The organism is Kushneria aurantia DSM 21353 (genome assembly GCF_000382245.1).
GTDB classification, from domain to species: domain Bacteria; phylum Pseudomonadota; class Gammaproteobacteria; order Pseudomonadales; family Halomonadaceae; genus Kushneria; species Kushneria aurantia.
The window spans coordinates 56902-172244 of record NZ_KB907868.1 but is presented as its reverse complement, the minus strand read 5'-3'; the positions used below and the strand labels follow the sequence as shown (position 1 = coordinate 172244).

Sequence of the window (115343 nt, the reverse complement as noted above, 5' to 3'; positions counted from 1 at the left end):
ATACCGGGGCTGGTGACCTGGCTGCCATCACTCGGCCGCGCCGGTAGCTGAATCAGGGGGAGAGTGCTCGGATGGGGATAGCAGGTCAATCAGCCAGCCGCGGAAAATCTCGACCAATTCTCCCGTGCGCGCTTCTTCACGATAAAGCAGAAAAAAACGTGGTAAACGATGATGCGGCAGCCGCCGCATAATGCCGAAACCCAGTGGCGCCATCAGACGCCCGGCATGAACCTCGCGAGCGGCCTCATGCTCGGAGATCAACCCGATACCGAGTCCTGCCAGGGCAGCATCCAGCATCGCTTCATTGGTATGAAAACGCATCATCGAATGGGCAGCCGAGACGTCAAGCCCCCATAGACCGAGCACGTCCTGCCATGGTTCATCGGTCAGCAGCGGGCTGATCAGGCAGTGCTCGAGCAGATCCACAGCTTTTTCGACGGGCTTGACCGCCAATAGCTCGGGAGTGGCTACCAGTTCCTTGAAATCATCGACCAATGCAACCTTCTCGAAACCTTCCCAGCCCTCATAGCCCCACTGGATTGCCATATCGATCTTGTCCTCGAAACCGCTGAGTTCGGCCCCGATCGAGATCTGCAGATCGACCTGTGGGTAGCGTGCGGTAAAGCCGGTCAGATTGGGAATCAGATAGTGCGAGGCAAACCAGGGGCTGACGTGCAATCGCAGCCGCCATGCCTCCTGCACTCGCTCGACACGGCGCATGCCCTCGGCGATACAGTCGAACCCCTGGCGCACATGCTCGGCAAGCAGGACGGCGGACGCCGTCGGCACCAGTAGACGCGAACGACGCACGAACAGCTCATGACCCATGCGGCTTTCAAGGGTTCGAATCTGGTGGCTGACGGCCTGGGAGGTGAGATTGAGCTCACGGGCTGCCGTCTGCACGCCCCCAAGTCGGACCACCGCTTCGAACACCAACAGGCCATTCAATGAGGGCAGTTGATAACGCTGATGTCCTTCGATCATGGCCAGCCCCATGGCTGAGTGTCACTCATATTAATGACCTCCCGAGGCAGGATGCTGATATCACCAGCGAGCGCAAGATTATTCTATGCCCATCACCTATCGGACAATATAGCGCCTTGTTGGCCCGGATCGGCACGCGCATCACTCAGGCATCGCGCTGCGCCATTTCAGCCTGGCGCGCGGCCAGCGTGTCGGCCTCGAAGCCGCCGAATATACCGGCGCCCTCCTCGCCGCGCATCGCCAGTTGACGAAAGCCACCGAACAGCTCACGCCCCATGCCCACATGGTAGTGGTCAAGGTTGGCGGTGGCTGGCTGACGCTCGGCCCACTCGGCGGGTGCCACCAGCGTATCGAGGGTGCCGGCGTTGGCGTCCAGGCGCACCACGTCGCCATCGCGCAGCTTCGACAGCGGCCCGCCGTCGAGCGCCTCGGGGCTGATATGGATCGCCGCCGGCACCTTGCCGGAGGCGCCGGACATGCGGCCATCGGTCACCAGCGCCACATGATGGCCGCGGTCCTGCAGCACGCCGAGGAAAGGCGTCAGTTTGTGCAGTTCGGGCATGCCGTTGGCCTTCGGCCCCTGGAAACGCACCACCACCACCACGTCGCGATCCAGTTCGCCGGCGTCAAAGGCCGCCTTGAGCTGGTTCTGGTCGTCAAAGATGCGCACCGCCGCCTCGACCAGCCGGTGCGACTGCTGCACCGCCGAGACCTTGATCACCCCACGACCGAGGTTGCCCTTCAGCACCGTCAGCCCGCCGGTGGGCGCAAAGGGGTTGGCGACCGGGCGCAGCACCTCTTCGTCGTGACTGCTTTCAGGCCCTTCGCGCCACACCAGCCGGCCCTCCTCGAGGAAGGGTTCGCGGGTATAGGCACTCAGTTCGGTGCCGAACACGGTGGGAATATCGCCGTGCAGCAGCCCCGCACCCAGCAGTTCACGGAACAGATAACTCATGCCCCCCGCCGCCTGGAAGTGGTTGATATCGGCGTGACCGTTGGGATAGACCTTCATCAGACTCGGCACCACCGCCGACAGGGCGGTGAAATCATCCCAGCTCAGCGTGATACCGGCCGCCGCCGCCATCGCGATCAGGTGCATGGTGTGGTTGGTCGAACCGCCGGAAGCCAGTAGTCCTACTACAGCATTGACGATCGCGCGCTCGTCGATCTGCTTGTAGAACGGGCGATAGTCACCGCCGGTGTCGGTGGAGAGCACCAGCCGCTCGGTAGCGTAGCGGGTCAGCGCCTCGCGCATTTCGGTACCGGGGTTGACGAAGGAGCTGCCGGGCAGATGTAGCCCCATCATCTCCATCATCAGCTGATTGGAGTTGGCGGTGCCATAGAAGGTGCAGGTACCGGGGCTGTGGTAGGAGCGCGACTCGGCCTCGAGCAGCTCTTCGCGGCTGGCGCGACCCTCGGCGAAGCGCTGGCGCACCCGCGCCTTCTCCTTGTTGGGAATGCCGCTGGTCATCGGCCCGGCGGGCACGAACATCGCCGGCAGGTGGCCAAAACGCGCCGCGCCGATGAAAAGCCCCGGCACGATCTTGTCACAAACGCCGAGATAGAGCGCGCCGTCAAACATATTGTGGGAGAGCCCCACGGCAGTGGCCATGGCGATCACATCGCGGGAGAAAAGCGACAGCTCCATACCCGGCTGCCCCTGGGTGACGCCGTCGCACATGGCCGGCACGCCGCCGGCGAACTGGGCGGTCGAGCCCATGGCACGGGCCGCCTCGCGGATGGTGTCGGGAAAGGTGGCAAACGGCTGGTGGGCGGAGAGCATATCGTTGTAGGCGGAGATAATGCCCAGGTTGGCGCTGTTGGTCAGCCTCAGCGTCTCTTTCTCGCCGGCGCCGCAGGCGGCGAAGCCGTGGGCGAGATTACCGCAGGAAAGCTCGCCGCGATGCACGCCACGGCGATACTGATCCGCCATGTGCTGCTCGTAGAGGGCGCGCCGCTCGGCGGAGCGCTCGCGAATACGCCGGGTCACTGCGGCGACGGTAACATTGAGAGTGTCAGCTTTTGCGCTCATCGGAGGTCCCCTGCACGGTCAGCGGTGTGCGGTCATGTCATATCATGTAGTTCTACTACATCCTATAATGCCACGCTTGGACCCATTCACGCACCCGGTCCGCCCTTTGCGAGGGCGATTACCAGGAGTTCACATGACTGATAAAGCCGTTTGCGCCGACGACCGCTACGTGGTCGCCGCGCTGTACAAGTTCGTTTCCCTGCCTGACTACCAGGACCTGCGCGAGCCGCTGCTCGAATTCATGCAGGCGCACGACATCAAGGGCACGCTGCTGCTCGCCGAGGAGGGTATCAATGGCACCGTGGCCGCCCGCCGCGAGGAAATCGATGCCCTGCTCGACTGGCTACGCCGCGATGCACGGCTCGAGGATATCGACCGCAAGGAGTCGCTGTGCGATGAGCGGCCCTTCTACCGCACCAAAGTCAAGCTCAAGCGCGAGATCGTCACCCTCGGTGTCGACGGGGTCGACCCCAACCGCCGGGTGGGCACCTATGTTGAGCCGGCGCAGTGGAACGCGCTGATCGACGACCCGGAAGTGCTGCTGATCGACACCCGCAACGACTACGAAGTCGAAATCGGCAGCTTCGAGGGCGCGGTCGACCCGCATACGAAGTCCTTTCGCGACTTTCCCGACTACGTCAGTGCCCATTTCGACCCCGCGCAGCACAAAAAGGTGGCCATGTTCTGCACCGGCGGCATTCGCTGCGAAAAGGCGTCGAGCTGGATGCTCGAGCAGGGCTTCGAGGAGGTCTACCACCTGCGCGGCGGCATTCTCAACTACCTCGAGCAGGTGCCCGAACAGCACTCGAAGTGGCACGGCGACTGCTTCGTGTTCGACAACCGGGTAACCGTGCGTCACGACCTCAGCGAGGGCGATTTCGAGCAGTGCCACGCCTGCCGCCGGCCGATCTCCGTCGAGGACCGCCGCTCGCCGCACTACGAAGCGGGCATCAGTTGCCCGCACTGCTGGCACGACCTGCCGGAAAAGACCCGCGCCGGCGCCCGCGAACGTCAAAAGCAGATCGAGCTGGCGCGAGCGCGCGGCGAGCCCCATCCCATCGGTCGCGATCCGCGTCGCGAGGAGTGAAGCCGGGCTGAAAAGACTGCGCTCAGGTAGAGTCGGGCTCTCCCATCCACTGCGACCACAGTGCCTGCACCCGCTCGCGATGTGTCGCAAAGCGTTCGGCACTGACGCGACTGCCGCTGCGCGCCAGCGCCGTGCGGTGGCTTTCGTCGCGGTAGGCAAGCCAGGCCTCGCGCAGCTGTTCGGCACCTTCCAACGGCAACTGGCCGGCGGCTTCGAGCGTCTCCAGCAGACGCATGTTGTCGGTGAAATCGAGCAGCGCCGGGGCGCGATGACTCATCGCCAGTACCGCATACTGGTTCATGAACTCGATATCGATCATGCCGCCCGGGTCGTGTTTGAGATGAAACTCACCGGCATCGAGCTGCTGTCGGCTGCTGCCCAGGTGGCGACGCATTCTATCGCGCATCTCGACCACCGCCTGGCGCAGTTCACCGCCGTCGCGCTCGCGCCCCAGTATCTCGCGGCGTAGCGCGTTGAAACGTGCTGCCAGCGTCTCGCTGCCGGCCACCGGGCGGGCACGCACCAGCGCCTGGTGCTCCCACACCCAGGCGTCACGGCGCTGGTAGTCGGCGAACGCCTCCAGCGACGACACCAGCAGCCCGGCATTGCCCGAGGGGCGCAGGCGCATATCGACTTCGTAGAGCGCGCCGGCCGGGGTGGTGGCACTCAGCATGTGGATGATGCGCTGCCCCAACCGAGCGAAGAACACCGGCGTATCCAGCTCCCGTTCGCCGTCAGTGCGCCCGCGCGGGTCGGCGTCATGCAAAAAGACAAGATCGAGATCGGAGCCGTAGCCCAGCTCGATGCCACCCAGCTTGCCGTAGCCGACGATCAGGAAATCGGGGTCATGGCGATCGATGGTCGTGCCGTCGCGACGCTTTGGCACCCCGTGCCGATCGACCAGGGCGCGCCATGCCAGCCGCAGCACCTGCTCCAGCACCACCTCGGCAATCATGGTGAGATGATCGCTGACCACCATCAGCTGACGGGCACCGAGAATGTCGGCCGCGGCCACGTTGAGCACCCGGGCATGGCGGAACAGTCGCAGCAACTCCAGCTGCGCCTCCTCGTCAGCCGGATCGAGCCGAGCCAGGCTCTGGCGCAGCTCGTCCTCCAGCGCGTTGCGGGAGGTCGGTGTGTAGAGACTGCGCGGGTCGAGCAGCTCGTCAAGCAGTACCGGATAGCGCGCCAGCTGTTCGCTGATCCAGGCGCTGGCGGCGCACAGCCGCACAAAGTGCGCCAGGGCGTCGGGATTCTCCTTGAGCAGTGACAGGTAGGCAGTACGGCGCAGTACCGATTCGACCAGTGACAGGGTCCGCTCGAGGGTCGTATCCGGGCTGTCGGTGGCCGCCACACTGGAGAGCAGCGCCGGCATCAGCGCATCAAGGCGCTCGAAACCAATGCGCTGCATGGTGGTCACCGCGCGGCCGTGGCGCAGCCGGCCGAGCCGTTCACGGGCGCGCGAGGGGTCATGGAAGCCCGACTCGGCCAGCAGCGCCACCGCCGCCTCGTCGTCGAAACTCTCCTGCCACAGCGAGCGCCACTCCTCCATGGCACCGGCCTCGATCAATTCGTGATCCGCCTCCTCGGGCGCCGCCACTACCTCATTGAAGCGCTGCCGCACCCGGGCGCGCACCTCATCGAGCTGCTCCAGCAGCGCCGGCCAGCCCTCCTTGCCCATAGCGAAGGCGATACGCGAGCGCGCCTCGTCCTCCTGCGGCAATGACTGGGTCTGGCGGTCATCGAGCCCCTGCAGGGCGTGCTCCAGGTCGCGCAGAAAAACGTAGTCAGCCATCAGCGCTCGCGCGTCGTGGCGCTCGATCAGTTCCAGTTTTTCGAGGTGCCGCAGCGCCAGATACAGCGAAGGCGTCTGCAGCTCGGTCACACGACCGCCGCGAATCAGCTGAAAGGCCTGCACCACGAACTCCACTTCGCGAATGCCGCCGGCACCCAGCTTGATGTCCTCCTCGCGACCGCTGCGGCGCACCTCACGGTTGATCAGTGCCTTCATCTCGCGCAGCGATTCGATGGCGCCGAAATCGATGTACTTGCGATAAACGAAGGGCCTGAGCTCGTCGATCAGCCGTTCGCCGGCCTCGATATCGCCGGCCACCGGACGCGCCTTGAGCATGGCGTAGCGCTCCCACTCGCGTCCCTGGCTCTGATAGTAGGAGAGCGTGGCGGCGAAGCTATTGACCAGCGGCCCACCGTCGCCCAGCGGCCGCAGGCGCATGTCGACGCGAAAGACGAAGCCGTCGGCAGTGACGGCGTCGAGCGCAGCGATCAGTTTCTGCCCCAGGCGGGTGAAGTACTCCTGATGGTCGAGCGAGCGCTCGCCGCCGACGGTCTGTCCCTTTTCGGGCCAGGCAAATATCAGATCGATATCCGAGGAGAGATTGAGTTCACCGGCGCCCAGTTTGCCCATCCCCAGCACCACCAGCCGCTGGAAACGCCCCTCGCTGTCGGGCGCCGGATGGCCGTAGCGTTGGGCAAGAGCACGCTCGTGAAAGGACAGCGCGGCCTCCAGGCACACCTCCGCCAGACGCGATACCGCAGCGGCGATCGCCCAGGCATCGCCATGATTGTTGCGGTCGCGCCAGATGATCGCCACCATCCGCTCGCGACGAAAGCGGCGCAGCGCCCGCTGCATCTGCTCCTCGCTCTCGCACCCCTTCAGCGCCGCTGCAAGCTGCTTTTCCAGCTGCTCCCGCGAGGGCGCCGCATCCAGCTCGTTATGCGCCAGCAGACGATCGAGCATGGCGCCGTCAAGGCTCAGCGACTTCGCCACGAAATCGCTGGCCGCCAGGGTGACGGCCAGCTCGCGCAGGCGTTCGTCGTCCAGTCTGGCCAGCAGGGCATCGTCGAGGGCATCGAAGTGATGGCGAACTCGAGTGGCCAGCTCATCGGACAGGGCTGCGAGTACGGCTTGCAGTGGCATGCTGGAATCTCGGCTAATGGATGGCGATGTCAGGATGTTGGCACCCTGAGTGCAGTGATGACAGATGCAGCAGGCAACGGCAAGTCCGGCATCCCCCAATAAGTGCCACCAAAGTTATTCACCGGCGGCACATGACGTCGGCCCGAACCTGTTAACATGCCGCTATTTGGAGCGCGATTGACCTTGCCCGCCGTCCCCTCCTCCGCGCTGCGCTGGTCGGCACTGATGCTGTGCTGCGCGCTTGCAAGCCTGCTCCTTCAGTTTCTGAACATGCCCGCCGGCGCCCTGATCGGCCCCATGGGGGTATCGATACTGTTCGGCATCTTCGTCGGCCGACTGGCATTGCCGCGGGTGCTGTTCAAAAGCGGTCAGGGAGTGATCGGCCTCCTGATCGCCCAGTCGATGACGCTTTCTGTACTCTCGACCATTCTCGCCGAGTGGCCCGCCATGCTGCTGGCCACCGCCATCACCCTGGCGCTGAGCACGGTGGTGGGTATCGGCCTGGTGCGCTACGGCGGACTGCCCGGCACCACCGCCGCCTGGGGCACCACCCCGGGCGCGGCCTCGGCAATGGTGCTGATGGCCGAGGAAGCCAACGCCGATCCGCGTATCGTCGCCGCCATGCAGTACGTGCGGGTGATCAGCGTGGTGTTGGCGGGAGCGCTGGTGAGCCACTGGCTGGGGGTCTCGCCCTCGGCGGCACAGGCCGACAACGGGCCGCAGTGGCTGCCCGCCCATCCGGCCGGCCTCGCCGCTTCCGCCGCACTGCTGCTGGTCGGCGTGACCCTGTGTGACCGCCTGCTGCCGGCCGGTGCGCTGCTGGGACCGATGTTTCTCGGCAGCCTGGTGCAGCTCTCCGGCGTGATCGAGCTGGAGGTCCCGCTGCCGGTACTGGAGATCGCCTACGCCTGCATCGGCATCTATGTAGGACTGCGTTTCGATCGCGAGACGGTGCGCAACGTGATGCACGCCTTCAAATGGATGCTGCTCGCTTCGCTGCTGCTGATCGCCTGCTGCGCCCTTTCGGCGCTGTTGCTGGTCAAACTGATGCAGAGCGACTTTCTCACCCTCTACCTGGCGACCAGCCCGGGCGGGCTCGACGCCATGACCATCATCGCGCTGGAGACCAACGCCGATGTTGCCATCGTCGCCGCACTTCAGGTGCTGCGCCTGTTCGTGGTGATCCTGATCGGCCCGAGCATGGCGCGCTTTGTCGCCCGTTTCGCGCGCGATAATGGATAACCCGGGATTTCCGATCGGCGCACGGCCAGCTACCCTGAGCGACAGAGATCGCCCTGCCTGCGGAGAGTCCTGACCATGCCGAATTCACTTCACGTCGTCGCCGGTTGCCTGCTCGACGGTCAACGCCGGCTGCTGCTGGTACGCAAGCAGGGCTGCGCGCTGTTCATGCTGCCCGGCGGCAAGCCCGAGGCCGGCGAACGGCCGATGGAGACGCTGTCGCGGGAGTGCCGCGAGGAGCTGGGGGTGAGTCTGGAAGAAGAGGCGCTGAGCATGCTGGGACGTTTTCGCTCGACGGCCGCCAATGAGCCCGACACCCCGCTGGATGCCGACGTCTTCGTCATCGAAGCGCTGGACGGTGTTCCCGCCGCAGCCAACGAGATCGCCGAGCTGCGCTGGTTCGCCCTGGAAGATGACGACAGCGTGCTGGCGCCGCTGCTGCGCGACGAGGTGCTGCCGGCGCTGCGCCAGCGCTTCGGTATCGACCATGGCCGATAACACCGAAAGACGAGTGGCGCTGGCGCTTCTGAGCGAGCGCCACGAGGTGCTGCTGTCGCGCCGCGACGACCAACCCCTGCATACGCTGCCGTACCTGAGCGTAGATCGCAATGCCGACGATGAAGCCCTCGAACGGGCGCTGGCAGAACTGCTCGATGGACTGATCGAGGCCCCCGAAACCCTCGACAGACCCGTCTGGCTGGGCCGTTTTATCCTGCCCGACGAGCGCGGCCGGCATACCGCCCTGGTGGAGCTTTACACCACGGCCCTGCCGGCTGGTATCCGCCTGCGCCGTCAGAGCGGCCAGGTGCGCGGCTGGGCAGCGCTGACCGCGCCGGCCCCTGAAGGGGTTATTCAGCCGGCGATCGAATTACAGATTCTGCCGGTGCTGGCATCGCTGGTGGCGAGCGGCCGGGCGTGCGAATAACTCGGCGGTGCACGCTTCTCATGTAGATCGCCCCAACAACCACTGACGAAAAAGCGCCGCGGCACCGCTGTCGCGGCGCCCTTCAGGGGTCAACAGCGACAGTCGGCCGCTGCTGTCGATCTCTTCATCAAGCGCCTTCACCAGCTGACCGTCATTCAACTCATGCTCCAGCAGACGGGTCCAGCCCAGCGAGATGCCCTGACCGGCGAGGGTGGCATTCATCAAGAGCTGATAGCTGTTGGCAGACAGGGTGCGCGCCGGCTCGCGCCACTGACCGCCAAGCGCCTCATACCAGTTACGCCAGGTCAGCCAGTCGTTGAAGTGGTCTTCCACCACCAATAGTACATGACGCGCCAGCATCTCCTCGACGCTGGCGATAGCGCCTTCTCGTTGCAGATAGGCCGGCGAACAGAGCGCCGCCACCCGCTCGACATCGAATATCGGTTCGGCTATCAACCAGTCGGGATCGACCTCTCCGGGCAGATGGTAATAGATGCCCAGATCGAACTCGCCGGGTATCAGTCGCGCGGGATTTTCGACAATCAGCATGCGGATACTGATATCGGGGTAGCGGCGCTGAAAATCGGGCAGCTGACGCGCCAGCCAGAAGGAGGCAATAGTCGGCGTGGAAGCCAGCGTCAGCAGCTTTTCGTCGGGGCGATGGCGCAGTTCGGCACTGATATCGCCAAGATCAAGCAACACCTGACGCACCACTCGATAATAGCGCTCACCGGCGGGCGTCAGCCGCAGGCCGGAGAGACGTCGCTCGAACAGGGGCTGGCCAAGGTCCTCCTCCAGCCGCTGAATGCGACGGCTGACAGCGCTCTGAGTGAGCGCCAGCTCGGCGCTGGCACGAGTGATGCCACCCAGCCGGGCGGCGGCCTCGAAAGCGCTCAGACAGTTGAGCGGCGGCAGGGCGTGACGTGACGACATGCTGAATGGATCGCTCTTCGTAACAGAAAGCCGAAAAACGATAGCCTAACGCCTTACACCGCGCCGCGCTCGATCTGACGCTGCCAGCTTCGCTCACTGACCCTGTCTTCGCCCTCGCAGGCGATCTGCTCGGCCTGCAGATAAAACCGCTCGCCATCGCAGTGGAGCCAGTAGCGGCTGACCACTTCGACGGCAAACTGCCCCTCTCCCTCTTCGCGGCAGGCGCGATAGACCCACTCGATCTCGGCGCGGGTGCGGCCGGCGTCGGTGGGGTGACTGGTATAGACCTCGCGGGCACGCTGCTCGACCCGCAGACCGTGATCGAGAAAGCGTACGTCGCCCATGTCATCCTCGACCGTCACCGTCACTTCACCACTGGCTACGTCTTCGCTGACCGTGCGGCGCGGCGCGGCAGAGCGCAGCACCTGCTGGCGACAGGGCGTGGCCCCCTCCGGCACCTCGAAGGGATTGTCGATGTAGGCGAGCTTCGACACCGGCAGGGTCAGCCGCGGCGTTCCAGCCAGCAGAGTGAGATCGGCACGCTGGCGTGGCGACCACAGCATCGGGAAACTGGCGCTGGAGAGCGCAATGCGCAGCCGATGGCCGGGCGGCAGACGATAGCCGATCAGATCCAGCGCCAGTTGCACCTTCATCGGCTCACCGGAAACCGGCGGCTCGACCCGACCCGGGTCGTGGCGCAGCGCCAGATTGAGCGTGCCCCAGGTGATCAGCGCGCTGTCGCCATCCGGGGAGACATCGCACAGCCGGGCGACCAGCTGACCACAGGCGGCGTCGCTGGTCACTTCGATATCGAGGCTCGGCTGGCCAAGCAAATCCAGCCCATCAGGCCACACGGCGGAGTCGAAGGTCAGTGCCAGGCCGTCATCGCGACGCTGATCGGGGGGCATGTCGGCACCGTACCACAGGCCGATATACTCACCGTGCAGGGCGCCGGCAGTCAGCGGCGAGGCGATGCGTCGCGGCGCCGAGAGCCCACCTGTTGGCTCAAGACCGGTATCAGCCAGCACCAGCGCCAGCGGTTCGATCTCATCGTGCGAGGCGGGCCAGCCGGCGGTTCGCACCCACTGCCCCGGGCGCTCGTCGTAGCGCGGCGCCGGCGCCAGCCCGTCCTGCAGGTAGAAAGTGCACTGCGGCTCATCCATGACCCCGTTATCGATGCCCTTGAGCCAGTAATCCCACCAGCGTAGCGCCTCCTGTAGAAAGCCGATCGCCGGCTCGGGAATGGCGAAGTGCGGGTATTTGTGAATCCAGGGGCCGACCAGCGCCTTCCTCGGGCACTCGAGGCTCTCCATCAGGCGCGGTACCGCATTCATGTAGGCGTCGCCCCAGCCGCTGATGGCGTAGACCGCAGCCTCGATATCACCGGGATTTTCGCACACCGAGCCATGCCGCCAGTAGTTGTCGCGATGCTGATGACGCATCCAGATATCCGCCAGCAGCGGCATGTTGTCGAGCCGCTCGCGCCACATGGCGCGCCAGCGCTCGCCCACCAGCTGCGGGTCGGGCGGTGCGGCGGAGAAGCTGAGCATGGTCGCCGCCCAGGCAAGATTCTCCAGCAGCATATTGCCGCCCTTGTAATGAATATCGTCGGCGTAGCGGTCGTCGGTGGAGCACAGGGTGATAATGGCCTTCAGCGGCTCGGGATCGATCTCGGCCAGCTGCAGACTATTGAAGCCTCCCCATGAGATCCCCATCATGCCGAGCCTGCCATTGCACCAGGGCTGGCGAACGATCCAGTCGATGACCTCCAGGGCGTCGAGCTGCTCCCGGGGGGCATATTCGTCAGCCATCAGGCCGTCGGACTCACCGTTGCCGCGCATATCGACACGAATACAGGCGTAGCCGTGGCCGGCAAACCAGGGGTGGGTCAGCTCATCGCGCACCGCCGTACCGTCGCGCTTGCGATACGGCAGGTATTCCAGAATGGTCGGCACCGGCTGCGCTTCGCAGCCTTCGGGAAGCCACAGGCGCGCCGCCAGCCGGGTACCGTCGGCCAGCCCGATCCACTCGTTTTCGATTTCGCGCACGGCGTATGGAAAGTCTTCCCTGATCTGCATCAGGTGTCCTCCTGATCCCGGTTGGAGAAACGTTGGACGCTGCGCTCACGCAGTTGATCGAACAGCGGCTTTTCATCGAGGCGCGACGGATCGGCGATCCAGCGCCACAGCGACAGTGACGCCAGCAGTATCATCAGCATGGCCGGCAGGCCGCCGAGATTGGAGAGCATCTTGATACCGTCGATACCCACGAAGCTGGTCATGACCCAGGCGACAATACCGATCACCGCCCCCCACACGATCTTGACCGGCAGCGCGCCGCTCATGTCGGAATCGGCGGTCAGCCCCCGGGTGCAGAGATTGCCGATGGCATCGGTATTGGAATCCGCGGCGGTGACGTAGGAGATAAAGGCAACAAAGAGCAGCACTGGCACGGTGATGGCCGACAGCGGCAGATTACCGAAAAGGGTATAGAGCACCTGGTCGATGCCTTTATTGGAGAGAACGTCGTAGAGCTGCGAGCCGCTGTCGATGTCGAACTTGAGCGCCGCGGTGGAGAAGATCACGATCCAGATCATCGAGAAAAGCGCCGGAAATATCAGCGCAATGTTGATGAAATCGCGCACCGTATAGCCGCGCGAGATACGCCCCAGAAAGAGGGCGGTGACCGGCGCCCAGGCAAACCATACCGCCCAGTAGAAGATGCTCCACGACTGCGCCCAGTCGTCATTGGCGGCGGTACCGGTATAGAGGCTTTTGGTGAAGAAGTTGTCGAGATAGTTGCCCAGCGACTCGGTGCCCAGTCCCAGCATGTAGAGCGTCGGCCCGGTCACCAGCACAAAAACACCCAACCCCAGCAGTAGCCAGGTATTGAGCGAAGAGAGCCTGGCAATACCGCGCTGCAGGCCGGTGGCGGCGGAGACCACGAAGGTCACCACGATCGCGGCGGTCACCAGCGCCAGTTTCAATGGACTGGCCTCGCCACCGATGTAGCTGTTGATGCCACCAGTGATGGTCAACGCGCCGGTCCCCAGCGACGATGCCATACCGGCCACCAGCGCATAGAGCGCCACCGCATCGATCAGCCCGCCGACCCGACGCACTCGCGAAAAACCGAACAGCGGCTCGAACATACTGGCGATCGAGAAGCGCTGACGGCGGTTGTAGAGCACCAGCGCGAAGAGCAGCGCCGGCATCGCGTAGATGGCGTAGGGCGTCAGCGTCCAGTGCAGAAACATGGTCGAGATGGCAAAGCGCGCCGCATCCGGCGACGTCGCCGCGATATCCATGCCCGAAGGCGGCGAGTGGTAGTGGTAAAGCGGTTCGGCAGTGGTCCAGAACAGAATGCCTACCGCCAGGGTGGTACACAGCGTGATCGAAAACCAGCGTAGCTTCGACAGCAGTGGCTCGGCGTTTTCACCGCCAATGCGCACCCGTCCCAGCGGCGACACATAGACGATCACGGCCAGCACCAGCATGTAGAGGCTACCGAGGCTGAACAGCCAGGAAAAATTGTCCAGCACCAGGCTGTTGAGATGGCTGGTGACAGCCAGGAAGGCGTCGAGATTGATGAAACTGGCCACCACCGCGGCCATCAGAATCAGGAAAACCGGCCAGAATACGAAAGGCCGAATGCTATGAGACATATCGGAAGCACCCTTCACTTTATCGTTATGGACCGCCGGCGACATGCCGATGCGGCATCTACACGCCCCATGAGGCTCGCAAACGACGCTCGTGACAAACGTTCATTGCGTATACCCCCATGCCCTCAGGACATGATGCAGTGATATGGCACAACGCCATCCAGCGGCCTGCGGGATTGCAGGATCAGGGTTTATGGCGTGCGCGGGGCGAACGGCATGACGAAGAGATCATTCCCCGGAGGCATGGCGACGCCACATCATGGTGACGCCACATCCGGGCCCGGGTGGAAAAGGCAGGAAGAAAAATAGCGCTTCTAAAGACCGATGAGACGAGCGATCAGCAATCCGCCCCACACCAGAAAGACGAAAAGAACGGAGAGGAAGACGGCGGCGGAGCCAAGATCCTTGGCGCGCCCGGAGAGCTCGTGATGTTCAACGCCGATGCGATCGACCACACTCTCCACCGCCGAGTTGAGCAGTTCGACGGCCATCACCAGCAGGGCGCTGCCGATCAGTAAAAGCCATTCCACAAAACTGCTCGCCAGCCAGAAGGTGGCAGGCAGCAGCACGATAGCCAGCACCAGCTCCTGGCGAAAGGCCGCCTCGTTGTGCCAGGCGGCCACCAGCCCCCGGAAGGAGTAACGGGTTGAATGAAAAAGCCGCTTGAAGCCGGTATGGCCGGGTTTCATGGCGTTGGTTCCTGTCGGGCGCGCACGGTATCAGGGCAGCAGGCGCATGCTACCAAAGGCGCGGGCGCGGCTGCCATGCCGTGCCCGCCATGGACAGCTCAATGGTTGGCGATCATGGTATCGATATCGCTGGCCACCGCCGTTAGCGTGTCGGTCCAGTTGAGCCACGGCGGCCCCGGGCGACGGCCGTTGAACATGACCGAGAAAGCGCCCCAGCGGCCGCTCGCGGTGCGGAAATAACCGCCCACCGCGCGTACCGGCACCGGCTCGTTGAGGGTGCCCGTCTTGATCATCACGCTACGCTGAAAACGCTCGCTGCCGCGCCGGATAAAGGTCATCGGGCCGTTGACCGGCGCCTGCATGCCGGCAACGAAAACCGGGAAAAGTGCCGTCTGGTGATACATATGATCCAGTAGCGCCACCACCCCGGCAGCACTGGTGCGGCTATCCGGCGTCAGGCCACTACCCGAAAGCAGATTGACCGGGCCGTGGTCGGGAATCGAGCCGGCAAAGGCGTCGAGCGCCGCCGCGGCGCCGGCCATGGTCGCCCCCTCTCCGGCCAGGTCGAGCGCCAGCACATCGGCCATGAAGTTGTTGGAGTAGTTGAGCATACGCGTCAGTTGCTCCTGCAGCGGCTCGCCGTCAACCGCCGACAGCACCCGCGCGCCGCCGGGCGGTGGCGTGGCGGTAGCGGCAAAGCCGCCGGTAACCGCAATACCGGCGTCCTCCATCAGCGACTGCAGTGTCGCCAGACTCTGCCGGGCCGGATCGGCGCTGGAGCGATAGACACTGCGCGGCCAGCTGCCGGCTTCAATACGCCCGGAGAGTACCAGCCGATCCTCGCCGCCCGCAGTGGTACGCTCGGCGCTGATGGCAGTACCGCCGCTGCTGACGGTGGTCACGTTGTTGACCACCGGCGTCAGCGGTCGGGGGCCGGCGCAACCGGCAATCTGCGCCGGCGCGCCGGCGCCGCTGCCGGGGCTCACCTCGACACACCAGTTGGCGAAATCGACCGCCGTCGATGACAGCTGGGCGTCGAAAGCGTGGCGGGAACGGCTGCGGGCGTTGCAGCGGTCGGTGGTGACGCATTCAACCGGACCAAAGCGCCACTGCGAGGCCAGCACGCGACCATCGATGCGACGAATGCCACGGTTGGCCAGCCCCTGCACCAGCAGCCAGTAATCGCGGCTGGTCATGCCCGGATCGCCGCCGCCGTCAAGTATCAGATCGCCCTGCAGCACGCCGTCGACGATGGCACCACGGCTTACCAGCTCGGTAGTGAAGCGGTGCTGCGGCCCCCAGCGCTCCAGAGCGGCGGCAGCAGTGTAGAGCTTGGAGACGGAAGCCGGTGACAGCATCTGACGCGGCGTCAGACTGCCCAGCGACTCGCCGCTGTCGAGCAGCTCGGCGTAGGCACTGACTTCGAAGCCGCGTTCGGCCAGCTCGGCGGTGGCGGGAAAACCCTCGGCATCGGCGCGACCGGCGACACCCGCCAGACCGGTAACGATGACAATGGCCGCAAGAAAACGCAGCGGTGGCAGAGACCGCCGGTGGTACACGAAGCCGCTCGGCATGATCAGAGGTGTCCTGTAGAAAAACTCGAACAGAGGGGGTCGTTCAGAGTAATGGCACAAGCTCAGCCGCCGCAATCCGCCAGAGCCGCAAACAGGACCCCTGGAGCAGGCTTTTTCAATACGTACACGCGACACAACAGCGTGCACTCATGCCGGGTTCTCCACCGGTCGAGCAGCGGCCCTGAGCGCACCCCACTGCCCACCTTCCAGCCGGCAGCACAGCCGCCACAGGGCATGACCGCTGTCGCGATATTTGCGCTCGAAGGGACTGATGATCCCGTCCTGCGGCGGCTCGAAGCGCTCCACCGAGACCGCCAGAGCCGTCACCTGGTTCAGCGCCTGCGCAAACTCCTCGACATAGAGGCGCCAGTTGCTGCGCAACTCAAGCTCGCCCCCCAGCGCCATCAGCACCGGAAAGACCGGATGCGCATGCCAGCGCCGCTTCAACTGCGACGCCTTGGGATATGGGTTGGGATAAAGCAGGAAATGGCGTGCGGGGCACAGATCGTGCGCCAGTGCCAGTCGCCAGAAGTCGACCAGGTCGGCGCGCAGCAGCAGCGCATTGCCGGGTAGCGCCCCGGCGGCGTCGGCCTGGCGCGACAGGCGCTCGGCGCTGCGGTCGATACCGATCACGCAGGCCTCGGGGTAGCGCTGCGCCAGTTGACGGGTCGAAAGGCCCGTACCACAGCCCGCATCGAGAATCAGCTCACCGCCGCACCGGCGATAGAAATCCAGCGCTTGCGCGAAGGCCTCGCGATTGTGGGCCGCCAGCGGTCGCTGCCAGGGCGATTCGAGCGCGCGGCGCACTCGTCCGGCCAGATCGGGATGGACATCGCGCTGGGCCGTCGCTACCTCTCGGGAATTGGCGTACATAGCACCTACTTGTGACAGGACGTTGACCCTGCAACATGACGGTTCAACACCGCGATGCTATCATGACTCCCCCCTGAGCGGTGGCAGACACTCTGCGCTGTCGCTGATCCCGCCGCCGGTCAGGCGATGTGCTGGTAGCCCCTGCCTGCGCCTGTGAACGTCTCAACATGAGGTATTCGGCTTGTCACAGTTACCCGTGATCGTCGGCATGGGCGGCATCAACCCGGCCGGCAGAACGTCCGGGCATCAATCCTTCCATCGGACCGTCATTGATGCGCTTCCGGAAACGACCCGTCAGCAGACGCTGCTGGGGCTGGCAAGCCTGATGGGCCGCATTCATCACGACAGTAGCGACGGCTGGCACGACGGCAACGGCGAACGTGCCGATGAGGCGACGCTGGCATCGCGTCATGACGACCACATTCGTCGCCACACTCTGATCCGTCGCATCGAGGACGAGCGCTTCGGCGATGCCGGCATCCCCGCCGGCCGCCAGGCGAGCATGCGCCTCGACGCGCCGCTGCGGGTCAGCATGAGCCGCCGCCAGCTCCCCGAGCGCATCCCCGACGGCTGGCTGATCGAGGTCCTCGACGAGCGTCAGGTGGCGGTTACCCTGCCCGCCGGCGACTTCGAGGTCATGCTGCCGGATCGCCGCGAGGCGCTGGTGCGCAGCGCCGGCCAGTTGCCCAGCGGCTTCGATCCGGCCGCCCACTACCGCAGCGTGCATCATCCGCGGGCGCTGTCGATGACCATCTTCGCCGCCTCCGACTGTTTCGGCCAGAGCGGCTTCGAGTGGGATCAGCTGCGCCATCAGCTCGACCCGGACCAGATCGCCGTCTATGCCGGCAACTCCATCGGTCAGCTTGACGAAGCCGGCTGGGGCGGACTTTTGAGAAGCTTCGCCACCGGCAACCGCGCCACCTCCAAGCAGATGCCGCTGGGCTACGGCCAGATGCCGGCGGATTTTCTCAACGCCTACGTGCTGGGCAGCGTGGGCGCCACCGGCGCCATGCAGGGCGCCTGCGCTACCTTCCTGTACAACCTGCGCCTGGGCGTTGACGATATCCGCCTCGGCCGCCGCCGGATGGTCATGGTGGGCACCGCCGATGCGCCCATCACTCCCGAGATCGTCGAGGGCTTTCGGGTCATGAGCGCGCTGGCCGACGACGCCAGCGTGAAGGCGCTGGATGCGCTGGCGCTGCTCACCGACGAGGACTATCAGCGCGTCTGCCGCCCCTTCGCGCGCAACTGCGGCTTTACCATCGCCGAGTCGGCCCAGTTCGTGATGCTGATGGACGATAGCCTGGCGCTGGAGCTGGGCGCGGAGCTCCTCGGCGCGGTGCCGGAGGTGTTCATCAACGCCGACGGTTATAAGCGCTCCATCTCGGCGCCGGGCATCGGCAACTACATCACGCTGGGCAAAAGCGTCTCGCTGGCCGCTGACATACTGGGCGAGCAGGCCATACGTGAACGCAGCTATGTGCACTCCCACGGCACCAGCACGCCCATGAACCGGGTCACCGAATCCCACGTCATGGATGCGGTGGCACGGGCGCACGGCATTCAGCGCTGGCCGGTCGTGGGGGTCAAGGCCTATCTGGGCCACTCCCAGGGCAGCGCCGCCGGCGACCAGCTGATGAGCGCCCTGGGCAGTTTCGACAGCGGACTGTTACCGGGTATTTTCACCCTCGATGCCGTCGCCGACGACGTCTACGCCGAGCGTCTCGACATCTTCCGCGAACACCGTCCGTTCAGAGCCGATGTCAGCTTCGTCAACGCCAAGGGCTTTGGTGGCAATAATGCTACCGCGCCGCTGTTCTCCCCCGAAGTAACCGAACGGCTGCTGACGCGACGCCACGGCGAGGCCACCATGACCCGCTGGCGTCACCGCCGCGAGGCAGTGCGCGAACGCCGGCAGGCCTTCGAAGAGCGCAGTCTCAGAGGGGATTTCGCGCCCATCTACCACTTCGGCGAAGGGGTGCTGGAGGGGCCCGAGCTGGAGGTCGACGCCCACGGCATTCGCATCCCGGGCTTCGAGCATCCGGTGTCGCTGGATGTCGACAACCCCTTCGGTCGTCTCGATGACTGATCGTTAACATCGAGCCCGTGCGCGCAGTTTGTCGCCGTACCGGCTTTAAAGTAAGCTTCGCGGCAGTCGATCCGGGCGCTTTTCGGAGCAGCATATGAACACCGTGGTCTACCCTGGCACCTTCGACCCGATCACCAACGGCCATACCGACCTGATCGAGCGCGCCGCGCGTCTTTTCGACCGAGTCGTGGTGGCCGTGGCACACAGCCCGCGCAAGAACCCCGCGCTGGCACTGGATGAGCGCGTGCAGCTGGCCGAAGAAGTCCTCTCGCATCTCGACAATGTCGAAGTGACCGGCTTCAGCTGCCTGCTGATCGAGCTGGTCGACCGGGTCGGTGCTCGCGTCATTATGCGCGGGCTGCGCGCCGTGTCGGATTTCGAATACGAGCTGCAGCTGGCCAACATGAACCGCGCCCTTGCGCCCCATGTCGAGAGTCTGTTTTTGACGCCGGAAGTCGAAAATTCCTATATTTCATCGACCATCGTGCGTGAAGTCGCCCGACTCGGCGGCGATGTGTCGACCATGGTGCATCCCCGCATCGCCAGTGCGCTGACCGCCAGCTTCGGTAATACCTGAGCGGCCCGCTTCGCGACGGCGGCGAATGGACCCGTGCCCTGTGCACCGAACGCGGCACAGGCAAAGGAGATAGCCATGTCCCTGATCATCACCGATGAATGCATCAACTGCGACGTCTGCGAGCCGGAGTGCCCCAACGGGGCTATCTCAGCGGGGGAGGAGATCTATGTGATCGACCCCGGACTCTGCACCGAGTGCGTCGGCCACTTCGACGAACCCCAGTGCCAGCAGGTCTGCCCGGTCGACTGTATCCCCCTCGACCCCGACAACGAGGAGAGCCGTGAGCAGCTGATGGAGAAATACCAGCGCATTACCGCGGTTGAAAGCTGATGACAGACTGTCTGCCGGGCACGGCCCAACGAGCGCGAACGTAGCGCTTCCTCCCACCACCCGGCGAGCCGCCTGATGCCCGACACGCCCGCTCCCGCGCTACGCCAGCGTCTCGCCGATGTCTGGCGGCTGTCATGGCCGATCATCCTCTCCAACGCCAGCGTACCGCTACTGGGGCTGGTGGATACCGCCGTAGTGGGGCATCTGCCCGACGCCCGCTACCTGGCCGCCGTTACCCTCGGCGCAACGCTGTTCAGCTTTCTGTTCTGGGGCTTCGGCTTTCTGCGCATGGGCACCACCGGCCTCACCTCCCAGGCCTTTGGGCGCGACGATCATCAGCGCATGCGCGATCTGCTGAGCCAGGCGCTGGTAATCGGGCTAGCGCTGGGCGCCATCATCATCGCCCTGTCGACACAGTTGATCGACTTCGGCCTGTGGCTGCTCAACCCGGAATCGGCGCGTACCGCCGAACTCGCGCATCACTACGCCGCGGTGCGTATCCTGTCGGCCCCGGCGGTCCTGATGAACTACGCCATCATCGGCTGGTTTCTGGGCCGTCAGAACGCCCGGGAGACACTACTGCTGCTGCTCATCAGTAACCTCATCAATATCGTGCTCGACCTGCTCTTCGTGGTCGGCCTGGGATGGGGCGTGCGCGGCGTGGCCGCCGCTTCGCTGGTGGGCGACTATACCGCGCTGGTGGTAGGGGCGGCGCTGGTTCGGCGCACGCTGAAGACGCTCGACGGCCATTTCGACAGCACCCCACTCAGGCGCCTGTCGGCCTGGAGCGAGATGTTCCGGGTCAACCGCCATCTGTTCGTGCGCACCCTTGGCCTGCTGTTCGCGATGGCCTTTTTTACCGCCCAGGGGGCACGCATGGGGGATCAGGTACTGGCGGCCAACGCGATTCTGATGCAGCTGGTAATGATGGTCTCCTACGGCCTCGATGGCTTTGCCAACGCCGCCGAGGCGCTCACCGGGCGCGCCGCCGGGCGCCGTGACTGGCGCGACTTCGCCGTCTCGGTGCGTGCCTGTACACTCTTTTCGCTACTCACGGCGGTGGCCGCGGCGCTCGCCTTTGCCCTGTTCGGCCCCTGGCTGATCGCGCGGCTGACCGATATTGAAGCCGTGCGCACGCTGGCCAATGCCTACCTCGGCTGGCTGGCGATCATGCCGCTGATTGCGGTATGGAGCTATCTGCTCGACGGCGTCTTCATCGGCACTACCGATACCCGCGCGATGCGCGATACCATCCTGCTGGCGCTGGCCTTCTATCTGCCCACCTGGTGGCTGACCCGCAGCCTGGACAACCACGGCCTGTGGCTGGCCTTTACCGTTTTTACCCTGGTGCGCTCCGCCTCACTGGGAGCGGTCTATCTCGCGCGGCGGCGCCGACGCTGGACGGACAGGCCCGGCACAACCGGCTAAAAGACGAGAACCACCGGCCGATAACTGTATAACAAGCGCTTTTCATGTCTGATCATATCGCCCTCAAAACCGGATGGACGTCGTAATGGCGACACTCAAAGCAGCGCTGCGCCACCTGCTCGCCGGCCCCATCGGCGCCATTTTCTGGGTACTGCTGGCGGTGCTTGTGGCGTTGACGCTGCTGCCACGTGCCAACCTTTTCGACGTCTTCGCCAACTACCTCGCCTTTCATTCGATTATCGAGCTGCTGTGCGTCATGGTGGCGCTGATGGCAGCGCTGGCGATCTTCAACAGCTACCGCGCCCTGTCGTCTCAGTATCTCTGCGCCGGCTGTCTACTGGCGCTGTCGGCGCTGTTCGACAGTCTGCACCTGCTGTCGATGCCGGGCATGCCGGCGCTGCTGTCGCCCAACACGCTCAGCAAGGCGATCTATCTGTGGCTGGCCGGCCGGCTCTGCGTCATTGTCGCTCTGCTGCTGCTGGCCCTGTCACGCCACAATGACGCGCCCTGCCCGAGACCCCTGAGCGTACTGGCGCTCTTCGCTCTGGCGGGCGCGTCAGTCGCGACGGTAACGGTGCTGTTCCATGCTCATCTGCCCGCCATGTACATCGACGGCGCGGGGCTGACCCCTTTCAAGATCGCCAGCGAATGGGGACTGGTGGCACTGAGCGTCACGGCGGGGATGATTCTGCTGCGCTCGGCGCGCATGCGTCAGCGTGTCGATCGCGAACTGCTGGCGGTCGCCGCCTGGACCACCGGCCTGGCCGAAATCTGCTTTACCCTCTATGGCGCGGCCGACGACGAGTTCAACGTCGTGGGCCATGTCTACAAGGCGATCTCCTATGCGCTGCTGTTCCGCGCTCTTTTCCTCTCCCACCTGCGCTATCCCTGGCAGGCGATGGCCGAGAGCCAGCAGCGTCTCACCTACCAGGAACAGCGCTGGAACCTGGCGCTGACCGGCGCTGATACCGGCGTCTGGGACTTCGATCTGAGCGAGGATCGCATCTTCTCCTCGGCGCAGTTTCACGACATGCTCGGCTATCGTCACGGCGAGATGCCTCGCGAGGCGCATTTATGGCGCGAACGCCTCATTCATCCCGATGACAGCGAACAAATGCTGGCAAGCTTTGATCGTCACGCGCGCGGCGAAACGGCGCACTGGCGCTGCGAGTACCGCATGCTCGACGCCCACGGCGACTGGCGCTGGGTGCTGAGCAACGGCCAGGCGATGATTTTCAATGATGCGGGACAGCCCACGCGAGTGGTGGGCACCACCATCGACATTCAGACGCGGCGCGAGCAGGATAAGCGCCTTGAAGAGGTCAAACAGCGCCTGCAGCGAATATTCGACGCGGCGCCAATGGGCATGCTGGTGATCGACGGCGAGGGCCGCGTCTGGCAGCACAATCACATCGTGAAAACCCTGCTGGGACGCGCTCCTCAGGAGTGCGAACGTGTCGACGACTGGGTACCGGCCGAGGCCCGCGAGTCGCTGCTGACCCAGTGGCAGCAGTGGCGCGACAGCCCGGAGATCCGCCGCGACAAAACCTGGCGGCGCGAGCTGCGCCTGCTGGGCAATGACGAGACGGACATCTGGACCGAGTGGCAGATCACCTCACTGCCCGAGCAGAATCTTTATCTGCTGATGATCGAGGATATCAGTGTCCGCCGCCGCGCCACCGAGCTGCTGACGGAAAATGCCTCCCTCTATCGCAGCACTTTCGAAAGCGGCAACGCGATCAAACTGCTGCTCGACCCCGACAGCGGTCGCATCGTCGACGCCAATCCGGCAGCCAGTCACTATTACGGCCACACTCCGGAGGCGATGAAGAACCTCTACGTCACCGATATCTCGACCACGCCGGAAAAGCTGCGCAGCCTGCACACGCGGCGCACCCTGGAGGCGCGCAGCGATCACTTCGAGACCCGTCACCGTCTGGCCGACGGCAGCGAGCGCGATGTCGAGGTGTTCGTTGCGCCCGTCATGATCGAGGGGCGCGAGCTTTTCTACGAAATGGTGCATGACATCAGCGCCCGCAAGCAGGCCGAAATGAGCCTGAATGCCCTCAACCGCCGTCTCGAACGCTACGGTGACCACCTGCAGCGGCTTCATGAGCTGAGCGCCGAGCTTTTCTCGCTCGATAGCGTCAATGATGTCGTACCGCTACTGGAAGAAGCGCTGCCGACCTGTTTCGCCGACGCCCGCGGTGAAATTGCGCTGCGTCTCGAGGATCTGCCGGCACCCTGCACCATCAGCTGGGGTGGCGTCATGGCGACAGCACCGAACTTCGAGTATCGACAGCGGCTGGTCACCGCTACCGGCGCGCTGGGACTGCTTAGGCTGCAGGCCGAACCGGAGGACGACAACGACCGTCTGCGGCTGGAGCGCATGGTCGACGAGACAGCGCGCATGATCACTCTGACCCTGATCAACCTGCGTCAGCGCCGCCAACTGACCGATCATGCCTATCGCGACGCGCTCACCGGTCTCTATAACCGGCGTTATCTCAACGAAACGCTGCCGAAACTGCTGGCCGAATGCCGGCCCGACTTCCCGCTGGCGCTGATTCTGCTCGATCTTGACCACTTCAAGCGGCTCAACGACAGCTACGGCCACGAGATCGGCGACCAGGTGCTGGTGGCACTGGCACGACTGCTGGGCGAAAGGCTGCGCCATACCGATATCCCCTGCCGCTACGGCGGCGAGGAGTTCATCGTGGTCATGCCCGGGGCCAGCGCCGAGATCGCCCGCAAGCGCATGGAGTCGATGCTCGAGCACTTCGGCCAGTGGCAGCTGACACTGGAAGACGGCCGGCGCATCGAGCAGTTGAGCTTCTCGGCGGGGCTATCGGTCGCGACCCGTGCCGGCTACCCCATGAACGAACTGATCGAGCAGGCCGACCGCGCCCTCTACGGCGCCAAACACGCCGGCCGGGCGCGCGTCATGGATATCGACAGTCTGCCCCCTGCCTGACGGCCGGAAGCAGCTCCAACCGGTAGCATCGACTACCCTGTAGGGACCGCAACAAGGCGAATACTCCATGACCCGACCGGACGCAGACGGCGAACGTCGCAACGATCGTCAGGACCCGCCCGCCAACAGCTGGGCGGATGAACCTCATTACAGCGCCGACAACGAGACCACCGAACCGCCGCGCCAAACGCCCGCCTGGCGCGACCGGTTGTATATGATCTGGGACCTGATCATTCTGGCACTGGTGGCAGCCAGCCTGCTGCTGATCCTGTTCGATACCCTTTATCTGCTGCAGTGGTTTCGCGATCTGCTGTCGCTGGTGCCGCCGATTGCCGCGGCTGCGCAGTGGCTCAACGACAACTTCAACACTATCGACCTGTGGTTTGTAGCGATCTTTATCTTCGATGTGCTGGCCGGCTGGGCCTTCGCCATCTGGGAACACCGCTATCACCGCTGGTACTTCTATCCTTTCGTGCGCTGGTATGACGTACTGGGCTGTGTTCCGGTCGGCGGCCTGCGTTTTTTGCGTATCCTGCGCATGATCGGCCTGCTGGTACGGCTGCAGCGCTCCGGCCTGATCGATATCCGCAAGTGGCGCATCTACCGCTTTCTCTACAAGTACTACCAGATTCTGCTCGAAGAGCTTTCCGATCGGGTAATCGTGCGCATGCTCACCGATGTACAGGAGGGCTTTCTGTCGCAGGGCAATATCTCCCGGCGCGTTACCAGCGAGGTGCTGATGCCGCGCCAGCAGCAACTGGTCGATGACGTTTCCAATCGCGTGCAGCGCATTCTGGGAGAGAGTTACGCGCACCATCGCGACGACATCAATCAGTGGGTGAGCGGACTGGTCAAGCGGGCGCTGCACGATAACACCACCGTTCAGGGGCTACAGCGCCTGCCGATGGGCCATCAACTGGTGGATGCCATGGACGAGGCGATCACTGACGTTACCCGCAACCTGATTCGCGAGGCGGTGGTGGGCATTCGCTCGCCGCAGTTTCGTACCCTGCTCGAGGAGGTCGCCAACCGCACCATCGAGCGCAACATGCCCTCGCAGCAGGCCGACTACCGCACGCTGGAGGAGGTGCTTTCCGAGGTGCTGGAGGTAGTCAAAAGCGAGGTCAAGGTGCAGCGCTGGAAGGAGCGCTATTTCGGCGACTGAGCACTCTCGTCATGCCAGGTGCTACTGTGGGCGGGCCGAGAGAGCCCGGCCCACCTCGTTTAACAGGCTCGCCACCCTCAGCGCGGCGGTCCCGCCATCCGCGACAACGTGCCGTCACGGCGCACCAGGCCGTGCCATAAAAGTGCCAGCGCGATATGACCCAGGATCAATACTCCCAGCGTCCAGGCCAGCAGTTCGTGCCCCTCATGGGCCGCTCCCGCCAGCCCGCCGGCCCGCGCGCCCGACGCCGCGCCGAAAAGCTCAACGCCCCATACCGACAGTGAACGACCGCTGCCCCAGATCATGGCAACACCCAGTGCAGGCACGACCAGCATCAGCGCATAGAGAAACAAATGACCCAGGCCGATCAGCCGCTCCGCACCGCTATGCGGCGGTCTGTGTGACAGCTGGCTCAGCCCCCATAATGCGCGCAGCACAATCAATACCAGCAGCGTCACCCCCATGCTCTTGTGGGTACTGGCCACCAGCCCTGTGCCGGGCAGCCCCGACAGCCCCATACCAATGAACTGCCAGGCAAGCAGCACGGCGATCAGCCAGTGCAGCGAGCGCGTTATCCTGCCGTAATAGTGGCGCGTATCACGCCATTCGAGTGGTGCCATCTTCAATATCTCCCAGCCAGTCACGCATCAAGGTTGTGATACCGACAACCGTTCGACCTGCCACTGGTCGACGATTAAAGGAGATGATAGCCCTATTGCGTATGGTCTTTCACAGGGGCCTACAGAAAGGACGCATCATGCGCTGGGTGGAGAAACCGACGGAGGTCAACGGCGCTGGCGCGGCGCTCCGGCCATTTGCGAGAGGGTAGCGTCACGGCGGATAAGGGTATGCCACACCAGCGCCAGTGCGATGTGGCCGGCAATCAGTGCCCCCAGCGTCCAGCCGGCCCATACGTGCCAGCTGGCCGTCAGCTCTGCCAGACCGCTGAGATCGGCACGCCCGGCGGCCATCAGCTCGATGCCGAAGACAGTCAGCTCACGGCCGGAAGCCCAGTTCATGACCAGCCCCAGCAGCGGTACCAGGATCATCAGTAGATAAAGCAGCAGATGACCCAGCCCCACCAGCTGCTCGGCGCCGCGCTCGTGAGGAGGGCGTCGGGAGAGATTGATCAGCCCCCAGATGGCGCGCACCACGATCAGCGCCATCAGCAGGGTGCCGATGCTTTTGTGAGTCCCCACCATGAAGGCGACCCAGGGCTGACGGCCGAACAGCCCTGCCGCCGCCATACCGGCAAGCTGCCACAGCAGCAGTATCGCCATCAGCCAGTGAAAGAAGCGGCTGATACGCCCGTAGTAATAACGATTGTCTCTCCAGCCGACAGCAGACAAGATGGCGCTCCTCTATACTCCTGTCGCAACTTTGCATGCGACCTGTCGCGCTACCTTAGTGCAGACGGCTTGTGTGGTACTGAAACCATTCATCTCGCGGCCGGCAGGCAGGGGTGAAAGGCTTGTGCCAGGCGGGTCAGCGGGAGGAGGCGGGAGGCGCAAACCGGCATGCTGGCCAGCGCCTGAGGTCACATGCCCCAGGGGAGCCAAAGTGTTGCTTTCGCCGGCGGTTCAGGACGGTCCATGCTGTCTGTGCCAGACTACGGACGAGAAGCTTTCTCATCGCGTCACGGAGAGCACGCATGATTACCGTTTACGGCGACTACCGCTCCGGCAACTGCTACAAGGTTCAGCTGACACTGTCGATACTGGGTATCGCCCATCGCTGGTTCGACATCGACTTCCTGGCCGGCGAAACCCACAGCGATGCCTGGGCGGCGCGCAATCCGGCGCGGCGCATTCCGCTGCTGGAGCTGCATGACGGCCGCACCCTGGTCGAGTCCAACGCTATCGTCCACTACCTGGCGCGGGGCAGCGCGCTGCTGCCTGCCGACGACTTCGATCACGCTCGCATGCTGCAGTGGATGTTCTTCGAGCAGCATCGTCATGAGCCCTCGCTATCGGTCGCCCGCCTGATTCACTGGTATCACGGCGACCCCGCCGACCGTCACGACGAGCTGATCGCCCGCCAGGAGGGGGCCCGTCAGGCGCTGGACATCATGGAACAGACGCTGGCCGAAGACGCCTGGCTGGCCGGCGAGCGCATGTCGCTGGCCGATATCGCCCTGTTCGCCCACACCCATATTGCCGATCAGGCTGGCGTGCCCCTGTGGGGCTGGCCAAGGGTGACGGAGTGGTGCGCCCGTATCGAGCAGTGCCCGGGCTTTGTACCCATGCAGCAGGTATCGGGTATCGGAGATACAATAGACCCATACCCTTAAACCCGGAGTCGTCATGGCCGATAATCTCTGACAGGATCATGGATCGGCCAGACCGGCCGACTCCGCACTTTTGCAGATCGTCGAACATCACGGGTCAGCGACGGCCAATCAAAGAGCATCGGGCCATGCAGGAACACATACCGGAAGGCATACTCTTCGCCCGTCAGCCGATTCACGATCGCAAAGGCGAACTGGTGGGGTACGAACTGCTGTTTCGTCCCTACGGCGGTGGCGTTATCGATTTCGACAATTTCGACGGCTCCAGCGCCACCAGTCAGGTACTGCTCAACGCCTTTACCGCCAGTGACTTCGCCGATGCCCGCGACCGCCAGGTTGGTTGGGTCAACTTTACCGCCGATACCCTGATGCAGGATCTGCCCTTCTCGCCAGAGCATCTTATCGTCGAAGTGCTGGAGGATGTCGAGGCCACCCGCACGGTGGTCGAAGCGCTGGTCGATTTGAAGCGGCGCGGTTACCGTCTGGCGCTGGACGACTACCGCTGGCCCAACGCCGACCATCCCCTGCTGTCACTGGCAGATATCGTCAAACTGGAGTATCCCGCCTACGACAGCGAGTCGCTGTCGGCGATCGTCGACGAGTTGCGCCAGTGCCACCCACACCTGCAGCTACTGGCCGAAAAGATCGAGACCCGTGCCGATCACCGCATTGCGCTGGAGGCCGGCTGTGATCTCTTCCAGGGCTACTTCATGGCCCATCCCGAGCCGGTACAGGGGCGCGCCATACCGGTCAGCCAGCTCAACACACTCGAGCTGCTGACGCATTTCAACCGACCCAACCTGTCGGTGCGCGAGCTGGTCAACACGGTTCGTCAGGACCCCTTTATCAGTGTAAGACTGCTGCGTCTGGCCAACTCGGTGTGGGCGGCGCAGGCACGCCCCGTGCACCGTCTGCATGACGCCGTCCTGCTGCTGGGCGAAGGGCGTATCCGGAGTCTTGCCAGTCTGCTGGTACTGGCCCGCTTCGAGGACAAGCCCAACACCCTGCAACGCTTTGCCATGCTGCGCGGCCATTTCTGCCGCGAGCTGGCCGAAGTGCTGCCCGAACACATGCGTGAGACAGGGTTTACCGTCGGCTTGTATTCAATGCTCGACAGCTTTCTGGATCTTCCCATGGAAGAGGTACTGGAAAAAATTCCCGTCAGTGACGAGATTCATCGTGCACTGCTCCACCATGAGGGGGAGTTTGGCGTTATTCTTGAAGCCGCCATTCACTATCAGTACACCCGCTGGGAGCTGATCGACTGGGGGGCACTGGCGAAGCTGGGCCTGGGGCCGGAGCGCATGGACAGAGCCTGGCGCAATGCCCTGCGTATCTCCAACCGCGAGTCGCTGGCCGGCGTCTCGATAGCCGGAAAAGCCCGCCGGGGCAAAAGGAGGCCAGCATGAGCGCCGAACCGAGCGGCGGCGTACTCTTCGCCCGTCAGCCCATCTACGACCGCCAGCTGGTGGTCAGGGGCTATGAGCTGCTCTTTCGCCCGTTAGACGGCGGCCCCATCAACCCCGCCGATTTCGACGGCAATCGGGCGACCAGCCAGGTGCTGCTCAACGCCTTTACCGTCACCGACATTCACGAGGCGTGCGAGGGGCGTCCCGCCTGGGTCAACTTCACCGCTGAAACCCTGCAGCAGGGGCTGCCCTTCTCCCCCGAGACGCTGATCATCGAGGTACTGGAAGATATAAAGCCCGACGAGGCGGTCATCAACACGCTGAAGGCGCTGAAAAAGCGCGGCTTTCGGCTGGCACTGGATGACTACAACCTGCCCGGCGCCGACCATCCTCTGCTGGCACTGGCCGACATCGTCAAACTGGAGTTTCCCGCCTATAGCGCGAGTGAACTTCACAGCGTGACCGATACGCTGCGCCAGCACAGCAACGCCAGACTACTGGCAGAGAAGATCGAAACCGAAGAGGACTTTGCCTCTGCCCTGGAAGCAGGCTGCACGCTTTTTCAGGGCTACTACCTTGCCCGTCCCCAGACGGTACACGGTCGCACCATACCGGTCAGCCGCGTCAACCTGCTGGCCCTGCTGGCTCAGCTCAACGCCCCTGATATTTCGCTGCGCAATATGGCGCTGACGATACAGAACGACCCTTTCCTCAGCGTGCGCCTGCTGCGTCTTGCCAACTCGGTATGGGCCGAACAGCGCCAACCGGTGACCAGTCTCAACGCGGCCGTCACCAAACTGGGGCTTACGCGCATCCGCAGCCTTGCCAGCCTGCTGCTGCTGGCCCGCTTCGAGGAAAAACCGCATGCGCTACAGCGCATGGCAATGCTGCGCGCGCATTTTTGTCAGCATCTTGCCGCCGGGATAGCCGATGACAAAGCCGAAATGGGCTTTACCATCGGCCTGTTCTCGATGCTCGACAGTTTCATCGATCAGCCGCTGAAACAGGTGCTGGAAGTGATTCACGTCCACCCACTGATCAGCGCCGCACTGCTGGAGCGCAGCGGCTCGCTGGGACTGATACTGCAAACGGTCATCGACTATCAGAACGCCAGCTGGCGCAACATCGAATGGTCACGGCTGGCAGAACTCGGCATTAGCGCCAATCAGGTCAGCCGCTGTTATCAGCTCGCCCTGCAGAATACCTCGCGCGACGCGCTGGTCAGTTCGGGAACCACTGCATAAATGCCTGCACGAGCGAATCACTACGTTGCGCGGTACTGGTGCGCCAGCCCGGTCGAAGACTCGCCTAACCCCATGTTATGTCTCGCCTTCTGCGTTCCGTGCGCCTTGCCCTTCATCTCGTTCGGCGATTTATTCAGCGCTTCCTTCGCGCTGAGCCCATCGCTCAACCGCAGTCAAAAGCGCTGACGCGGTCGCGGTCGTCGCCGTGGATATTGAGCCGCTGTCCTAACGGCCAGAGCCTGGACGGTCGATGTCATGGTGTCTTCTCCCCGTTATCATCATCGAGACGCTGTGCGGCGCTGCCGGGCAGCGCCAGCGGATCATTTTTCGACAGCGCCTGCATGAAAGCCTGCCCGATACCATAGAGCCTCGCCTCGCGGCGCGCCGTACCCAACAGTGAAAAATTGATGGGTACCCCGGCGCGCGTCAACCCCATCGGCAGGCTCAACTCCGGAAAGCCGGTAGCGGAGGCGATGTAACCCAGCGAGAACGGCGTATCGGCGCTGCACTCGTAGGGCTGATCGCGCTCGCCCTTGAGCGGCGGCGCCGGGCACGCCTCGGTGGGAAAAATCAGGGCATCGAGGTCGTTGTCACGCATGAAGCCGGCCAGCTCCTCGCGCAGCGCCGGAATGCGCCTCGAGACCACCTGCAGGTAGGCCGCCGATCCCGCCATGTGCTCATCGAGGCGCCGCTCCATCCCCTTGATGCGCGCCTTTTTGATCGGATGATCGACCACTGCACGACTGTTGAAGCGCTTGCACAGCGCCATCAGTTCCGAGAGGTTGTCGGGCTGATCGTCGCCGAACTGCTCCAGATAGCGCGCCAGCTGCGGCTCGAACTCGGCCTCGTGCACCGGCCCTACCACCTGCGGCCAGAGATCCTGATAGTAGCCGTTGAGTTCGGCGCGAACCGTTTCGCCGCCCAGCGTCCTGATCCGCTCCAGCACCTGCTCCAGACGCGCCTCGATTTCGCGATTGCCCATTTCGCGATGGGCAATCACACCCAGTTTCACCCCTTCAAGGGGGCGCGAACCGGCAGCGGGCGGACGCAGCGCCCGGCGCAGTTGAAACGGCGACTGTGCGTTGAAACCGGTGGCACTGTCATCGTCATCGCGCCCGGCCATGGCCGCCAGCACCCAGGCGTTGCCGGTCACCGTGCGGGTCAGCGGCGCCGGCGTATCAAATGACATCGCCAGCGGCATGATACCGTCGCGACTGATCCGCCCCAGCGTCGGGCGCATGGTCACCAGTCCGGTGGCATGCGCCGGACCGCGCGCCGAGCCTTCGGTGTCAGTGGCAATCGCAAAGGGGGCAAAACCCGCCGCCACTGCCGCCGCCGGGCCACTGCTGGAGCCCAGCACGCTGCGATCCAGCCGCCACGGGTTGCGCGTAATACCACCGCGCGAGCTATAGCCGGGCTGGCCATAGCTGGCTGCCAGCTCGGTCATGTTGGCCTTGCCCAGCAAAATCGCGCCGGCCGCCTGCAGGCGCTGCACCAGATGGGCGCTATCCTGCGGGTAAGCCCCCTTGAGCACCATCGAACCCGCCGAGGTGGGCAGACCGGCCACGTCGATATTGTCCTTGACCACGAAGGGAATGCCATAGAGCGGCCCATGGCCGTCCTCGTGGCGATGACGGTCGATCTCGCGGGCGCGTTCGAGGGCGTCCGGGACGCGATCCAGCATGGCATTGACCCGCGGCCCGCTATCGTCGAGAGCGCTCATGCGAGCGAAGTAGAAACGCACCAGCTGCTCGGAATCGACCAGACCGAGATCGAGCAGCACGCGCAGTTGGGGAAGGGTGCGCTCATCGAGCGCCAGCGGCAGCAGCGTTACCGATCGGTCGTTGCCACTGGCATTGACAGGCGCCAGCAGCGCGAGGAACGCGACCAGCAGCAGGGTAGCGACCGAAGTTTTATCGTGGATCGTGGTGGTCGGCATGGATAACCCTGTCGCGACGGCAAACCCTCATCCTTGCGCGCCAATCCCGCGCGATCAAGTCAATATGGGGTGACAATCGTAACAGTACGCCCGCTGCGCGGCGCTCCGGCGGATACCGACAGGATTATGTGGCGGCGCTGAGCAGCGTCAAGCGGCGCCCACGATGACAGCAGATCAGGTTGAGCGCGCAGAGGCGGGCAATCTCCACCGCCAGCTGCGAAGGGTGCGACAGCGTTGCGAGTGTGGGAATACCGGCGCGCACCACCTTCTGCACCAGTTCGAGGCTACAGCGGCTCGACAGCAGTACCATGGCGGGCAGTCGCCCGGCGGCCAGCCCCTCGCCGACCAGCTTGTCGAGCGCGTTGTGGCGGCCGATATCGATCCCTGTGGCCAGCCATTCGCCGGCGCTGTCAAAACCCAGCGCCATATGCAGACCGGGCCGGCCGGCCTCTTCGAGTCGCGCCAGCGCGCTTTCCAGCTGCGCCGGCGTAGGCGGCGCGACCGGCGGCAGGCGCTGCAGTCCTTCCATCATCTGCGCTTCCTCGGCACTGCCGCAGCGGCCACAGCTGGAGGAGGCCGAGGTCACCCGACGCCGCTCGCCGGCCAGCCGCTCGATATGCGCAGGCACCGCCAGGCGCAGCCGCACGCCGTGGCGCAGACGATCGCTGGTGACCGCCGCCACCTGGCCGGCGCGCGTGATCATGCCCTCGCTGAAGGCAAATCCCAGCGCCCAGTGTTCGAGATCATCGGGGGTCGCCAGCACCGAGGCGTAGGCGGTGTCGTTGAACGACAGCGTTACCGGCAGCTCAGTGGGACCGCCCAGCGCCTCGCCGGGCGTCTGGGTGGCGTCCTCGAAATCGAACAGTACCCCGCGATAGCCACCGCTGCCTGCTGTCATGTCGTGCTCCTTGCCGCTGACAGGCCTCATTGTGACACGCCTCGCCGGCTATCGCGCCGACCGGCACAGAAAAGTCCGACAGGCTGCTAGAATAATTTTCATTCAAGATCCGCTGATGCGCCACTCGACGGCGCTTCTGTCCACGCTCGTCCGGGAGTCTGGATGTTCGAACCTCTTTTCGACCAGAGTCTGGCGCGTTTTGCCACGACCCTGTGTGCCCGCCACGACGCCAGCGGACCGGTCATGCCGGCCGCACGGCTGCTGGAGCCCGCCACCCTCGACACGCTGCTCGACCGCTTCGCGGCGAGTCAGGTCGCCAACGAGCGGCGCGCGGTCGCGACCCAATGGTCAAAACACTATCTGAGCCAGCTGATCATCCCGGTGACGGTGGTGGAGCTGGTGCGCGACGTCCATCTCCCTACCGCTATCGACGAGCTGGGCATCGTGTTGGGGGACGACGGCACGCCCACGCAGTTCGTGCTGCCCCACGCCGGGGTGCCCAGCCTGGACAACGGCTGTGCCCGCTTCTGCGGACTGTTTCGCCGCCACCTGCGACCGCTGATCGAAACCCTGGCGCGCCATGTACATTTCTCGCCCAGGGTGCTGTGGAGCAACGCCGCGGTCTACTTCGAATACACCATCAATGCGCTGGCCGAGCAGGGCCCGGCCAGCGCGCGCGAGATCGCCGAGGCGCGGCAGATGATGCAAAGGCGTGAGCTGCCGGATCGCCAGCGCAACCCCTTTTACCGTCCGATCGACTATATCGATACCCTCGATGAGCACGGCACGCCAACACAGTGGCGCTGCCGACGCCTGTGCTGCCTGCGCTATCTCGACGACGCCCTGACGCTGTGTGGCAACTGTCCGCGACTCAAGAAAGCACACGGCGAGGCCTGAGCGCTCTACTGTGCTGCCCCGTCCGGGTTCAACGGCCGCCACTCGATCGGCCCCTGGTCGTCTTCCAGATCGAACACCTCACGCCCGCTCAGGTGATTGAGAATCACCCCCGAACGCCACGCCATCAGTGACAGCTGCGGCTCGGCGATGCCGTAGCGGGAGCGACCGGCGTTGACGGCGTAGATGCGACTGTCGGTGCCGCCCTGCCAGTCGTAGAGAAAGTGGCGCCCCACCGTGGCTTCTCCCCGCTCATCGCGACCAATGCTTTCAGCCAGCGGCGCCAGGCAGTCGGGCAGCGCCGATGCGAACCCCGTGGCAAAAATGACCACGTCGGCGTCGAAGCGCTCGCGGATGCCGGTGGGGCCGTGCACAGCGGTCAGCCCAAACCCGTCACCACAGCGGACCATATCGGCCGCTTCGCGGTGCGGCAGCAGATGCGCCCAGCGCGGCTCGCCCATGACGTCGAAGCGGTTATAGAGCGCCTGATAGATCGTCAGCAGCGCAGCCGGGGTAATACCGTCGCTGGCGTACTTCTGCGCCGCCACCTCGCGACGCCGAACGTCGGCGTCGAGATCGGCGAACTGGCGGGTATAGCCGGGAGTAAAATACTCGTTGGTGAAGGCGGTCTCGTCCAGCGGCTGGAAGTTGCGCCGCCGCGACAGCCAGTGAAGCGTTTTCGGCGGCCCCCAGTGGCCGCGCAGGCCGTTGAGAAAAATATCCGCGCCGCTCTGACCGCCGCCCACCACCACCACCCGCTGATTGGTGAAATCCCGCGCACGCAGGGCGACCGACTCGGCGTGCAGGCAACGCTCACCCTGAAAATCACGAGCGAAATCGGGCAGCCAGGGGCGCTTGCCACTGCCCACGCAGAGATGGCGAGCGCGGAAGTGGCGGGCGTCGGTACGCAGATGAAAGTGCTCGCCGTCATGGGTCACTTCACGCACCGGGTGGTCGAGCCAGACGTTATCCAGTCCCTCGGCCGCCCAGCGCAAATAATCGGAAAACTCGGCCCGCGACACGGTGGGCAGCTCGGCATTGAGGAAACGGTAGAAGCGCCGGTGCGCCACCAGATAGTTGAGAAAGGACCAGCGGCTGGTAGGGTCAACGCCGGTCACCAGATCCTTGAGAAAGCCGGTCTGCAGGTGCGTTTCCGGCAGCATCAGCCCCTCGTGCCAGATATAGCGCGACTGGGCGTCGAAAAAGCGCGTGGCCATTGCAGGCAGGTTGTCGGCGGCCAGCGCCGCCACGCTCAGATTGAAGGGGCCGGCGCCGATGCCGGCCAGATCGAGCAGCTCGACCGTATCAGCCATGGTCTCTGTCATTCCTTTTCGGGGTGGGCCCATGACGCCCTGGTCGTCATAGGCCCTGCTCATCCAGCGCCGCTTCGCCGTGGCGGCGCAGCGCGTCATCCGGCACCAGGCAGTGGTAGAGCGGGTTGTCGATCTCGTGGTCCATGTCCGGCAACATGCGCGCCGCGGCGCTGTCGTTGGCGTGCAGGAATTTCGAGCGGTTGAGGCCAAGGCGCAGAATGCGCGGCTTGAACAGCGAAAAACGCGCAAAACGTGACGCCAGCGACGGCCAGCGCGCCATATAGTCATCAAGTGCCCGGGCGCAGAGCTGATAAAAGCGCGCCTCGGCGACCCCCACCTGCGTCGCCAGCGGCGCCACGAAGCGCAGCAGGGTGACGAAGTGGCCGGTCTGCAGGTCGTGAATCAGCTTCTCCGGCGGCAGCCGTACCGTCGCCTCGAGCAGCTCGGCGGGCAGATCGGCCGCCTCGGGAAAATCGTCATCGACCAGTCGCAGATCGCCCTGAAAGTCCTTCAGCGCCATGCGCTGCGGCACGCCGTCACGCAGGATCAGCGTCAGGTTCTGACCGTGGGCGATGATGATGACGCCGTAGCGACAGATGAGATGATACATGGGGATCAGGCTGGCCTCGAACATGCGCACCAGCCACTGCTCGGCATTAATACCGGCGGCAGCGATATAGGCCGCCAGCCAGCTTCTGCCGCCGCCGTCGCACTGCATCAGCTCGGCCATGGTCAGCGCCTGCTCGCCCGCCTGCACCCGTGGCGCCAACCCCTCGCGCCAGATCACCCCGCACAGCTCGCGGTAGCGATAGGGCGCCTCCGCCAGGCCTTGGTAGCGCCGATGCTCGACGACCGCCGCGGCAGGTTCGGCGAGAATTTCCAGCCCCGCGCGGCGAAACTCGTCGTCGTCCGCGGCGCGACATTGCAGCCAGTGCGAGGCTGCCGGGCCGGCCAGCATGTACTGTCCGGGAATGCCGCGATAGCTGGAGGTGTTCATGATCGTCAGCGGCAGCTTGATATCGAAAACGCCGGGACGGCTGACATTGGTCAGGGTGCGCAGTGACTGTTGGGCCACGAAATCATCGCCGAATTCGCCCAGCCACGCCATATCACCGCGACCGATATCCTCGACGTGCAACATGGCGAGAATGCGCTGCCACTGCCAGGGGTGTAGCGGCATCAGGGCGAAATCGCTCTCCGCCTCGCCCTGCTCGACGCACAGGCGCCGGCGGGCATCGAACAGCGCCTTTTTCTGCGCGTCATCCAGCACGCTGTCGAGCAGCTCATCGTCGTCGATCGCCCGGTGGCTCGAAAGCAGCCGACTGCGTCGCACCGCCAGCCAGCCGAGCCGAAAGGGGTGCAGGTACTCCGGCGCATAGCGCGCCAGCGCCTCGCGCCCCCAGCCGCGCCGGCCCTTGTTGAAAAGGAACTTGGGGTGGCCGTCGAGCAGCGCCTGGCGCTGCGGTTCGTCGAGGCAAATGGCCTCGCCAGCCGGGAGGCGTTCATGCACGGCCAGCAGCCAGCAGTCACCGCGCAGGGTGTTGTAGAGATCCTCCAGATGCTCGGCGAGGTGGTCGTCCTGCATCCCCATACCGGGGGCGAGCGCCAGCAGCAGCTCGGCGGCGTCGATGTCGCGATCGTCGCCAAAGGGCGGGTGCAGTGAGACCGGGTCGATCATCAGCTGACCCCAGAGATTGACCTCGGCGTCGAACCGCCACACGCCGCAGGCGCTGCTGTCGGCGCTGGTACTACGCTCTTCGGCCGCCACCGGGGCAATATCCAGACGCCAGCCGTGGCCTGCGGTATCGCGCTCGGGCCGCAGTATCTGCTCCCACGCCAGTTCACTGATCATTTTCGCCACCAGCGCCCGGTTGGCACGGCGCCAGTGGCGGCGGATCGCCGTTTCCGGGTCGAGCGTCGCCAGGGGCGCCGGCAGCAGGGTGCGGTAGCCGTGTATCCCGTCACCTCGGCCCATTACATCACCTCGGCAAAAAAGTGACGGCGCGTGCCCATCACCAGCGCGGCGCGCTTGTCGGGCAGGTCGAACTCGCCGTGGCTGAAAAGTCCCAGTCGTTCGAGGTGGCGAAAGATACGCTCATTGCCGGCATCAGGCTCCAGCACCACGCGCTCGGTGCGCGGCTCGCTCAGGTAGGCGTAGTGCTGCAGGGCACTCAGCCAGCCGTCAACGAAGTGCGCGCCGCGGAAGTTATCCTCGCCGACCAGCACGTGCAGGCCGCGGTCGAACGCCTGCCAGCCATAATAGCCGCCCAATACGTCCTCGGGCGCCCAGTAGAGCTCGAAGTAGCCGAACGGCTCGCCGTCGAACTCACCGATCAGCGACAGCCGATGCGGCTCGGCAAGACGCTGCGTCATCCACTCGTCGAAAGCGGCGCGAGGCTTGTTCTGCTGCCAGAAACGCGCCACACGTTCGCACTGCATCCAGCCGTGCAGGCGCTCGACATCTCGCTCGAACTCGCATACGCGCAGCCGCAGAGTCATTTGCAGGCGCGGATCGAAACGCGCATAAACGCTGCCGCGAGGTTTGGGCGGACGGCGCGGCAGACCGCGCTGGATATCAAAGGGCTGGGCGTCATAGCGCGACTGCAGCCAGTGCCAGGGGCGCTGATAAAAGCTTTCGCGCAGCACATGGGGTGCCCCCAGCGCCTGGCACAGCGGATACCAGTTCGGATCGGCGCGCCAGCTATCGTCGAGGATCAACAGCCGGCAGTGGCGGCGAGTGGCAAAGTGGTGATCGATCGCCGCCGGCAGGGGTCGCTCGGCGCACTCTTCAAGGCGCTCGGCGGTGGCATCGGATAGCGACATGGCGGCTCTCCTGAACGGAAAAGGGGTCAGTGCAATGCGTCGACACGGCGTGGTGACATCAAGGATTACAGCATAGAAAAAATTCGGGCTCTCCTGCTGCAGGAGATCGAAAAAGCGCGACCGGCGCACCCGCCCGAAGCAACGCCGCCGCGGAGACAGGGGCCGCGCACAGCGGCATCCGGCACATTTTTACGCTTTCTTTACGCTCCGACACCGGTTTTGACATCGAATTTTTACACCCGCCGCAGCGAGACTGAGCGCCTCCATTTCATACCCCTGAAGGAGATCGACCATGTCCTGGATAATGCTGCTGGTGGCACTTGCAACCACCCTCTATCTGCTGGCAGCCGTGTGCTGGCCGGAGCGGTTCTGACCATGACGATCATACTGCTGATCTATGTCCTGCTGGCCGTACTGGCAGTGCCGCTGGGGCTCTATATGGGCCGGGCGCTGGACAGCCGACATACGTCCCGGTTCGATCGCTTCTTCGCCCCGCTGGAGTCGGGCCTGATGCGACTGGCCGGGATCGATGCACAGGCCTCGATGAGCTGGTCATCCTATGCGCTGGCGCTGATCAAACTCAATCTGCTGCTGATCCTGCTGGCGTGGCTGGTGTTCATGGCGCAGGGCGTGCTGCCCCTCAACCCCGACCGGATTGCCGGCATGAACTGGAGCACGGCGCTGCACACGGCAGTGTCCTTTGTCACCAATACCGACCAGCAGCACTACTCCGGCCAGGCCCAGCTCTCCTACCTGAGTCAGACGCTGGCGATCGTGACGCTACAGTTCCTCTCCCCGGCAACCGGGCTGGCGGTGCTGCTGGCGATCGCGCGGACACTACTGCGAAGGGGCGACGGCACCACGGCCGGTAACAGCTCGGGACAACACGGCGTGGGCAACTACTACGTGGATCTGGTTCGCATCGTCATTCGAGTGCTGCTGCCGCTGTCGCTGGTGGTGGCACTACTGCTGGTGTGGCAGGGGGTGCCCGCCAGTTGGCAGGGAGCGCAGAGCGTCACCATGCTCGACGGCGGGACGACGCAGATCATTCCCCGTGGGCCGGTGGCGCCGATGGTGGCAATCAAGCAGTTGGGCACCAACGGCGGCGGCTGGTATGGGCCGAATTCGAGCGTGCCGCTGGAGAATCCCGACCTGCTGTCCAATGTGATCGAAACCCTCGCCATTATGCTGATTCCGGTCGCCTCGCTGGTGGCAGTAGGCGTCATCAGCGGCCGGCGCCGGCTGATGATCGGCATTGGCGCGGTGATGGTCGCCCTGTCATTGATCAGCACGACCCTCGTCATGGTTTCGGAGCGCGGTCCCAACTCCGCCCTGCAGGGTGTAGCGATCGCCGGCAGTCACAATATGGAGGGCAAGGAGCTGCGCTTTGGCAGCGACCTTTCGGCGCTGTGGGGCAGCTGGACCACTCAGACCTCCAACGGTTCGGTCAATGCCATGCACGATAGCTTCAATCCCCTCGGCGGTATGACCCTGCTGATGGACATGTTCGTCAATGTCGCCTTCGGTGGCGTCGGCGTGGGGCTGATCGGCTATCTGCTGTATCTAATGCTGGCCGCCTTCATGGGGTCGTTGATGATCGGCCGCGCACCGGAGCTGTTCGGCAAGCCGCTGGAGACCCGCGAGATACGCTGGATCTCGCTGGCAATTCTCGCCCAGCCGCTGCTTATTCTGGGGTTGAGCGCCATCACGGTCTCCTTTCCGTCACTGACCGGCAACAGCAACCCGGGCTTTCACGGTCTCTCCCAGGTGCTCTATGAGTATACCTCGGCGTTCGCCAACAACGGCTCGGGCTTCGAGGGGCTCGCGGACGCCTCGACGTGGTGGAACCTGACCTGTGTGGTGGCACTGCTGATCGGCCGCTTCCTGCCCATGCTGGTGCCGCTGGCGGTAGCCGGCTGGCTCGCCGGCAAGCGCACCGCCCCGGCCGGTCGCGGCAGTCTGGCGCTGGACAGCGGTCCCTTCCTGGCGCTGAGTGTCGGCACCATCGTGATCGTCAACCTGCTCGGCTTCATGCCCGCCCTGGTGCTGGGTCCGATCGCCGAACAACTGACTGCGGGTTAAGGAGATCAACATGACAAACCTGTCATCACGTCGGCACCACCACGGCAGCCGGATGCCGCCCGCCACCCTGATCGGCGAATCGCTGCGCCGGCTGCATCCACGCAGCCTGGCACGCAATCCGGTCATGGCGGTCGTTGCCATCGGCACCCTGGTCTGTCTGCTCTACACCCTGCTGTCGTTCATCGACGGCGACGGTCAAACGGCATTCACCCTGATCGTGTCGCTGATTCTGCTCGCCACCCTGCTCTTCGCCAACGCCGCCGAGGCGGTGGCGGAGGCGCGCGGCAAGGCCCATGCCGGCAGCCTGCGGGCGACCCGCGGGGAGCTGCGCGCGCGCCGTTTGATTGCCGGCGTCGAAGAGGACATCGACGCCGGCCAGCTGCGTCGCGGCGACCGTGTGCGGGTTGCCGCCGGAGAGTTGATTCCCGCCGACGGCGAGATCGTCGAGGGGGCCGGATCGATCAACGAATCCGCCGTGACCGGCGAATCGGCCCCCGTCCTGCGCGAGGCGGGTACCGACAACAGCGGCGTCAGTGCCGGCACCAAGCTGCTCTCCGACGATATCGTGGTCGAAGTCAGCGTCGACCCCGGCGAGTCGCTGCTCGATCAGATGATCGCCCTGGTGGAGGGCGCCAGCCGCCAGAAAACTCCCAGCGAACTGGCGCTCTCGGTACTGCTCGCCACCCTCACACTGATCTTTGTGATCGTGGTGGTCAGCCTGGTGCCGATGGCCCACTTCACCGGCGCCAGCACCTCCATCGTGATGCTGGTGGCGCTGCTGGTATGTCTGATTCCGACCACCATCGGCGGCCTGCTGCCGGCCATCGGCATTGCCGGCATGGAGCGGGCAATGCGCGCCAACCTGGTGGCGCGATCCGGCAAGGCGGTGGAGATCGCCGGCAGCATCGACACGCTGCTGCTCGACAAGACCGGCACCATCACCCTCGGCGATCGTCGCGCTACCGAGTTCGCACCCTGCCCGGGGATCGACAGGACGCGGCTGCGCGATATCGCCGCACTCTGCTCGCTGGCCGATCCGACCCCGGAAGGGCGCTCTATCGTGGCGCTGGCGCGCGAACTCGGCGCTCACCCGCAGGCGCCCGAACAGGCCGAGGTCGTCGCCTTCAGCGCCGCCACCCGGGTCTCCGGGCTCGACTTCAGCGATGGCCGCCAGTGGCGCAAGGGCGCCCCCAACGCCATCGCCGCGATGGTGCAGCAACAGGGCGGACGACTTCCACCCGACTTCGACGGACTGGTCGAGCGCATTTCGCGCGATGGCGCGACGCCATTGGCGGTGGCCGAAGGCAGCGTGCTGCTGGGCGTTATCGCGCTTTCCGATGTGATCAAACAGGGGATCGCCGAGCGCTTCGCCCAGCTGCGTGAGGTGGGCGTCAGAACGGTGATGGTAACCGGCGACAACCCCATTACCGCCGCCGCCATCGCCGCCGAGGCAGGGGTCGACGACTATATTGCCGAGGCCACGCCGGAGCGCAAGCTCGAACTGATCCGCAGCGAGCAGGCCGGCGGGCGGCTGGTGGCGATGATGGGGGATGGTACCAACGACGCTCCGGCGCTGGCGCAGGCCGATCTGGGGCTGGCGATGAACTCCGGCACCCAGGCAGCGCGGGAGGCGGCCAATATGGTTGACCTCGACTCCGACCCCGGCAAGCTGCTGAACGCCGTGGAGATCGGTAAACAGTTGTTGATCACCCGCGGCGCGCTGACGACCTTTTCGCTGGCCAACGATATCGCCAAATACTTCGCCATTCTGCCGGCGATCTTCGCCGCCGGGATTCCTGCTCTGGCGGCGCTGGATGTCCTCGATTTGCACTCCCCACGCTCGGCGGTGCTGTCGGCGGTGATCTTCAACGCCCTGGTGATTCCCGCACTGATTCCCTTTGCGCTGCGTGGCGTGCGCTTTCGTGCGGTTTCCGCCAGCGCCATGCTGCGGCGCAATCTACTGCTCTATGGGCTGGGCGGCGTGCTGCTACCGTTTCCGGCAATCAAGGCCATCGATCTGGTGGTGGGGCTGTTTTTCTGACCCGCGGGGTCAGCGCGAAGCGGCGGCGCGTCACTGCCCGCCATGGCGAATGTCCAGGGAGAGATATCATGTCATTGCACACCTTTCGCCGCCATTGTCGAAGCGGCTGGCTGACCACGCTACGTCTGACGCTGGTGATGGCCCTGCTGCTGGGGCTGGCCTACCCACTGGTGGTCGTCACACTGGGTCAACTGTGGTTTCCCCATCAGGCCAACGGCAGTCTGCTGGCTGACAGCAAGGGGCGGGTGGTCGGCTCTGCGCTGGTCGGCCAGGCCTTTACCAGCGACCGCTACTTCCAGGGGCGTCCCTCTGCGGTAGACTATGCTGCCGACCAACTCGGCGGCTCCAACCTCGCGCCGAGCAATCCGGCCCTGCGCCAACGGGTACTGAGCGACGCCCGCCGCATCACCGCCCGTGATGGTGTCGCCGTCGGCGAGATTCCCGTCGATCTGCTCACCGCCTCCGGGTCGGGCATTGATCCTGACATCAGCATGGCCGGCGCCGAACTGCAGATGGCGCGAATCGCACGAGTGCGCGGTATGGCCGTCAAGGATGTACAAGCACTGGTGGCGCGTTATGGGCGTCGCGATGGCAACATCAATGTGCTGCGTCTCAACCTTGCGCTGGATGGTATCGATATTCAGCCACAATAACCCATGACGAAGAGGCAAGGCCGTGAACAAGCCCGCCCACCACCGGCGCCCGAACCCCGACGCGCTGCTGGCCAGCACCCGCAGCGACAGCGGCGGTGTACTGCGCCTCTTTTTCGGCGCGGCTCCCGGCGTGGGCAAGACCAGTGCCATGCTGCGTGCCGCCCGGGCCCGGGCGCGGGAGGGAGACGATGTGCTGCTGGGGGTGATCGAGAGCCACGGGCGCGCTGATACCGAACGCCTCTGCCGGGACCTTGCGGCACTGCCGCCGATCGCCCGCGAGTATCGCGGCCGGCATTTTCACGAATTCGACCTGGACGCCACCCTGGCGCGCCGCCCCGCTATCGTGCTGGTCGACGAACTGGCCCATCGCAACATTCCTGGTGGCCGCCACGCCCGCCGCTGGCAGGATATCGAGGAACTGCTCGATGCCGGGCTGGAAGTGTGGACAACGCTCAATGTCCAGCACGTCGAAAGCCTCAACGACGACGTTGCTCGCATCACCGGTATCCGCATGCGCGAAACTGTGCCGGATCGGCTGATCGCACGGGCTCGCGACGTGTCGCTGATCGACCTGACGCCGCAGGAACTGATCGAGCGTCTGCAGCAGGGCAAGGTCTATGTGCCGGAGCAGGCTCGCGCGGCGCTGGCGCACTACTTCTCGCCCGGCAACCTGACCGCGCTGCGCGAACTGGCCCTGCAGGTGATGGCTCAGCGGCTGGATCACGACGTGCGCCGCGTAATGGACGCCAGCGGCGTCGCCGGCCCCTGGCCGGTGCGGGCGAGGTTGCTGGTGGTGGTCAGGGGGCTGCGCGGCGACCACGCCCTGCTGCGCTCCGCCAGCCGCTGGGCGCAGCGCCACCAGGCGCCGTGGGAGGTGATCCAGCTGGCGTCGCCGCAAACGCATGACACTGCTGCTGCCGGCGAATGCGGCGATCTTCGCCAGCAGGCCGGACAGCTCGGCGGGCGCTGGAGCACCCTCGCCGGCGACGACCCGCTGGCAGAACTGCTCGATCACGCCGCCCACCATAATGTGACCGCCGTGATGATCGCCCGCAGCCCTGACCGCTACCACTGGTGGCAGCCGCCGCTGGTCGATCGCCTGCTGCGGCGACGGCCCCCCTTTGATGTTATCGTCTGCGCCGCGCTGGAGCGTCGCGCCGAGCCGCCGTCACGGCCTCGTCCGTGGGTCGGCCTCGCCGACTGGCTCTGGCCGCTGCCCTGCGTTGGCCTCGCCACCCTGGTGGCCCAGTTTCTGGCCAGCCAGGTGGAACTGGCCAACCTGTCGCTGGTGTTTCTCGCCGCCGTACTCTTCTGCGCCCTGCGCGCCGGCACCCGCTCGGCAATGCTGGCGGTACTGCTCAGCACTCTGAGCTTCAACTTCTTTTTCACCGCACCGCGCTTTACGCTGGTCATGATTGAACAGAACCAGCTGCTGACCGTCGCGATCTTCTGCCTCGTGGGGCTGGCTGCCGGACAGCTGGCCGGCCGCGCCAGGCGACAGCTGAAACTGCTGCGCCAGAGCCGCCATCAGATTCAGGAGCTGCTGGCGATCTCCCGCGCGCTGGCGAGTGCGGCGGGACGCGATCAGGTCCGCTCGATCGCGGTCACCGCACTCGCCGATCATCTGCATCTCCCCTGCGTCTTCGTGGAGAGTGAAACGCCCACCGCCACAGCGCAGGTCAGCGCCGCTCATCCGGGCGATATTCACCTCACTGCCGAGGCGCTGCAGGCCGCCCGCTGGAGCCTGCAAAAAGGCCGCCCCTGCGGTCACGGCACTCACACCCTGGCCGCCCAGCGCTGGCGCTTCATTCCGGTCAACGAGGAGCGCTCCAGCAGCGGCCATGTGGTCAGCGGTGTACTCGGCCTGGCGCTGGCCGACCGCCGCGACGATAGCCAACCCGGCGCGCCCCGCAGCGAGCTGGAAGAGAGCGAGCAGGCACTGGTCGACAGCCTCGTCAACCAGCTCGGCAACGCCCTCGCACGCACCCATCTGGTGGCCGATTTGAGCGCGGCGCGAGTGGCCGAGGAGAACGAGCGGCTACGCTCGGCGCTGCTGTCGTCTGTCTCTCACGATCTGCGCACCCCCCTGGCCTCGATCATCGGTTCGGCCAGTTCGCTGCGCGATCTGGGGGCCGAGCTCAGCGCCAGCGACCGCAGCGAGCTGCTCGATGGTATCCTCGGCGAGAGCGAGCGCCTCGATCGCTACATTCAGAACCTGCTCGACATGACCCGACTGGGCCAGGGTGAACTGAAGCTGGAGCGCGACTGGGTAGCGCTCTCCGACATCGTCGCCGCAGCGCTGCGGCGGCTCGCTTCGGTGATAGCGCCGCTGTGCGTGGAGCGCCATTTCGAACCCGATCTGCCGCTGCTGCATGTGCACCCGGCGCTGATCGAACAGGCGCTGGTCAACGTCATCGAGAACGCCGCGCGTTTCTCGCCGGTCGGCGGCCGACTGCGCATCGCCGCCGCATGCGAGAACAGCCACATGGTCATTCGGATCGCCGACCAGGGGCCGGGCATCCCCGAAGCGCAGCGTGAAGAGATCTTCGACATGTTCACTTCCCTCGGCGTGGGCGATCGCCGCCCCAGCGGCAGCGGTCTGGGACTGGCCATCTGCCGCGGCATGATCGGCGCCCACGGCGGCGAGATCAGCGCCACCGCGGCCGACTGGGGGGCGGGGACCGAAATCGTGATTCGGCTGCCGCTCGGGGAACCGCCCGCCGAAGAGAGTGACACCCCGCCGCTGCCGAACCGGAAGGAGACATGAACAGTGCCACACCCGGTGCGCCGGGACCCTGCATCCTGCTGATCGAGGATGAGCGTCAGATCCGCCGCTTCATGCGTATCAGTCTGGCCTCGCAGGGTTATGAAGTGGTCGAAGCCGACAGCGGCAGCGACGGGGTCATGGCCTTCTCCCGCGAGCGGCCCGATCTGGTTCTGCTCGATCTCGGCCTGCCCGATATCGACGGTATGGAAGTACTCGATGCCCTCCGCTCGCAGCGGGACGTCCCCATCCTGGTGGTTTCGATACGCGCCAGCGAAGCGGAGAAGGTCGCCGCCCTCGATGCCGGCGCCAACGACTACATTACCAAACCCTTCGGCGTGCAGGAGCTGCTGGCGCGGATTCGCGCGGCGCTACGCACCTCGACCCCCGCAACGCCGCAAACCCGCCTGTCGATCGGCGACCTGGTCCTCGATTTCAACGCGCGGCGCGTGCTCCGGGCGGGACAGCCGGTTCACCTGACGCCGCGGGAGTATGCAGTGCTGCGATATCTCGCCCAACAGCCCGATCGGGTCATCACCCAGCACCAGTTACTGACCGAGATCTGGGGGCCGGTTCACGCTCACGACACCCACTACCTGCGCATTGTCGTCAGCCGCCTGCGTCAGAAGCTGGGTGACGATCCCGATAACCCCCGCCTGATCCAGACCGAAGCCGGTGTCGGCTATCGGCTGCTGACCTGCTGACCTGCTGAACAGCCCCCACGGCGCGAATCGGGTTGGGGACGCTGATATAGATCCGCGACGGGTCGTCCAGCGTCGACTCGTTGATCCCCGCCAGATAGCAGAAGAAATTGCCCTTGGCGGCGAAGTGCGGCGCGTCAAGCAGGTGTTCGAGCAGTACCGGATCACTCGCCTCACGCCCGCGCTGCTGCACGGCGAGTGCTTCGAGGAAGGCGCGCAGGCGCGACATCAACGCTCTTTCGTCGGCCAGTCCGGCCTCGGCCAGCGCGGCGCTGACCGCCATGGTGGCGTTGAGCATCACATAATAGGGAAAGTAGCGCATCAGCATGTCAGAGGTAATGCGATGGTCGGCGCTGACCGTTTCGTCAGGATAGCGGGTGAAGAAGTGCTCGGTCACGCCACTGCCCTGGCAGTCGCGGTAGACCACCCCTACCGGACGCTCGCCGTCAAGACGCAGCACGATGTTCTGCTGGTGGGCAAGCAGCACGATGCCCTCTTCGGTCACCAGTCGGATCAGCGGTGACAGCACCGCCTCGCAGTAGTCGTCGAACCACTGCTCGGCGGCGTGCTGCGGCGTCCAGCCCCGAGACTCGGCCAGGCGGCGCACGCCGGCCGACAGCAGCGTCTCGCCACCCTCGGCGAGCGGCTGGGTGAGCGTCGCCAGCACTGCCAGCGGCGTCTCGCCGTCGCGGATGGGGTTGTCGCGCAGCAGGGCCAGGCTCGCCTCCTCGATCTCGCCGGCGGCATCCTTCCAGCCCAGCCAGGCGGGCTCCTGCAGCAGCTGAAAACGGCTGCGGATATCGGCGGCCACCCGCGGCCACCAGCGGTCGAGGCGCAGCCCGCGCATCACTTCATCGGCGTGCAGCACCCGCACCGAATTGGTCAGTCGCGCTGACAGCGAGCCCTTGACCATCCACTCGGCCTGCGGCGACCACAGCGAGCGGTGCGAACTGGTGGGGTACCACCAGCGCCCGCCCTCTTCGGCCGACGGCCCGGGCTCCTCGCCCAGAATACGCAGCTCGTCAGCATCGAGCAGCGCCCTGACCTCCTCGCGCCCGGCGAGAAAGCGCGCCTGCCAGGGGTGCAGCGGCAGCGCGCAGTAGTCCTCCGGCAGCCGGGTGGCCAGCGTCGCCGGCAGCAGGTCGTGCAACAGCGCACCGGCGCTGGCTTCGCGCGATGAAGCGCCCACCGCGCGTTGGGGCGCAATAGCCCACCACTGCAGGCGAAAGCGAGCGCGATGCTCGGGGGTAAAGGCGCGCGCCTCCTCCTCGCTGAAAGGGGCACGGGATTTCGGCGCCGGGTGAAAGTCGTGGCCTACCAGCAGCCCCTGTTCGGCCATCAGAAAGCCCACCGGCCCGTCGCCAAGACGCTCGAGATCGTCGCGCTCGGCCAGCGAAGCGGCGATGTTGTCGCGGCTGGCGGTGACGCTTGCGAGAAAGTCATCGCGGCGCCGTCCGTCAAGCTCACCGATCAACGGATGGCACGCCACCGCCGGCGCCTCGAGCAGCCGCGCCACCGCCTCGATAAAGGCGATCTCGCGGCGCTCGCCGTTCTCCTCCAGTTGCAGTGGCAATTGCAACCGGCAGCGTCCGGCAAGGCTGCGATGCACAAGGGTAATGCGCAGTCGGTGCTCATCACGCCCATCCAGCGCCACCACCGCGACCGCCCTCTCGCCATCGGCTTCGAGCCGCCAATCGTCGATCTCGCGCAGCAGGGCGTTGAAAAAGGCGGTTGCCGCCAGTCGGTCAGCGTGGGCGGCGCTCGACGCCGCGGCGCCAGGGGCGTTCTCGTCGGACATGACAACTCCACAAACAGGGGCCGACAACCAGGTGATGACGGCGATGACGGCAAGCATAGCTGATGGCAGCGCTGGCGGGGCGCATGATGACATGCCTTCGAATGATTTTGATAACCCTTCTCATCTGGGCTAAAGTAGCCCTCCAGCAAGGCGCACTGTCGGCTCCCTTTCGGGAATGTGCCGATATCGCAGGACTCGTGGAGCCATCGTGAACCAGCCCTCCTCCTTCGACCGCCCCGGCGCCCTTTTCGAGCGCTTTGCCAGTGGCGACGCGCTCTTCTCTTCGCCCACGGTCACGCTGCTGGGGCGCGGCGTAGCACATCAGTGTCACACCCCGGACGCCCGCCCGCAGACGCTGGAAAATGCCGCTCGTCGTCTTTTCGACAGCGCCCGCGCCAGCGGCCAGGCGCCGCTTCTGATGGGCATGATTCCTTTTGACCCGCATCACGGGGGGCGGCTTTTCATCCCCGACGAGCTGACCCGCACGCCGCCCTGCGCGAGCGATGAAGCCATCGACAGCGCGCCTTTGAAGGTGCAGGCCACCGCGATGACCGCCGAACCGGGGCTGACGCACTACCGCGACGCGGTGGCGCGCGCATTGGCGCTTTTCGACCACACGCCGCTGCAAAAGGTGGTGCTGGCGCGTGCGCTACGTGTCGACACTGCCGAGGCCGTAGAGACGCCCGCCCTGTTGCGGCGTCTGCGGGCGATCAACCCCCACGGCTACAACTTCGCCCTGCCACTGGGCGATAACGCGGCCCCCGACACCAGCCTGGTGGGCGCCAGCCCGGAGCTGCTGGTGCGCCGCGAAGGCCGCCGCATTATCGCCAATCCGCTGGCCGGCTCGGTGGCTCGCCATGACGACGCCGACGAGGACCGCCGGCGCGCCGGGCGGCTCGGCGCCTCCGACAAGGACCGCCGCGAGCACGCCCTGGTGGTCGATGCCATCGTCACGGCACTGCGCCCGCTGTGTCGCGAGCTTCAGGTACCGGCCGGACCTGAAGTGATCGCCACCGACCGCCTGTGGCATCTCTCGACCCGCCTTGAAGGCGAACTGGCCGACCCCGACATGAGTTCACTGGCGCTCGCTGCGGCACTGCACCCCACGCCGGCGGTGTGCGGCGCACCGTGGCGCGAGGCGCTGGATGCCATCCGCCGGCTGGAAGGTTTTTCCCGCGACGGCTTCGCCGGACTGGTGGGCTGGTGCGACGAAAACGGCGACGGTGAGTGGGCAATCGCCATTCGCTGCGCCGAGGTCGCGCCGCGCCACCTGCGCCTGTTTGCCGGCGCCGGGGTGCTCCCCGGCTCGACCCCCGAGGGGGAGCTGGCCGAAACCACCGCCAAGATGCGTACCATGCTCGACGCTCTGGGTCTCAAGGAGCCCCCCGAGGAGCGCGCCCCCGGGGCGACGAGCGCCACTGAAGACGAGCCGCTGCCATGACTGACTCGGGCACCGCCCTCACCCAACGCGCCACGCTCGACGAGATCGTCGCTCGCTGTCCGGACTATCCCGCCGAGCGCCGGCACCTGTATCGCCAGCAGGGCTGCTGGCAGGACGAGACCTTCGGCGCCATGCTGCGCCGGCTGGCCGCCGAGCACGGCGAGCGCGTGGCACTGGTCGACGGTGAACTGCGTCTCGGCTACCGGGCGCTGGATGCGCGGGTCGATGCGCTGGCGCGCGGGCTGCGCAATACCGGCATCGCACGCGGCGACCGGGTGGTGATCCAACTGCCCAACTGCCACGAATTCGTCATCGCCTGTTTCGCCCTGTTTCGCCTCGGCGCACTGCCGATATTCGCCCTGCCGGCCCATCGGCGCTTCGAGATCGAACACTTCTGCCGCGTCGCCAGCGCTCGGGCGCTGCTCATCGCCGATCGCCACGGCGGCTTCGACTACCGTGCCATGGCGCGCGCTATACAGCAGCAGCTGCCAACGCTTGAGCAGGTGATCGTCTGCGGCGAGGCCGAAGAGCTGACGCCCTTCGCGTCGCTTTATGACGAAACGGCCGAGCCGCTCGATGACGTACCCCAGGCCCAGGATCTCGCTTTTTTCCAGCTTTCCGGCGGCACCACCGGCGTTCCCAAGCTGATCCCCCGGCGCCACGACGACTACCGCTACAGCCTGGTCGAGAGCGTGCGCGCCTGTAATGTCACGCCCGACACCGTCTACCTGGTGGCACTGCCGATCTCGCACAACTTCCCGATGAGCTCGCCCGGTTTTCTCGGCGTGCTGCTGGGCGGTGGTCGGCTGGTGCTGGCGCCGCGCCCCAGCCCCGACGAGTGTTTTGCGCTGATCGAGCGCGAGCGGGTCACCATGACCGCGCTGGTACCACCGCTGGCGATGCTGTGGCTGGATAGCGCCCCCCACGCCGGCGCCGATCTGTCGAGCCTCGATATTCTTCAGGTGGGGGGTGCCAAGCTGGTCAGCGAGGCGGCGCGGCGGGTGGCGCCGACGCTGGGCTGCCGGCTGCAGCAGGTGTTCGGCATGGCCGAGGGGCTGGTCAATTACACCGGCCTCGATGATCCCATCGAGCTGATCAACACCACCCAGGGGCGGCCGATGTCGCCGTATGACGAGGTTCGCGTGGTCGACGATGACGACCGCCCGGTGCCCATCGGCGGCGTGGGCCACCTGATTACCCGTGGCCCCTACACCATTCCCGGCTATTTCATTGCCCCGGGCGAAGATGACGCGGGTGACAATGCCCATAACCGGCGCGCCTTCACCGCCGAGGGTTTTTATCGCACCGGCGACCGCGTCCAGCTCACCCCGGACGGCTACCTGATCGTCGAGGGGCGCGACAAGGATCAGATCAACCGCGGCGGCGAGAAGGTCGCCGCCGAAGAGGTCGAAAACCAGCTGCTGGCCCACGAGGCGGTACATGATGCCGCCGTGGTGGCGATGCCGGATGACTATCTGGGCGAGCGGGTGTGCGCTTTCGTGCTTACCCGCGGCGCGGTGCCAAAGCCTGCCGAACTCGCCCGTTTTCTGCGCGCTCGCGGGCTTGCCGACTACAAGGTGCCCGAGCGCTTTGAATTTCTTGACGCCTTCCCGCAGACCGGGGTGGGCAAGATCAGCAAGAAGGCGCTGCGCCAGACCCTGCGCGAGCAGTGGTTCACAGCGCCCGAGGAGGACAATCGAGCATGACCATTCCTGCGATTGCCGGCTACTCGCTGCCGAACGTCGACGAACTGCCGGCCAACCGGGTCGACTGGACGATCGCGCCGCAGCGCGCGGTACTGCTGATTCACGACATGCAGCGCTACTTTCTGGACAAGTATGACGTCGCGGCCGAGCCGATTCCCGCCGTGCTCGAGCATCTGGCCGGGCTCATCGCCGCTGCCCGCGAGGTCGGCGTGCCGGTGGTCTACACCGCTCAGCCCACCGACCAGCCCGACGACGACCGGGCGCTGCTCAACGACTTCTGGGGCCCGGGGTTGCCGGCTCACCCTGAGCAGTATCCGATCATCGACGCGCTCGCCCCGCGCGACGATGAATGGGTGTTGACCAAGTGGCGCTACAGCGCCTTCCAGCGCAGCGAGCTGCGCGAGCGCATGCGCCAGTGGGGCCGCGACCAGCTGATTATCGGCGGCGTTTACGCGCACATTGGCTGCCTTGCCACCGCGCTGGAGGGCTTCATGCAGGACGTTCAGTGTTTCCTGCTGGCCGACGGCGTGGCGGATTTCTCCCGCGCGCGCCATGACATGGCGCTGGACTACGTCGCCACCCGCTGCGGCGTCACCACCACCAGCGCGGCGGTGCGCGCCACCTTCACGCCCGGTGACGATGACCAGCACACCCATCAGCAAAAGCTGGTCGAGCGGGTGGCGGCGCTGGTCGGCGTCGCGCCCGCCGAGATTCCGCTTGACGACAACCTGCTGTTTCACGGCCTCGACTCGATGCGCATGATGAGCTTCGTCGAGGAGCTACGCCGCGAGGGCCAGGATATCAGCTTCATGGACCTGGTCGAGGCGCCCACCATCAAGGACTGGGTGGCGCTACTGCACCACGAGGAGGGCGGGACATGAGCGTCGTTGAAAGCCGCACCGCCAGACCGACAGCGCCGAAGGGCAAAAAACGCCCGCCGATGCTTCTGGAGGTAAAGCGGCGCGACACGGTGTCACCGCACATGATCCGCATCGTGCTGGGTGGCGAGGCGCTGGCCGGCTTCCCCGCCGACCGTGGCGGCGCGCATATCAAGGTCTTTCTGCCGCGCGAGCACCAGAGCGTGCCGAGCCTGCCGCAGTTGACCGAGCAGGGCGTGGTATGGCCCGATCCGGACGACAAGCCCATCACCCGCACCTATAGCGTGCGCCACTTCGACGTCGAGCGCTGCGAGCTGCATGTCGACTTCGTCGCTCACGGCGACGAGGGGCCGGCCTCGCGCTGGGCGCTCAACGCCCGGCCGGGCGATTTCATCGGCATCAGCGGCCCCGGCGGCCCCGACCCGCTGCTGCCGGCCGCCGACTGGTCGCTGATTGCCGGCGACATGACCGCCCTTCCCGCCATCAGTGCCCTGCTGGAAGCGATGGGCGACGACGCGCGCGGTGTGGTGCTGATCGAGGTCAGCGACGAGAACGAGCGCCAGCCACTCAAGGCCCCACCGGGACTTGCCGTGCGCTGGCTCTATCGCGGCGAGCTGCCCTCCTGCCTGTCGACACTGCAGATCGACGCCGTGCGCAACATTGACTGGCCGCAGTCAGGCAGCGTCAGCGCCTGGGTAGGCGGCGAGAACTCGGCGGTGCTGGCCCTGCGCGACCATTTGATGGCCGAGCGCGGTCTGGCCAGGCGTGATCTCTACGCCGTGCCCTACTGGCGCCACTGCTGGAACGAGGAGCGCTATCATCAGGAGCGTCACCGCATCATGGATGAGCTGAACCAGGTCAAGCTTCGCAGGTAAAAGGCAGCTTGACAGAGTTTCGGTAAGCAGTGGTTTACTGAGGCGGTCATTTCGTCCTGATGTGGAGAAATCGGCGATGCGTTTGAATGACTATCAGCGTCGGATAATCCTCGAGACGGTCAAAACCTGCTTCGGCCATCAAGCGCGGGTCAGGCTGTTCGGCTCGCGCACCGACGACCATGCGCGGGGCGGCGATATCGACCTGCTGATCAGCACCGACATGCAGGATGCCCGGGATGTCGTGCGTGCCGAAATGCGCTGTCAGGCACGGTTACAGCAGGTGCTGGGCGAGCAGAAAATCGATATGCTGATCGACTACCCGGGGCGGCGCAGCCATCCGGCTATTCTTGACATTGCAAAAAGCTCGGGGCTGCCGCTATGACCCGGGACGTCCCCTGGGCTCGCCTGCTGGATGCCTGGCGTGAGTGCCGCAGGCATGCCCACTTTATCGACTATGCCCTCTCTTCGCTGGCGCCTTCGCTACCGCTGACCGGCGAGCGCCTGATGACGCTCGGCGATGCCGATATTCAGGGTCTGGATCAGTTTGTCCTGCGGTTCGGTAAATTGCAGGATGCCATCGGCACAAGATTGCTGCCCTCGGTACTGCGCTATCTTCAGGAACCCTATGAAGATCGCCCGATGCTGGACAAACTCCACCGGCTGGAAAAACTGGGCTATCTGGCGGATAGCGAGCAGTGGCAGGCACTACGCATGCTGCGCAACCGCTTTGCCCATGAGTACCCCGATGATCCCGACAGGAATGCCGCCATCCTGATGCAGGCCATTGAGTCAGTGTCCCTTCTGGAGGCAATCCTGCAGCGTATCGACCAAAAGCTTTCGCTATCTGCCGAAGCATGAGCCTACGGGCATGACTTGCGACCGCAATGCACAAGGCCCGGCCGCTGGCCGGGTCCTGTGCGTTCAGGGTCCTGTCGGAAAAAGGGCGCCATCACGGTGCCCGCACTGAATCAGAAGTCGTAGCGCATTTCGGCCACCACGTTGGCGGGTTCGCCGTAGAAATTGAAGGTATTGGTCGACCCCACGCGGCTGTAGTACTCGCGATCAAAGATGTTGTTGAAGTTGAGCGATCCCTTGAGCTGCGAAGTGAAATCGTAGCCGATCATGGCATCCACCACCGCGTAGCCCGGCGCCTCGACCTGCGGTTCGGCGAAGCCGCTGAAGCTGTCCATGGCGGTGACACCGCCGCCGATATGCACACCGTCCAGGCGCCCTCCCTCGAAGCTGTACTGGGTCCAGAGGTTGACGGTGTTTTCGGGCATCAGCAGGAAGGTGCCGTCGCCGCGAGCGGTGGAGGCAGTCTCCACTTTGGTGTCCAGATACGTATAGCCGGCGATCACGTCCCACTGATCGGTAACGCTGCCGATCAGCTCGAGCTCGGCGCCCTGAATGCGAATCTCGCCGATCGGTACCACATAATTGTTGGCACCGTTGGCCGGCGCGGCGGCGCGGTTTTCATCGTAGAGACGGAAGGCGCTGAGGCGTGCGTTGAGATCGCCGTTGAAGTAGCTGCCCTTGATGCCCGCCTCATACTGATCGCCCTCGCGCGGCTCGATGATATCGCCACCGATATCGACGTCGGACTGCGGATTGAAGACCTGCGAATAGCTGGCGTAGAGCGAGTGATGCGCATCCAGGTCATAGACCAGACCGGCATAGGGCGTGAACGCCTCGTCGCTGCGCGTCCGCTCGGTGTCCGCCACGCGGTCGTGGTACTCGACGTCGTAATGGCTGATGCGGCCACCGCCGATCAGCGCCAGGTCCTGAAGCGGGCGGAAGGTCAGCCTGGAGTAGAGGCCGTACTCTTCGAGAGTATCGTCGCTGCTGGCATAGCCACGACCGCTGCGGCGGGCAGCGCCGAGGATATCAACGTAACGGATATCGCCGAAGGCGTCGGCATCCACCGGCCCGTTGGTCAGCGAGCGCGTGCGACCGGTTTCCTGCTCGGTATCGTAGCGCTTGTAGTCACTGCCGACGACGAACTCGCTGACGTTGCCAAAGGTCTGGAACGGCTGACTATAGCTGGCATCGAAGGAGACTGAATCCTCGTCGACGACGCTACCGATTCCCGCTGCGGTAGTCGAACCATTTTCATCCAGCGCACCGCCGGCGAAGGCGTAGTTGTAGTCGGCGTTGCGGTTGGAGTAGCGCGCCGCCACCCGGCCGTAGGCGCCGCTGTCGAAGCGGTGGGTCAGCTCGGCGATCCAGTCGTTGGACTGACTGTTGAAGGCGTTCCAGTCGGCGCCGAAGGATTTGCTGCGACGGAAATCGACCAGGTCGCCATTGGCGTCGGTAGGTAGACCGTTGTTGACCTGGATGTCCTTGTGCTGGCGCAGAAAGGCGAGCGCCAGGGTAGTGTCCGGGTCGAGATCGATATCCAGCGCGCCGTAGACATTGCTGCGCTGGTTGTCATTGCGATCGACGAAGCCATCGTTGTCGGTGCTGTCGACCACCAGCCGACCGCGTATGCTGCCATCACTGCTGATCGGCCCGGCAATATCGCTTTCGATATAGCGCTGACCATAGTTGCCGTAGCGACCGGTGACATGGCCCTGAAAGTCATAGGTGGGACGCTTGCGCACCAGGTTGACGATGCCGCCCATCTCGCTGGTGCTGTTGAAAAGCCCCGAGGGGCCACGCATGATCTCGACCCGATCGAAGGGCGCCAGCGACGGCACGGAGCCGGTAATACTCGACATCGGCGCCGGCAGGCCGTCGATGTTGTATTCGTTGTACTCATAGCCGCGGGAATAGATCGACGAGCGGCCGTCGTCGTTGGTCAGCACCCGCATGCCGGGCGTGCGTTTGGCCATTTGATCGAGGGTATCGAAGTTCTGATCCTCGATCGCATCGCGGGTCACCACGCTGATCGACTGCGGTATATCGCGCAGCGAAGCGGGAATTTTGGTCCCCACGGTGGCGGCGTCGACGCTATAGCCGCCGGTCTGCTCGGAAGGCAGCATCTCGTAGAGGCGGTTGCCCTCGACGGTAATCGTGTCAAGCCGCGAGTCGCCGCCGGAAACGGTAGTCGTGGTGGTAGTGGTTGTCGTAGTAGCGCCATCGGCCTGCGGTGCCTGCTCGGCGGCCTCAGCGCCCGCTACCGGCACCAGCACGGCGCCGGCCAGTAGCGGCGCAAGACAGCTTGCCCGGACGCAGCGCGCACGGGCCTTTTGTGATTCGCTCATTGATGATTCCCCTGAAATCTTTTTATACCCGCCCCCGACGCCTCCCTTCAGGCCGCCATGGGTATCAGAATCGTCCCGACGTCTTTTCGATTTACCGCCGTGGCGCGCTATCGACGCTGCAACCCTTGAGAGCAGCTTGATTTGCCACACTAATGTAGATGATAAACATTATCAAGCGCATCAACATTGCATCCTCCTCCGCCATCACGCCCTGGGTGACAGGCGCTATATGCCGGACGGACAGAGGGCGGCGCGACGATCATTTGATGGCTGTTTTGCACGCGGCTTTCGGCTGACGTTCAATAGGCACAGGGCAAACAGGGGAGCCTTCAATGAGCCATTTCGAACTTCATCCACGTCTGGCCACCGACACGCTTGATGCCGGCGAAACGCCGCTGTGCGCGCTGCGTCTGATGAACGACGCGCGCTTTTTCTGGGCGCTGCTGGTGCCACGGCGCGCCAATATCAGCGAGAGTTTCGAACTGGCCGTCGAGGAACGCGCTCGGCTGTGGCAGGAAACGGATGCACTGGGTGAGTTTCTCAAGCGCGAATGCAGGGCTGACAAGATCAACATCGCAGCGCTGGGCAACCAGGTGCCGCAACTTCACGTGCACGTCATCGCCCGCTTGCAGCGCGATGACGCCTGGCCGGGGCCGGTATGGGGTGTGGGCCGGGCGCAGGCGCTGAGCGGCGACGAACGCGAGCGCCGACTGGCACTGTTGAAACGCTTTATCGAGTGCCTGTGAACATCAGGGAACCGGCTGTGAAAAACGCCCGCCCGGCGACAGCGGCCCCTCACCAAGACGCTCGCCGATATCGAGTATCAGTCGGTCAAAAATCTGCGGTGCCAGCGCGGCGCTGCCGCGGCGGCCGGCAAGCGCCAGCTCGCTACCGCCGCCGGCCAGTGAGCGTACGTGCGCCTCGACCTGCCACTCGGGGCGGCCGGCATAGCGCGCCCGCAGCTCACCGAGGGCATGGTCGCCATAGACGATAACGAAGCGCTGTGCCGCCAGCGACGCCATGGTGGCCTCGAGCAGCTCATCGCTGGCAGCGTCAAAATGCTGTAGACGCTCGGGTGGCGGCTGCGGCGGCACGCCGGCACAGCTCGCCAGCCCGAGGACGATCAGGGTTGCGATGACAGCCGTCACGACACGCATCAGCGCACCTCGCTATCGGTCAGAGGATTGTCGACCGCCTGCGACAGCTGGCGGCAGAACGCATCATTGGTGGCATCGCGGGCATCGATCACATAGCCGTCGGCGCTCAGGGTAGTGATGCTTTTGACCACGTTATAGCCCTCTCCCGCAGCGCTGGCCGAGACGCGCTCAACGCTGCGAGGGTCATCGCGAAAGCCCCACCAGGGATCCTGAAGACCGTAACCGACACCGCCATAACGTATGCCGCGCCCAAACCCCAGACGCCACATCGGACCGCCGAAAGGCGTCTCGACGGCCCCCAGACCGGGGCGCAGGCGGGTACGCTGAGCGCTGACCAGCCCCAGCGCGACATCGGTGTTGACCACCTCATAGCCGTCGGCCTCGAGGGCCGCGGAGATCGCTTCGATCTGCTCGATCCGCGAGCCCTCCGGCGTCAGGGTACACAGGCGCCATGACGTGCCGGGTTCCAGCGCCAGCGGCGAGCTCGACGGCGACGCCACACAGCCGGCAAGAGTGAGTGCTGCCAAAGCGGCAAGCAGCGCCCTTGCCGGGCCCGCCAGCGGCGGCCTGCCGGCCGCGGATGTCTCAATCAATAACATGACAGCCTCCCATCGCGGATACCAATCTGTCTCTGCGCCCGCAAGTATCAATAAACGTTATCGTCTTCGCTATTACACAAAATATTACCTACGCTTCCCCGGGGCGTCACAGGCAACACACAAGGGGCTGAATCGATACCGATAGCCACTGACTGCGTCGCGCTCAGGAAGTCAGGATAACGAATTGTTTTACAACAAAGGGATCTTGCCTACATGAAAGAAGAGGCTGAAAAACCACAGAAGGCGGGTATCAATCCGCCAGTTTTTTACCCATCTGCCGCGGTCATACTGGCGCTGGTCCTTTTCGGCGGCATCTTCCCGAGCACCGCCGGTGCCGTATTCAACTCGGTTCAGTCCTGGATTATCAGCACCTTCGGCTGGCTCTATCTGCTGTCGATGGGCGTTTTCCTCGTGTTCATTCTGATCATGGCCTTCTCGCGATTCGGCCAGTTCAAGCTGGGCCCTGATCACAGCGAACCCGAGTTCAGCTACAGCTCATGGTTTGCCATGCTGTTCTCCGCCGGCATGGGCATCGGTCTGATGTTCTACGGCGTGGCCGAGCCGGTGACGCACTATGCCAACCCGCCACAGGCGCAAGGCAGCACTGAAATGGCGGCCCGCATGGCCATGGAGAGTACCTTTTTCCACTGGGGCTTCCACGCCTGGGGCGTGTACGCCGTCGTCGCACTGGCGCTGGCCTATTTCGGCTTCCGCCATGGCCTGCCGCTGCGCATCAGCTCGGCGCTCTATCCGCTGATCGGCAAGCGCATCTACGGTCCTATCGGTCATACGGTGGACGTCTTCGCCGTCTTCGGCACCATGTTCGGCGTCGCCACCTCGCTGGGGCTGGGCGTCAGCCAGGTCAACGCCGGTATCAACTTTCTTTTCGGTATCCCGGAGAACACCCTCGTTCAGTTCATTCTGATTGCCATCGTGACCGGTCTGGCCACCATGTCCGTGATCCTGGGGCTGGACGGTGGTATCCGCCGTATCTCCGAATGGAATCTGTGGCTGGCGCTCGCCCTGCTGATTTTCGTGTTCGTCGCCGGACCGACACTGTTCATTCTGCAGACCCTGCCGCAGAACATCGGCGCCTATCTCTCCTCGGTCGTCAACAAGACCTTCAACATGTTCGCCTACACCGGCGGGGAAGACACCGACGGCTTTCTCAGCGGCTGGACGCTGTTCTACTGGGCCTGGTGGATCGCGTGGTCGCCGTTCGTCGGCATGTTCATCGCCCGTGTATCGCGCGGTCGTACTATCCGCGAGTTCGTCCTCGGCGTCCTCTTCGTACCCTGTGGCGTCACCTTCGTGTGGCTCACCGTGTTCGGTGACAGCGCGCTGTATCAGATTCTCAATAATGTCTCGCCACAGCTGGTCGAGCAGGTACAGAACAACTCCGCAACCGCACTGTTTCACTTTTTGAATTCGATGCCGCTGTCGTTGATCACTTCGCTGATCGCGACCGTGCTGGTGATCACCTTCTTTGTAACGTCCTCCGACTCCGGCTCGCTGGTAATCGACATGCTGACCGCAAAGGACGGTGAGGAGTCACCCACCTGGCAGCGCATCTTCTGGGCCGTTTCCGAAGGCGTGGTGGCCTTCATTCTGCTGCTGGCCGGCGGTCTCGGCGCGCTTCAGGCGGCCTCGCTGATCTCGGCGCTGCCCTTCGCGCTGATCCTCATGGTGGTCTGTTTAGGGGTCTACAAGGCGCTGCGCGTCGAGCTGCTCAAGCAGGACAGCATGCGCCACATGATGAACACCCCGGGGAACGTCTCGCGGGTCGGTGCCGGCGGTAGCGCCCGTAGCGACTACTGGCAGAACCGGCTGCAGACGCTGGTCTCCTCGCCGCGCCGTCAACAGGTCAACAACTTCCTGCATGAAACCGTCGCGCCGGCGCTCAAGGAGGTTTCCGAGGAGTTCAAAAAACAGCAGCTGGATACCAGAATTACCGAAGAGGACGACCGCTGCTACCTGCGTGTCGGCCACGGTGACGAGATTGACTTCGTCTACGGTATCCGGGTCAGGCCCTATGCAGCGCCCTCCTTCACCCTCAACAGCGTGCGGCGCAACACCAGCAACGACAAGCGCAGCCACTATCGCGCCGAGGTGTTCCTGCGCGAGGGGGGACAGCAGTACAACGTGATGGGCTATGCGAAGCAGCAGGTGATCGGCGACGTGCTCGATCAGTACGAGAAGCATCTGCACTTCCTCCATCTACTGCGCTGATTGTTCATACTCGGCAACCCGGGCCCGCGCCACATGGCGCGGGCTGAGCCTGCTGACAAAGTTGCTGTCGGATCGTAAAAGCCTTTCACGAGGGCGCTATAAATCCTTCCATGGACGCTAAATTCGCCATCCCTGGCGAATAACCCTCGTTGCAGGCTGTTTCCGACCCTCTCCGCAGGGTCTTCACAAGGCTTTTACGGGCTTTGTCATCAATCCGGGCCCGCGCCACATGGCGCGGGCTTTTTTATGCTCGGCCTGGCGGTCACCCTTCAAGCCGCCTGCGGTACCGCAGGCGCGCAGGTAATCCTCGAGGTTGGCATGCAGTACTTGCACAGTGAGATGTCATTGCACGATGAGCAGGATGAAGGATGGCCGCAACGAATCTCAACGGACCTGACCTTGACCGCCATATGGCATTGGAATACTGTCAAATGGCAGATGCATTTCGAGGATGGTCGTTATGGCAATCGCCGAGCTCGAACCGAAGGCCGGGCGCTCAATTCAGGAGCGGACACTCCAGCGCCTCACAGGCAAACGTCCTGCGACGGTAAAATCCGCCCTCGATATACATGCGCTCATCGAGAAGGGGCTTCCTTCCGAAGGCGTTATCGACTTCGTTGAAACAATCGAATTACTTCATGACAAGAAAGTAGTTGCCAGGGTCTTCGGAATATCGGAACGGACCCTGTACCGACGCCGTAGCAAACCCGGCCCCCTCAGTACCGAGCAGAGCGGCCGGACATGGCGGTTTGCCGAAATTCTGACGAGGGCGGAGGATGTGTTCGGGGATTCCGGGACGGCTCAGCGCTGGATGAACACACCTGCCATGGCACTGGAGGGACACAAGCCGATAGACCTGATCACCACTCAGGTAGGTCATGATTTAGTGGATGATCTGCTAACCCGGCTGGATTACGGAGTTTATACCTGATGATGCATGCGTCGGGAGGCGGTAAAGTTTTCTTGTGGCGGCTCGAACGCGCGCGCCATGTGGAGACCTGGGAAGCAGGTATCGGCGCAGAGAAGGCAGGAGGTCGCTGGAATTCCAGGGGACGGCGAGCTGTATATGGTTCGCTCGACCCGGCAACCGCAATCCTGGAGGTCGCAGCGCACAAGGGATTCACCACTCTGGATACTGTCCCGCACATCCTCCTTTGTGCGGAAATTCTGGATCCGGACTGCGTTCACCAACTGGCCATCGACTGTCTCCCCAACAACAACTGGCTGATCCCCGGAACTCCCGGCCAGGGACAGCAACAATATGGGGATGGGCTACTCGATGAGCACCCTTTTTTCACCGTACCCTCTACCGTCTCTCGGCACAGCTGGAACATCGTTCTGAACCCCGACAGCGCGCGGGGAAAGTACCGGCTATGTCTTCAGGAGAGATTTTCGCTTGATACGCGCCTCAACCCTCCGCCCGACCCCTGGTAACAGCGCAGTGAGGTCACTTGTTGGTGACCCGCCCCCGATTTCAGCCGTCCCCCTTTGCTTTTCTGCCAGAGATCATGGACGCTGCGGATTGTCGAGCGCAGTCCTTTTGTCAATACCTTCTCGGGCCTGCTGAATAAAGTCGCCCGTCGGAGAAGCCCATGCATGTGCTGATCGCCCCGGACAGCTTCAAGGAGTCGCTCGACGCCGAGCAGACCGCTCGCGCCATCGCCCGTGGCGTCCGCGCCGCCAGCGCCGACGCCGAGGTGACCCTCTGCCCGCTGGGCGACGGCGGCGAGGGCACCCTGGCCGCCATTCTCGCCGCCAGCGGCGCCGAGGCGCGCAGCCTGACAGTGCAGGATGCCCTTGGCCGCCCCCACTCGGCCCGCTGGGGCTGGATCGCCACGCGGCGCACCGCCATCGTCGAACTGGCCGAGGCGAGCGGCCTGCAGCAATTGACAAGCGATGAGCGCGACGCGACGCGCACTTCCACCCACGGGGTAGGCGAGCTGATCGCGGCGGCACTGGATGCCGGCGCCGAGAAGCTGATGCTGACGCTGGGCGGCAGCGCCACCAATGACGGTGGCAGCGGTATGATGCAGGCGCTGGGCGCACGCTTCATCGACCGGCACGGCGAGACGCTCTCCCCCGGCGGCGCGGCGCTGGCGGGGCTTGAGCATATCGATCTGTCAGGGATCGATCCGCGCCTGGCAACCCTCGAGGTAGAAGCGGCGGTAGACGTCAACAATCCGCTGTGCGGCGCAAACGGCGCCAGTGCCGTATTCGGCCCGCAAAAGGGGGCGACGCCGCCGCAGGTCAAGGCGCTGGACGCTGCCCTGGCACGGCTGGCCGAGGTGGTGGCTGCCAGCGACATGTCGGATCATCGCGATACGCCCGGCGCCGGCGCGGCCGGCGGCATGGGCTTTGCCGCGCTGGCCTTTCTGGGCGCCCGGCTGCGCCCCGGCATCGAGCTGGTCATGGCACAGGTCGGTTTCGAGGCGGCGTTGGCAAGCGCGGATCTGGTGATCACCGGCGAGGGGCGTCTCGACGGCCAGAGCCTGGGCGGCAAGACACCGATCGGCGTCTCGCGCAGCGCGGCACGCGCCGGTGTCCCCTGCGTGGTGCTGGCCGGCAAGCTGGACGACGGCTGGCAGGCCGTGTTCGACGAGGGCGTCAGCGCCGCCTTCGCGCTGGCCGACGGACCGATGACGCTTGAACAGGCGCTGGAGGGCGCCGAGCGGCTGCTCGCCGAGCGCAGCGAATCCATCATGCGGCTGTGGCAGGCCGCTCAGTCGTCTTCGCGCCGCGGCTGATCCGCCTCGCGCTGTTCGGCTTCGCGCCCCTGCTCGGCGGCCTCCACAACGCTTGACGGCCAGTCGCGGCGGTTGCGCGCGCCCAGCGCGTTGAGCCGCCCCGCCTGGGCGATCAGGCTGCCCTGGCCGTCGCGCAGACGGTCCATCGCCTGCCGGTGGCTGTTGCCGGCGCGCGTCAGGTGGGTACCGACATCGTCCATGCTGGCGACGAAGTTCTGACACTTCTCCAGCAGCTTCTCGGCCCGCGAGACGATCTCGCGGGCGTTATCGTTGTGACGCTCGAGCCGCCACAGCCCCGCCACCGTGCGCAGACTGGCGAGCAGCGTGGTGGGCGTGACCAGTACCACCCGGCGGTCGAAGGCGTCGTGAAAGAGCCGGTCGTCGTGCTCGAAGACGGCGGCGAAGGCGGGCTCGACCGGCATGAACAGAAACACCATATCGGGCGCGTTCATGCCGGCAAGGCGCGGGTACTCCTTTGCCGCCAGTGACTCGATGTGGCCCCGCACCGAGCGCAGATGGCGCTGCATGGCAGCGTGTCGGACGGCGTCGTCGGTCGCCGCCACCACCTCGCTCCAGGCGTTGAGCGACACCTTGGCGTCGACGATCAGATGACGCTTCTCCGGCAGATAGATCACTGCGTCGGGACGCAGCCGGCCACCCTCGTCGTTTTCAAGGCTCACCTCGCGCGCATATTCGATGCCGGCCCGCAGGCCGGAGCGCTCCAGCACCCGTTCCAGGATCAGTTCGCCCCAGTTGCCGCGCGCCTTGCTGTCGCCCTTCAGCGCCCGGGTCAGGTTGCTGGCGTCTTCGCTCATCTGACGGTTGAGTCCGGCCAACTGGTCGAGCTGGCCGGCGAGCTGCGTATGGCCGCGCTGCTGCTCGCCGTGCAGGGTCTCGATGCGGGCGCGAAACTGCTCGATCTGCTCGCGCAGCGGCGCCGTCAGGCCGGCGATGCTGTCGCGGCTGTACTGCGCGAACTGCTGCTGGCGCTCATCGAAGATACGCCCCGCCAGACGCTCGAACTCGCGGGTCAGCTCCTCGCGGGCGCTGACGAGGGTCGCCATGCGCTCCTCGAAGTGGGCGCTGTCCTTCTGCCGCTCCACCTCCAGCCGCGTGCAGCGCTCGCGGTAGTCGGCCAGTTCGGCACCCAGCGTCGTCAGCCGGCGTTCGCGCTCATCAAGCTGCTGGCGCTGCTGCTGGCCGTGAGCGCGCTCGCGTTCCAGCAGCGCCTCGCGCTCGGCCAGCAGTCGCTCGGTCTCAACCTGCTGCTCGCGGGCCTCCTCCAGGGTTTCCTGCAATGCTGCCAGGCGCGTATCGCGCCGGCGCAGCACGCGCCAGCAGAGTGCCGCCGTACCCAGCACCATCACAGCGGTCATTATCAGCGTGGTTACCGCCATCGGCGGCAGGGAGAGTGAATCCATTGTCTGCGTCGTCATACCCTTGTGGCCGGGGTCGATCAGCTTACCCGAGGTCGCCGTGATATCGCATCCGGGCGGCCGACTGCGGCATGAATCAATATTGGCTTCTACACTGGAAATCCGGATTGATCGCCACGACGCTGTCCATTGCAGGCGGTGTCATCAATATCCTGAAGGAGATGGATCTCATGGAAACGATCAAACTGCCCAACAGTGATCTCGAACCCTCGCGCATCGCCCTGGGCACCTGGGCGATCGGCGGCTGGATGTGGGGCGGTACCGACGAAAAGCAATCGATCGACACCGTCCAGAGTGCCGTCGCGCGTGGTATCACCTGCATCGACACTGCCGCCGTCTACGGCTTCGGCGAGTCGGAGCGACTGGTCGGCAAGGCGCTGAAAGAAGGCGGTATCCGCGACCGGGTAGTGCTGGCTACCAAGTGCGGCCTCAACTGGAACGACAACGGGCCGTATCGCGATGCCAGCCGCGCTCGTATCGAGCGTGAGGTCGACGACAGCCTGAAGCGGCTGCAGAGCGACTATATCGATCTTTATCAGCTGCACTGGCCCGACCCCACCGTCGAGGTGGAAGAAGCCGCCACCGTGCTGCGCGAGCTCAGGGAGCGCGGCAAAATTCGCGCCGTGGGCGTCTCCAACTTCTCGGTTGAACAGATGCGCGCCTTCGAAAAGGTCTGCCCGCTCTCCACAGTGCAGCCGCCCTACAATCTTTTCGAGCGCGACATCGAGCGCGATATCCTGCCGGCGGCGCGTGAAGATGGCGTCGGCACCCTCACCTACGGGGCGCTCTGCCGCGGCTTTTTGTCAGGCAAGATGGGCCGCGACACCACCTTCGAGGGTGACGACCTGCGCAACAACGACCCCAAGTTTCAGTCGCCACGCTATGCGCAGTACCTCAGCGCGGTCGAAAAACTCGATGCCTACGCCCGCGAGCACTACGACAAGCGCGTACTCCACCTGGCCCTGCGCTGGCTGCTCGATCAGCCCGGCGTCTCCGTCGCCCTGTGGGGCGCGCGCCGTCCGGACCAGCTCGACCCGGCCAGCGAGGTGATGGGCTGGTCACTCAGCGACCGGGCACTGCGCGACATCGACGACATCCTCGCCGAGTGCATCACCGACCCGGTGGGGCCGGAGTTCATGGCGCCGCCGACGAGGAACGAGGCGTAAGGCGTCATGAAGGTGGGGTAGAGAGGATGGCGCCGCCGATTTCAAAACGGCTGCTGCACCGCGAGCAGGTTTCCGCAAGGGCGCTGTAAACCCATCCCTGGGCGCTACTTTCACCATCCATGGCGAAAGACCCTTGCTTCAACCTGCTCTCGGCCTCGTTACCTCTCGTACCTTGAAAATACGTTTCAGGGCGCCGTCCCTTGAAAAACCGCGACTTCGATAGCACCAATCTAAGCAGGACACATCAACCACCAAAGGATTGGGGTAATACATGAGTCAGGATCTGGTAGGCGTTCGTGTTGCCATCATGGCCACACATGGCTTTGAAGAGTCGGAACTTGCAGTGCCCAGAGCAACCCTGGAAGCCGAGGGCTGCGAAGTGCATGTGGTAGCCCCCGAACGGGGCGATATTCGCGCCTGGGCCGAAACCCGATGGGGCGACGAGTATCCGGTCCACAAAAGCCTCGATGAAGTCAGCTCTCACGACTACTTCGCGCTGGTACTCCCGGGCGGCGTGCTCAACCCCGACAGCCTGCGTACCCACGAAAAAGCGTTGACCTTCGCACGCGGCTTCTTCGAAGAGGGCAAGCCGGTGGCCGCCATCTGCCACGCCGCCTGGACGCTGATCAATGCCGGCGTCGTCGATGGCCGTCGCATGACCTCTATCCCTTCGCTGCGCAAGGATCTGGAAAACGCCGGCGCGAAGTGGGAAGACAGCGAGGTGGTCTGCGACAGCGCCTTTGTCACCAGCCGCAAGCCGGCCGATCTTGACGCCTTCTGCAGCAAGCTGATCGAAGAGATGCGCGAAGGCCGTCATCGCCACCAGCACGCCTGAGCACCCGCTCTTGCCGTATCACGCTATTTTATCGCGACTACAAAGGGAACAAGGAGTGTTTCAATGACCGAACTCAAGGGCACCAGAGTCGCCATTCTGGCCACCGACGGCTTCGAGGAGTCGGAGCTTGCCGAACCCAAAAAGGCACTGGAAGCACAGAGCATCGAAGTCCATATCGTGGCACCCAAAAAGCACGGCATTGTCGCCTGGGCAGAGACCGATTGGGGCAAGGAGTATCCGGTCGACCGCGTGCTTGAGGAAGTGAGCGCCGACGACTACTTCGCGCTTGTACTGCCGGGCGGCCTCTTCAATCCCGATGAGCTGCGCCTCAACGAGAAGGCGCTCACTTTCGTGCGCGACTTCTTCAAGGCCGGCAAGCCGGTCGGCGCGATCTGCCACGCGGCCTGGATTCTGATCAACGCCGAGGTGGTCGAAGGCCGTCGCCTGACCTCGGTGCACTCCATTGCTCAGGATCTGAAAAACGCCGGCGCGCAGTGGGAAGACAGCGAAGTGGTATGCGACAGCGCCTTTGTCACCAGCCGTACGCCGGCTGACCTGCACGCCTTCAACAACAAGCTGATCGAAGAGATCAAGGAAGGCCGCCACCGTCATCAGCACGCCTGATCGACACTGATGGGCGGTCCGCCGCCAGCCCCAAAGAAGCCGGCGTCTCTTCGTGAGGCGCCGTTTTCATATGCACCTGCCGCCGAGCCACCTACCCGGCGACGCCTGGCATGAAACCCGGGCGCCTGACCGTGGTCGCAAACAGGGTAGCCCTTATGGCTCCCTTTACCGGCCATGGCGTGGAACGGACTCTTTCAATGTCGATTATTCTGCTGGCTCTGACACTGGTGCTGACCGCGGCGCTTACCGGTGTTGCATCGCGCTTTATCAACTGGTTGCCGCTGCCTTTGATGCAGATCGGCACCGGCGCCCTGCTGGCGCTGCCCTTCTCGCCGCTACAGGTTCCACTCCATCCCGGCACCTTCATGCTGCTGTTCGTGCCACCGCTACTCTTTGCCGAAGCGTGGCGTTTTCCACAGCGCGAACTGATGTCGCTGCGACACCCCATTATCGCACTGGCGGTGGGCCTGGTGCTGTTTACCGTGGTGCTGCTGGGGCTCTTCATTCACTGGCTGCTGCCCGGCCTGCCACCTGCCGTCTGTTTTGCGCTGGCGGCCATCGTTTCGCCCACCGACGCAGTAGCGGTCGCCGCCATTTCAGGCCGTCTGGGCATGCCGGCACGGTTGATGCACATTCTCGACGGCGAGTCGCTGATGAACGACGCCTCCGGCCTGGTCGCGCTCAAGTTCGCTGTGGCCGCCATAATGACCGGCAGCTTCTCGATCGGGCAGGCCTCGCTCGATTTCATGCTGATGACCGCCATCGGGGTCGCCGTGGGCACTGCCCTGGCCTTTATCTTCTCTACCCTGAGACGGTTGTTGCTCGACAAACGCGGTGTCGAGTCTTCCATCGAGATCGTACTACTGATGCTGGTCGTACCTTTCGCCACCTACCTGGTTGCCGACCGTCTGGGCGGCTCCGGCATTCTGGCCGCCGTGGCCGCCGGCATCACCATCAATCGCACCGAACTCAAGCGCCATGCCCAGAGCCAGACACGCATGCAGCTCAACCATTTCTGGGAGATGCTGACCTTTCTGCTCAATGCGCTGGTCTTCATCGTACTGGGGCTACAGCTGCCCAATATCATCGGCGGCGCCATCTCTGTATCGCTGCGCGATAGCCAGGGCTTCACCCTCGGCGAGCTGCTGCTGTATGTCGGCGCTATCACCGCGGTGCTGCTGGTACTGCGCTTTTTCTGGATCGGTGGCGCTATCTGGCTGTCGCGACTTTCGCGGCGACGACGGCGCGCCGTTCAAGTGCCCTTTTCAACGCGCGTCACCAGCATCGGCACACTGGCCGGCATTCGCGGCACCATTACTCTGGCCGCCGCCCTGTCGCTGCCGCTGGCACTGCCCGACGGCAGTGCCCTGCCCGGGAGAGAACTGGTGGTCTTTCTGGCCACCGGCGTCATTCTCCTGACCCTGCTGCTGGGGAGCCTGGGGCTGCCGCTGTTGCTACGCGGCCTCGACTATTCCGGCGAGAACTGGCGCCAGGAGGAGATCAGCGAGGCGCGCCAGCGCGCTTTCCAGACCGCCATCAGAGCGATCGAGAGGTGGCATGAGGAGGCCGCCGAGCGTCACACCGGCGAACTCGAGCGCAGCGTACTAACCGACACCAGCACACGTATGATCGGCTACTACCGCAACCTGATGACCATCGACGATCAGCGCGCCCGCTCCGAACGCCACGAACTCGATCAGCGCTTTTCACGTCAGGCGCGGCTGGAGGCGCTGCGCGCCGAGCGCCATGAGTACTACCGCCTGCGTGCCGCACATCGTATTGACGACGACACCCTGCGCCGGCTGGTCCACGAACTGGACCTTGTAGAAATGGCGCTGACTTCGAGAACACAGTGACGCATCGCTGGTAATCGCCGCATCCCACTTGCTATAAAAGAAGAGATAAAGGGCCCGGGTGACATCCTCTTCTGAAATGCCCAAACAACCACAAGGATAAAATCCCATGAACCAGACCGATTCAACACCGGAGGACAAGCGACGCACGGGGGGTCTGTTGAAGTCACTGCTGGCGCTTGACCGGCTGCTGGGCGTGGTCGAACGTACCCTGATCGGCGGCGCCATCCTCTTCATGGCGTTTTTGATGAGCGCTCATGTGGTGGGCAATATCTTCTTCGGTCAGGGCATCGCCGGCACCTACGAAATCACCGAAATGCTGATCGTGGTGATCACCTTCATCGGCGTTGGCTACGGTGCGCGCCACGCACGTCATATCAGCATGTCCGCCTTCTACGAACAGCTGCGCGGCCGCGCCCGCAAGACGCTTTTAATCGTGATCTGCCTGGGTACCGCACTGTTGATGTTCTATTTCTGCTACAAGTCGATCGAATACGTCATGGCGCTTCACCGTCGCGGTCGTACCAGTGCATCGCTGCAGATTCACTTATGGATGGTGTATACCGCACTGCCGGTCGGATTCACGCTGGCCGGTATCCAGTACGTACTGACGGCGCTGCGTAACCTGCTCAGTCCCGGTGTATGGCGCTCGCTCACCGAGCGCGAAGAGCACAGTGAGGTGCCACTGGATGATGATGGCGCGTCCGACAGCGCCCGCCAGGGCTGAGACGGCGTTTTGAACCGCAATAACGACAACACAATACAAGGACGACCCCCATGCTGATTGGTCTTGGCGTGCTCATGCTGGTGCTTTTGCTGCTGGGTTTTCCCATGATGGTGCCGCTGGCGGCCGGCACGCTCTACATGATGTTCACCGGCATGACCTTTTTTGGCCCCGACCAGGCGGTCAGCTGGATGATCAATGGCGTTGGCAGTTGGGTGCTGGCAGCGGTGCCGATGTTCATCTTCGCCGCCGACATCCTTACCAAGGGCCACACCGCCAACCGCCTGCTGGACGTGGTGGACGCCTTTACCCGCCATCTGCGCGGCGGCCTGCCGATTACCACCGCCGCTTCCTGTGCGCTGTTCGGCGCCGTTTCCGGCTCGACCCAGGCCACCGTGGTGGCAATGGGCGGACCGATGCGCCCGCGTCTTCTGAAGAAAGGCTACTCAGACGCCTTTTCGCTGGCGCTGATTATCAATGCCAGCGACGTGGCGCTGCTGATTCCGCCCAGCATCGGCTTCATCATCTACGGCGTGGCGATGCAGACCTCGATCGGCGATCTGTTCCTCGCCGGTATCCTGCCCGGCGTGCTGATTCTGGGGATGTTCGCCCTCTACTGCTGGATCGACTCACGCCTCAAGGGCATCGATCCGGAGCCGAAAGCCACATGGCGTGAACGCGCCCAGGCGCTCAAGCGGGTGATCCTGCCGATGGGCTTTCCGATTCTGGTGGTGGGCGGCATTTACGGCGGTTTCTTCAGCGCCGTCGAGGCCTCGGCGGTGGCCGTCGCCTACGCCCTGCTGCTGGAGGTGGTGATCTATCGTCAGGTGTCGATTCGCGACCTGGGCATCCTTGCGCTCTCCACCGGCCTGATCACTGCCGTGGTGTTTATTCTGGTGGCGATCGGTGCCGCCTTCTCGCAGGCGATGGGCACCGCCGGCGTCCCCAATCAGATTCTCGGCCCGCTGATCGACTCGATCGGCGACAATCAGTTTCTCGCCCTGCTGCTGATCGCGGCGGCCTTTTTCATCGGCTGCATGTTCGTCGACCCCATCGTGGTCATCCTGATTCTGGTGCCGATCTTCAAGCCACTGGTGCAGTCCACCGGGCTCGATCCCATCCATGTCGGCGTGATCGTCACCCTGCAGGCGGCCATTGGTTCGGCCACGCCGCCCTTCGGCTGCGATATCTTTACCGCCATCGCGGTCTTTCGTCGCCCCTACCTGGAGGTGATTCGCGGCACACCGCCCTTCATCTTCATTCTGCTGCTGGCGACCCTGATCCTGATCCTGTTCCCGCAGATCTCGTTGCTGCTGCCGTCGCTGGGCGGTGAATAAGTGGCGGTCACAGCCGCATAAAACTGTCAGGCAAACAAAAAACCCGGAAGCAGAAAGCTTCCGGGTTTTGCATTACAGCAGCGTTCGGCGACGCCGACTGCCGATAGCGTCGATTACTGCGAACTGCTGTCGCTGGAGCTCGACTGGTCGAGGACGATATTGAGCGCTTCACCGCCGCGCTCACCGACCATCTCGACAAAGGTATCGCGGATCGGACGCGCCAGCTCACGGAACTGGTTACGCTCCTCCTCATCGAGTCGGATGATCTGAATGTCGCTGTTCTGCTCGATGGTGTTGAGACGCTCCTCGTTGAGGTTGGTCTGAATGTCGTGCCCCTTCTGCACCATCTCGTCGATAGTCGACTCGAGCATCTGCTGCTGCTCGTCGGAGAGCCCTTCGTACCACTCCTGATTGGCGATCAGGTTGGCGATGAACTGCGACTGCTCGGCGAAGATCATGTAGTCCTGAACTTCGTAGAAGCCCATGTTTTCGTGGGCCCACACCGGCTGAATGTTGCCCTCGGCCTGACCCTGCTGCAGCGCGCTGTAGAGCTCGCCGTAAGCGATGGTGATCGGCGAGGCGCCGTAGGCTTCATAAGTGGCGCGCAGCAGACTGTTGTCCATGACGCGAATCTGCAGCCCCTGCATATCGGCCGGGGTATGAATCGCCTTGTTGGCGGTCCATACCTGATAGCCCTCGGGCAGCGCGGCCAGCGGCACCAGATCGCGGTCGCGGAACGACTGCTGCCAGGCATCGCTTTTCATGAAGGCATCGGAGTTGAGAATCTCCGTCGTTTCCAGCTGGTCGTTCGGCATGACGTAGTTGAGGTTCATCAGCTGACTCTCGGGTACGGTTCCGCCGAGGAAACCGGAGCCGAATGAAAGCGGAATGGAGCCCCCCTGAATAGCATCGTAGAGCGCCGAATAACTGGAGCCCCAGACACCGTAGGGCAGGATTTCGACCGTTACGTCGCCACCGCTTTTCTCTTCGATGAGCTGCTTGAAGGCCTGAGCGTATTCGTACTGCACGCTGCCCTCGGTCTCCTCGAGGCCGAAGCGCCAAGTGTCGGCGAGCACCGATTGAGCAGCGCCCATCATGCTGAAAGCGATTACACCAGTTGCGATTTTGCGCATCTGCATACGGATACCTTTAGTCATTATTTACCGTTTTCAGAAAAGATCAGCGACCGGTTTCTGTCAAATCATGTTACAAAACCGCGCTGTCCCCGCGACATCGAAGATACAACCTAACACACTTTGCACCGGACCTGCGGCGTTGCTTTAACGGACTGCTATGCCCTGCCATCCCTGGCGGGCGCCCTATGGGCCGCCACTGCGTGGCGTCAAAAATCGCTCCCGGCGATTTTTTGAGCCAGACTTGGATGCCTGAACCTCTTTGCATCAAGGAGCCAAAGCTGCAACATCCCCACCGTTCGACCCAACCCCTGATCACTTTGGCAGCACGCTGCGGCTACGCCGCCAAGGGCGCGGTCTATATCCTGATCGGCTGGCTCGCCATCCTGGCCACCCTCGACATGGGCGGACGTCGCGGTGGCACCACTCAGGCAATCCGTGAGGTGGCCAGCCAGCCCTTCGGCGGTGTGCTGCTGGCTTTATTGGCTGCAGGCCTTTGTGGCTACACCAGTTGGCGACTGGTACAGGCACTTTTCGACGCCGAACACAAGGGACGCAGCGCACGCGGCATCGCCGTGCGTCTGGGTTATGTGCTCAGTGGCGCCGTTTACGCCGGTATCGCGATCAACTGCGCCCAGCTGCTTCTTGATGTCGACAGTATTTCCAGCTCTACCAGCAGCCAGGTACGCACGCTGATGCAACAGCCCGGCGGGGTCTTGCTATTGATTGTGATAGGCGTCGGCTTTTTTGGCGTTGGACTGCGCCAGATATGGCGCGGCTGGCAGCGCAGCTATCGGAAGAACTGGCACCTGAACGAGATGAGTCATCGCCAGCGACTGGTCGCCGACGCCGTCTCACGCATCGGCCTTACCGCCCGTGGCCTTGTCTTCATTATTATTGCGGGATTTCTGTGTCTTGCCGCACTACAGACCGATCCTGACGAGGCCCGCGGACTCGGCGGTGCGCTACGAATACTCGCCGAGCAGCCCTTCGGCCGCTGGCTGCTGATGGCGGTAGCGCTGGGTCTGATCGCCTATGGCGGTTACTGTCTGGTCAACGCCCGCTTTCGCATTGTCGACGCACGCTGACCGTGGCGCGTGTTGGCGGTTCAGGCACTGCTGGCGGCATCGTTGGCCGGCTGACAAAGCGTCGCGGATCGTCTCTCCTTTTCGAGCCGATTACGGCCCTCTCGCTTGGCACGATAGAGCGCCCTGTCGGCGCGCTCGAAAAGTGCAGCAGTGTGGTCGCTGATCTCGACCTTCACGCTACCGCCGCTGAAGGCGATCACCCCATGCCTCGCAGGGAGCCTCTCGGCACGCTGGCGCAGCGCCCTGTCAAAGCTGTCGGCGCCCATGTCCTCACCGCAAAGCAGCACGCAGAACTCCTCGCCGCCGTAGCGGCCCAGGGCAATCTCCTGATCGTGCGCGACCGCCTGAAGCAGCGCGACGAAGTGACGCAGCACTTCATCGCCGTAGGGATGCCCATGGGTATCGTTGATGCTCTTGAAATGATCGAGGTCATAGAGCAGCAGCGTCACCGGCTTGCCACCGCTGCGATAGCGTTCGAGACAGCGGTCAAGATGGTCGTGGAAAGCAGCATGGTTCAGCAGCCCGGTCAGGCTGTCGCGGCGCGCCTGTTCGCGCATGCGGGCCGCGAACCGGCGCAAGCGTCGCTTTTCCCGCAAAAGACGCTGCCGATGGCCGGTCATCAGAACATAAAGCAGCACCAGGCAGATGCAGTAGGTGATAAAGAGATCCGCCATTTTCTGCTGAGGCGCTCGGTAGTCGGCGATTTCAACCAAGCCGGCCCCTTCGGCCGCCACCAGCAACGCGGGTATCAGCACGAAGCCCCCGGCCATCAGCCAGCGTCTTGTCACCGTAAAGCGCATGGTGCTCAGCAGATAGGCGGCCAGAAGTAGATAAAGCAGCAGCCCCGGGCCTTCAATGCCGTAATTGAAAAACCAGTGCACCGGCAGTACCACGCCCACCACCAGAGCGGACATCAACCAGGCCAGACGCTGGGCGTTTTGCCCCCGGCGGGCACGCCACCAGGCCGCAAACCCCAGCACGGCCACCGCGCCCAAAAATATCGCATGAAAGATGGGAATGATCTGCAGCGCGCAACTGACCATCACACTCAGCAACAGCCCGCAGGCGCCGGCGAATATAAACAGACAGTGCATACGCTGTGCCGGCGAGTTCGAGCTGCCCCCCAGCACCCGCCATAGCCACTGCGTTTTGTTCCCCATCCTTCCCCCGCTAACCGAGTGCCGGCAACCCCGAACCGATAAGGGGCAGCCCTGGCGTTACGGGTTCAGGCGCGCAAGGCGCAGCATGCCACCCGGGACGTCAATCCACCGCAGAAGGGGATTATTGTACCTATCGACCTCCAGTATCATAAGTTAAATTAAAATCAGGGGGGCTCACTCCCCCAGATAGCGCGTACGCAGGTGGCGCCGATAGTGCGCCGGGTTGAGCGATTCACCGCTGGCGCGGCGGATCAACTCGTCGGTGTCATACAGGCTGCCCTGCTGCCAGACGTTGGTCTTCAGCCAGTAAAAAAGCGGCTTCAGGTCGCCGGCGGCGATGCGCTCGTCGAGGTCGGGCCGTTCGCGGCGGGCGGCGGCCATCAGCTGGGCAGCCAGCATGGCGCCGAGACTGTAGGTGGGGAAGTAGCCGAAGGCGCCGTCGGTCCAGTGGATATCCTGCAGGCAGCCGTCGCGGTAGTTGCCGCGGGTGTCGAGTCCCAGCAGGCGCTGCATACCCTCGTCCCACAGCCCGGGAATCTCCTCCACTTCGATGTCGCCCTCGATCAGGGCGCGCTCGATGTCGTAGCGCAGCAGAATGTGCGCCGGATAGCTGACTTCGTCGGCGTCGACGCGGATCAGCCCCGGCTCGACGCGCTGCGCCAGCCGCACCAGATTGTCGGCCTCGAACGCCGGCTGGTCGCCGAACTGCTCGACCAGCCAGGGGCGCAGGCAGCGCAGAAAGGCGGCGCTGCGTCCCAGCTGCATCTCGAAGCTCAGGCTCTGGGATTCGTGTACCGCCATCGAGCGCGCCTTTCCCGCCGGCTGGCCGCGCAGCGCCGCGGGCAGGTTCTGCTCGTAGCGGGCGTGGCCGGTCTCGTGGATGATGCCCATCAGCGACGAGAAGCACTCATCCTCACGATATCGCGTGGTCAGGCGCACATCCTCCGGCACGCCGCCGCAGAAAGGGTGCAGGCTGACATCCAGCCGGCCGTGCTCGAAGTCGAATCCCAACCAGTCCATCATGCGCTGCCCCAACCGCTGCTGATCCTGCTGCGGGAAGGGGCCGCGCGGCGTGGTGTAGTCAACCGTGGCGCGCTGGTGTTCGACCACTTCCTGCAGCAGTCCCGGCAGCCACTGGCGCATATCGGCGAACAGGCGGTCCAGCTCGGCAACGCTCATACCGGGCTCGAACTTCTGCAGCAGCGCCTCGTAGCGCGAGCAGCCCGCCGCTTCGGCGCGGATTGTCGCCTCCTCGCGGGCGAGGCGAACCACCTCGCGAAAGGGCTCGAGAAACCCCTGCCAGTCGTTGTCTGCCCGGCAGCGGCGCCAGGCTCGCTCGCCGCGTGCGCCGGCCAGCGACTGCGCCTCGACCAGCGACGGTGGCAACACCCGAGCATCGTCGACCTCGCGCTTCATTTCGCGCAGATTGGCACGCTGGGTGTCGTCAAGAGTCGAGGGGTCGACGTCGTCGAGCAGCCCGCGGGTGGCGTCGTCGGTCAGACTTTCGTGCATCAGTACCTGCAGCTCGGCAATAGCCGCAGCGCGCGCCTCGCTGCCACCGGAAGGCATCAGAGTGAGCTGATCCCAGCCGGCCATGGCGCCCAGGTGGGCATAGCGGGAGAGTCGCGCGAAGCGCGCTTCGAGCTTGCAGTAGGCATCGGTCATGGCCGGAGCGTCCTTTGGGCAGTGGGAACATCGCAGGTACGACCACCAACTCTACCAACCGTGAAGGCTTTGTCACGCCGGCTCGATCACGAAACCATCGCGCGGGAAGTGCACCCTGACCGGGCCGATGGTACTCCCCTCGAACTCTGCGTGACGCTCGAGACTGATAGTGTCGCGACTCAGTTGAACCAGCCTGCCAGAGGTGCATTCCACGCCGTAGTCACGCGCATGGACGTTGACCGTGGAACCAGGATCAAAGCCGAGCGAGGGATCGTGCTCGCCGGCCAGCGGCTGCCACTGTGTACAGGCGGCGGCTACGTCATGGGCATGTGCCTCGCTCAGCTCATGGCGCTCAACCCGGCCGAAGGCGCTCATTTGGGCGAACCATTCGAGCAGCCGTGGATGGCCGTCAATGCTCGCCGCCACACCCGGATTGCTGCGTACATACCAGATCGGATGATAGAGCGCGAAATCCGCAAGCGTCGGCATTTCACCAAGCAGGAAGGGACGCGGCGTCAGCTGCGCCTCCAGCCTGGCCAGACCGGGCGCCCAGAGCGCCCGCGAGAGCTGCTCGTCGGGGAGCGATACGCTGCCGCCACTGAATAGTTCAGCACGGTCGGCCTGAAATTTCGCCAGGCCCTCCTCGCCAAGCTTTTCCACCAGTGCCGCACGCCCCTCGGGGCGAAACAGCACCGGAATAGCGGCAAGAAAAAGTCGGTCACCCAGTGCCTCCAGCGCCACGATCTCGACAGCGCGATCAGCAGGCAGCAATGTTTCGGTATAACCAGCGCGCGCCGCGATTACGCGGGTGATCAGCGCCGTATCGCAGTACAGATCGCGACCGATTTGCAGCGTCGGCGTTTTACGATAGCCGCCGGTCAACGCCAAGTAGTACGGCTTGGGCAGAATGCGCGGAATGCGCACCGAAGCCCACTCGAGACTGCAATAGCCCAGCAGCAAGCGCACCTTTTCAGCATAGGGGGAAGCTTCGAAGTGATGCAGCAACAGCTCGCTCATGACGCATTTCCTCGCATTTCGCGTGTCGGCTCTATAAGCGATATTGCTGATAAAGCGGATCGATATTCAGATAGCTTCCGATAAAACCGGCTACGGCTTCTTTTTCGATACCGGTGAATACCTCAAGGCCGGCTGAACGCATCATTTCGATACCACGGCCCTGATTCAGGGGATGCGGATCAATCAGAGCGACGTACACACGCTGGACCCCGCGATCGATCAGCGCCTGCGCGCAGGAAGGCGTTCGCCCTCTGAACGAGCAGGGCTCCAGAGTGACGTAGGCCTCCACGCTGCCTGCGCCATCCGGCAGCTTCGATAGAGCTTCCACCTCTGCATGATGATGGCCTGGAAACCGGGTATAGCCTTCAGCAAGTATCTCGCCCTGCGAAACCAGCACGCAGCCAACGGGCGGATTGGGAAGGCAGTCGGGGAGCGCCCGGCGGGATAGCGATAACGCTCTACTCATGAAATCGGTTCGTGTAGAGAAGATTTCTGAGCACGCGTCATTCGCCATGGTCACGGCATCACCATCGACGCCGCATTGAAATCGCCGGGGCTGTCGTGGGCTTCACGCCAGGCGGCCAGCTCGGCGATCGATACCAGCGGATAGCCGTGGTCCTCGGCGTAGTCGGCCAGTGCCTCGCCGCCCATCATGGTGCCGTCGTCGTTCATCAGCTCGCACAGCACGCCGGCGCGGCCGTGGCCGGAGAGGCGCACCAGGTCGATGGTCGCCTCGGTGTGGCCGCGCCGCGCCAGCACGCCGCCGGCGCGGGCGCGCAGCGGGAAGATATGCCCGGGGCGGGCAAGGTCCTGCGGTTGCGCGCCGTCAGCCACGGCAGTGCGCACGGTCACGGTGCGGTCATGAGCGCTGACGCCGGTGGTGACTCCCTCGCGCGCCTCGATGGAGACGGTAAAGCCGGTTGAGTAGCGGCTTTCGTTGCGGCGTACCATGGGCGGCAGTTCGAGCCGGTCGGCCTGTTCGCCGGTCAGGCAGAGGCAGACGATACCGCTGCCATGGCGAATCATCTGCGCCATCTGGCGCTCGGTGAGCGTCGCGGCGGCGAAGATCAGGTCGCCTTCGTTTTCACGCTCGGGGTCGTCGGTGACCACCACGCCTTCGCCGCGCGCCAGGCTGTCGAGGGCAGCGCGCACGCGCTGCTCGGCGCTTTCAAAAGAGAAGTTCTGATGCTGTGACATAAGGTGTCTGCTCCAGGTTCGCCCACAGGAGGGTGTTGACAAATCAGGCGAGCGAAGGCAAGACAAGGCAAAATTGACCGAAAACGCGGAGTTTACATGGGGTAAATGAGCATTTGAGGTCAATTTTAACGCCGTATTGTCGAGCGCAGCCCTTTTGTAAACGCCCTCCAGAGCGATGACAGGGAACAGGGCACGACAGGAGCAATGGCAGGACGCCCGGCGCGGTCGCGGGACGACGCGGGCTGTCGATCCTCTCCCATCCGGACTATCACCGTCGGCACCGGAATCTCACCGGTTCCTGCATACCCTGGTACGCTCGCGGGCTCGTTCGCGGCCGCCTGGAGGCCGCAACATCACCGCCGGTGGGGACTTGCACCCCGCCCTGAGGATCCGATTCGCATGGCGAATCGCCTCGGAGGGTAGCGCTTCGAGGCGGCCACGGCAATGCGCACTTCGCCTCAATGAAACGTTGGCCACGATATGGCAAGAAAGAAGGCTTCGGGCCAATAATGGAAAGCGCCCTTCTCTGCCAGCCGACAAGGAGATCGTTATGCCCTCGACACTCAGACTACTGTCTCGCCCACTCTACGGCGGTCTGCTGATGGCCGGCATCAGCCTCGGCGGTAGCACCCATGCCGACGATGGCGCGGCCCGGGTGGTCGCCGACGACCCGGCCTTCCATGCACTGATCGACAGCGATGCCATACCCGAAAGACTCTACGGCGAGGCGCTGTGGAGCGAAGGACCGCTGGCGCTGCCGCAGGGCGGGGTGATCTGGAGCGATATCAAGAGCAACCGGGTGCTGATCTGGCGCGAGGGAGAGGGCGTCAGTGAGTGGCTGAAGCCGGCGCAGTTTCACAACGGCCATGCGCTCGATCAGCAGGGCCGGGTGGTCGCCGCCTCCCACGGGCGACGCGGCGTCGAGCGACGCGAAGAGAACGGCGAGTGGCGCCTGCTGGTGGATATCGACGGCATGAACAAGCTCAACAGCCCCAACGACCTGGTGGTCGACACCAATGGCGATATCTGGTTTACCGACCCCACCTTCGGCATCGACGTTCCCGAGGAGGGATATGGCGGCCGCGCAGTGACCGGCGGCGAGTTCGTCTATCGCTTCGACCCACAGCGCCACGAACTGACCCGGCTCGAGACGTCGATGGTGAAAACACCCAACGGGCTGGCTTTCGCCCCCGGCGAACATATCCTTTATATTGCCGACTCCCAGCAGGCCCACGACCGCGACGATGACAGCCTCAACCACCACATTGTCGCCTACGACGTCGACGAGAACGGCGCACTGAGCGGCGCTCGCGTATTCGCCGAGGTATCCCCCGGCGTGCCGGACGGCATCAAGGTCGACGAACAGGGCAATGTCTGGTCGAGCAGCGACAGCGGCATTCAGGTTTTCAGCCCCGCGGGGAAGCGACTGGGCCGCATCGAACTGCCCGAGCGCACCGCCAACCTGGCGTTCGGCCGTGGCGACGACCGGGCGGTCTATATCACCGCCAGCGCGAGTCTCTACCGGGTGCCGGTAAAGGTCGACGAGGCCAACCGCTGACTCCCGACTCTGTCCATGACATCAGGGCGTTGGTAGTCCCAGCGCCATTTTGAGCAGCGGCCGCTCGGGCGGTGTCGAGATGCGAAACTCACTCGCCAGAATCAGCTGCACGATGGCGGTATGCAGATGCTCGCACTGTCCCAGGTTGAGCGAGGCGCGCGGGTTCTCCAGCATCCAGCCCTGCAGCTCCTCGACTTCCTCCAGCTGGCAGACCCCCTGCATGACGGCGCTGCGCTTGCGGTATTCGATCGGCATCAGACGCTCTCCTCGTGTCGCGCACGTTTGATATCCCCGGACGATGCCGCACCGGCAGCGGTCGCCCGTTTCAGCAGCGCCGGGGCATTGAGTACCAGCAGCACCCGACCGTCGCCGGTCAGCGCGCTGCCGGCAAAGATATCGAACTGCGCCATGATGCCCTCCATGGGCTTTTGCACGATATCCATGCTCTGGCGGAACTCGTCGACTACCAGCCCCACCTTGTGGTTGTCCACCTCCAGAATCAGCACCGCCTGCTCCTCGGGCGGCTCCTGCGGCCCCTCCAGCCCCAGCAGCTGACGACTGCGGTGAACCGGAATCAACTCATCGCGCAGCGCCATCACCTCGGTCTGCTTGACGCGATTGAAGGCGCTGCGCGGCAGCCGCACGGTTTCGCGGATAATCGGCATCGGCACGCCGTAGTACTGGTTGTCGATATCCACCACCAGTACCCGGGTGACGGCCATCGACATCGGCAGCATGATGCGCATGGTGGAACCCGCGCCCTTCTCGCTCTGGATCACCAGCCGGCCACCGACCTCCTGAATGGCACTCTTGACCGCGTCCATGCCCACGCCGCGGCCGGACAGGTCGGAGACCTGATCGGCGGTGGAGAAACCGGGCAGCAGAATCAGGTTGAGCGCTTCCTCCTCGCTCATGCCGTCGAGTTCGTGCTCATCCACCAGCCCCTTCTGATAGGCGCGCTGCATGATCGCCTGGGCGTCGATGCCGCGACCGTCGTCGCTCAGCTCAATCATGACGTGGTCTTCCATGGTCGCGGCGCGCAGCGTCACGCGGCCGGTGGCGGGCTTGCCGGCTGCCGTGCGCTCGGCGGGAAGCTCCATGCCGTGATCGAGGCTGTTGCGGATCAGGTGGGTGAGCGGGTCGCCGAGACCGCCGATAATGTTCTTGTCGGCCTCGGTCTCCTCTCCTTCGGTGACCAGCTCCACTTTTTTGTCGAGCTTGCGGGCGATATCGCGCACCAGCCGTGGAAAGCGCTGGAACACCGTCGACATGGGCACCATGCGCGCCGACATGACGGCGTCCTGGATGCGATTGGAGATACGGTCGATGTTGGCCTGGCTGACCTTGAGTTCGCGCACCAGCTCGTCACGGTCGTCGCCGTTTTCGATCCGCCGGGCCAGAAAGGGCAGCGCGTTCTTGGCCACGATCAGCTCGCCGGCCAGATTCATCAACTCATCGATGCGGTGCTGCTCCACGCGCAGCGGGCGGCTGTCGGCATGGCCGCCGGAGGACTCGCCGCCGCGGTCGCTCGACTGACGCCGGCTCGCCGGCGCCGAAGCGCCCGAGGTTTCACGCTCGGCCGGCGCTGCTGCAGCGCCACCAGCGGATGCCGTGGCGCGCTCCTGATCCGCCCCACGCTTTTGATTCGCTTCACTCTTGTGCTCTGCTCTACCCTGCTGATCCGCTTCGCTCGCCGTCGGCTCGCTATTGGCGGGCGTTGCGACGTCCTCACTCTGCGACTCGGCGGGCAGCTCGCTGTCCAGCCAGCTCAAGAGCGGCGCTTCACTGTTTTCGCTGCGCGCCTGCTCTCCGGCGGCCTGCAGCGTTTCCAGCGAGTGCTCGCGGCGCTGTTGCGCCAGTATCTCGCCGATCACCCGGACTACTGCGTCCAGTCGCCCGGAACGCTGCGCTTCCTCGACGGGGGTAAGTAGCACGCGCCGCTGTTCAGCCAGCATTTCACGCGCCACCTCATCGTCTGTGTCCGCCTCATCGTCTGTGTCCGCCTCATCGTCACTGGCAGCGGCATCATCCGCGTGCGCTGCGAAGAGCGCTTCCAGCTCCGGCGAGTCGCCGCCCGGCGCCGCCGTAGCCGAACCCTCGGGGGCGGCAGCCGGCTCCTGAGCCTTGTCATGCTCGGCGGACTGCGCTTCGAACAGCGCCTCCAGTTCCGGCGAGTCGCCCGCCGGCGTGTCGGCCTCCGCCTCTCCGTCAGCGGCCTGTGGTATGGCGTCCTCGCTATCGTCTGCCTGCAGTGCGGCGCTCACCTCCTGCCACTGGCACTGCGCCTGTGCCGCGCCCAGGTGTTGCGTCATGGCATCATGGGTGGTGACGGTCAGCGCCATGAACGCCAGTGTGCAGTGGTAGGGATCGAATAGCTCCATATCGGGCCAGGGCTCGCGCGGCGCGGCGCGAAAGCCGATCAGCCCGGGCAGTGCAGCGATATCGGCGAGAGGATCGCCGCCGTCGTAGATGGCACTCTCTTCGGGGCGCCAGGTCAGCGCCAGCACGCTCGCCTGCGGCACTCGGCGCGCCTCCTCGCGCGCTTCATGCAGCCACGCCGGCGGCAGCGCGGCGACCCATTCGGGGGCCTCGGCAGGCGGCTCGGCGGGACTTTCCGGCGGCGCGATGGTCGCACCGCTCTGCGGCACCTCGCTACCCAGCCGCGCGATCAGCGCCGTAGCCGCCGCTTCGGCATCGTCGGGCAGCTCGCCGTGCTGGTCGAGATGATCGAGCCAGCCGTTGAGCTGGTCGAGCACGTCGAACAGCAGGTCGATATAGTCGCCGGTCAGATCGAATTCGCGCCCGCGCAGGCGGTCGAGACCGTCCTCGGCAACGTGCACCAGCCGGTAGAGGGCGTTCAGGTTATCAAACATGCCCGAGGTGCCCTTGAGGGTATGGATGCTGCGAAACAGCTCATCCAGCCGGTCGCTGGCATCGGGCGTTTTTTCCAGCGCCAGAATGGTTTCGCTGGCGGACTCCAGCATATCGCGCGCTTCGACGATATAGGACTCAAGCAGTGAGTTCATGAGCAGGCTCCTGTCTCGCGGTTGACGGCAGCCCTGGCCTCGGGCTCGGGGTGGCCGAGAAGAGTAACGATCAGTTTTTCAAGATGCTGTGGATCGGTCGGTTTCACCAGATAGAAATTGGCGCCGGCGGCGTAGGCCTGACGGCGGTCGTCGGGCTTCGCTTCGGTGCTGATCATGATCGCCGGTATGTCACACCATTCGGCGCTCTCGCGCACGCTGCGAATAAAGCGATAGCCGTCCATAAAGGGCATGTTGACGTCTACCAGCATCAGATCGCAGGGCGCCTGCGCCAGCTTTTCGAGCGCTTCGACACCGTTTTCCGCTTCGACCACGCCATGGCCGATAGCGGTCACCAGTTGACGGTGAAACATGCGCACCGTCAGGGCGTCGTCAACGATCAGAATCTGTTTCATGGCTCGCTCCGGGGTCGTTTCCACGGCTTCTGGTAAACCAGTGCATGTTTGAACCTGCGTACCTGATACGACGAGGAGATACGGCTCATCGATTCGGAGTGACCGAGGAAAATGAAGCCGCCTTCATCCAGGGCGTCGTAGAGAATGCTGGCCGCCCGGCGGCGCGACGCATCATCGAAATAGATCAGCAGATTGCGACACAAAATGATGTCGAAATCGCGATAGCCCCGCAGATGCTCGGGCTCCAGCAGATTGACCCGCGAAAAACTGACCGCATCGCGAATGAAGTCGGCGATCTGCCAGCGGCCGCCGCCCAGCTCGTTGAAGTAGCGCCGGCGCAGTTCGCTGTCCACATGCTGCAGCGAACGACCGGTGTAGACGCCCAGCCGGGCACGCTCCAGCACGCTGGTGTCGATATCGGAGGCAACGATCTCGACGTCGACGCTGTCGATCAGCGGCCAGCGCGACAGCAGCGTCAGCGCCAGCGAATAGGGCTCCTCGCCGGTGCTGGAAGGGATCACCCAGATACGGATCGGTCGGCTGCCCTCGCGACGCCGCATGACCTCCTCCAGCACCTCTTCGACCAGACAGTCGAACTGGTAACGCTCACGCATGAAATAGGTCTCGTTGACCGTCATGGCGTTGACGAGGTTCTGAAACTCATCGCCGACCGCCCTGAAGCGCAGGGCAGCGAAGTAGCCGCGAAACTCCTCGTGACCGGTGAGCCGCATGCGCTCCAGCAGGCGTTTGTCGACGAAGTAGCGCTTGGAGTCCTCGAAATAGATACCGGTGCGGCGATAGAAATAGTCACGAAAGCGGCCAAAATCGGCGTCACTCAGGGTCACCGCGGTTTTGCGCAGGCTGTGCATGGTCTCAGCCATCGGACGAGTCCTCGATACGCCGATAAACGGCGTCGATGACAAACCCCAGACAGGGGTCATCACCCACCCGCTCACGCAGTCGGGCGAGCAGCGGCAGTGCGCGACCGTCGCCGATCTCCATCAGACGGTCGAGCGCCGCGCCCAGCACGTTGGGGTGGCTTTCATGCTCCAGAAGCCACATCAGCCAGACAGGACACTGCTGGTGGGGCATGCCCCCCAGCACGTCCAGTGCCATGATGCGCACGTCCGCGTCCGGGTCGCGCAGCAGCTCTTCCATATGCGGCGCCATCTCGGCGGGTCGGGTCTGCAGCACGGCTACCGCACCGCTTCGCAGTTCGGCGCTGTCGCTGCGCAGCAGTTCGATCAGACCTTCGGTAGCCGTCTCGTTGTGCTGATATTCGAGCGCCGTAAAGAGGGTCGCACGCACGCTGTGTTCGGGTTCAAGGCGCAGACACCGCAGTAGCGACGATGCCGCCTCGGGGGAGTCGGCCAGCCCCCTTGCGGCCGCCCGTCGCACGGCAGGCGTCGGATCGTACAGATCGCCTGCCGCGATGTCGTTATCACCACCACGGCTGTCAGGCGTCCCGGAGCAAATTGCGCTGCGCCTCAGAGGGGCCATCGAAGCTCTCCTGCACTCATCATCAGGTTGCGGCCAGCCACTGCATCAGTTGCGCGGCCATGTCGCGGCTGTCGCACACCACCTCGGCGCCACCGCTTTCGATCAGCACCCGCGGCATGCCGTAGACCACCGCGCTGCGCTCGCTCTCGGCCAGCGTCAGCGCGCCCCGGCGATGGGCGTCGGCCATCTCCTCGGCGCCGTCGTAGCCCATGCCGGTCAGCTGCACGGCAATCAGCCGAGACGGGGTAACCACCTCCAGCACGGAGGCCACCAGCCGCGAGACGCTGGGGTGCCAGAGGTAGCGATCGCTGCTCGGCAGGCTCTTCGCTACCAGCGTCGTGCCGCGCCGCACGATGCGCATGTCGGCCTCGCCACGCGCCATATAAACGTTGCCGGGCTGCAGCCTGACCGGGCCGCGCACCTCCTGTACCTCGACGGCGCACTTGTCGTTCAGCCGTGCGGCGAACACTTCGGTAAAGCGCGCCGGCATATGCTGGGCGATAACGATGGGGATCGGGAAGTCGGCCGGCAGCTCGCCCAGAATGGTCTCCAGGGTGCCCGGACCACCGGTGGAAACGCCGATGACCACCAGTTCCCGCTGCGGCGGTCGGGCAAAGGTGACCGCCGCCGTGTTGCGTCTTGCCGGCGCCGTGACCGGCGGCTCGTCGGCGACCGCTGCCGAGGTGCGCTCGGGCGTGCCACGGCGATTACCGGCCGCAGCGCGCACCCGGTCGATCAGCGCATCGGCTACTGTCCGCATGTTGCTCGATACCGTGCCATCGGGCTTGGTGACGTAGTCGAAGGCTCCCAGTTCAAGGGCCTCGAAGGTCGACAGCGCGCCCTTTTCGGTCAGCGACGAGACCATGATCACCGGGCAGGGCGTCTCGATCATCAGGTGCGACAGACAGGTCAGACCGTCCATGACCGGCATGTTGATATCCAGCGTCACCACATCGGGGCGTCGCTCGCGACACTGCGTCAGCGCGTCCTCGCCGTTACGCGCCGTGGTCACCTCGAACTCCCCCGCCTCTTCCAAAAGGGTTCGCAGTTGGCGGCGCATCAGCGCCGAGTCATCCACCACCAGCACCCTGGTCGTCATGGCATCATTCCGTTAATGGCGCGTCGGCGACGTCACCGCTCATTTCATCGAGCTGCGCTCGTTCGTCGGCGGAGAACAGCGCCTCCAGCGTCAGCAGTTGAATGACATCGCGACTGTCGGGCAGTCTCACCAGGCGATCCACCAGCACTTCGCGCCCCAGCATGACGACCGGTGACGCTTCGAGCCACGAGCGGCGAACATGCATGACGTTGTTGACCACATCGACCAGCAGCCCGGTTTTCATGCCACGGTGACTGACCACCACGATGCGTCGCTCGCTGCCGCTCCTGTCGTCGCCGGACACTTCAGGCGCCACGCCCAGCCGCTTTGCCATGTCGACAATGGGCAGGGCATCACCGCGCAGGTTGATCATGCCGTCGAGAAATTCAGGGGTTGCCGGCACCTGAGTGGGCGCCTCGGGTCGACTGGCGATCTCGGTCACCGCTTCCAGCGGCAGACTGTACTGCTGGCCGGCAAGGCTGAACTCCAACAGCCGCAGCGATTCATCGTCATCCTCGCCCTCATCGACCGCTTCACTGCCGTCCCGGACGTCCCGCGAGGCCGCCATCGGAACGCCATACTGCTCGGCCAGCTTGCGAAAGGGCTGCTCGCTCAGAAGCGTCATCAGCGGCTGATCGGCCGCCGGCCGGCAGATCGCCTCGATGCCGGCATCCGGACCACCGGTGGACAGCGCCGGAAAGCCGCGCAGCGCGGCCGGCGCCAGCCGGACCACCTGGTTGACGCCATCCACCACCACGCCAATGCGGTACTCCCCGAGCCCCAGCACCACCACCGGCGCCCCCGCTTCGGGGAGCCCGGCCAGCCCGAACCAGGGGCCGAGCGCCAGCAGCGGCAGGGTCTCGTCGCGCAGCGTCATCAGCCCCAGCAGGTAGTCCGGAGCGTTGGGCACCGCGCTGACCTCCTCGGGCAGGCGCAGGATCTGGCGAACATGTTCGAGGTGTAGCGCAAAATGCTGTTCGGCCAGCGTAAAACTGACCAGCGAGATGTTCTGCTCACGGCTGTCATATTGCGGCGTGCCGGGGTCCGGTGACGCCGTCTGAGCGGCCCCCGAGGGCGTCGGCACCGCCTTGCGTTCGACGGGTACCAGCTGCTCCTGCACCAGCCGGGCGACATCGAGCCATTGAATCACGCGCCCTTCACTGTCGAGATGGTGACCGCGCACGCCGCTGCGCGTCGTCTCTTCTGCCGCACCGATAGCACTTTCGGCCGGCAGCGACACCACGTTCTCGACATCATCGACGCAGATGCCCAGCGTCTGCTCCAGCTCCATCATCACGATGCGGCTGTCGCTTTCGCCATCGCGATCACAGGCCAGCCCCAGCAGGTGATGCAGAGCGATGATCGGCACCACGCTGCCGCGCAGACTGGCCAGCCCCAGCAGCGCCTGCTGCGACATCGGCAGACGACGTATGGCGGGACGACGCAGCACGCCGCTGACCTGACGCATCGGCAGGGCAAAACGCTCGCCGCCCAGCCGGCAGATGACGACGCCGCTGTCGTCGCTTGTTTGCGCTTGCGATGAACTCATGCTGTCTCTCCATACAGCGGCTTTCGCCGCAGCTCCCGGACGCGCAGCGCCAAAGGGGCGGTTACTGGCTGTACTGCATCTCGTCGGCGATAGAGGAGATCTCCTCGACCGCGGCCGCCAGCTCTTCGGCGCCCTGCGCCTGCTCGTCGGCCGAGGTCGAGGCGTAACGCACGTTGGTGGTCGACTCTTCCGCCGACTCCGCCACCTGCTGCATGCCGGTGCGCGCTTCGCCGATTGCATTGGTGACCTCGTTGAGGCCTCCCTGCACGCCCTGGCTGCCGGTCAGCAATGAATCCCGCATGCCCTCCAGGCTGGCCACATCGGCCAGGGTGTCGCGGGCACGTTCGACGTCGCGCTCGGACCACTTCAAAAGCTCTTCGAGATCGCGCTCGAGATTGTCGGCATGGTTCTGAATGCGGCGCACCAGATCCTGAATCTCCTCGACGTTCTTGCTGGAGTCGTCGGCCAGCGTCTGGATATCGCCGGAGACGACGGCAAAGCCGCTGCCGTGTTCGCCGGCACGGGCGGCCTCGACGGCGCCGTTGACCGCCAGCATGCTGGTCTTGATGGCGATATTGGAGATGTTGTTGGCGATCCGGTCGGTCTGGCGATTGAACTGCTGGATCGACTGGATTTCGCTCAGATTCTGCTGAGCCTGCTCGAAGCCGGTTTCGACGCCGCTGATCAGCTCATCGATGGCTTTGCGGTTGTGCGACAGCAACTCCGACACGCGCTGGGTACGCGACAGGCTGTCTTCGGCCTGGCTGCCGGCGCTGTTGACGTTCTCCTCGACCTGACGCACCGCGGTCAGCGACTCCTCGGCAGCCGAGGCGTTCTGTTCGGCACCGCCGAGAATCTCGCTCAGTGCGGTCCTGACCTCGGTCGAGCCACGCTGCAACTCCTCCACCGAGGAGGCCAGGTCCTCGGCGATCGCCGCCACCCTCTCGGCATCGCGGCTCGCCTCGGTGCTCTGACGCAGGGCATCGGAGGTCTCCTCCAACTCGCGAGCGCGCGTCTCGGCCTCCTTCAGCGCGGTGTTCTGCTCGCTCAGCGAGTTGACCACCTCCTCCGAGGCGGAGGCCTGCTGCTCGGCAGCGGAGGCGACATTTTCCGAGCCCTGCTGCAGGTCGGACATCGCCGCCTCGACTTCGTCCACCGCACCATCGATCGCCTCCGTGAGGGCAGCGATCTCGCGCATCTCCTCGACGATGGCGGTAAACTGATTGTTGACATCCTCGCTGGAAGTGACCTGCTTGCCGGCCGCCTCCGCCGACTGCTTGACCAGTTCGCCGGCGCTGCCGGTGCGCTCCTGAATCTGATCCGCCAGCTGGGTAATTTCGGTGGCGCTGCGCCCGGCGGCTTCGGCCAGCCCGCGCACGGTATCCGCCACCACCGCGAAACCACGACCGTGATGACCGGCGCGTCCCGCCTCGATAGCGGCGTTGAGCGCCAGCAGGTTGGTCTGGTCAGCGATGCGCATGACGTGACCGGCGGCCTCGTTGATCGAGCCGGCCTGCTCTTCGAGCTGCTGCATCAGCGACTGCGAGCGCTGCTGGCGCTCGGCGGTACTCTTCAGACTCTCGAACAGGCTGCGGATGCGCTGCGCGGCCTGGCGCGAGCGCTGATTGGCATCATCCGCTTCAGTGCGCGAACTCTTGATCTGCTGATTGAGCGTTTTGATGCGCTCGTTGATCGAACGCACGCTGGCGAGACTCTCCTGGCTGGCAGAGGCGGACTCCTCCGCCGCCGAGGCGATCTCCTGCAGATTCTGGTTGAGCTGCTCTCGCGCCTGGCCGGATTCGGTAATACTGCTCGCCACCTGCTGGGCGGCGCTGGCGACCCGCTCGGAGGACTGCTGCTGTTTGGCCAGCGTGCGGGCCCGGCGGCGCTGCTGCTCGGCGCTCTGCTGCGCCGTCGCCGACGCGCCGCGCGCCTGCCCGCTCTGCTGGTCGTCTGACTGAATCGCGCTTTTTTTCAAAGCCATCTGACATGTCCACTGTTTGGAGCCGGATTTTCAGGCCGGGAACTGTCCGCATGCGCTTGCAACCTGCAAACAGACCCAATGAAGTCCGGAGAATTACAGGGGGCCTGGCGCACCGGGCGGGTGACACGGGATGGTCCCGCAGGGAATCGTCGGTGGTTGACCCAACATTGCTCTCGCATATGACACGCTAAAGCAAGTCAGGTCGCATTCAGCCAAGGAAAAGGGAATGAAGATTACCGTTTCTTCTCCGTTGCCGCGGTATAAAGAAACGGGTGATGCTGCCGATCACGCGTATAGCATGTGTAAAACACGAAAGCAGTGCGTCTGCCTGTCGCAGACGACAGCGGGAGAGATAGTCGGGAGAGATAGTCGGGAGAGATAGTAAAAACGGCCCGACGCCGGGTGGCGTGGGGCCGTGTCATCACGGCTGGCGAGAGGAATCAGACGTCGAAGCGGTCGTGCATCATGACCTTGTTCCAGGCGGCCACGAAGTCGCGTACCAGCTTCTCCTGTCCGCCTTTCTGAGCATAGAACTCGGCCAGCTGACGCAGCTGCGAGTTGGAACCGAAGATCAGGTCGCAGCGGGTCGCCCTGAATTTGACCTCGCCGCTGTCACGATCGTTGAGCGTGAACGTCATGCCCGCCTCGTCGACCTTCTGCCACTCGAACGCCGGCGACGTCAGATTGAGGAAGAAGTCATTGGTCAGTACGCCCGGGCGGTCGGTGAACACGCCGTGCTGCTTGTACTCGCCGTCGGAGTTGACGTCCAGCACGCGCAGGCCGCCGGTCAGCGCCGTCCACTCCGGAGCGCTGAGCTTCAAGAGCGCGGCGCGATCCAGAAAGATCTGCTCAGGCGAGACGTTGTACGTCACGTCGCTGCGGTGATAGTTGCGAAAACCATCGGAGACCGGCTGCAGCCAGTTGAAGCTCTGCACGTCGGTCTGCTCGTCGGTGGCGTCGTTACGGCCCGGCGTGAACGGCACTTCGATCTCGACACCGGCTGCCTTCGCCGCCTTCTCGACCGCCGCAGCCCCGCCCAGTACGATCAGATCGGCCAGCGACACCTTCCTGCCCGATTGAGCGCCGTCGAAGTCGCTCTTGATGCCTGCCATGACCCTGACGACCTTCTCGACCTCGGCGGGGTTGTTGACCGCCCAGTCCTTCTGCGGCGCCAGGCGGATACGACCGCCATCGGCGCCACCGCGCTTGTCGGAGTCGCGATAGGTGGACGCCGCGCCCCAGGCCACACCGATCAGCTCGGCGGTCGATAGCTCGGAGGCGAGGATCTTCGCCTTGAGATCGGCGATATCGCTTGCATTGACCAGCTCGAAGTCGACTGCCGGTACCGGGTCCTGCCAGATCAGCGCCTCTTTTGGCACTTCAGCGCCCAGATAGCGCGCTTTCGGACCCATGTCGCGGTGAGTCAGCTTGTACCAGGCGCGGGCGAAGGCATCGGTGAAGTCGTCGAAATCGTCGAGGAACTTCTCGCAGATCTTGCGATAGGAGGGGTCGACCTTCAGCGCAATATCGGAGGTCATCATCATCAGCGGATGATCCTTGCCCTCGATATGAGCGTCCGGCGTGCGTTTCGCATCCTTGTCGACCGGCGTCCACTGCAGCGCGCCGGCCGGGCTGCGGGTCTGCTCCCACTCGTACTTGAAGAGGTTCTCAAGATACTCGTTGTCCCAGCTGATGGGATTCGACGTCCAGGAGCCTTCGATGCCGTTGGTCATGGTGTATTCGGCAAACCCCTTGCCATCCGGGTTCTGCCAGCCCAGCCCCATGGCCTCGATCGGCGCGCCCTCGGGAGCCGGGCCGATCTTTTCCGGGTTGACCATGCCGTGAGACTTGCCGAAGGCGTGACCGCCGGCGATCAGCGCCACGGTCTCTTCATCGTTCATCGCCATGCGACCGAAGGTGATGCGGATATCGGCGGCCGAATCCTCGGGAATCCCCTTTTTCGCCGAACCTTCCGGGTCGACGTAGATCAGCGCCATGTTGGAGGCCGCCAGCGGCGCTTCCAGGTCGTAGTTGTCGTCACCGGGCTCGCCTGTCCAGCGCAGGGTGCGCGTGACCATCTCGTTGGGGTGACCCTCCATCGGACCCGGCGCGACTTCGGTTGCCTTCTCGCCGTTCCAGCCCTCCGGCCCCCAGTAGGTCAGGTTGTCCGGCTCCCAGGCGTCGATACGGCCGCCGGCAAAGCCGAAGGTGGGAAAGCCCATGACTTCCAGCGAGCAGTTACCGGTCAGCACGATGAGATCGCCCCAGGAGAGGGCATCGCCGTATTTCTGCTTGATCGGCCACAGCAAACGCCGCGACTTGTCGATGTTGCCGTTGTCCCACCAGGAGTTGATCGGGGCGAAGCGCTGCATCGCTTCACCGGCGCCGCCGCGGCCGTCCGCAATGCGGTAGGTGCCGGCGGAGTGCCACGCCATGCGAATCATCTGCGGGCCGTAGTTGCCGTAGTCGGAGGGCCACCAGTCGACCGAGGAGGTCAGCAGCGCCTTGATGTCCTTTTTGACCTCGGCCAGATCGAGCCGGGAGAACGCTTCGGCGTAGTCGAAATCGGGATCCTGAGGGTTCGCTTCACGGGGATTTTGATGCAGCAGTTCGACCTTGAGACGATTCGGCCACCAGTGCTGCAACGTCGGCTCGGAGCCCGCAGCTCCCCCGACCGTGTCGCCCGCGAACGGACACTTGCCGCCAATCTTCACTTCTTCGCTCATGTGTCTGTCCTTCCTCTATTGAATCGAGCACCGATGGGTTATCGTCAGGCGGTGCCGACAAGCTACGGTCTTGCTCCGGGCTCAGGCTTCTGATGGGCACCCCCAAAGGATGCGGATGAGCCCGAACCGATCGACCGATCAAGCATAAATGAAAGACAATGATGCTGTGTGAACACAGGTATCATTTCTTTCCAGGCGCTCCATTGACCAGGGCTATAAAGCGCGCCGCGACGTCAGGCGGCCACCCCGAAAACGAACGTTGAAGCGGCGGTATCGAACACGCCATGCAGGATCATCGCTCCCCTCTACGACGCGGCTGGACCACGGGCGCCTGCGCCACGGCAGCGGCGCGGGCAGCCTGCAGCGCGCTGCTCAGCGGCACCTTTCCCGACCCGGTCACGATCCGCCTGCCGCGCGGCCAGACACCGGCCTTCGCGCTGGCGGTGCACGAAACGGGCGAAGGCTGGGCGATGGCCGGGGTGATCAAGGACGCCGGCGACGACCCGGACGCCACTCACGGCGTGCTGGTACGCGCCACCGTCAGAGCGCTGAAAGGCGGCTCGGGCGTGGTGTTTCGCGCCGGCCCCGGCGTGGGCACGGTCACCCGCCCGGGGCTGCCGATCCCGCCCGGCGAGCCGGCGATCAATCCGGTACCGCGCCGTATGATCGTCGAGGCGCTGGGCGAGGCGGTGCACGAGGCCGGCGGCTACGCCCAGCTCGATTTCGAAGTCACCATCGCCATCGACGACGGCGAACGCATCGCCCGCGACACCCTCAACGGCCGGCTGGGCATCGTCGGCGGGCTGTCGGTACTGGGCACCACCGGGGTGGTGATCCCCTTCTCCTGCTCGGCCTGGATTCACTCCATCCATCGCGGCATCGATGTCGCCCGCGCCCGCGGCTTCGACCATATCGCCGGTGCCACCGGCGCAACCTCGGAAGCCGCCGTCCAGGCCCACTACGGCCTCGACGACAGCGCCCTGATCGAGATGGGCGATTTTGTCGGCGGCATGCTCAAGTATCTGCGCGCCCATCCGGTGCCCAGGGTCACGGTGGCCGGCGGTATCGCCAAGATGAGCAAGCTCGGCCAGGGAATGCTTGATCTGCACTCGCGACGCGGTGCGGTCGATCTCGAGCGGCTGGCCGGGCTGGCCGCCGGCGCCGGAGGCGACAGCGTTTTGCAACATCGCATGCTGGCGGCCAATTCAGCGCTGGAAGCCTTTGAACTGGCCGCAGCGGCGGATATCGCGCTGGGCGATCTCATTGCCGGCGAAGCGCGCGACGTCGCTTCGCGCGTTGTCAAGCGCAGCGGTATCGCCGTCGACGTGCTGGTATTCGATCGTTCGGGACGTCTGATCGGACGGGCCGATTACACCGCGTAACGGGGTTGCCGTTTCTGTCCTTATCAGTGACCATGTGGCGCATATTGCGTGCGGCTATCGGCTTCGACGCCCATTTGTCTCTGGCCGACAGGGCAATTGACCAGCTCGTGGCGTCGTTTGACTATGCTGGTTGCCGTACCAACAAGTGGCTGCCACGCGGCCCGACAATATCCTCATGACAACGAATATCCTCATGACAACAAATGGAGAACGGCCTTGAGTCAAACGCCCGACAACAGCGACAACACCCCGTCATCCGAGGGCATTCCGCCACCGACAGGTAAATCGAACCTGATCGATACCGATTACGTCATCGGTCAGGACAACATTCAAACCAGTAAATTCGGCTTCAACGTCGACCTGCACGGCAAGGTATTCACGATCTCATCGCTGGTGATTCTGCTTTTCGTGATCATCACGCTCGCCCTGCCGGAGCAGATGGCGCCGATTTTCAACGGCGCAAGAACCTTTCTGACCGACAACCTGAGCTGGCTATTCCTGCTGGCCGCCAATATCTTCGTGCTGCTTTCGGTGGTGCTGATCTTTACGCCGCTGGGCAGGGTACGCATCGGCGGCATGAACGCCACGCCGGACTTCAGCTATGCCGGCTGGTTCGCCATGCTGTTTGCCGCCGGCATGGGTATCGGCCTGATGTTCTACGGCGTGTCGGAACCGATCACCCACTACGGCACATCCATCAGCGGTGACGCCTGGGCACCGCTGGGCGGCGCCGACGGCAACCAGGCCGCCTCGCAGTCGCTGGCCATGGCCGCCACCATCTTCCACTGGGGCCTGCACCCCTGGGGCATCTACGCGGTGGTGGCGCTATCGCTGGCGCTCTTTTCGTTCAACAAGGGCCTGCCGCTGACCATGCGTTCGATCTTCTACCCGATTCTGGGTGAGCGCATCTGGGGCTGGCCGGGCCATGTGATCGATATTCTGGCGGTATTCGCCACCCTGTTCGGTCTGGCAACCTCGCTGGGGCTGGGCGCCTCCCAGGCCTCCGCCGGCCTGAACTTCCTGTTCGGTATACCCAACAACAACGTCACCATGGTGCTGTTGATCATCGGCATCACCCTGGTCGCGCTGACCTCAGTGATGCTGGGTGTCGATAAAGGCGTGCAGCGGCTGTCACAGGTCAACATGGCACTGGCCTTTATACTGCTGCTGTTCGTCATCTTCGTCGGCCCGACGCTGCTGCTCGCTACCGGCTTCGTCGAAAACCTGGGCTCCTATCTGCGCTACCTGCCGGCACTGTCCAACCCCTTCGGTCGCGAGGATACCAGCTTCGTGCACGGCTGGACCGCCTTCTACTGGGCCTGGTGGATCTCCTGGTCGCCGTTCGTGGGTATGTTCATCGCCCGCGTCAGCCGTGGCCGCAGCGTGCGTGAATTCCTGATCGCCGTACTGATCGTGCCGACCGCGGTATCGGTGATCTGGATGACGGCGTTTGGCGATACCGCCATCAATCAGCTGGTCGAAGGCTTCCAGGGAGTGCGCGATGCCAATCTCGATCTGCAGCTCTTCACCATGCTGGGCCAGTTGCCGCTGACCGCGATCACCTCCTTCGTGGGTATCGTGCTGGTGATGGTGTTCTTCATCACCTCGTCGGACTCCGGCTCGCTGGTGATCGACTCCATTACCGCCGGCGGCAAGGTCGATGCACCCAAGCCACAGCGTGTGTTCTGGGCGCTGATCGAGGGTGCCATCGCCATCGCCCTGCTGCTGGGCGGCGGTCTGACCGCGCTGCAGGCGGCGGTCATCACTACCGGGCTGCCCTTCACCATTGTGCTGCTGGCGGCCTGCTACGCCATCATCCAGGGGCTGCGCTCGGAGCCACGCGCCTGACGTTGCCGCGTCAATCCATGAAAGACCGGAGGCGGCCCGCGGGCCGCCTCCTTTCGTTGGGGTCTCAAATTCGTTGGGGTCTCAAAGTGGCGTCGGGTGGCCGGCTACTCCCAGAGCGCACCGACCGGCGTATCCGGGTCATAGTGCCAGGCCATCTGCGCCTGCAGCAGTTCGGCGGTGGCCAGCGCGTCGGTGAGCGCGTGGTGGGCCTGGTAGGCCGGCAGGCCATAGCGTTCGCGGCTTGGATGCAGTCGCAGCGACGCCGGACGGCGACCGCGCAGGCGCTGATACCAGGCCGGCCGGCGGTGCAGGTAAGCCTCGATCGCCATGGTATCGATCAATGGAAACAGCAGCGGCTCGCCCAGGTAGTGGCGCGCCGCGGCATCGAGAAATTCGCGCTCAATGCGGGTGTAGTGCACCACCACCAGCCGGCCGGCGAGCCGTTCGAGCACCTCGCCGATCACTTCGTCAAAGCGCGGCGCCTCGGCCAGCGCACTGTGTGTCAGGCGATGGTGCACCACCGAGCTGCTGCTCAGCGCGCGACGCGGCCTGACCACCCGGTAGTAACCCTGGGCAACGGGAATACGGCGCATGCTGAAGGGTTGAATCCCCACGCTGACGATGCTGTGGCGACCCGGATCGAGCCCGGTGGTTTCGAAATCCAGCGCCACCAGCGGCACCTCTTCCATTGGCGTACGCGGGTCGAACGTCCCGGCGCCAAAGTAGCGCGACAGGCGCTCATCGCCGCAATTATTGTGGCGCGCGGCGAGATAGTCCGGCCACTCGGAGACCAGTCGACCCCGCCGGTACCACTGCCAGCGCCGGTAATGCTTCTGCAATCGCTGCGGCCAGTCGCGCATCAACGTCGCCGCCCCGAACTGCTCGGCATCGGATAGCGGAACTTGAGGAACTTCTGGGCGTGGCTGAGCACCTCGAAAGCGTCCTTGAGATGATGGCGCTCGCGGCTGGAGACGTTGGCGGGACGCAGTCGGTTATCCGCCTCCTCGCCCTGCTCGATGGCCAGCGCCTGGTGGCGGATGCGCACCATGGAGATGTACTCGAAGGCGTAACGCAGGCGGTCATTGACCCCTTCGGGCAGCAGCTGAGTGCGGGCAATGTCCTCCAGCCGCCGCAGCGTGCTGGAGGAGGAGGAGCCGCAGGCCAGGGCGTGGACGCGCACCAGATCGACCAGCGGCGCGGTCCCCCGGCGCTTGAGATTGATGGCATCGTTCTGCTGGCCATCCTTTTCCAGAATGAAGGTGCGAAACAGCCCGATCGGTGGCGTACGATTGAGCGCATTGCGCGCCATGGCGGCCAGAAAGCGCGGATTGCGCGGCGCCAGCTCGACGATCAGCGCCTGCAGTGCCTCGATTCTGTGCGCCTCGCCGTGGACGTGGCCGAGATCGAAAAAGATGGCGCTGTTGAGCAGCGACTCCGGATCGGGATCCTCGATCCAGTCACGAAAATAGCGCTGCCACACCGACAGCGGCTGACGCCAGCGCCGGTTGGTGGCCATCACATCGCCCTTGCACAGCGGATAGCCGCAGGCCGCCAGGCCGTCGCTGACAAATCGCGCCAGCGCCAGGAAGTACGCGTCGTGCTGCTCGGGATCGAAGCTGTCATCGAGCACCATGGCGTGGTCCTGGTCGGCGAACACGGTCTGCTCGTCGCGCGCGGTGGAACCCAGCACCATGAAACTGTAGGGCACCGGCGGCGGCCCCAGCTCGGCCTCGCCCAGCTCCAGCAGCCGACGGGCGAAACTTTTGCAGATCGCCGCCATGGTGCAGCCGACCATGGTGGCGTCGGCGCCTTCGTCCACCAGCCGCGTGAACGCCGCCGTGACATCACCGCTCAAGCGTATCAGCCCGGCCAGGCCCGGCTGATTGAAGATGGTATTGACCAGATAGAGGCTGCTGCGGGTTTCATGGCGCATGATATCACCCAGATGCAGCACCCCGATGGGACGACGCTTGTGCAGAATCGGCAGGTGCTTGATGTTGTGGTTGAGCATGGCCAGCATCGCCTCGTGCACCGACTCCTCGGAGCGGGCCGTGACCAGTTGCGTGGTCATCACCTTGGCAACCGGCACTGTGCCGTCGAGATCGTCCGCCAGCACCCGGGTACAGCAATCACGGTCGGTGACGATGCCATCCAGCCGGTGCACCACGCCATCATCGGTCGCGAAGTGGCACGGACTGTTGTCGGTGTCGTGGTCACCGCCGTTGTCGATCACCAAAACGCAGGTCACGTTTTCATCGCGCATGCGTCGTGCCACTTCGCGCATCGGCGTGTCGGCATCGACCATTACCGGGCGGCGGCGAATCAGCCGCCGCACGCGGGTGGTGCCGGTGCGGTTGTCGTGCTGGTGCTGATCGACGGTGGCCTTGAGACGTACCCCACCGGTCTCGACGAAATCAGCGAAGTCGTCGTTTTCGCCGCGCAGCGCCTCGAACAGCTCGGCGGGCACGAAGTAGATCAGGCTGTCCTCCAGCGCCCGCACCGGAAAGCGCACCCGGCGGTTGCGCATCAGATCCGAGGCGCCGAAGACATCCCCCTCCACCAGCCGGTCGAACAGCTGCCCCCCGCGGCGCGACACCTCGACGGCGCCGCTGCGGATATAGCACAGCTCGTTGATCTCCTGATCGAGCGCCAGGATATCGCTGCCGGCGCGGTAATAGCCGACCTCGACCGCGCCGGCAACGCGATCCAGCTGCTCATCGCCGAGGTATTCAAAGGGGGCGAAATGCCCCATATGCTGGCGAATCTCCAGCTGCTCGATGTCCATCGACTACCGTCCCTGCTGTCGTTCCATTCGCCGTCATGATGCGCATTACAGCGCCCGCTGACCAGTCCTGCGTGACCGCATTCAGGCTCTACCCCTCTTTGGTCGAAACAAGACCAAAGTGTGCTGCTGAGAGTAAAAGTTTCGCGCAATCATGTGGTTTGTAAAGTAGCCACCCTTCAGCCACGGAGAGCAGGGCATGTCGAATCCCGAGCGCAACGACAGCGACTGGCAGGCCGACTTCCTCGCCGACCTGCTGATCGCGCATTTCGATCTCGCCTGATCGTGCCCGGTGGCAGGAGGCGTTTTTAAAACCTCGCATCCTCTCAGGCGGGGCTTTTTTGCATTCAACTTTTGCATTCAACCACCGCTCGGTAACAACGAACCTGCTCTCGGCGCACCCTTTTAGAGCCCTCCCGGCTGGCGATGCACCCATTTCGACCCTAACCAGTGCTGCGGGAAGGCACCGCAACCGCCGTTACCTGCCGCTCGAAGTGGCACAAGGCTTGCTCATCAAATCACCGAACCTTCATTCCCGCCTTCGCCGGAGAACCAAAAATGCAACAGGGCGACTATCCATTGGCCGAAGTGCCCGCCAGCCAGCGCCGCGGCCTGCTCTCCAGCTCGCTGGTGCTGCTGGGTTTTACCCTTTTCACCGCCACCATGTGGGCCGGCGGCAGCCTGGGTACCGCCTTTCCCTTCGGCGAGCTGTTAGGGGTGATACTGATCGGCAACCTGCTGCTGGGCAGCTACGCCGCCGCGCTCGGCTGGATCGCCTGTCAAAGCGGTCTCAACACGGTGCTGATGGGGCGCTTCTGCTTTGGCGAACGAGGCAGCCACCTCGCCGACGTGATACTCGGCTTTACCCAGATCGGCTGGTACGCCTGGGGCACCGCCACCATCGCCATTGCGCTGACGCGTATCATCGGCCTGCCCGAGTGGCTGCAGATGCCGCTGATGATCCTGTTCGGTTTCGCCTTCTCACTGACCGCCATGGTGGGCTATCGCGGCCTCGAGCTGCTGTCGCGCTTCGCCGTGCCGCTGATGCTGGTGTTTATCGCGGTGAGTCTCGCCACCGGCATGGCCGAAGTGGGCGGCATCGACGGCCTGCTGGCGCGCACGCCCGAACAGCACATGAGTGTCACCGCCGCCATAACGCTGGTGATCGGCACCTTTATCAGCGGTGGCACCCAGGCCACCAACTGGAGCCGCTTCGCCCGCTCGCCGCGCGCCGCCGTCATCGCCACCCTGGCGGCCTTCTTCGTCGGCAATGGCCTGATGGTGCTGACCGGCGCAATGGGGGCGTTGATCTACCAGCAGGCGGATATCGTGGATGTGATGCTCGCCCAGGGCTTTCTGGCACTGGCGCTACTGATGCTGTTTTTCAATATCTGGACCACCCAGGACAACACCATCTACAACTTCGCCGTTGCCGGCTGTAACCTGCTGCGCACTGACCGGCGCCGAGCGGTGACGCTGGGCGGCGCGGCGATCGGCACGCTACTGGCGGTGGCGGGCATGTATGAGCTGCTGATCCCCTTTCTGGTGCTGCTGGGCACCTTTATTCCTCCCATTGGCGGCGTCATCATGGCCGACTTCTGGATAAAGCATCGCGGCCGCTACCCGGCACTGGCCGACAGCCAGCTGCCGGCCTGGAACTGGCACGGGCTGGCCGCCTACGCCTTTGGCTCCGCCGTGGCCTGGGGATCGCCACTGCTGCCGCCGGTCGCCGGCGTGCTGGCCGCCGCGCTGGGCTATGCGCTGCTGCTGAAACTGTCGCGGCGGGCGGTCGTGATGAAGACGAAATAGCATCGCGACGACTGTCTGATGGGTAGCGCCCCGGGCTGTCGCCGTTACACTATTGACCCCTGCTTATCCGCTCGGAGCCTTGCCATGCCATTGCGTCTATTTATCGCCAACAGGAATTACTCCTCCTGGTCGATGCGCCCCTGGGTGCTGATGCGGGCCCTGCAGATCGACTTCGAAGAGACGCTGGTACCCTTCGAGGGCGGTGGCGCTCAGCCCGCCTTTGCCGGCTTTTCACCCACCGCGAAGGTGCCCTGCCTGCATGACGGCGACCAGGTGATATGGGAGTCGCTGGCCATCGTCGAGTACCTCGCCGAATCGGCGCCTGCCATCTGGCCCGCCGATCCGGCCGCGCGCAGCTGGGCGCGCTCGGCCTGCGCCGAAATGCACGCCGGCTTCGCCGCCCTGCGCGATGAGTGTTCGATGAACTGCGCTCTGCGCATCGACCTCGGTACACCGAGCACGGCGCTCGAGCGCGACCTGCAGCGGCTCGACGCCCTGTGGCAGGAGGGGCTGACGCGCTTTGGCGGCCCCTGGCTGGCCGGTGAGCGCTTCAGCGCCGTGGATGCCTTCTACGCCCCGGTGGCCGTTCGCCTGCACGGCTATGGTCTGGCGCTCGGCGACGCGGCGATGGCCTACGCCGAGCGGCTGCTGGCACATCCGGCCGTGGCGCAGTGGATCGCCGCGGGTATCGCCGAGCCGTGGGTCGATGACCCCCACGAGCGCGACTGTATTCGCGACCGCCAGGTGATCGAGGACAGGCGTCGGTCAATGCCATAGGTCGCTCGGTGGCATGGATAGAGAGCCCGCGCCGATGGCATTTCAGGTGCATATTCAGTGTGCGCTCTCCTCGTGCCCGTCAGCCACATACAAGCTCTCTGCCTGAAGTTGCCACCAGCGCGTGGAAGGCACTCGCGGTCGATGAGAGGCCCTGATCCGCCCGCCTCAGGGTTCCCACCGCACGTTCGATCACGGGTTCCGAGAGCGGCAGGCAGCGCACTCCCAGCGCCTCCATCTGACCACGGCAGAGTGCGGGTACGGCGCTCACACCCAGCCCCTGGCCGACCAGTTGACCCACCGTGGTCAATTGATGGCTCTCGAATTCGACCGGCAGGGTCAATCCCCGCTGTGCCAGGTGCCGCTCCAGCATCCCTCGGACCTGAGAGGGCCGCTGCAGGGTGATGAAGGGATATTCGAGCAGCACCTCCCAGCACGTCGACGCCTGGCCGGCGAGCGGCGAGTCGGCGGGTACCGCCGCGACGAAGCGATCGCGGTAGATCGGTTCGAATGTCAGGGTCTCACTTGCCAGCGGTTCGAAAGCGATACCGAACTCGACTCGCTGTGACAGCACCATTTCCATCACCACCTCGTTGATCACATCGTGAACGGTGACGCTGATGTGTGGATAACGCTGGCGAAAGGCAGCGATCAACGGTGGTAGGCAGTTGGAGGCGAAGGATGGCATGGCGGCGATCGCCAGATGGCCCTGCTGCAGGTGAAAACGCCGACGCATGGCATCCTCGGTATCGTCCCATTCGGCCAGCAACCGACGCGCCAGCGGCAACAACAACTCCCCTTCCGGCGTCAGGCGTACCTGGCGCGTGGTACGCAGAAAGAGCGCACCGCCGAGCTGCGACTCCAGCGATTTTACTGCCAGACTCAGCGCCGACTGGGTAACATGCAGCCGTTCACAGGCCTGGGCGAAACCCAGCGTCTCCGCCACGGCGAGGAAAGCGCGCAGTTGCTTGACCGTCATTGACACCCCTATTGATAAAATAAACTCAACAATATAACGATAAAATAAATTTAATAAATCGTCTGCAGTGCGTCATAGTCCAGGCAAGGTCCAATGGAGATGCGTCATGGCAGGCAGAGGAAAACATTTCGCAAGCGCACAGGCTGCACTTGACGGCCTGGTCGAAGACGGTATGACACTCGCCGTCGGCGGCTTCGGTCTTTGCGGCATTCCCGAGGCGCTGATCAGCGCCCTGCGCGACACCGGAAAGCGCAACCTGAGCGTGGCGAGCAACAACGCCGGCATCGACGGTTTCGGCCTCGGCCTGCTGCTCGAATCACGTCAGATCAGAAAGATGATCTCCTCCTACGTGGGCGAGAACAAGGAGTTCGAGCGTCAGTATCTCTCCGGCGAACTCGAACTCGAATTCTGCCCCCAGGGCACGCTGGCCGAACGCCTGCGCGCCGGCGGGGCCGGCATCGCTGCCTTCTATACCAGAACCGGTTACGGCACCAGGATCGCCGAAGGCAAGGAAATCCGCGCCTTCAATGGCGAACATTACGTGATGGAGCATGGCCTGCCGGTCGACATCGCCCTGATCAAGGGCCACGTCGCCGACGGCGCGGGTAACATCCGCTTCAACAAGACCGCCCGTAACTTCAACCCGCTTGCCGCCATGGCAGGCAGGGTCTGCGTCGCTGAAGTCGAGGAGATCGTCGAGACCGGCGCCCTCGATCCCGACGACATCCATCTCCCCGGTATTTTCGTGCACCGCATCGTCCACAATCCGCATCCGCAAAAACGCATCGAGAAGCGCACTCTTCGGGAGGGCAACTGACATGGCCTGGAGCAAGGAACAGATGGCCGAGCGCGCCGCAGGCGAGCTACGCGACGGTTTCTACGTCAACCTCGGTATCGGCCAGCCCACCCTGGTGGCGAACTATATTCCCGAGGGCATGGAGGTCTGGCTGCAGTCGGAAAACGGCCTGCTCGGTATCGGTCCCTTTCCCACCGAGGAGACTGTCGACCCCGACCTGATCAACGCCGGCAAGCAGACGGTCACCGCCCTGCCCGGCTCGAGTTACTTCGACAACGCCGAATCCTTCGCCATGATCCGCGGCGGCAAGATCAATCTGGCCATTCTCGGCGCGATGCAGGTCTCCGCACGCGGCGATCTGGCCAACTGGATGATTCCCGGCAAGATGGTCAAGGGCATGGGCGGCGCCATGGATCTGGTCGCCGGGGTTCAGCGCGTGGTGGTGCTGATGAGCCATACCGCCAGGGGCGAGCACAAGATTCTCGATGCGTGCAGCCTGCCACTGACCGGTGTCGGGGTGGTCGATCGCATCATCACCGATCTCGGCGTAATGGACGTCACCGAGGCGGGCCTTGCGCTGGTCGAACTGGCGCCTGAAGTCACACTACAGGAGATCCGCGAGGCCACCGGTTGTGCCCTGCTGGATCAACGGGAGAGCGCACATGTCTGATCGCGATGTGGTCATCGTTGCCGCCACGCGCACACCCATCGGCACCTTTCAGGGCAGCCTGGCCGGGATACCCGCGACCGGCCTTGGCGCCGCCGTGATTCGCCGTGTGATCGAGAACATCGACCCGGCAAGCGTCGACGAAGTGATCATGGGTCACGTACTGCGCGCCGGACTCGGCCAGAACACCGCGCGTCAGGCATCGATCGAGGCAGGGCTGCCCCACGGCGTACCGGCCATGACCGTCGACAAGGTGTGCGGCTCGGGGCTCAGGGCGGTACAGCTGGCGGTTCAGGCGATTCGCTGCGGCGACGCCGATGTCATCGTCGCCGGCGGCATGGAGAGCATGAGCAGGGCACCCCATGTGCTACCCGGAGTGCGCACCGGGCTGCGCATGGGTCACGCCGAACTGCTCGACAGCATGATTGTTGATGGACTGTGGGACGCCTTCAACGACTACCACATGGGCATTACCGCCGAAAATCTGGCCAGACAATACGGTATCAGCCGCGAGGCCCAGGACGCCTACGCTGTCGAATCCCAGCGCCGTGCCGTCGAGGCTCGCGACACAGGGCGCTTCGATGCCGAGATCACGGCGATCAGTGTTCCTCGGCGGCGCGGCGACGATGTCATTGTGCACCGCGATGAGCAGCCTCGTGACGGCGTGACCGCCGAATCACTGGCCCAACTCCGGCCCGCCTTTGACAGCAGCGGCACCGTGACTGCGGGCAACGCCTCCTCGGTCAACGACGGCGCCAGCGCGCTGCTGGTCATGAGTTCCGCACGCGCAGGCCAACTCGGCCTGCCGGTGTTGGCGACGATCCGCGCCTGCGCGAACGCAGGCATCGACCCCGCCGTCATGGGGCTGGGTCCGGTACCGGCGACCAGACGCTGTCTGGAGCGCGCCGGCTGGTCGCTGGATCAGCTCGATCTGATCGAGGCCAATGAAGCCTTCGCGGCGCAGACACTGGCTGTGGCCAGCGATCTCGGCTGGCGTGCCGACAGGGTCAACGTCAACGGCGGTGCCATCGCACTGGGCCATCCGATCGGCGCCTCGGGTGCGAGGATTCTGGTCACCCTGCTGCACGAGATGCAGCGCCGCGAGGTCCAGCGTGGCCTGGCGACACTCTGCATCGGCGGTGGTCAGGGCGTCGCCATGGCCGTCGAGCGCGCCTGAAAAAACCTGGCCGGCAGCACAGGTGGTGCGTTCGGCCTGACGCGGAAACCGCTGCAGCGGTCAGCGGTGCCGCCCGGATGATCGACCCGGGCGGAATAAAGAGTGGGCCGGAAAAGGAGTTTCCCGAGACGGCTGACCTTCTGAAAGGTCTACGGATCAAAGCATTCAGATTCGACAATGGTGGACTCATCACCGCACGGAAAATTCATTAATCTTCGTCTTGTAGAAACTCGAGGAGCACCGACAAAATGCTGCAAAAAATCTCGCGCCCCGCAGTAAAACTGGTTGAGCGTTATTTGCCGGATCCTTATATTTTCGTGCTTTTGCTGACAATCATTGCTGCTCTGGCGGCCATGTTGTTTGAGCAGCAATCTCCTCTGGCAGTCATACGCTACTGGGGTGATGGCTTCTGGGGATTACTGTCGTTTTCCATGCAGATGTTACTGGTTCTGATTACCGGTTTCATGCTGGCCAGTTCGCCACCGGTCAAGCGCCTGCTCGATCAACTTGCCGGATTGGCACGCTCGCCTGCTGGCGCGATTATACTGGTGACACTGGTGTCGCTCACTGCCAGCTGGATCAACTGGGGCTTCGGTCTGGTCATCGGCGCTCTGTTTGCCAAGGCATTGGCGCGCCGCGTGCGGGTTGATTACCGCCTTTTGATCGCCAGTGCCTATTCAGGCTTTGTGGTATGGCATGGTGGCCTGTCCGGTTCCATCCCCCTTACCATCGCGACTCCGGGCCACTTCACCGAGAATCAAATTGGTATTATCCCGACCTCTCAAACGATTTTCTCGGTTTATAATCTACTGATCGTAGCGTCTCTTTTCGTGATCATGCCACTTGTTAATCGCTGGATGCTACCTGATGAGAAAGCGAGTGTGTATGTCGATCCGGCGCAAATTTCCGAACCAGACAGCACCCATTCCAATGACGTAAAGCGCCCTGCTGAGCGGCTCGAAAACAGTACTCTATTATCCTGGCTGGTGGGGATTCCAGGACTTCTTTACCTGGCCCACTATTTTTTTGTCGCTGGCGGTGGACTCAATCTTAATAGTGTCAACTTCCTGTTTTTATCGCTGGCAATCGTGTTTCATCGCACCCCACGTAGTTTGTTAGTGAGTTTGAACGAGGCGGTCAAGGGCGGCGCCGGCATCATCATCCAGTTTCCCTTCTATGCCGGCATTATGGGCATCATGATGCACTCCGGGCTTGCAGAATCGCTCTCCGAATTATTCGCCTCCATCGCCAATGCCGATACGCTGCCGTTCTGGTCCTTCATCAGTGCGGGCATTGTCAACCTGTTTGTGCCCTCCGGCGGTGGTCAGTGGGCCGTACAGGCGCCGGTAATGCTGCCGGCAGCCGAGGCGTTGGGTGCCGACGTTGCGAAAGTGGCGATGGGCGTTGCCTGGGGAGACGCCTGGACCAATCTGCTACAGCCGTTCTGGGCGCTGCCGGTGCTTGCCATTGCCGGTCTCAACGCCCGGGATATCATGGGCTTCTGTCTGATTCAGCTGGTGGTGACCGGTGTCATCATCAGTCTGGGGCTCAGCTTTTTTTAACGCTCGGTCTGGAAAGTTCTGCTGTGCCATAACCTGTTGGCGAGGCCGTATTGAAAATCGGCAGCATCGAGCCGGAGCATCCCTTGTCGATGGCGCCCTCGAGATCCGGCCAGTGACGCCAACGCTCAAGCCGCTCTGCCGCACTCAACTCCGGTGGCGAAAGCGCCGCTGATAGCCCGGCTCGTAGAGGGCGCTGTCGCGAAAATCGCCCTCGCCCAGCGCCGGGCCGACCAGCACCAGCGCACTGCGTTCGATTGGATCGGCCGCCAGCCGGGCGACGATATCGCCCAGCCGGCCGCGCAGCAGGCGCTCCTCCGGCCAGCTGGCGCGCCACACCACCGCGACCGGGCAGTCGGCGCCGTAAAAGGGCGTCAGCCGCGCGACGATCTCCTCGAGGCGGTGAATGGCAAGGTGGATCGCCAGCGTCGCGCCGCTGGTGGCGAAGGTCTCCAGCCGCTCGGCGTCGGGCATTTTCGAGGCACGCCCGGAAAGCCGGGTCAGCACCAGGCTTTGGGCGACTTCCGGCAGCGTCAGTTCCTGCTCCAGCGCCGCCGCCGCGGCGGAGAAGGCCGGCACGCCAGGGGTCAGGGTGAAGGGAATACCGCGCGCGCGCAGTCGGCGCAGCTGCTCGGCCAGCGCGCTGTAGACCGACAGATCGCCGGAGTGCAGCCGCGCCACCTCCTGCCCCGCCTCGAAAGCGCGGACATACGCCGCTTCGATGGCGTCGAGATCGAGCGGCGCGGTATCGATGCATTGCGCATCGCGCGGACAGTGCTCCAGCAGCGCCGCGTGCACCGTCGAACCGGCGTAGAGACAGACCGGGCAGCGCGCCAGCAGCCGCTGGCCGCGCAGGGTGATCAGATCCGGCGCGCCGGGGCCGGCGCCAATGAAGTGCACCGTCATGCCTCACCCCGGAAATCATGAGGCTTGTGCCAGCACCACTGGGTCAGAGTGCGGGAAGGCGTCCAGCCGGTCATGCCGCCCAGCGGTGCCGTATGTTCGAGACTCAGGCGGGTCAGTTCGCCGCCCAGCAGGCGCTGGCACTCACCCAGCGCCAGCTCGCTCTCCAGCGTCACCGCATTGGCCACCAGCCGGCCGCCGGGAGCGAGCGCGTCGAAGCAGCGCGCCATCAGCGTCATGTCGCTCACCCCGCCGCCGATAAAGATGGCGTGCGGCGCCTCGAGCCCCGCCAGCGCCTGCGGCGCTTCGCCCTCGACCACCGTCAGCCGCGGCACGCCAAAGCGCTCGGCGTTGCGTTGGATACGGGCACAGCGCTCGGCGTCGCGCTCGATCGCCACCGCCGCCAGGCGTTCGTCGCTCAGCAACCACTCGATGGCTATCGAGCCGGCGCCGGCGCCCACATCCCACAGGCGCTCGCCGGGGCGCGGCGACAGTCGCCCCAGCGTCATCGCCCGCACGTCGCGACGGGTGATCTGGCCGTCGTGTTCGAACAGCGTCTCGGCCCGGCCGGGGCAGAGGCTACCGACCGCATCACCGCCGCCCTGTACCACCTCGATCGCCACCGTGTTCAGAGCGTGAAAGGCCATCTCGGTGGCGCTCAGCTCATCGGCAGTGAAGTGGCTCAGACGTTCACTGTCGCCACCCAGCGCCTCCAGTACCGTTACCCGGCTGGCGCCCATGCCGCGCGCGGCCAGCAGGCGAGCGATCTGCGGCGGCGATTCGGCGCCGTCGGTCAGCGCCAGCAGCCGCACACCGTTGTGCAGCGAGGCATTGAGCGCGGAGAACGCCCGGCCGTGCAGCGACACCAGCCGGGTCGTCTGCTGCGCCCAGCCCAGCCGCGCGCAGGCCAGCGCAAAGCTCGAACAGGCCGGCAGCACCCGCATCTCGCCGGCGTCGATCCGCGCCGCCAGGGTCGTGCCCACGCCGTAGTGAAAGGGGTCGCCGGAGGCCAGCACGCAGACTCGCCGCCCGCGCAGCGTGAGCAGCCGCTCGATGCCCTCATGCAGGGGTGACGGCCAGGCCATCGCCTCGCCACGGATCAGCGCTGTCGCCAACGCCAGATGGCGCGTACCGCCGAACACGAACTCGGCGTCGGCGACCGCCGCGCGCGCCGCCTCGCCCAATCCGGCCACGCCATCTTCTCCGATGCCGACCAGCGTCAGCCAGGCCGCTGTGCTTCGCTCCTCGCTCTCCATTACCCGCTTCCCGATCCGATATTTACCGCCATGATACCAGCCGCCGCCGGCGGCCCTGTTATAGTAATGGCCCACACCGCCGGAGCCTGTCATGTCCGCGATCAACGTCCTGCTGCTGGGCGGCACGCTGGAAGCGCGGCGGCTGGCCACCGCCCTTCAGCGGCAGCCCGATATCGCCGTCATTCTGTCGCTGGCCGGACGCACCCGGTCACCGCTCGACGCCGGCGTGCCGACCCGCCGCGGCGGCTTCGGCGGCGCTACGGGGCTTGCCGACTACCTCGTCAGCCAGCGCATCGGTGCCCTGATCGTCGCCACCCATCCGTTCGCGGCGCGCATCGCCCACAATGCCGCCGCCGCCGCCGCACAGGCCGGCGTGGCGATTATGCAGCTGCTCCGCCCCGAATGGCCGCGTCATCCGCGGGATCGCTGGATCGAGTGCGACCGCCCCGAGCAGGCACCGCCGCTGCTGGGCGAAGCCCCGCGCCGGGTGCTGCTCAGCTTCGGACGCGAGCAGGCGGCGCTGTTCGAGACTGCGCCATGGCATCACTATCTGATCCGCAGCATCGACCCCATCGCCCCGCCGCTCGACCTGCCCCATGTGGACAATCTGATCGCCCGTGGCCCTTTCTCCCTTGAAAACGAGCGTCGACTGCTGCGCGAGCGGCGCATCGAGATGCTGGTGACCAAACACAGTGGCGGCGCGGCCACCGCCCCCAAGCTGCAGGCGGCGCGGGAACTGGGCGTGGCAGTGATCATGATTCGCCGCCCGCCGCTGCCTGCCCTGCCGGCGATAGACAGCTCGAGGGAGAATTGCCATTACAAAGTGCTGGCCTGGCTGCGTCGAAGCGAGTCGTTGTGAAGGGAAAGTGGAATAGCGAAACAGCAGGGGCCAGAAGTGCGTTTCAAAACCGGGTTTTGCCCCCGAGAGCAGGTTGTCACAAAGGCGCCGTGAATCCTTTCTGGCGGTGATAGCCCTCTGCTTCAACCGGCTCTCGGCCCACGGTGGTCATGGGCGTATCCGGAAACATCCTCAGGATATACAGGCGGCGGTTCAGGCGCCGCCAGTCAGGCGAATGATGGCAAATACCAAAGCTGCCACAGCGATGATGGTGCCGACGTTCCATTTGATAATACTGGCTTCCGATTTTGCCAGATCCTCTCGTGTCGCCATCGTTTCACGAATGATGCTGACTTCCTGCTCAAGATGGCGTATGCGCTGATCCATATCGGGTGGCTCCCCGCCAGAGTCGAGCGGCCTGAGGCTGCGTACATTATCCTTCGCCATCATCATCGCTCTTGTTGGCAAAAAAATCGAATACTTCGAAATCGCGAAAATAGCGGATATATCCGCAATTCAGACAGACCTGCGGGAACTGACCATATCCGAGAGAGGTGTTACCTGCCAGCACCTGCTGCACCCTCACCGCCGGCGCGTTCTCACCCAGAGTGCCGTCCGGGTCATGGACTGCGTGGCTCATACGACGCTGATGGCAGGCCGGACACTCCGCTGCAATGCCTTTTGCCTGAAGGAATTCGAAGAACCGAGCACCTGTAACTTCCGGAAACCCGCTACTCATATTGCGCTCCATGTCGTCTGCAAACCAGCATAAAGAAAAAGCTGATGCGATACATCAGTGCAACTCCCCCGGCTCGAACCCCGGCGCATAGCGTGGCGTATAGATCAGCGGCGGCTGCTTCGTGCGCTTGATGACGCGGGTCTGCTCGCTGCCGATGATCACCAGCGTGGCCATATTGGCCTGATCGGCGCTGGCGCGCGCCAGCGTGGTGTTGACGACGCTCTGATTGCGCCGCCCGGCGGCGTGGGCAAACACTACCACGGTGCCGCCGGGCAGATAGTCGCGCAGCCGCTCCAGCGCCTCGCCCAGCTGCCAGGGGCGCGCCTTCGAGATGGGGTTGTAGAGCGCCATCACCAGTCCCGCCTCGGCGGCCAGGGTCAGGCGACGCTCGATGGTCGACCAGGGCTTGAGGTTGTCAGAAAGTGAAATGGCGCAGAAATCATGGCCCAGCGGCGCGCCGCAGGCGGCGGCGGCGGCCAGCATGGCGCTGACGCCGGGGATGATCTCCACTGCCAGCTGGCGAAACGATTTCGGCCCGCGCTCGATCTGCTCGCATACCGCGGCGGCCATGGCGAATACGCCGGGATCACCACCGGAGAGCACCGCCACGCATTCGCCACCGGCGGCGCGCTCCAGCGCCTCGCGGGCACGCTCGCCCTCCTCGCGGTTGTCGGACGCCACCCGGCGCGGGTCGTCGGCCCCCAGCACACGGTCGAGATAGGGACCATAGCCGTAGAAACAGTCGGCGCGCTCCAGCGCCTCCACCGCCTGGACCGTCATGCCGGGCACTTCGCCGGGGCCCAGGCCGATAACCATCAGTCTGCCGCTCATGTCGCGCTCGCTTTTGCCATGGCGCCCGCGGGCCGGACAGCGCCGGCCCAGCCCGGCACCAGCACGATGGAAAAATAGGGCGCAGGGGCGTCGTCACGCTCGCCCAGCGCCAGGATATGTTCGCCGGCCATGGTGGCGCGCTCGACGTAGAGCGCTCGCGCCAGCTGACCGGTGCGCGCCAGCGCCGCACGGATGCGCGGCAGATTGCGCCCCACTTTCATGATCACCGCCGCCTCGCAGCGCGACAGACGATCCACCAGCTGCGCTTCATCGAGCGTGCCGGGCAGAATGGTCATGACATCGTCGCCCTGGCAGATCGGCACCCCGGCCCGCGACCAGCTACCCGCCATGCCGGAAATACCCGGAATCACCTCGACCGTGAAACGCTCGCGCAGACGCACATGCAGATGCATCCAGGAACCGAAAAAGAGCGGATCGCCCTCGGCCAGCACCGCCACCTCATGCCCGGCGTCCAGTTCGGCGGCCAGCCGTTCGGCGCAGTCGGCGTAGAAGTCGGCAATCATCGCGCGATAGGCGTCGGAGTGGCGGTGCAGCTCGGTGGTCACAGGGTAGTAGAGCGCCAGTTCACGCCGACCGTCGTGCAGATAGTCGGCCACCACCCGGCGCGCGTTGCTGTGGCGACCGGCCTTGGCGAACCACACCACGACATCGGCGCGCTCGATCGCCCGCGCCGCCTTGAGGGTCAGAAGTTCGGGATCGCCGGGGCCGACGCCCACGCCGAACAGTCGACCCGGTCGACGCTCGCCGGGCGCGTTCGAGGAAAGATCAGAGGCCATGCGCATCACAGCCGGTCGCTGGCCAGCGCATTGACGGTGGCGGAAGCAATGGCACTGCCGCCCATGCGTCCACGCACGGTAATGAAGGGGATATCGAGGCCGGCGTCGATCAGCGCCTGCTTGGACTCCACCGCCCCCACGAAACCCACCGGTACGCCGACGATCGCCGCCGGGCGCGGGGCGCCTTCATGGAGCAGATCGAGCAGGTGAAAAAGCGCGGTGGGGGCGTTACCGATCACCACCAGCGCGCCCTCGAGCCGCTCGCCCCAGAGTTCGACCGCGGCCGCCGTGCGGGTGTTGCCGATGCGCTCGGCGAGTGCCGGGGTGCGTGCATCGTGCAGGGTGCAGAGCACTTCATTATGGGCCGGCAGGCGCGCCCGGGTCACGCCGCGCTCGACCATGCCGGCGTCGCACAGGATCGGCGCCCCCGCCAGAAGCGCCTTGCGCGCCCTGGTGAGATCGCCACCGAAAACGATCTGCTCGGCAAGCGCCACCACACCACAGGCGTGGATCATGCGCACCGCGACCTCCGCCTCCAGCGGCGTAAAGCGCGCCAGCGCCGCCTCGTCGCGGATGATGGCGAAAGACTGGCGATAGATCGCCTGACCGTCGTGCTCGTAGTCGTAGCGCGACGGCCGGTAAGCGGGGTCGCGCGTATCGCTTGTCATGTCGTTCTCCCTGGGGCCCGGCAGCGGCGCCACATTCTAACCTGTCGAGCCCTCGCCGTCCGCCGCCGCGTGCCAGCCGCTGCCCTCGCGCAGCAGGGTTACCACGCGCTCCTCGCCGACCTCGGACAGCACCGCCGCCGACAGCGGCAACACCAGCCCCTGAGCGGCCAGCCGCCGGGCGAGATGTTCGAAGGCCGGGCGCAGTGCCTCGATGGAGGCGGCCACGGGGCGCGACACGCCGCGCGGGTTACCGTCGAACACCAGACCGATGCCGTCATCGCGGCCAACCAGGGTAAAGCTGCAGGGGTCGAGACTGGCGCAGCCCTTGTGGCAACCGGAGAGGTGAACGCCGACGCTTTTATCGAACAGCCGCGACCAGACCGGCACCAGTGCCCTGCCTCCGTCACGGGTCGAGAAGCGCGCACTGGCGCAGGCGGGCGCCCCGCTACAGGCGACAATCGCCAACCGCGGGTCGTCGGCGGCGACAATCAGCCCGGCTTCGGCCGCCACCGCCGCAATGGCGCCGAGGTCGGCGTGCTCGTGGCACAGAATGCGCCAGTGGCGATGCGGCGCGGCGGCGAAGGCGAGCGCCCCCAGCTCACGCGCGCGGCGGGTAAAGCGCAGCAGCGCCAGCGCCTCCAGTTGACCGAAGGGCCACACCACGTCCAGCAGGTTGCGCTGGTGCCGGGCGTGGCCGTCCGGGCCCGCCGTCACTCCGCTGCGCGGCGGCGGATCGCCGAGCCGGCAGCCGAGCATATCGCACAGTCCGAAACGACCGTGATGACGCAGCAGATCGCCGCCGCGAGCGCGGCCGCCCAGCTGCTGCTGCTCGAACAGCAGAGCGTTGACGGCGCTGGCGAGTCGCGAGGCGACCACCCAGCCCAGCCAGCTGGCGCTCTGGTGGTCGCCGGCGATGCCGATCCAGCCGCCGCGGCCGCCATCGAGACGCAGGTGAATGTCGCCACTCAACGTCGCCAGCCCGCCCCAGCCACCGCTGTCGATCACCACCGCGCTCTTGGCCGCCAGCCCCGCCGGCGCGCCGGTCATGATTCGCTCACGCAGCTGGCGCGCCAGCGCGCGGGTGGCATCGTCGATCGCCTCGTCGCTCTCCATCAGCGGGTCGAGGCTCACCGCCGGCGCCACCGCCGTGGTCAACCGGTGACGCACCAGCCGCGCGTCGAGGTAGTCGGCCAGCCCGCGATGGCCCTGTTCGGCCAGGCCGCGCAGCTGCAGGTTGCCACGCCGGGTCACTTCGATCAGACCGTTGCCGAAGCGCTCGGCGGCCTCGCACAGGGCGATCACCTCATCGCCCTCGAGCGGCGCCGCCAGCGGCGGCAGGCGCGCCAGCCAGCCGTCGCCGGTCTCCATCGGCGCACTCAGCGACGGGCAGGCACCCCGGGCGCGAATGCGCTCAGGTGGCGTGATCTGGCTGAAGTCGTGGGGATGCGGCAGCATGGCACCTCGGTATGGACATCGGCGGCGCACCGTCGACGTGCAAATCGTTCATCGAGGCACCATGCTATCGCATTCGACGCCCCGGGAGACAATCGACCGGGCGCGCCCGTGCCTTGACAAGGGAGACGTTATGGCGGATACGCCCGCACCGCTGCCGCGCGATTTCTACCACCGCCCTACCCTCGAGGTCGCCCGCGAGTTGCTGGGCTGCCAGCTGGTGGTAGAGTCCGAAGGCGAGCGACTGATCGCGCGCATCACCGAAACCGAAGGCTACCTGGGCTTTCTCGACAGCGCCTGTCACTCCTCTCACGGCCGCACGCCGCGCACCGAGGTGATGTTCGGTCCGCCGGGCCACGCCTATGTCTATCTGATCTACGGCATGTACGACATGCTCAACCTGGTCACCGAGGCGGTCGACGAGCCCTGCGCGGTACTGGTGCGCGCCATCGAGCCGGTCGTCGGCGAGGCGACCATGATTGCCCGCCGGGGCGGCAGACGAGGGCGCGACACGTTCAACGGCCCCGGCAAACTGACCCGCGCACTGGGCATCAGCAAGGCGACCTTCAATCGCCACGATCTATGTCGCGGCGAGGCAATATGGCTCGAGCGAGGGGAGCCGGTGGCGGACGAGGACGTCATCATGGGGCCGCGTATCGGTATCGACTACGCCCGCCCCGAGCATCGCGACGCCCCCTGGCGGCTGCGGGTGGCGCCGGCGCAAAAGCGCGGTCGGTAGCCGACCGCGTTTTACCCCGACCGCAGCGCCGCCAGCCAGCGCTGCGGCTCGGCGATCAGCGCCACGCCCAACTGGCGCTCGGCGGCGCCGGCCAGCCCCGCCGGCACGCGCTCCTCGGCCAGCAGCAGCACACAGCCGGGCATACGGTCCTGTCGCAGGGCGCGCAAAGCACGCCCCAGCGCGGCGGCGCGGCGGGTATCGGCGGCGCTCAGCCACAGGGCCCAGAACGGCGTCTCGGGAGCCACCGACGGCGATGCCGCCAGCCGCAGCGGCAGGGGGCGCCAGCCGCCGTGGCCGGCCGGCAGCGGCAGCTCGGCAAGCCTCGCCGGCGGCCGCTCGGGCAGCGACAGCCCCGCCACGATCAGGGTGGCCTCGGGCTGCGCGGCCGGCGCGGTTTCCCGCTGGCCGCCCTGCAAACGCTGCGACCACTGGCGCAGGCCGCTGGCCTGATCATTCATGAGCGGCGCTCTTCGGCATCAGTGGGCGGCATCGATCAGCGCATCGCGCGCTTCCAGCGCGCCGATCAGCGCATCGAGCAGGTTGGCGGCGCTGCGCTTGCGACTGCCGCCGGCAAGATTGAAAAGCTGGGCGCGCACGTCCATCGCCCAGGGCTCGGCGCACAGCTCAAGGCGGGTCGCCAGCGCCGCCAGGGCGGCGGCCGTGGCGAGCTGCAGTTCGCGATCGTGATGCGCTACGCCGCGCTCGCCAAGGCGCTCAAGGGCGCGCCGGGTGGTGGTCTCCAGCCCCTCCAGCGCCAGCGCCGCGGCCAGCCGTGAGGCGACGTCACGGCCGGTCAGCACGTTGCAGAGCCAGTAGCGACGCGCCAGCTCGCGGTTGTCATCGACATCGTGCAGGGTAGCGAACCAGGCCATCACCTCGGTCGGCTCAGCGCGGCCACGGCGCTCTTCATACAGGGCCGGCAGTGCACTCAGCCGCAGCGTCACCGGGCGGCCACGCCAGCGGCACTGGCGCGGCTCCAGTGGCGTGGCCAGCGCCGCCAGCTCGATCATCCGCTGCCGCTCACCGCCGTAGCGCAGCCGCCGCGAGGCGTTGGCGGCGGCGATCCACAGACAGCGCC

At 64.7% G+C, this 115343-nt stretch carries 98 protein-coding genes and 1 riboswitch (2 of these 99 only partly in view); of the genes, 49 read left to right on the top strand and 49 right to left on the bottom strand.

Annotation, left to right across the window (positions count from 1 at the left end; genetic code table 11):
- Positions 1-51: the final stretch of a TRAP transporter large permease gene (locus tag H146_RS0107360; protein WP_019951231.1), read on the top strand. Its footprint begins 1260 nt before the window's first position; only the last 51 of its 1311 coding nucleotides appear in the window; the start codon falls outside the window, past its left edge; its stop codon occupies positions 49-51.
- Here H146_RS0107360 and H146_RS0107355 read toward each other — a convergent pair.
- Positions 28-984, bottom strand: coding sequence for a LysR substrate-binding domain-containing protein (locus H146_RS0107355; protein WP_169433465.1), 957 nt, complete (start codon positions 982-984; stop codon positions 28-30). The genes H146_RS0107360 and H146_RS0107355 overlap by 24 nt on opposite strands.
- A 145-nt stretch (positions 985-1129) precedes the next feature.
- Positions 1130-3016 carry a phosphogluconate dehydratase gene (edd, locus tag H146_RS0107350; protein WP_019951229.1) on the bottom strand — a complete coding sequence of 629 codons (1887 nt, stop codon included), beginning with the start codon at positions 3014-3016 and terminating at the stop codon, positions 1130-1132.
- A gap of 133 nt (positions 3017-3149) precedes the next feature.
- Between edd and trhO the strand changes: the two genes are divergently transcribed.
- Positions 3150-4103, top strand: coding sequence for an oxygen-dependent tRNA uridine(34) hydroxylase TrhO (trhO, locus tag H146_RS0107345; protein WP_019951228.1), 954 nt, complete (start codon positions 3150-3152; stop codon positions 4101-4103).
- 22 nt (positions 4104-4125) lie between these two features.
- Here the strand turns inward: trhO and glnE are convergent, their stop codons facing one another.
- Complete coding sequence (gene glnE / locus H146_RS0107340) at positions 4126-7041, bottom strand: bifunctional [glutamate--ammonia ligase]-adenylyl-L-tyrosine phosphorylase/[glutamate--ammonia-ligase] adenylyltransferase (protein ID WP_019951227.1); 2916 nt, start codon at positions 7039-7041, stop codon at positions 4126-4128.
- 177 nt (positions 7042-7218) lie between these two features.
- Here glnE and H146_RS0107335 point away from each other — a divergent pair, with 177 nt between their 5' ends.
- The 3 genes from H146_RS0107335 (at position 7219) to H146_RS0107325 (ending at position 9205) form a co-directional block, all read left to right on the top strand.
- Entirely contained in the window at positions 7219-8283 is a 1065-nt protein-coding gene (locus H146_RS0107335; RefSeq protein WP_019951226.1) for an AbrB family transcriptional regulator, read from the top strand.
- 75 nt (positions 8284-8358) lie between these two features.
- A complete protein-coding gene (locus tag H146_RS0107330) occupies positions 8359-8778 on the top strand; it encodes an NUDIX hydrolase (protein ID WP_019951225.1) in 420 nt (139 codons plus the stop codon).
- Positions 8768-9205, top strand: a complete 438-nt coding sequence (locus H146_RS0107325) for a hypothetical protein (RefSeq protein WP_019951224.1) — start codon at positions 8768-8770, stop codon at positions 9203-9205. Before H146_RS0107330 ends, H146_RS0107325 begins: the two co-directional genes overlap by 11 nt.
- Positions 9206-9223: 18 nt before the next feature.
- On the opposite strand, the gene H146_RS0107320 is transcribed toward H146_RS0107325, so the two are convergent.
- The 6 genes from H146_RS0107320 to trmB all read right to left on the bottom strand — a co-directional run bounded on the left by H146_RS0107320 (position 9224) and on the right by trmB (position 16938).
- Entirely contained in the window at positions 9224-10138 is a 915-nt protein-coding gene (locus tag H146_RS0107320; RefSeq protein WP_019951223.1) for a LysR substrate-binding domain-containing protein, read from the bottom strand.
- Positions 10139-10191: 53 nt separating this feature from the next.
- Positions 10192-12216, bottom strand: a complete 2025-nt coding sequence (locus tag H146_RS0107315) for a CocE/NonD family hydrolase (protein WP_019951222.1) — start codon at positions 12214-12216, stop codon at positions 10192-10194.
- Positions 12216-13802 carry a BCCT family transporter gene (locus H146_RS18785; RefSeq protein ID WP_019951221.1) on the bottom strand — a complete coding sequence of 529 codons (1587 nt, stop codon included), beginning with the start codon at positions 13800-13802 and terminating at the stop codon, positions 12216-12218. The genes H146_RS0107315 and H146_RS18785 overlap by 1 nt, the downstream gene beginning before the upstream one ends.
- Before the next feature lie 314 nt (positions 13803-14116).
- A complete protein-coding gene (locus H146_RS0107305) occupies positions 14117-14491 on the bottom strand; it encodes a diacylglycerol kinase (RefSeq protein WP_019951220.1) in 375 nt (124 codons plus the stop codon).
- A 98-nt stretch (positions 14492-14589) separates the two neighbouring features.
- Entirely contained in the window at positions 14590-16065 is a 1476-nt protein-coding gene (dacB, locus tag H146_RS0107300; RefSeq protein WP_019951219.1) for a D-alanyl-D-alanine carboxypeptidase/D-alanyl-D-alanine endopeptidase, read from the bottom strand.
- Between the two features lie 147 nt (positions 16066-16212).
- Positions 16213-16938 (bottom strand): tRNA (guanine(46)-N(7))-methyltransferase TrmB, encoded by a 726-nt coding sequence (gene trmB, locus H146_RS0107295; protein ID WP_019951218.1) that lies wholly within the window; start codon positions 16936-16938, stop codon positions 16213-16215.
- A 208-nt stretch (positions 16939-17146) separates the two neighbouring features.
- On the opposite strand from trmB, the gene H146_RS0107290 reads away from it, so the two are divergent.
- The 6 genes from H146_RS0107290 to H146_RS18775 all read left to right on the top strand — a co-directional run bounded on the left by H146_RS0107290 (position 17147) and on the right by H146_RS18775 (position 25501).
- Positions 17147-19027: a beta-ketoacyl synthase gene (locus H146_RS0107290; RefSeq protein ID WP_033195524.1), complete on the top strand. Its 1881-nt coding sequence runs from the start codon at positions 17147-17149 to the stop codon at positions 19025-19027.
- Positions 19028-19121: 94 nt separating this feature from the next.
- A complete protein-coding gene (gene coaD / locus H146_RS0107285; protein WP_019951216.1) occupies positions 19122-19604 on the top strand; it encodes a pantetheine-phosphate adenylyltransferase in 483 nt (160 codons plus the stop codon).
- A gap of 75 nt (positions 19605-19679) precedes the next feature.
- Entirely contained in the window at positions 19680-19934 is a 255-nt protein-coding gene (locus H146_RS0107280) for a YfhL family 4Fe-4S dicluster ferredoxin (protein WP_019951215.1), read from the top strand.
- 75 nt (positions 19935-20009) lie between these two features.
- Entirely contained in the window at positions 20010-21362 is a 1353-nt protein-coding gene (locus tag H146_RS0107275) for an MATE family efflux transporter (RefSeq protein ID WP_019951214.1), read from the top strand.
- An 85-nt stretch (positions 21363-21447) separates the two neighbouring features.
- Positions 21448-24336 carry an MASE3 domain-containing protein gene (locus H146_RS20210; protein ID WP_019951213.1) on the top strand — a complete coding sequence of 963 codons (2889 nt, stop codon included), beginning with the start codon at positions 21448-21450 and terminating at the stop codon, positions 24334-24336.
- 67 nt (positions 24337-24403) lie between these two features.
- On the top strand, positions 24404-25501 hold the full coding sequence (locus H146_RS18775) for a hypothetical protein (RefSeq protein ID WP_019951212.1): 1098 nt from the start codon (positions 24404-24406) through the stop codon (positions 25499-25501).
- A 77-nt stretch (positions 25502-25578) separates the two neighbouring features.
- On the opposite strand, the gene H146_RS0107260 is transcribed toward H146_RS18775, so the two are convergent.
- Both H146_RS0107260 and H146_RS0107255 read right to left on the bottom strand, forming a co-directional pair.
- Positions 25579-26121: a cytochrome b gene (locus tag H146_RS0107260; RefSeq protein WP_019951211.1), complete on the bottom strand. Its 543-nt coding sequence runs from the start codon at positions 26119-26121 to the stop codon at positions 25579-25581.
- Positions 26122-26286: 165 nt separating this feature from the next.
- Complete coding sequence (locus tag H146_RS0107255) at positions 26287-26850, bottom strand: cytochrome b (protein ID WP_019951210.1); 564 nt, start codon at positions 26848-26850, stop codon at positions 26287-26289.
- A 302-nt stretch (positions 26851-27152) separates the two neighbouring features.
- Here H146_RS0107255 and H146_RS0107250 point away from each other — a divergent pair, with 302 nt between their 5' ends.
- The 3 genes from H146_RS0107250 (at position 27153) to H146_RS18765 (ending at position 30441) form a co-directional block, all read left to right on the top strand.
- A complete protein-coding gene (locus tag H146_RS0107250; RefSeq protein ID WP_019951209.1) occupies positions 27153-27791 on the top strand; it encodes a glutathione S-transferase family protein in 639 nt (212 codons plus the stop codon).
- Between the two features lie 125 nt (positions 27792-27916).
- Positions 27917-29197 carry an EAL and HDOD domain-containing protein gene (locus tag H146_RS18770; protein ID WP_019951208.1) on the top strand — a complete coding sequence of 427 codons (1281 nt, stop codon included), beginning with the start codon at positions 27917-27919 and terminating at the stop codon, positions 29195-29197.
- Positions 29194-30441, top strand: coding sequence for an EAL and HDOD domain-containing protein (locus tag H146_RS18765; protein ID WP_019951207.1), 1248 nt, complete (start codon positions 29194-29196; stop codon positions 30439-30441). Before H146_RS18770 ends, H146_RS18765 begins: the two co-directional genes overlap by 4 nt.
- A 253-nt stretch (positions 30442-30694) precedes the next feature.
- Here H146_RS18765 and H146_RS18760 read toward each other — a convergent pair whose 3' ends face one another.
- Entirely contained in the window at positions 30695-32380 is a 1686-nt protein-coding gene (locus H146_RS18760; protein ID WP_019951206.1) for an amidase family protein, read from the bottom strand.
- Positions 32381-32504: 124 nt separating this feature from the next.
- The gene (locus tag H146_RS18755) at positions 32505-33278 is read right to left on the bottom strand and encodes a formate dehydrogenase accessory sulfurtransferase FdhD (protein ID WP_019951205.1); all 774 of its coding nucleotides are present in this window, start codon (positions 33276-33278) and stop codon (positions 32505-32507) included.
- Positions 33279-33440: 162 nt separating this feature from the next.
- Between H146_RS18755 and fhuF the strand changes: the two genes are divergently transcribed.
- Complete coding sequence (gene fhuF, locus H146_RS18750) at positions 33441-34175, top strand: siderophore-iron reductase FhuF (RefSeq protein ID WP_019951204.1); 735 nt, start codon at positions 33441-33443, stop codon at positions 34173-34175.
- A gap of 5 nt (positions 34176-34180) precedes the next feature.
- On the opposite strand, the gene H146_RS0107215 is transcribed toward fhuF, so the two are convergent.
- The 3 genes from H146_RS0107215 to H146_RS18740 are packed head-to-tail and all read right to left on the bottom strand — an operon-like array spanning position 34181 to position 38308.
- Positions 34181-35485 carry a lysine N(6)-hydroxylase/L-ornithine N(5)-oxygenase family protein gene (locus H146_RS0107215; protein WP_019951203.1) on the bottom strand — a complete coding sequence of 435 codons (1305 nt, stop codon included), beginning with the start codon at positions 35483-35485 and terminating at the stop codon, positions 34181-34183.
- Between the two features lie 46 nt (positions 35486-35531).
- A complete protein-coding gene (locus H146_RS18745) occupies positions 35532-37460 on the bottom strand; it encodes an IucA/IucC family protein (protein WP_019951202.1) in 1929 nt (642 codons plus the stop codon).
- The gene (locus tag H146_RS18740; protein ID WP_019951201.1) at positions 37460-38308 is read right to left on the bottom strand and encodes a GNAT family N-acetyltransferase; all 849 of its coding nucleotides are present in this window, start codon (positions 38306-38308) and stop codon (positions 37460-37462) included. Before H146_RS18740 ends, H146_RS18745 begins: the two co-directional genes overlap by 1 nt.
- A 375-nt stretch (positions 38309-38683) precedes the next feature.
- Here H146_RS18740 and kdpA point away from each other — a divergent pair, with 375 nt between their 5' ends.
- The 5 genes from kdpA (at position 38684) to H146_RS0107175 (ending at position 46552) form a co-directional block, all read left to right on the top strand.
- Positions 38684-40390, top strand: a complete 1707-nt coding sequence (gene kdpA / locus H146_RS0107195) for a potassium-transporting ATPase subunit KdpA (RefSeq protein ID WP_019951200.1) — start codon at positions 38684-38686, stop codon at positions 40388-40390.
- 10 nt (positions 40391-40400) lie between these two features.
- Positions 40401-42431 (top strand): potassium-transporting ATPase subunit KdpB, encoded by a 2031-nt coding sequence (gene kdpB / locus H146_RS0107190; RefSeq protein WP_019951199.1) that lies wholly within the window; start codon positions 40401-40403, stop codon positions 42429-42431.
- 68 nt (positions 42432-42499) lie between these two features.
- Entirely contained in the window at positions 42500-43084 is a 585-nt protein-coding gene (gene kdpC / locus H146_RS0107185) for a potassium-transporting ATPase subunit KdpC (protein ID WP_019951198.1), read from the top strand.
- Between the two features lie 22 nt (positions 43085-43106).
- Positions 43107-45851, top strand: a complete 2745-nt coding sequence (locus H146_RS0107180; protein WP_019951197.1) for a sensor histidine kinase — start codon at positions 43107-43109, stop codon at positions 45849-45851.
- Positions 45848-46552 (top strand): response regulator, encoded by a 705-nt coding sequence (locus H146_RS0107175; protein WP_019951196.1) that lies wholly within the window; start codon positions 45848-45850, stop codon positions 46550-46552. Before H146_RS0107180 ends, H146_RS0107175 begins: the two co-directional genes overlap by 4 nt.
- Here H146_RS0107175 and H146_RS18735 read toward each other — a convergent pair.
- Positions 46458-48347, bottom strand: coding sequence for an IucA/IucC family protein (locus tag H146_RS18735; protein WP_019951195.1), 1890 nt, complete (start codon positions 48345-48347; stop codon positions 46458-46460). The genes H146_RS0107175 and H146_RS18735 overlap by 95 nt on opposite strands.
- Positions 48348-48555: 208 nt before the next feature.
- Between H146_RS18735 and H146_RS18730 the strand changes: the two genes are divergently transcribed.
- From H146_RS18730 to H146_RS0107140, 6 genes are all read left to right on the top strand, one after another.
- Positions 48556-49788, top strand: coding sequence for an isochorismate synthase (locus H146_RS18730; RefSeq protein WP_019951194.1), 1233 nt, complete (start codon positions 48556-48558; stop codon positions 49786-49788).
- Positions 49785-51494, top strand: coding sequence for a (2,3-dihydroxybenzoyl)adenylate synthase (locus H146_RS0107160; RefSeq protein WP_019951193.1), 1710 nt, complete (start codon positions 49785-49787; stop codon positions 51492-51494). Before H146_RS18730 ends, H146_RS0107160 begins: the two co-directional genes overlap by 4 nt.
- Entirely contained in the window at positions 51491-52375 is an 885-nt protein-coding gene (locus H146_RS0107155) for an isochorismatase (RefSeq protein ID WP_019951192.1), read from the top strand. The genes H146_RS0107160 and H146_RS0107155 overlap by 4 nt, the downstream gene beginning before the upstream one ends.
- Positions 52372-53247 carry a siderophore-interacting protein gene (locus H146_RS0107150; RefSeq protein WP_019951191.1) on the top strand — a complete coding sequence of 292 codons (876 nt, stop codon included), beginning with the start codon at positions 52372-52374 and terminating at the stop codon, positions 53245-53247. Before H146_RS0107155 ends, H146_RS0107150 begins: the two co-directional genes overlap by 4 nt.
- Positions 53248-53323: 76 nt before the next feature.
- Complete coding sequence (locus H146_RS0107145) at positions 53324-53629, top strand: nucleotidyltransferase domain-containing protein (RefSeq protein ID WP_019951190.1); 306 nt, start codon at positions 53324-53326, stop codon at positions 53627-53629.
- Positions 53626-54105: a hypothetical protein gene (locus tag H146_RS0107140; RefSeq protein ID WP_019951189.1), complete on the top strand. Its 480-nt coding sequence runs from the start codon at positions 53626-53628 to the stop codon at positions 54103-54105. Before H146_RS0107145 ends, H146_RS0107140 begins: the two co-directional genes overlap by 4 nt.
- Positions 54106-54215: 110 nt before the next feature.
- Here the strand turns inward: H146_RS0107140 and H146_RS0107135 are convergent, their stop codons facing one another.
- Positions 54216-56450, bottom strand: a complete 2235-nt coding sequence (locus H146_RS0107135; RefSeq protein WP_019951188.1) for a TonB-dependent siderophore receptor — start codon at positions 56448-56450, stop codon at positions 54216-54218.
- A gap of 332 nt (positions 56451-56782) precedes the next feature.
- Here H146_RS0107135 and H146_RS0107125 point away from each other — a divergent pair, with 332 nt between their 5' ends.
- Entirely contained in the window at positions 56783-57196 is a 414-nt protein-coding gene (locus H146_RS0107125) for an HIT domain-containing protein (protein ID WP_019951186.1), read from the top strand.
- A 3-nt stretch (positions 57197-57199) separates the two neighbouring features.
- Here H146_RS0107125 and H146_RS0107120 read toward each other — a convergent pair whose 3' ends face one another.
- Entirely contained in the window at positions 57200-57607 is a 408-nt protein-coding gene (locus tag H146_RS0107120; protein WP_019951185.1) for a hypothetical protein, read from the bottom strand.
- Positions 57607-58200, bottom strand: a complete 594-nt coding sequence (locus H146_RS0107115) for a hypothetical protein (protein WP_169433464.1) — start codon at positions 58198-58200, stop codon at positions 57607-57609. The genes H146_RS0107120 and H146_RS0107115 overlap by 1 nt, the downstream gene beginning before the upstream one ends.
- A gap of 219 nt (positions 58201-58419) precedes the next feature.
- Between H146_RS0107115 and H146_RS0107110 the strand changes: the two genes are divergently transcribed.
- The 4 genes from H146_RS0107110 to H146_RS0107095 all read left to right on the top strand — a co-directional run bounded on the left by H146_RS0107110 (position 58420) and on the right by H146_RS0107095 (position 63179).
- Positions 58420-60435: a BCCT family transporter gene (locus H146_RS0107110; RefSeq protein ID WP_019951183.1), complete on the top strand. Its 2016-nt coding sequence runs from the start codon at positions 58420-58422 to the stop codon at positions 60433-60435.
- 460 nt (positions 60436-60895) lie between these two features.
- Positions 60896-61366 carry a type II RES/Xre toxin-antitoxin system antitoxin gene (gene parS, locus H146_RS0107105; RefSeq protein WP_019951182.1) on the top strand — a complete coding sequence of 157 codons (471 nt, stop codon included), beginning with the start codon at positions 60896-60898 and terminating at the stop codon, positions 61364-61366.
- Positions 61366-61869, top strand: coding sequence for an RES family NAD+ phosphorylase (locus tag H146_RS0107100; protein ID WP_019951181.1), 504 nt, complete (start codon positions 61366-61368; stop codon positions 61867-61869). Before parS ends, H146_RS0107100 begins: the two co-directional genes overlap by 1 nt.
- Positions 61870-62027: 158 nt before the next feature.
- Entirely contained in the window at positions 62028-63179 is a 1152-nt protein-coding gene (locus H146_RS0107095) for a glycerate kinase (RefSeq protein ID WP_019951180.1), read from the top strand.
- On the opposite strand, the gene H146_RS18725 is transcribed toward H146_RS0107095, so the two are convergent.
- A complete protein-coding gene (locus H146_RS18725; protein ID WP_245558698.1) occupies positions 63155-64600 on the bottom strand; it encodes a DNA recombination protein RmuC in 1446 nt (481 codons plus the stop codon). The genes H146_RS0107095 and H146_RS18725 overlap by 25 nt on opposite strands.
- A 185-nt stretch (positions 64601-64785) precedes the next feature.
- Here H146_RS18725 and H146_RS0107085 point away from each other — a divergent pair, with 185 nt between their 5' ends.
- The 6 genes from H146_RS0107085 to H146_RS0107060 all read left to right on the top strand — a co-directional run bounded on the left by H146_RS0107085 (position 64786) and on the right by H146_RS0107060 (position 71154).
- Positions 64786-65781, top strand: a complete 996-nt coding sequence (locus H146_RS0107085) for an aldo/keto reductase (RefSeq protein WP_026351812.1) — start codon at positions 64786-64788, stop codon at positions 65779-65781.
- 271 nt (positions 65782-66052) lie between these two features.
- Complete coding sequence (locus tag H146_RS0107080) at positions 66053-66616, top strand: type 1 glutamine amidotransferase domain-containing protein (RefSeq protein WP_019951177.1); 564 nt, start codon at positions 66053-66055, stop codon at positions 66614-66616.
- A 63-nt stretch (positions 66617-66679) separates the two neighbouring features.
- The gene (locus tag H146_RS0107075; RefSeq protein ID WP_019951176.1) at positions 66680-67240 is read left to right on the top strand and encodes a type 1 glutamine amidotransferase domain-containing protein; all 561 of its coding nucleotides are present in this window, start codon (positions 66680-66682) and stop codon (positions 67238-67240) included.
- A gap of 197 nt (positions 67241-67437) precedes the next feature.
- The gene (locus tag H146_RS0107070; RefSeq protein ID WP_019951175.1) at positions 67438-69096 is read left to right on the top strand and encodes a Na+/H+ antiporter; all 1659 of its coding nucleotides are present in this window, start codon (positions 67438-67440) and stop codon (positions 69094-69096) included.
- A gap of 106 nt (positions 69097-69202) precedes the next feature.
- Complete coding sequence (locus H146_RS0107065) at positions 69203-69820, top strand: TRAP transporter small permease (RefSeq protein WP_019951174.1); 618 nt, start codon at positions 69203-69205, stop codon at positions 69818-69820.
- Between the two features lie 50 nt (positions 69821-69870).
- Positions 69871-71154: a TRAP transporter large permease gene (locus H146_RS0107060; protein WP_019951173.1), complete on the top strand. Its 1284-nt coding sequence runs from the start codon at positions 69871-69873 to the stop codon at positions 71152-71154.
- A 113-nt stretch (positions 71155-71267) separates the two neighbouring features.
- Here the strand turns inward: H146_RS0107060 and dctP are convergent, their stop codons facing one another.
- Positions 71268-72293 (bottom strand): TRAP transporter substrate-binding protein DctP, encoded by a 1026-nt coding sequence (dctP, locus tag H146_RS0107055; RefSeq protein ID WP_019951172.1) that lies wholly within the window; start codon positions 72291-72293, stop codon positions 71268-71270.
- Between the two features lie 242 nt (positions 72294-72535).
- Here dctP and H146_RS0107050 point away from each other — a divergent pair, with 242 nt between their 5' ends.
- Positions 72536-73375 (top strand): DUF1206 domain-containing protein, encoded by an 840-nt coding sequence (locus H146_RS0107050; protein ID WP_083920812.1) that lies wholly within the window; start codon positions 72536-72538, stop codon positions 73373-73375.
- A gap of 20 nt (positions 73376-73395) precedes the next feature.
- Here H146_RS0107050 and H146_RS20205 read toward each other — a convergent pair whose 3' ends face one another.
- The 5 genes from H146_RS20205 to ribB form a co-directional block, all read right to left on the bottom strand.
- Positions 73396-74535: a sensor domain-containing diguanylate cyclase gene (locus tag H146_RS20205; protein ID WP_083920807.1), complete on the bottom strand. Its 1140-nt coding sequence runs from the start codon at positions 74533-74535 to the stop codon at positions 73396-73398.
- A gap of 174 nt (positions 74536-74709) precedes the next feature.
- A complete protein-coding gene (locus H146_RS0107040; protein ID WP_019951169.1) occupies positions 74710-76200 on the bottom strand; it encodes a carboxypeptidase M32 in 1491 nt (496 codons plus the stop codon).
- 72 nt (positions 76201-76272) lie between these two features.
- Entirely contained in the window at positions 76273-77217 is a 945-nt protein-coding gene (locus tag H146_RS0107035; protein ID WP_019951168.1) for a glutathione S-transferase family protein, read from the bottom strand.
- Between the two features lie 31 nt (positions 77218-77248).
- Positions 77249-77731, bottom strand: a complete 483-nt coding sequence (locus H146_RS18715; protein WP_051090984.1) for a bifunctional diaminohydroxyphosphoribosylaminopyrimidine deaminase/5-amino-6-(5-phosphoribosylamino)uracil reductase RibD — start codon at positions 77729-77731, stop codon at positions 77249-77251.
- Between the two features lie 2 nt (positions 77732-77733).
- Entirely contained in the window at positions 77734-78414 is a 681-nt protein-coding gene (gene ribB / locus H146_RS0107025; protein ID WP_019951166.1) for a 3,4-dihydroxy-2-butanone-4-phosphate synthase, read from the bottom strand.
- A gap of 244 nt (positions 78415-78658) precedes the next feature.
- Positions 78659-78808: riboswitch (FMN riboswitch) on the bottom strand.
- A 156-nt stretch (positions 78809-78964) separates the two neighbouring features.
- Here ribB and H146_RS0107020 point away from each other — a divergent pair.
- A complete protein-coding gene (locus tag H146_RS0107020) occupies positions 78965-79972 on the top strand; it encodes an SMP-30/gluconolactonase/LRE family protein (protein ID WP_019951165.1) in 1008 nt (335 codons plus the stop codon).
- A gap of 21 nt (positions 79973-79993) precedes the next feature.
- On the opposite strand, the gene H146_RS0107015 is transcribed toward H146_RS0107020, so the two are convergent.
- The 9 genes from H146_RS0107015 to katG all read right to left on the bottom strand — a co-directional run bounded on the left by H146_RS0107015 (position 79994) and on the right by katG (position 92269).
- Positions 79994-80227, bottom strand: a complete 234-nt coding sequence (locus H146_RS0107015; protein ID WP_019951164.1) for a hypothetical protein — start codon at positions 80225-80227, stop codon at positions 79994-79996.
- Positions 80227-82998, bottom strand: coding sequence for a chemotaxis protein CheA (locus tag H146_RS18710; RefSeq protein WP_019951163.1), 2772 nt, complete (start codon positions 82996-82998; stop codon positions 80227-80229). Before H146_RS18710 ends, H146_RS0107015 begins: the two co-directional genes overlap by 1 nt.
- Positions 82995-83411: a response regulator gene (locus H146_RS0107005; RefSeq protein WP_019951162.1), complete on the bottom strand. Its 417-nt coding sequence runs from the start codon at positions 83409-83411 to the stop codon at positions 82995-82997. The genes H146_RS18710 and H146_RS0107005 overlap by 4 nt, the downstream gene beginning before the upstream one ends.
- On the bottom strand, positions 83408-84292 hold the full coding sequence (locus H146_RS0107000; RefSeq protein ID WP_019951161.1) for a CheR family methyltransferase: 885 nt from the start codon (positions 84290-84292) through the stop codon (positions 83408-83410). The genes H146_RS0107005 and H146_RS0107000 overlap by 4 nt, the downstream gene beginning before the upstream one ends.
- Positions 84285-84911 (bottom strand): HEAT repeat domain-containing protein, encoded by a 627-nt coding sequence (locus H146_RS0106995; protein ID WP_019951160.1) that lies wholly within the window; start codon positions 84909-84911, stop codon positions 84285-84287. The genes H146_RS0107000 and H146_RS0106995 overlap by 8 nt, the downstream gene beginning before the upstream one ends.
- Before the next feature lie 22 nt (positions 84912-84933).
- The gene (cheB, locus tag H146_RS0106990) at positions 84934-86010 is read right to left on the bottom strand and encodes a chemotaxis-specific protein-glutamate methyltransferase CheB (protein WP_019951159.1); all 1077 of its coding nucleotides are present in this window, start codon (positions 86008-86010) and stop codon (positions 84934-84936) included.
- A gap of 4 nt (positions 86011-86014) precedes the next feature.
- A complete protein-coding gene (locus H146_RS0106985) occupies positions 86015-87559 on the bottom strand; it encodes a chemotaxis protein CheW (protein ID WP_019951158.1) in 1545 nt (514 codons plus the stop codon).
- 61 nt (positions 87560-87620) lie between these two features.
- Positions 87621-89543, bottom strand: a complete 1923-nt coding sequence (locus H146_RS0106980) for a methyl-accepting chemotaxis protein (protein WP_019951157.1) — start codon at positions 89541-89543, stop codon at positions 87621-87623.
- Positions 89544-89983: 440 nt separating this feature from the next.
- The gene (gene katG, locus H146_RS0106975) at positions 89984-92269 is read right to left on the bottom strand and encodes a catalase/peroxidase HPI (protein ID WP_019951156.1); all 2286 of its coding nucleotides are present in this window, start codon (positions 92267-92269) and stop codon (positions 89984-89986) included.
- Positions 92270-92553: 284 nt separating this feature from the next.
- On the opposite strand from katG, the gene H146_RS0106970 reads away from it, so the two are divergent.
- Positions 92554-93651: a cobalt-precorrin-5B (C(1))-methyltransferase gene (locus H146_RS0106970; RefSeq protein WP_019951155.1), complete on the top strand. Its 1098-nt coding sequence runs from the start codon at positions 92554-92556 to the stop codon at positions 93649-93651.
- Positions 93652-93867: 216 nt separating this feature from the next.
- Positions 93868-95499, top strand: coding sequence for a BCCT family transporter (locus tag H146_RS0106965; RefSeq protein WP_019951154.1), 1632 nt, complete (start codon positions 93868-93870; stop codon positions 95497-95499).
- 104 nt (positions 95500-95603) lie between these two features.
- On the opposite strand, the gene H146_RS0106960 is transcribed toward H146_RS0106965, so the two are convergent.
- Complete coding sequence (locus H146_RS0106960; protein WP_019951153.1) at positions 95604-96359, bottom strand: 3'-5' exonuclease; 756 nt, start codon at positions 96357-96359, stop codon at positions 95604-95606.
- Positions 96359-98284 (bottom strand): putative nucleotidyltransferase substrate binding domain-containing protein, encoded by a 1926-nt coding sequence (locus H146_RS0106955; protein ID WP_019951152.1) that lies wholly within the window; start codon positions 98282-98284, stop codon positions 96359-96361. Before H146_RS0106955 ends, H146_RS0106960 begins: the two co-directional genes overlap by 1 nt.
- Positions 98285-98839: 555 nt before the next feature.
- On the opposite strand from H146_RS0106955, the gene codB reads away from it, so the two are divergent.
- Positions 98840-100090, top strand: coding sequence for a cytosine permease (codB, locus tag H146_RS0106945; protein ID WP_019951151.1), 1251 nt, complete (start codon positions 98840-98842; stop codon positions 100088-100090).
- An 84-nt stretch (positions 100091-100174) separates the two neighbouring features.
- Positions 100175-100867 (top strand): glutathione S-transferase family protein, encoded by a 693-nt coding sequence (locus H146_RS0106940; protein WP_033195523.1) that lies wholly within the window; start codon positions 100175-100177, stop codon positions 100865-100867.
- A gap of 79 nt (positions 100868-100946) precedes the next feature.
- On the opposite strand, the gene H146_RS0106935 is transcribed toward H146_RS0106940, so the two are convergent.
- Positions 100947-101843, bottom strand: coding sequence for a LysR family transcriptional regulator (locus H146_RS0106935; protein WP_019951149.1), 897 nt, complete (start codon positions 101841-101843; stop codon positions 100947-100949).
- A gap of 106 nt (positions 101844-101949) precedes the next feature.
- Between H146_RS0106935 and H146_RS0106930 the strand changes: the two genes are divergently transcribed.
- The 4 genes from H146_RS0106930 to H146_RS0106915 all read left to right on the top strand — a co-directional run bounded on the left by H146_RS0106930 (position 101950) and on the right by H146_RS0106915 (position 106045).
- The gene (locus H146_RS0106930; protein WP_019951148.1) at positions 101950-102660 is read left to right on the top strand and encodes a CoA transferase subunit A; all 711 of its coding nucleotides are present in this window, start codon (positions 101950-101952) and stop codon (positions 102658-102660) included.
- Position 102661: 1 nt separating this feature from the next.
- Positions 102662-103309 carry a 3-oxoacid CoA-transferase subunit B gene (locus H146_RS0106925; protein WP_019951147.1) on the top strand — a complete coding sequence of 216 codons (648 nt, stop codon included), beginning with the start codon at positions 102662-102664 and terminating at the stop codon, positions 103307-103309.
- On the top strand, positions 103302-104483 hold the full coding sequence (locus tag H146_RS0106920; RefSeq protein ID WP_019951146.1) for an acetyl-CoA C-acetyltransferase: 1182 nt from the start codon (positions 103302-103304) through the stop codon (positions 104481-104483). Before H146_RS0106925 ends, H146_RS0106920 begins: the two co-directional genes overlap by 8 nt.
- A 248-nt stretch (positions 104484-104731) precedes the next feature.
- Positions 104732-106045, top strand: a complete 1314-nt coding sequence (locus H146_RS0106915) for a short-chain fatty acid transporter (RefSeq protein WP_019951145.1) — start codon at positions 104732-104734, stop codon at positions 106043-106045.
- A 144-nt stretch (positions 106046-106189) separates the two neighbouring features.
- Here the strand turns inward: H146_RS0106915 and cobM are convergent, their stop codons facing one another.
- Together cobM and cbiE are read right to left on the bottom strand one after the other, a co-directional pair.
- The gene (cobM, locus tag H146_RS0106910) at positions 106190-106948 is read right to left on the bottom strand and encodes a precorrin-4 C(11)-methyltransferase (protein WP_019951144.1); all 759 of its coding nucleotides are present in this window, start codon (positions 106946-106948) and stop codon (positions 106190-106192) included.
- A complete protein-coding gene (gene cbiE, locus H146_RS0106905; RefSeq protein WP_245558697.1) occupies positions 106945-108294 on the bottom strand; it encodes a precorrin-6y C5,15-methyltransferase (decarboxylating) subunit CbiE in 1350 nt (449 codons plus the stop codon). The genes cobM and cbiE overlap by 4 nt, the downstream gene beginning before the upstream one ends.
- Here cbiE and H146_RS0106900 point away from each other — a divergent pair.
- Complete coding sequence (locus tag H146_RS0106900) at positions 108293-109060, top strand: cobalt-precorrin-6A reductase (protein WP_019951142.1); 768 nt, start codon at positions 108293-108295, stop codon at positions 109058-109060. The genes cbiE and H146_RS0106900 overlap by 2 nt on opposite strands.
- 192 nt (positions 109061-109252) lie before the next feature.
- On the opposite strand, the gene H146_RS21300 is transcribed toward H146_RS0106900, so the two are convergent.
- The 6 genes from H146_RS21300 to H146_RS0106870 are packed head-to-tail and all read right to left on the bottom strand — an operon-like array spanning position 109253 to position 113529.
- A complete protein-coding gene (locus H146_RS21300) occupies positions 109253-109426 on the bottom strand; it encodes a hypothetical protein (protein WP_019951141.1) in 174 nt (57 codons plus the stop codon).
- Positions 109427-109472: 46 nt separating this feature from the next.
- A complete protein-coding gene (locus H146_RS0106890) occupies positions 109473-109778 on the bottom strand; it encodes a hypothetical protein (protein ID WP_156826731.1) in 306 nt (101 codons plus the stop codon).
- A gap of 54 nt (positions 109779-109832) precedes the next feature.
- A complete protein-coding gene (cobJ, locus tag H146_RS0106885) occupies positions 109833-110609 on the bottom strand; it encodes a precorrin-3B C(17)-methyltransferase (RefSeq protein WP_019951139.1) in 777 nt (258 codons plus the stop codon).
- Positions 110606-111406, bottom strand: coding sequence for a precorrin-2 C(20)-methyltransferase (locus tag H146_RS0106880; protein WP_156826730.1), 801 nt, complete (start codon positions 111404-111406; stop codon positions 110606-110608). The genes cobJ and H146_RS0106880 overlap by 4 nt, the downstream gene beginning before the upstream one ends.
- A 5-nt stretch (positions 111407-111411) precedes the next feature.
- Entirely contained in the window at positions 111412-112074 is a 663-nt protein-coding gene (locus H146_RS0106875; RefSeq protein ID WP_019951137.1) for a precorrin-8X methylmutase, read from the bottom strand.
- A gap of 36 nt (positions 112075-112110) precedes the next feature.
- Complete coding sequence (locus H146_RS0106870) at positions 112111-113529, bottom strand: hypothetical protein (protein ID WP_019951136.1); 1419 nt, start codon at positions 113527-113529, stop codon at positions 112111-112113.
- Positions 113530-113659: 130 nt separating this feature from the next.
- Here H146_RS0106870 and H146_RS0106865 point away from each other — a divergent pair, with 130 nt between their 5' ends.
- On the top strand, positions 113660-114265 hold the full coding sequence (locus H146_RS0106865) for a DNA-3-methyladenine glycosylase (protein WP_019951135.1): 606 nt from the start codon (positions 113660-113662) through the stop codon (positions 114263-114265).
- 11 nt (positions 114266-114276) lie between these two features.
- Here the strand turns inward: H146_RS0106865 and H146_RS0106860 are convergent, their stop codons facing one another.
- Complete coding sequence (locus H146_RS0106860; RefSeq protein ID WP_019951134.1) at positions 114277-114723, bottom strand: hypothetical protein; 447 nt, start codon at positions 114721-114723, stop codon at positions 114277-114279.
- Between the two features lie 18 nt (positions 114724-114741).
- Positions 114742-115343, bottom strand: partial view of a flagellar biosynthesis GTPase FlhF gene (flhF, locus tag H146_RS0106855; protein ID WP_019951133.1) — the final stretch only. The gene runs 1684 nt beyond the window's last position; the window shows 602 of its 2286 coding nt (coding positions 1685-2286); its start codon lies off the right edge, out of view; the stop codon is at positions 114742-114744.

Excerpts from the sequence above, each read along its gene's own strand:
- H146_RS0107355 (WP_169433465.1), bottom strand. The coding sequence starts at position 984 with ATGATCGAAGGACATCAGCGTTATCAACTGCCCTCATTGAATGGCCTG.
- edd (WP_019951229.1), bottom strand. The coding sequence starts at position 3,016 with ATGAGCGCAAAAGCTGACACTCTCAATGTTACCGTCGCCGCAGTGACC.
- trhO (WP_019951228.1), top strand. The coding sequence starts at position 3,150 with ATGACTGATAAAGCCGTTTGCGCCGACGACCGCTACGTGGTCGCCGCG.
- glnE (WP_019951227.1), bottom strand. The coding sequence starts at position 7,041 with ATGCCACTGCAAGCCGTACTCGCAGCCCTGTCCGATGAGCTGGCCACT.
- H146_RS0107330 (WP_019951225.1), top strand. The coding sequence starts at position 8,359 with ATGCCGAATTCACTTCACGTCGTCGCCGGTTGCCTGCTCGACGGTCAA.
- H146_RS0107325 (WP_019951224.1), top strand. The coding sequence starts at position 8,768 with ATGGCCGATAACACCGAAAGACGAGTGGCGCTGGCGCTTCTGAGCGAG.
- H146_RS0107320 (WP_019951223.1), bottom strand. The coding sequence starts at position 10,138 with ATGTCGTCACGTCACGCCCTGCCGCCGCTCAACTGTCTGAGCGCTTTC.
- H146_RS0107315 (WP_019951222.1), bottom strand. The coding sequence starts at position 12,216 with ATGCAGATCAGGGAAGACTTTCCATACGCCGTGCGCGAAATCGAAAAC.
- H146_RS18785 (WP_019951221.1), bottom strand. The coding sequence starts at position 13,802 with ATGTCTCATAGCATTCGGCCTTTCGTATTCTGGCCGGTTTTCCTGATT.
- H146_RS0107305 (WP_019951220.1), bottom strand. The coding sequence starts at position 14,491 with ATGAAACCCGGCCATACCGGCTTCAAGCGGCTTTTTCATTCAACCCGT.
- dacB (WP_019951219.1), bottom strand. The coding sequence starts at position 16,065 with ATGCCGAGCGGCTTCGTGTACCACCGGCGGTCTCTGCCACCGCTGCGT.
- trmB (WP_019951218.1), bottom strand. The coding sequence starts at position 16,938 with ATGTACGCCAATTCCCGAGAGGTAGCGACGGCCCAGCGCGATGTCCAT.
- H146_RS0107290 (WP_033195524.1), top strand. The coding sequence starts at position 17,147 with ATGGGCGGCATCAACCCGGCCGGCAGAACGTCCGGGCATCAATCCTTC.
- coaD (WP_019951216.1), top strand. The coding sequence starts at position 19,122 with ATGAACACCGTGGTCTACCCTGGCACCTTCGACCCGATCACCAACGGC.
- H146_RS0107280 (WP_019951215.1), top strand. The coding sequence starts at position 19,680 with ATGTCCCTGATCATCACCGATGAATGCATCAACTGCGACGTCTGCGAG.
- H146_RS0107275 (WP_019951214.1), top strand. The coding sequence starts at position 20,010 with ATGCCCGACACGCCCGCTCCCGCGCTACGCCAGCGTCTCGCCGATGTC.
- H146_RS20210 (WP_019951213.1), top strand. The coding sequence starts at position 21,448 with ATGGCGACACTCAAAGCAGCGCTGCGCCACCTGCTCGCCGGCCCCATC.
- H146_RS18775 (WP_019951212.1), top strand. The coding sequence starts at position 24,404 with ATGACCCGACCGGACGCAGACGGCGAACGTCGCAACGATCGTCAGGAC.
- H146_RS0107260 (WP_019951211.1), bottom strand. The coding sequence starts at position 26,121 with ATGGCACCACTCGAATGGCGTGATACGCGCCACTATTACGGCAGGATA.
- H146_RS0107250 (WP_019951209.1), top strand. The coding sequence starts at position 27,153 with ATGATTACCGTTTACGGCGACTACCGCTCCGGCAACTGCTACAAGGTT.
- H146_RS18770 (WP_019951208.1), top strand. The coding sequence starts at position 27,917 with ATGCAGGAACACATACCGGAAGGCATACTCTTCGCCCGTCAGCCGATT.
- H146_RS18765 (WP_019951207.1), top strand. The coding sequence starts at position 29,194 with ATGAGCGCCGAACCGAGCGGCGGCGTACTCTTCGCCCGTCAGCCCATC.
- H146_RS18760 (WP_019951206.1), bottom strand. The coding sequence starts at position 32,380 with ATGCCGACCACCACGATCCACGATAAAACTTCGGTCGCTACCCTGCTG.
- H146_RS18755 (WP_019951205.1), bottom strand. The coding sequence starts at position 33,278 with ATGACAGCAGGCAGCGGTGGCTATCGCGGGGTACTGTTCGATTTCGAG.
- fhuF (WP_019951204.1), top strand. The coding sequence starts at position 33,441 with ATGTTCGAACCTCTTTTCGACCAGAGTCTGGCGCGTTTTGCCACGACC.
- H146_RS0107215 (WP_019951203.1), bottom strand. The coding sequence starts at position 35,485 with ATGGCTGATACGGTCGAGCTGCTCGATCTGGCCGGCATCGGCGCCGGC.
- H146_RS18745 (WP_019951202.1), bottom strand. The coding sequence starts at position 37,460 with ATGGGCCGAGGTGACGGGATACACGGCTACCGCACCCTGCTGCCGGCG.
- H146_RS18740 (WP_019951201.1), bottom strand. The coding sequence starts at position 38,308 with ATGTCGCTATCCGATGCCACCGCCGAGCGCCTTGAAGAGTGCGCCGAG.
- kdpA (WP_019951200.1), top strand. The coding sequence starts at position 38,684 with ATGACGATCATACTGCTGATCTATGTCCTGCTGGCCGTACTGGCAGTG.
- kdpB (WP_019951199.1), top strand. The coding sequence starts at position 40,401 with ATGACAAACCTGTCATCACGTCGGCACCACCACGGCAGCCGGATGCCG.
- kdpC (WP_019951198.1), top strand. The coding sequence starts at position 42,500 with ATGTCATTGCACACCTTTCGCCGCCATTGTCGAAGCGGCTGGCTGACC.
- H146_RS0107175 (WP_019951196.1), top strand. The coding sequence starts at position 45,848 with ATGAACAGTGCCACACCCGGTGCGCCGGGACCCTGCATCCTGCTGATC.
- H146_RS18735 (WP_019951195.1), bottom strand. The coding sequence starts at position 48,347 with ATGTCCGACGAGAACGCCCCTGGCGCCGCGGCGTCGAGCGCCGCCCAC.
- H146_RS0107160 (WP_019951193.1), top strand. The coding sequence starts at position 49,785 with ATGACTGACTCGGGCACCGCCCTCACCCAACGCGCCACGCTCGACGAG.
- H146_RS0107155 (WP_019951192.1), top strand. The coding sequence starts at position 51,491 with ATGACCATTCCTGCGATTGCCGGCTACTCGCTGCCGAACGTCGACGAA.
- H146_RS0107150 (WP_019951191.1), top strand. The coding sequence starts at position 52,372 with ATGAGCGTCGTTGAAAGCCGCACCGCCAGACCGACAGCGCCGAAGGGC.
- H146_RS0107145 (WP_019951190.1), top strand. The coding sequence starts at position 53,324 with ATGCGTTTGAATGACTATCAGCGTCGGATAATCCTCGAGACGGTCAAA.
- H146_RS0107140 (WP_019951189.1), top strand. The coding sequence starts at position 53,626 with ATGACCCGGGACGTCCCCTGGGCTCGCCTGCTGGATGCCTGGCGTGAG.
- H146_RS0107135 (WP_019951188.1), bottom strand. The coding sequence starts at position 56,450 with ATGAGCGAATCACAAAAGGCCCGTGCGCGCTGCGTCCGGGCAAGCTGT.
- H146_RS0107125 (WP_019951186.1), top strand. The coding sequence starts at position 56,783 with ATGAGCCATTTCGAACTTCATCCACGTCTGGCCACCGACACGCTTGAT.
- H146_RS0107120 (WP_019951185.1), bottom strand. The coding sequence starts at position 57,607 with ATGCGTGTCGTGACGGCTGTCATCGCAACCCTGATCGTCCTCGGGCTG.
- H146_RS0107110 (WP_019951183.1), top strand. The coding sequence starts at position 58,420 with ATGAAAGAAGAGGCTGAAAAACCACAGAAGGCGGGTATCAATCCGCCA.
- parS (WP_019951182.1), top strand. The coding sequence starts at position 60,896 with ATGGCAATCGCCGAGCTCGAACCGAAGGCCGGGCGCTCAATTCAGGAG.
- H146_RS0107100 (WP_019951181.1), top strand. The coding sequence starts at position 61,366 with ATGATGCATGCGTCGGGAGGCGGTAAAGTTTTCTTGTGGCGGCTCGAA.
- H146_RS0107095 (WP_019951180.1), top strand. The coding sequence starts at position 62,028 with ATGCATGTGCTGATCGCCCCGGACAGCTTCAAGGAGTCGCTCGACGCC.
- H146_RS18725 (WP_245558698.1), bottom strand. The coding sequence starts at position 64,600 with ATGGATTCACTCTCCCTGCCGCCGATGGCGGTAACCACGCTGATAATG.
- H146_RS0107085 (WP_026351812.1), top strand. The coding sequence starts at position 64,786 with ATGGAAACGATCAAACTGCCCAACAGTGATCTCGAACCCTCGCGCATC.
- H146_RS0107080 (WP_019951177.1), top strand. The coding sequence starts at position 66,053 with ATGAGTCAGGATCTGGTAGGCGTTCGTGTTGCCATCATGGCCACACAT.
- H146_RS0107075 (WP_019951176.1), top strand. The coding sequence starts at position 66,680 with ATGACCGAACTCAAGGGCACCAGAGTCGCCATTCTGGCCACCGACGGC.
- H146_RS0107070 (WP_019951175.1), top strand. The coding sequence starts at position 67,438 with ATGTCGATTATTCTGCTGGCTCTGACACTGGTGCTGACCGCGGCGCTT.
- H146_RS0107065 (WP_019951174.1), top strand. The coding sequence starts at position 69,203 with ATGAACCAGACCGATTCAACACCGGAGGACAAGCGACGCACGGGGGGT.
- H146_RS0107060 (WP_019951173.1), top strand. The coding sequence starts at position 69,871 with ATGCTGATTGGTCTTGGCGTGCTCATGCTGGTGCTTTTGCTGCTGGGT.
- dctP (WP_019951172.1), bottom strand. The coding sequence starts at position 72,293 with ATGCAGATGCGCAAAATCGCAACTGGTGTAATCGCTTTCAGCATGATG.
- H146_RS0107050 (WP_083920812.1), top strand. The coding sequence starts at position 72,536 with ATGCCTGAACCTCTTTGCATCAAGGAGCCAAAGCTGCAACATCCCCAC.
- H146_RS20205 (WP_083920807.1), bottom strand. The coding sequence starts at position 74,535 with ATGGGGAACAAAACGCAGTGGCTATGGCGGGTGCTGGGGGGCAGCTCG.
- H146_RS0107040 (WP_019951169.1), bottom strand. The coding sequence starts at position 76,200 with ATGACCGATGCCTACTGCAAGCTCGAAGCGCGCTTCGCGCGACTCTCC.
- H146_RS0107035 (WP_019951168.1), bottom strand. The coding sequence starts at position 77,217 with ATGAGCGAGCTGTTGCTGCATCACTTCGAAGCTTCCCCCTATGCTGAA.
- H146_RS18715 (WP_051090984.1), bottom strand. The coding sequence starts at position 77,731 with ATGGCGAATGACGCGTGCTCAGAAATCTTCTCTACACGAACCGATTTC.
- ribB (WP_019951166.1), bottom strand. The coding sequence starts at position 78,414 with ATGTCACAGCATCAGAACTTCTCTTTTGAAAGCGCCGAGCAGCGCGTG.
- H146_RS0107020 (WP_019951165.1), top strand. The coding sequence starts at position 78,965 with ATGCCCTCGACACTCAGACTACTGTCTCGCCCACTCTACGGCGGTCTG.
- H146_RS0107015 (WP_019951164.1), bottom strand. The coding sequence starts at position 80,227 with ATGCCGATCGAATACCGCAAGCGCAGCGCCGTCATGCAGGGGGTCTGC.
- H146_RS18710 (WP_019951163.1), bottom strand. The coding sequence starts at position 82,998 with ATGAACTCACTGCTTGAGTCCTATATCGTCGAAGCGCGCGATATGCTG.
- H146_RS0107005 (WP_019951162.1), bottom strand. The coding sequence starts at position 83,411 with ATGAAACAGATTCTGATCGTTGACGACGCCCTGACGGTGCGCATGTTT.
- H146_RS0107000 (WP_019951161.1), bottom strand. The coding sequence starts at position 84,292 with ATGGCTGAGACCATGCACAGCCTGCGCAAAACCGCGGTGACCCTGAGT.
- H146_RS0106995 (WP_019951160.1), bottom strand. The coding sequence starts at position 84,911 with ATGGCCCCTCTGAGGCGCAGCGCAATTTGCTCCGGGACGCCTGACAGC.
- cheB (WP_019951159.1), bottom strand. The coding sequence starts at position 86,010 with ATGACGACCAGGGTGCTGGTGGTGGATGACTCGGCGCTGATGCGCCGC.
- H146_RS0106985 (WP_019951158.1), bottom strand. The coding sequence starts at position 87,559 with ATGAGTTCATCGCAAGCGCAAACAAGCGACGACAGCGGCGTCGTCATC.
- H146_RS0106980 (WP_019951157.1), bottom strand. The coding sequence starts at position 89,543 with ATGGCTTTGAAAAAAAGCGCGATTCAGTCAGACGACCAGCAGAGCGGG.
- katG (WP_019951156.1), bottom strand. The coding sequence starts at position 92,269 with ATGAGCGAAGAAGTGAAGATTGGCGGCAAGTGTCCGTTCGCGGGCGAC.
- H146_RS0106970 (WP_019951155.1), top strand. The coding sequence starts at position 92,554 with ATGCAGGATCATCGCTCCCCTCTACGACGCGGCTGGACCACGGGCGCC.
- H146_RS0106960 (WP_019951153.1), bottom strand. The coding sequence starts at position 96,359 with ATGCGCGACTGGCCGCAGCGATTGCAGAAGCATTACCGGCGCTGGCAG.
- H146_RS0106955 (WP_019951152.1), bottom strand. The coding sequence starts at position 98,284 with ATGGACATCGAGCAGCTGGAGATTCGCCAGCATATGGGGCATTTCGCC.
- codB (WP_019951151.1), top strand. The coding sequence starts at position 98,840 with ATGCAACAGGGCGACTATCCATTGGCCGAAGTGCCCGCCAGCCAGCGC.
- H146_RS0106940 (WP_033195523.1), top strand. The coding sequence starts at position 100,175 with ATGCCATTGCGTCTATTTATCGCCAACAGGAATTACTCCTCCTGGTCG.
- H146_RS0106935 (WP_019951149.1), bottom strand. The coding sequence starts at position 101,843 with ATGACGGTCAAGCAACTGCGCGCTTTCCTCGCCGTGGCGGAGACGCTG.
- H146_RS0106930 (WP_019951148.1), top strand. The coding sequence starts at position 101,950 with ATGGCAGGCAGAGGAAAACATTTCGCAAGCGCACAGGCTGCACTTGAC.
- H146_RS0106925 (WP_019951147.1), top strand. The coding sequence starts at position 102,662 with ATGGCCTGGAGCAAGGAACAGATGGCCGAGCGCGCCGCAGGCGAGCTA.
- H146_RS0106920 (WP_019951146.1), top strand. The coding sequence starts at position 103,302 with ATGTCTGATCGCGATGTGGTCATCGTTGCCGCCACGCGCACACCCATC.
- H146_RS0106915 (WP_019951145.1), top strand. The coding sequence starts at position 104,732 with ATGCTGCAAAAAATCTCGCGCCCCGCAGTAAAACTGGTTGAGCGTTAT.
- cobM (WP_019951144.1), bottom strand. The coding sequence starts at position 106,948 with ATGACGGTGCACTTCATTGGCGCCGGCCCCGGCGCGCCGGATCTGATC.
- H146_RS0106900 (WP_019951142.1), top strand. The coding sequence starts at position 108,293 with ATGTCCGCGATCAACGTCCTGCTGCTGGGCGGCACGCTGGAAGCGCGG.
- cbiE (WP_245558697.1), bottom strand. The coding sequence starts at position 108,294 with ATGACAGGCTCCGGCGGTGTGGGCCATTACTATAACAGGGCCGCCGGC.
- H146_RS21300 (WP_019951141.1), bottom strand. The coding sequence starts at position 109,426 with ATGGATCAGCGCATACGCCATCTTGAGCAGGAAGTCAGCATCATTCGT.
- H146_RS0106890 (WP_156826731.1), bottom strand. The coding sequence starts at position 109,778 with ATGAGTAGCGGGTTTCCGGAAGTTACAGGTGCTCGGTTCTTCGAATTC.
- cobJ (WP_019951139.1), bottom strand. The coding sequence starts at position 110,609 with ATGAGCGGCAGACTGATGGTTATCGGCCTGGGCCCCGGCGAAGTGCCC.
- H146_RS0106880 (WP_156826730.1), bottom strand. The coding sequence starts at position 111,406 with ATGGCCTCTGATCTTTCCTCGAACGCGCCCGGCGAGCGTCGACCGGGT.
- H146_RS0106875 (WP_019951137.1), bottom strand. The coding sequence starts at position 112,074 with ATGACAAGCGATACGCGCGACCCCGCTTACCGGCCGTCGCGCTACGAC.
- H146_RS0106870 (WP_019951136.1), bottom strand. The coding sequence starts at position 113,529 with ATGCTGCCGCATCCCCACGACTTCAGCCAGATCACGCCACCTGAGCGC.
- H146_RS0106865 (WP_019951135.1), top strand. The coding sequence starts at position 113,660 with ATGGCGGATACGCCCGCACCGCTGCCGCGCGATTTCTACCACCGCCCT.
- H146_RS0106860 (WP_019951134.1), bottom strand. The coding sequence starts at position 114,723 with ATGAATGATCAGGCCAGCGGCCTGCGCCAGTGGTCGCAGCGTTTGCAG.